The organism is uncultured Phyllobacterium sp. (assembly GCF_902479695.1).
GTDB lineage: Bacteria > Pseudomonadota > Alphaproteobacteria > Rhizobiales > Rhizobiaceae > Phyllobacterium > Phyllobacterium calauticae.
The window spans coordinates 1-113,694 of record NZ_CABSQF010000005.1; the positions used below are offsets into that span (position 1 = coordinate 1).

Annotated in this window: 111 protein-coding genes and 1 tRNA gene (1 of these 112 only partly in view); 42 read left to right on the forward strand and 70 right to left on the reverse strand. The window is 59.9% G+C overall.

Features of this window, described 5'->3' with window-relative positions; translation table 11 throughout:
- The 13 genes from RDL77_RS04480 to urtA form a co-directional block, all read right to left on the reverse strand.
- Positions 1–2,179: S8 family serine peptidase (locus RDL77_RS04480; protein ID WP_288191955.1), on the reverse strand; the 2,179-nt coding region annotated here is incomplete at its 3' end.
- A 196-nt stretch (positions 2,180–2,375) separates the two neighbouring features.
- Positions 2,376–4,031 (reverse strand): OFA family MFS transporter, encoded by a 1,656-nt coding sequence (locus tag RDL77_RS04485; protein WP_288191956.1) that lies wholly within the window; start codon positions 4,029–4,031, stop codon positions 2,376–2,378.
- A 168-nt stretch (positions 4,032–4,199) separates the two neighbouring features.
- Positions 4,200–4,451, reverse strand: coding sequence for a formate dehydrogenase subunit delta (locus RDL77_RS04490; protein ID WP_223611636.1), 252 nt, complete (start codon positions 4,449–4,451; stop codon positions 4,200–4,202).
- A complete protein-coding gene (fdhD, locus tag RDL77_RS04495) occupies positions 4,444–5,379 on the reverse strand; it encodes a formate dehydrogenase accessory sulfurtransferase FdhD (RefSeq protein ID WP_288191957.1) in 936 nt (311 codons plus the stop codon). The genes RDL77_RS04490 and fdhD overlap by 8 nt, the downstream gene beginning before the upstream one ends.
- Before the next feature lie 2 nt (positions 5,380–5,381).
- Positions 5,382–8,261: a formate dehydrogenase subunit alpha gene (fdhF, locus tag RDL77_RS04500; protein WP_288191958.1), complete on the reverse strand. Its 2,880-nt coding sequence runs from the start codon at positions 8,259–8,261 to the stop codon at positions 5,382–5,384.
- A gap of 9 nt (positions 8,262–8,270) precedes the next feature.
- Positions 8,271–9,827: an NADH-quinone oxidoreductase subunit NuoF gene (locus RDL77_RS04505; protein ID WP_288191959.1), complete on the reverse strand. Its 1,557-nt coding sequence runs from the start codon at positions 9,825–9,827 to the stop codon at positions 8,271–8,273.
- The gene (locus RDL77_RS04510; RefSeq protein ID WP_223611640.1) at positions 9,824–10,297 is read right to left on the reverse strand and encodes a formate dehydrogenase subunit gamma; all 474 of its coding nucleotides are present in this window, start codon (positions 10,295–10,297) and stop codon (positions 9,824–9,826) included. Before RDL77_RS04510 ends, RDL77_RS04505 begins: the two co-directional genes overlap by 4 nt.
- A 102-nt stretch (positions 10,298–10,399) precedes the next feature.
- Entirely contained in the window at positions 10,400–11,296 is an 897-nt protein-coding gene (locus tag RDL77_RS04515; RefSeq protein ID WP_223611641.1) for a LysR family transcriptional regulator, read from the reverse strand.
- A gap of 65 nt (positions 11,297–11,361) precedes the next feature.
- A complete protein-coding gene (gene urtE / locus RDL77_RS04520) occupies positions 11,362–12,057 on the reverse strand; it encodes an urea ABC transporter ATP-binding subunit UrtE (protein ID WP_223611642.1) in 696 nt (231 codons plus the stop codon).
- 37 nt (positions 12,058–12,094) lie between these two features.
- Positions 12,095–12,841: an urea ABC transporter ATP-binding protein UrtD gene (urtD, locus tag RDL77_RS04525; protein ID WP_223611643.1), complete on the reverse strand. Its 747-nt coding sequence runs from the start codon at positions 12,839–12,841 to the stop codon at positions 12,095–12,097.
- Between the two features lie 4 nt (positions 12,842–12,845).
- Positions 12,846–14,033 carry an urea ABC transporter permease subunit UrtC gene (gene urtC / locus RDL77_RS04530; protein ID WP_223611644.1) on the reverse strand — a complete coding sequence of 396 codons (1,188 nt, stop codon included), beginning with the start codon at positions 14,031–14,033 and terminating at the stop codon, positions 12,846–12,848.
- A complete protein-coding gene (gene urtB, locus RDL77_RS04535) occupies positions 14,030–15,652 on the reverse strand; it encodes an urea ABC transporter permease subunit UrtB (protein WP_288191960.1) in 1,623 nt (540 codons plus the stop codon). Before urtB ends, urtC begins: the two co-directional genes overlap by 4 nt.
- 116 nt (positions 15,653–15,768) lie before the next feature.
- The gene (gene urtA, locus RDL77_RS04540) at positions 15,769–17,073 is read right to left on the reverse strand and encodes an urea ABC transporter substrate-binding protein (protein ID WP_223611646.1); all 1,305 of its coding nucleotides are present in this window, start codon (positions 17,071–17,073) and stop codon (positions 15,769–15,771) included.
- 347 nt (positions 17,074–17,420) lie between these two features.
- On the opposite strand from urtA, the gene RDL77_RS04545 reads away from it, so the two are divergent.
- Together RDL77_RS04545 and RDL77_RS04550 are read left to right on the forward strand one after the other, a co-directional pair.
- Positions 17,421–17,759: a TIGR01244 family sulfur transferase gene (locus RDL77_RS04545; protein ID WP_223611647.1), complete on the forward strand. Its 339-nt coding sequence runs from the start codon at positions 17,421–17,423 to the stop codon at positions 17,757–17,759.
- Between the two features lie 81 nt (positions 17,760–17,840).
- On the forward strand, positions 17,841–19,127 hold the full coding sequence (locus RDL77_RS04550) for an aminotransferase class I/II-fold pyridoxal phosphate-dependent enzyme (protein ID WP_288191961.1): 1,287 nt from the start codon (positions 17,841–17,843) through the stop codon (positions 19,125–19,127).
- Between the two features lie 3 nt (positions 19,128–19,130).
- Here the strand turns inward: RDL77_RS04550 and RDL77_RS04555 are convergent, their stop codons facing one another.
- A complete protein-coding gene (locus RDL77_RS04555) occupies positions 19,131–19,982 on the reverse strand; it encodes an MBL fold metallo-hydrolase (RefSeq protein WP_288191962.1) in 852 nt (283 codons plus the stop codon).
- A 2-nt stretch (positions 19,983–19,984) separates the two neighbouring features.
- Positions 19,985–21,175 carry an acyl-CoA dehydrogenase gene (locus RDL77_RS04560; RefSeq protein WP_223611650.1) on the reverse strand — a complete coding sequence of 397 codons (1,191 nt, stop codon included), beginning with the start codon at positions 21,173–21,175 and terminating at the stop codon, positions 19,985–19,987.
- 140 nt (positions 21,176–21,315) lie between these two features.
- Here RDL77_RS04560 and mutL point away from each other — a divergent pair, with 140 nt between their 5' ends.
- The 3 genes from mutL to RDL77_RS04575 all read left to right on the forward strand — a co-directional run bounded on the left by mutL (position 21,316) and on the right by RDL77_RS04575 (position 23,937).
- Positions 21,316–23,175 carry a DNA mismatch repair endonuclease MutL gene (mutL, locus tag RDL77_RS04565; protein WP_288191963.1) on the forward strand — a complete coding sequence of 620 codons (1,860 nt, stop codon included), beginning with the start codon at positions 21,316–21,318 and terminating at the stop codon, positions 23,173–23,175.
- 66 nt (positions 23,176–23,241) lie between these two features.
- Positions 23,242–23,478 carry a DUF2093 domain-containing protein gene (locus RDL77_RS04570; RefSeq protein ID WP_223611652.1) on the forward strand — a complete coding sequence of 79 codons (237 nt, stop codon included), beginning with the start codon at positions 23,242–23,244 and terminating at the stop codon, positions 23,476–23,478.
- Between the two features lie 3 nt (positions 23,479–23,481).
- Positions 23,482–23,937, forward strand: coding sequence for a hypothetical protein (locus RDL77_RS04575; RefSeq protein WP_288191964.1), 456 nt, complete (start codon positions 23,482–23,484; stop codon positions 23,935–23,937).
- On the opposite strand, the gene lpxK is transcribed toward RDL77_RS04575, so the two are convergent.
- Genes lpxK through RDL77_RS04605 form a run of 6 tightly spaced genes read right to left on the reverse strand, consistent with a single transcriptional unit; the run spans position 23,932 to position 29,516 of the window.
- The gene (gene lpxK / locus RDL77_RS04580; RefSeq protein ID WP_288191965.1) at positions 23,932–24,963 is read right to left on the reverse strand and encodes a tetraacyldisaccharide 4'-kinase; all 1,032 of its coding nucleotides are present in this window, start codon (positions 24,961–24,963) and stop codon (positions 23,932–23,934) included. The genes RDL77_RS04575 and lpxK overlap by 6 nt on opposite strands.
- Positions 24,960–26,282 (reverse strand): lipid IV(A) 3-deoxy-D-manno-octulosonic acid transferase, encoded by a 1,323-nt coding sequence (waaA, locus tag RDL77_RS04585; RefSeq protein WP_223611655.1) that lies wholly within the window; start codon positions 26,280–26,282, stop codon positions 24,960–24,962. The genes lpxK and waaA overlap by 4 nt, the downstream gene beginning before the upstream one ends.
- Positions 26,279–27,052, reverse strand: coding sequence for a lysophospholipid acyltransferase family protein (locus RDL77_RS04590; protein WP_288191966.1), 774 nt, complete (start codon positions 27,050–27,052; stop codon positions 26,279–26,281). The genes waaA and RDL77_RS04590 overlap by 4 nt, the downstream gene beginning before the upstream one ends.
- 30 nt (positions 27,053–27,082) lie before the next feature.
- Positions 27,083–27,331: a DUF4170 domain-containing protein gene (locus RDL77_RS04595; RefSeq protein WP_105736221.1), complete on the reverse strand. Its 249-nt coding sequence runs from the start codon at positions 27,329–27,331 to the stop codon at positions 27,083–27,085.
- A gap of 45 nt (positions 27,332–27,376) precedes the next feature.
- Complete coding sequence (locus RDL77_RS04600; protein WP_288191968.1) at positions 27,377–28,186, reverse strand: 3'(2'),5'-bisphosphate nucleotidase CysQ; 810 nt, start codon at positions 28,184–28,186, stop codon at positions 27,377–27,379.
- Positions 28,173–29,516, reverse strand: a complete 1,344-nt coding sequence (locus RDL77_RS04605; RefSeq protein ID WP_288191969.1) for a TldD/PmbA family protein — start codon at positions 29,514–29,516, stop codon at positions 28,173–28,175. Before RDL77_RS04605 ends, RDL77_RS04600 begins: the two co-directional genes overlap by 14 nt.
- A 143-nt stretch (positions 29,517–29,659) precedes the next feature.
- On the opposite strand from RDL77_RS04605, the gene RDL77_RS04610 reads away from it, so the two are divergent.
- Together RDL77_RS04610 and RDL77_RS04615 are read left to right on the forward strand one after the other, a co-directional pair.
- Complete coding sequence (locus RDL77_RS04610; RefSeq protein ID WP_288191970.1) at positions 29,660–31,480, forward strand: monovalent cation:proton antiporter-2 (CPA2) family protein; 1,821 nt, start codon at positions 29,660–29,662, stop codon at positions 31,478–31,480.
- A gap of 81 nt (positions 31,481–31,561) precedes the next feature.
- Positions 31,562–31,732, forward strand: a complete 171-nt coding sequence (locus RDL77_RS04615; RefSeq protein ID WP_288191971.1) for a hypothetical protein — start codon at positions 31,562–31,564, stop codon at positions 31,730–31,732.
- Between the two features lie 44 nt (positions 31,733–31,776).
- Here RDL77_RS04615 and RDL77_RS04620 read toward each other — a convergent pair whose 3' ends face one another.
- The 5 genes from RDL77_RS04620 to RDL77_RS04640 are packed head-to-tail and all read right to left on the reverse strand — an operon-like array spanning position 31,777 to position 37,967.
- Positions 31,777–32,679, reverse strand: coding sequence for a patatin-like phospholipase family protein (locus RDL77_RS04620; protein ID WP_223611661.1), 903 nt, complete (start codon positions 32,677–32,679; stop codon positions 31,777–31,779).
- Between the two features lie 17 nt (positions 32,680–32,696).
- Positions 32,697–34,016, reverse strand: a complete 1,320-nt coding sequence (locus RDL77_RS04625; RefSeq protein ID WP_288191972.1) for a pitrilysin family protein — start codon at positions 34,014–34,016, stop codon at positions 32,697–32,699.
- Positions 34,013–35,479, reverse strand: coding sequence for a M16 family metallopeptidase (locus RDL77_RS04630; protein WP_374042662.1), 1,467 nt, complete (start codon positions 35,477–35,479; stop codon positions 34,013–34,015). The genes RDL77_RS04625 and RDL77_RS04630 overlap by 4 nt, the downstream gene beginning before the upstream one ends.
- A gap of 56 nt (positions 35,480–35,535) precedes the next feature.
- Positions 35,536–36,093 carry a 16S rRNA (guanine(966)-N(2))-methyltransferase RsmD gene (rsmD, locus tag RDL77_RS04635; RefSeq protein WP_223611663.1) on the reverse strand — a complete coding sequence of 186 codons (558 nt, stop codon included), beginning with the start codon at positions 36,091–36,093 and terminating at the stop codon, positions 35,536–35,538.
- A gap of 11 nt (positions 36,094–36,104) precedes the next feature.
- Positions 36,105–37,967, reverse strand: coding sequence for a pseudouridine synthase (locus RDL77_RS04640; protein WP_288191973.1), 1,863 nt, complete (start codon positions 37,965–37,967; stop codon positions 36,105–36,107).
- A 108-nt stretch (positions 37,968–38,075) separates the two neighbouring features.
- On the opposite strand from RDL77_RS04640, the gene RDL77_RS04645 reads away from it, so the two are divergent.
- Entirely contained in the window at positions 38,076–38,507 is a 432-nt protein-coding gene (locus RDL77_RS04645; protein WP_288192065.1) for a nucleoside deaminase, read from the forward strand.
- A 268-nt stretch (positions 38,508–38,775) separates the two neighbouring features.
- Here RDL77_RS04645 and RDL77_RS04650 read toward each other — a convergent pair whose 3' ends face one another.
- From RDL77_RS04650 to RDL77_RS04680, 7 genes are all read right to left on the reverse strand, one after another.
- Complete coding sequence (locus tag RDL77_RS04650) at positions 38,776–39,762, reverse strand: DUF4105 domain-containing protein (RefSeq protein ID WP_223611665.1); 987 nt, start codon at positions 39,760–39,762, stop codon at positions 38,776–38,778.
- Positions 39,763–39,906: 144 nt separating this feature from the next.
- On the reverse strand, positions 39,907–40,581 hold the full coding sequence (locus RDL77_RS04655) for a hypothetical protein (protein WP_223611666.1): 675 nt from the start codon (positions 40,579–40,581) through the stop codon (positions 39,907–39,909).
- A gap of 191 nt (positions 40,582–40,772) precedes the next feature.
- On the reverse strand, positions 40,773–43,691 hold the full coding sequence (gene ileS, locus RDL77_RS04660) for an isoleucine--tRNA ligase (RefSeq protein ID WP_288191974.1): 2,919 nt from the start codon (positions 43,689–43,691) through the stop codon (positions 40,773–40,775).
- Between the two features lie 282 nt (positions 43,692–43,973).
- A complete protein-coding gene (locus RDL77_RS04665) occupies positions 43,974–44,822 on the reverse strand; it encodes a MipA/OmpV family protein (protein ID WP_288191975.1) in 849 nt (282 codons plus the stop codon).
- 104 nt (positions 44,823–44,926) lie between these two features.
- Positions 44,927–45,907, reverse strand: a complete 981-nt coding sequence (locus RDL77_RS04670; protein ID WP_223611670.1) for a bifunctional riboflavin kinase/FAD synthetase — start codon at positions 45,905–45,907, stop codon at positions 44,927–44,929.
- Positions 45,908–45,919: 12 nt separating this feature from the next.
- The gene (locus RDL77_RS04675) at positions 45,920–46,768 is read right to left on the reverse strand and encodes a TIGR01459 family HAD-type hydrolase (RefSeq protein ID WP_288192066.1); all 849 of its coding nucleotides are present in this window, start codon (positions 46,766–46,768) and stop codon (positions 45,920–45,922) included.
- 227 nt (positions 46,769–46,995) lie between these two features.
- Entirely contained in the window at positions 46,996–47,331 is a 336-nt protein-coding gene (locus RDL77_RS04680; RefSeq protein WP_288192067.1) for a helix-turn-helix domain-containing protein, read from the reverse strand.
- Between the two features lie 134 nt (positions 47,332–47,465).
- Here RDL77_RS04680 and RDL77_RS04685 point away from each other — a divergent pair, with 134 nt between their 5' ends.
- The 4 genes from RDL77_RS04685 to RDL77_RS04700 all read left to right on the forward strand — a co-directional run bounded on the left by RDL77_RS04685 (position 47,466) and on the right by RDL77_RS04700 (position 50,943).
- Complete coding sequence (locus RDL77_RS04685; RefSeq protein ID WP_288191976.1) at positions 47,466–48,170, forward strand: glutathione S-transferase family protein; 705 nt, start codon at positions 47,466–47,468, stop codon at positions 48,168–48,170.
- A gap of 134 nt (positions 48,171–48,304) precedes the next feature.
- Complete coding sequence (locus tag RDL77_RS04690) at positions 48,305–49,300, forward strand: cation diffusion facilitator family transporter (RefSeq protein ID WP_288191977.1); 996 nt, start codon at positions 48,305–48,307, stop codon at positions 49,298–49,300.
- A 5-nt stretch (positions 49,301–49,305) separates the two neighbouring features.
- Entirely contained in the window at positions 49,306–49,602 is a 297-nt protein-coding gene (locus RDL77_RS04695) for a helix-turn-helix transcriptional regulator (protein ID WP_288191978.1), read from the forward strand.
- A 96-nt stretch (positions 49,603–49,698) separates the two neighbouring features.
- Positions 49,699–50,943 (forward strand): MFS transporter, encoded by a 1,245-nt coding sequence (locus RDL77_RS04700; RefSeq protein ID WP_288191979.1) that lies wholly within the window; start codon positions 49,699–49,701, stop codon positions 50,941–50,943.
- Between the two features lie 44 nt (positions 50,944–50,987).
- Here RDL77_RS04700 and RDL77_RS04705 read toward each other — a convergent pair whose 3' ends face one another.
- Complete coding sequence (locus RDL77_RS04705; RefSeq protein WP_288191980.1) at positions 50,988–52,001, reverse strand: zinc-binding alcohol dehydrogenase family protein; 1,014 nt, start codon at positions 51,999–52,001, stop codon at positions 50,988–50,990.
- A 100-nt stretch (positions 52,002–52,101) separates the two neighbouring features.
- On the opposite strand from RDL77_RS04705, the gene RDL77_RS04710 reads away from it, so the two are divergent.
- From RDL77_RS04710 to groL, 3 genes are all read left to right on the forward strand, one after another.
- Entirely contained in the window at positions 52,102–52,476 is a 375-nt protein-coding gene (locus tag RDL77_RS04710) for a helix-turn-helix domain-containing protein (RefSeq protein WP_288191981.1), read from the forward strand.
- A gap of 239 nt (positions 52,477–52,715) precedes the next feature.
- On the forward strand, positions 52,716–53,012 hold the full coding sequence (gene groES / locus RDL77_RS04715; RefSeq protein WP_105736255.1) for a co-chaperone GroES: 297 nt from the start codon (positions 52,716–52,718) through the stop codon (positions 53,010–53,012).
- Positions 53,013–53,077: 65 nt separating this feature from the next.
- Positions 53,078–54,724, forward strand: a complete 1,647-nt coding sequence (gene groL / locus RDL77_RS04720) for a chaperonin GroEL (RefSeq protein WP_223611680.1) — start codon at positions 53,078–53,080, stop codon at positions 54,722–54,724.
- Positions 54,725–54,834: 110 nt separating this feature from the next.
- Here groL and RDL77_RS04725 read toward each other — a convergent pair whose 3' ends face one another.
- From RDL77_RS04725 to RDL77_RS04735, 3 genes are all read right to left on the reverse strand, one after another.
- The gene (locus RDL77_RS04725; protein ID WP_288191982.1) at positions 54,835–55,236 is read right to left on the reverse strand and encodes a type II toxin-antitoxin system VapC family toxin; all 402 of its coding nucleotides are present in this window, start codon (positions 55,234–55,236) and stop codon (positions 54,835–54,837) included.
- On the reverse strand, positions 55,233–55,487 hold the full coding sequence (locus tag RDL77_RS04730) for an AbrB/MazE/SpoVT family DNA-binding domain-containing protein (protein ID WP_288191983.1): 255 nt from the start codon (positions 55,485–55,487) through the stop codon (positions 55,233–55,235). Before RDL77_RS04730 ends, RDL77_RS04725 begins: the two co-directional genes overlap by 4 nt.
- 73 nt (positions 55,488–55,560) lie before the next feature.
- Entirely contained in the window at positions 55,561–55,968 is a 408-nt protein-coding gene (locus RDL77_RS04735; RefSeq protein ID WP_223611684.1) for a helix-turn-helix domain-containing protein, read from the reverse strand.
- Positions 55,969–56,060: 92 nt separating this feature from the next.
- Here RDL77_RS04735 and RDL77_RS04740 point away from each other — a divergent pair, with 92 nt between their 5' ends.
- Together RDL77_RS04740 and RDL77_RS04745 are read left to right on the forward strand one after the other, a co-directional pair.
- On the forward strand, positions 56,061–56,621 hold the full coding sequence (locus tag RDL77_RS04740) for an NADPH-dependent FMN reductase (RefSeq protein WP_288191984.1): 561 nt from the start codon (positions 56,061–56,063) through the stop codon (positions 56,619–56,621).
- A gap of 71 nt (positions 56,622–56,692) precedes the next feature.
- Complete coding sequence (locus RDL77_RS04745) at positions 56,693–57,373, forward strand: glutathione S-transferase family protein (RefSeq protein ID WP_288191985.1); 681 nt, start codon at positions 56,693–56,695, stop codon at positions 57,371–57,373.
- A gap of 9 nt (positions 57,374–57,382) precedes the next feature.
- Here the strand turns inward: RDL77_RS04745 and RDL77_RS04750 are convergent, their stop codons facing one another.
- The 3 genes from RDL77_RS04750 to RDL77_RS04760 form a co-directional block, all read right to left on the reverse strand.
- On the reverse strand, positions 57,383–57,736 hold the full coding sequence (locus RDL77_RS04750; RefSeq protein WP_288191986.1) for a VOC family protein: 354 nt from the start codon (positions 57,734–57,736) through the stop codon (positions 57,383–57,385).
- Between the two features lie 10 nt (positions 57,737–57,746).
- Complete coding sequence (locus tag RDL77_RS04755) at positions 57,747–58,154, reverse strand: SRPBCC family protein (protein ID WP_288191987.1); 408 nt, start codon at positions 58,152–58,154, stop codon at positions 57,747–57,749.
- 69 nt (positions 58,155–58,223) lie between these two features.
- The gene (locus RDL77_RS04760) at positions 58,224–59,084 is read right to left on the reverse strand and encodes a helix-turn-helix domain-containing protein (protein WP_308526370.1); all 861 of its coding nucleotides are present in this window, start codon (positions 59,082–59,084) and stop codon (positions 58,224–58,226) included.
- Between the two features lie 75 nt (positions 59,085–59,159).
- Here RDL77_RS04760 and fumC point away from each other — a divergent pair, with 75 nt between their 5' ends.
- Positions 59,160–60,551, forward strand: coding sequence for a class II fumarate hydratase (fumC, locus tag RDL77_RS04765; RefSeq protein ID WP_223611690.1), 1,392 nt, complete (start codon positions 59,160–59,162; stop codon positions 60,549–60,551).
- 106 nt (positions 60,552–60,657) lie between these two features.
- On the forward strand, positions 60,658–61,074 hold the full coding sequence (locus tag RDL77_RS04770) for a DoxX family protein (RefSeq protein ID WP_288191989.1): 417 nt from the start codon (positions 60,658–60,660) through the stop codon (positions 61,072–61,074).
- Positions 61,075–61,137: 63 nt separating this feature from the next.
- On the opposite strand, the gene msrA is transcribed toward RDL77_RS04770, so the two are convergent.
- The 6 genes from msrA to RDL77_RS04800 form a co-directional block, all read right to left on the reverse strand.
- Complete coding sequence (gene msrA / locus RDL77_RS04775) at positions 61,138–61,824, reverse strand: peptide-methionine (S)-S-oxide reductase MsrA (RefSeq protein ID WP_288191990.1); 687 nt, start codon at positions 61,822–61,824, stop codon at positions 61,138–61,140.
- Positions 61,825–61,845: 21 nt separating this feature from the next.
- Positions 61,846–62,340: a peptide-methionine (R)-S-oxide reductase MsrB gene (msrB, locus tag RDL77_RS04780; RefSeq protein ID WP_288191991.1), complete on the reverse strand. Its 495-nt coding sequence runs from the start codon at positions 62,338–62,340 to the stop codon at positions 61,846–61,848.
- A gap of 112 nt (positions 62,341–62,452) precedes the next feature.
- Positions 62,453–63,148: an ATP phosphoribosyltransferase gene (gene hisG / locus RDL77_RS04785; RefSeq protein ID WP_288191992.1), complete on the reverse strand. Its 696-nt coding sequence runs from the start codon at positions 63,146–63,148 to the stop codon at positions 62,453–62,455.
- A complete protein-coding gene (locus RDL77_RS04790) occupies positions 63,145–64,275 on the reverse strand; it encodes an ATP phosphoribosyltransferase regulatory subunit (protein WP_288191993.1) in 1,131 nt (376 codons plus the stop codon). The genes hisG and RDL77_RS04790 overlap by 4 nt, the downstream gene beginning before the upstream one ends.
- Before the next feature lie 6 nt (positions 64,276–64,281).
- Entirely contained in the window at positions 64,282–65,796 is a 1,515-nt protein-coding gene (hisS, locus tag RDL77_RS04795; protein WP_288191994.1) for a histidine--tRNA ligase, read from the reverse strand.
- A 134-nt stretch (positions 65,797–65,930) separates the two neighbouring features.
- A complete protein-coding gene (locus tag RDL77_RS04800) occupies positions 65,931–66,578 on the reverse strand; it encodes a DNA-3-methyladenine glycosylase I (protein WP_288191995.1) in 648 nt (215 codons plus the stop codon).
- 195 nt (positions 66,579–66,773) lie between these two features.
- Between RDL77_RS04800 and RDL77_RS04805 the strand changes: the two genes are divergently transcribed.
- On the forward strand, positions 66,774–67,568 hold the full coding sequence (locus RDL77_RS04805) for a L,D-transpeptidase (protein WP_288191996.1): 795 nt from the start codon (positions 66,774–66,776) through the stop codon (positions 67,566–67,568).
- Positions 67,569–67,640: 72 nt separating this feature from the next.
- Here the strand turns inward: RDL77_RS04805 and glcF are convergent, their stop codons facing one another.
- The 3 genes from glcF to RDL77_RS04820 are packed head-to-tail and all read right to left on the reverse strand — an operon-like array spanning position 67,641 to position 71,722.
- On the reverse strand, positions 67,641–68,966 hold the full coding sequence (gene glcF, locus RDL77_RS04810) for a glycolate oxidase subunit GlcF (RefSeq protein ID WP_288191998.1): 1,326 nt from the start codon (positions 68,964–68,966) through the stop codon (positions 67,641–67,643).
- A gap of 1 nt (position 68,967) precedes the next feature.
- A complete protein-coding gene (gene glcE, locus RDL77_RS04815; protein ID WP_288192000.1) occupies positions 68,968–70,179 on the reverse strand; it encodes a glycolate oxidase subunit GlcE in 1,212 nt (403 codons plus the stop codon).
- Between the two features lie 46 nt (positions 70,180–70,225).
- Positions 70,226–71,722: an FAD-linked oxidase C-terminal domain-containing protein gene (locus RDL77_RS04820; protein WP_223611701.1), complete on the reverse strand. Its 1,497-nt coding sequence runs from the start codon at positions 71,720–71,722 to the stop codon at positions 70,226–70,228.
- 207 nt (positions 71,723–71,929) lie between these two features.
- Here RDL77_RS04820 and RDL77_RS04825 point away from each other — a divergent pair, with 207 nt between their 5' ends.
- Together RDL77_RS04825 and RDL77_RS04830 are read left to right on the forward strand one after the other, a co-directional pair.
- Positions 71,930–72,481 (forward strand): hypothetical protein, encoded by a 552-nt coding sequence (locus RDL77_RS04825; RefSeq protein WP_288192002.1) that lies wholly within the window; start codon positions 71,930–71,932, stop codon positions 72,479–72,481.
- A gap of 32 nt (positions 72,482–72,513) precedes the next feature.
- Entirely contained in the window at positions 72,514–73,413 is a 900-nt protein-coding gene (locus tag RDL77_RS04830) for a LysR family transcriptional regulator (protein ID WP_288192004.1), read from the forward strand.
- Here RDL77_RS04830 and RDL77_RS04835 read toward each other — a convergent pair whose 3' ends face one another.
- Positions 73,414–74,721 carry a DUF3422 family protein gene (locus RDL77_RS04835; RefSeq protein WP_223611705.1) on the reverse strand — a complete coding sequence of 436 codons (1,308 nt, stop codon included), beginning with the start codon at positions 74,719–74,721 and terminating at the stop codon, positions 73,414–73,416.
- Positions 74,722–74,902: 181 nt separating this feature from the next.
- Here RDL77_RS04835 and RDL77_RS04840 point away from each other — a divergent pair, with 181 nt between their 5' ends.
- Both RDL77_RS04840 and RDL77_RS04845 read left to right on the forward strand, forming a co-directional pair.
- Positions 74,903–75,685 carry an FCD domain-containing protein gene (locus RDL77_RS04840; RefSeq protein ID WP_288192005.1) on the forward strand — a complete coding sequence of 261 codons (783 nt, stop codon included), beginning with the start codon at positions 74,903–74,905 and terminating at the stop codon, positions 75,683–75,685.
- Positions 75,682–76,419 carry a metallophosphoesterase gene (locus RDL77_RS04845; RefSeq protein WP_223611708.1) on the forward strand — a complete coding sequence of 246 codons (738 nt, stop codon included), beginning with the start codon at positions 75,682–75,684 and terminating at the stop codon, positions 76,417–76,419. Before RDL77_RS04840 ends, RDL77_RS04845 begins: the two co-directional genes overlap by 4 nt.
- Positions 76,420–76,427: 8 nt before the next feature.
- Here RDL77_RS04845 and RDL77_RS04850 read toward each other — a convergent pair whose 3' ends face one another.
- Together RDL77_RS04850 and RDL77_RS04855 are read right to left on the reverse strand one after the other, a co-directional pair.
- The gene (locus RDL77_RS04850; protein ID WP_165401767.1) at positions 76,428–76,568 is read right to left on the reverse strand and encodes a hypothetical protein; all 141 of its coding nucleotides are present in this window, start codon (positions 76,566–76,568) and stop codon (positions 76,428–76,430) included.
- 174 nt (positions 76,569–76,742) lie between these two features.
- Positions 76,743–77,441, reverse strand: coding sequence for a type 1 glutamine amidotransferase (locus tag RDL77_RS04855; RefSeq protein WP_223611710.1), 699 nt, complete (start codon positions 77,439–77,441; stop codon positions 76,743–76,745).
- Between the two features lie 72 nt (positions 77,442–77,513).
- Between RDL77_RS04855 and RDL77_RS04860 the strand changes: the two genes are divergently transcribed.
- Positions 77,514–78,119, forward strand: a complete 606-nt coding sequence (locus RDL77_RS04860; protein WP_288192006.1) for a hypothetical protein — start codon at positions 77,514–77,516, stop codon at positions 78,117–78,119.
- 15 nt (positions 78,120–78,134) lie between these two features.
- Here the strand turns inward: RDL77_RS04860 and RDL77_RS04865 are convergent, their stop codons facing one another.
- A complete protein-coding gene (locus tag RDL77_RS04865) occupies positions 78,135–78,662 on the reverse strand; it encodes a GNAT family N-acetyltransferase (protein ID WP_288192007.1) in 528 nt (175 codons plus the stop codon).
- Between the two features lie 86 nt (positions 78,663–78,748).
- Positions 78,749–79,648 (reverse strand): DMT family transporter, encoded by a 900-nt coding sequence (locus RDL77_RS04870; protein WP_223611714.1) that lies wholly within the window; start codon positions 79,646–79,648, stop codon positions 78,749–78,751.
- Between the two features lie 132 nt (positions 79,649–79,780).
- On the opposite strand from RDL77_RS04870, the gene RDL77_RS04875 reads away from it, so the two are divergent.
- The 6 genes from RDL77_RS04875 to RDL77_RS04900 all read left to right on the forward strand — a co-directional run bounded on the left by RDL77_RS04875 (position 79,781) and on the right by RDL77_RS04900 (position 85,480).
- Entirely contained in the window at positions 79,781–80,218 is a 438-nt protein-coding gene (locus RDL77_RS04875; RefSeq protein WP_223611716.1) for an Lrp/AsnC family transcriptional regulator, read from the forward strand.
- 46 nt (positions 80,219–80,264) lie between these two features.
- On the forward strand, positions 80,265–80,999 hold the full coding sequence (locus RDL77_RS04880; protein WP_308526373.1) for a 16S rRNA (uracil(1498)-N(3))-methyltransferase: 735 nt from the start codon (positions 80,265–80,267) through the stop codon (positions 80,997–80,999).
- A gap of 107 nt (positions 81,000–81,106) precedes the next feature.
- Complete coding sequence (locus RDL77_RS04885) at positions 81,107–82,480, forward strand: glutamate--cysteine ligase (RefSeq protein WP_223611719.1); 1,374 nt, start codon at positions 81,107–81,109, stop codon at positions 82,478–82,480.
- Between the two features lie 23 nt (positions 82,481–82,503).
- Positions 82,504–83,247, forward strand: a complete 744-nt coding sequence (locus tag RDL77_RS04890; RefSeq protein WP_288192009.1) for an SDR family oxidoreductase — start codon at positions 82,504–82,506, stop codon at positions 83,245–83,247.
- 76 nt (positions 83,248–83,323) lie between these two features.
- A complete protein-coding gene (locus RDL77_RS04895) occupies positions 83,324–84,262 on the forward strand; it encodes a phosphoribosylaminoimidazolesuccinocarboxamide synthase (RefSeq protein ID WP_288192010.1) in 939 nt (312 codons plus the stop codon).
- Between the two features lie 258 nt (positions 84,263–84,520).
- Complete coding sequence (locus RDL77_RS04900) at positions 84,521–85,480, forward strand: DUF937 domain-containing protein (RefSeq protein WP_223611723.1); 960 nt, start codon at positions 84,521–84,523, stop codon at positions 85,478–85,480.
- Positions 85,481–85,591: 111 nt separating this feature from the next.
- On the opposite strand, the gene RDL77_RS04905 is transcribed toward RDL77_RS04900, so the two are convergent.
- Entirely contained in the window at positions 85,592–85,879 is a 288-nt protein-coding gene (locus RDL77_RS04905) for a DUF1127 domain-containing protein (protein WP_223611725.1), read from the reverse strand.
- Positions 85,880–86,085: 206 nt separating this feature from the next.
- Here RDL77_RS04905 and RDL77_RS04910 point away from each other — a divergent pair, with 206 nt between their 5' ends.
- The gene (locus RDL77_RS04910) at positions 86,086–87,042 is read left to right on the forward strand and encodes a LysR substrate-binding domain-containing protein (RefSeq protein ID WP_223611727.1); all 957 of its coding nucleotides are present in this window, start codon (positions 86,086–86,088) and stop codon (positions 87,040–87,042) included.
- Positions 87,043–87,055: 13 nt separating this feature from the next.
- Here the strand turns inward: RDL77_RS04910 and RDL77_RS04915 are convergent, their stop codons facing one another.
- On the reverse strand, positions 87,056–87,625 hold the full coding sequence (locus RDL77_RS04915) for a DUF2585 domain-containing protein (protein ID WP_288192011.1): 570 nt from the start codon (positions 87,623–87,625) through the stop codon (positions 87,056–87,058).
- An 83-nt stretch (positions 87,626–87,708) separates the two neighbouring features.
- On the opposite strand from RDL77_RS04915, the gene xseA reads away from it, so the two are divergent.
- Positions 87,709–89,292: an exodeoxyribonuclease VII large subunit gene (gene xseA, locus RDL77_RS04920; protein ID WP_288192012.1), complete on the forward strand. Its 1,584-nt coding sequence runs from the start codon at positions 87,709–87,711 to the stop codon at positions 89,290–89,292.
- Between the two features lies 1 nt (position 89,293).
- Here xseA and RDL77_RS04925 read toward each other — a convergent pair whose 3' ends face one another.
- From RDL77_RS04925 to RDL77_RS04945, 5 genes are all read right to left on the reverse strand, one after another.
- Positions 89,294–90,397 (reverse strand): ABC transporter substrate-binding protein, encoded by a 1,104-nt coding sequence (locus RDL77_RS04925; RefSeq protein WP_288192014.1) that lies wholly within the window; start codon positions 90,395–90,397, stop codon positions 89,294–89,296.
- Positions 90,394–91,779: a sensor histidine kinase gene (locus tag RDL77_RS04930; protein WP_288192015.1), complete on the reverse strand. Its 1,386-nt coding sequence runs from the start codon at positions 91,777–91,779 to the stop codon at positions 90,394–90,396. The genes RDL77_RS04925 and RDL77_RS04930 overlap by 4 nt, the downstream gene beginning before the upstream one ends.
- Entirely contained in the window at positions 91,769–92,446 is a 678-nt protein-coding gene (locus RDL77_RS04935) for a response regulator transcription factor (RefSeq protein ID WP_223612394.1), read from the reverse strand. Before RDL77_RS04935 ends, RDL77_RS04930 begins: the two co-directional genes overlap by 11 nt.
- Positions 92,447–92,652: 206 nt before the next feature.
- Positions 92,653–92,729, reverse strand: a tRNA-His gene (locus tag RDL77_RS04940).
- 224 nt (positions 92,730–92,953) lie between these two features.
- Entirely contained in the window at positions 92,954–93,409 is a 456-nt protein-coding gene (locus RDL77_RS04945; protein ID WP_105736338.1) for a phasin, read from the reverse strand.
- A 290-nt stretch (positions 93,410–93,699) separates the two neighbouring features.
- On the opposite strand from RDL77_RS04945, the gene RDL77_RS04950 reads away from it, so the two are divergent.
- A complete protein-coding gene (locus tag RDL77_RS04950) occupies positions 93,700–96,864 on the forward strand; it encodes a histidine kinase dimerization/phospho-acceptor domain-containing protein (RefSeq protein WP_288192016.1) in 3,165 nt (1,054 codons plus the stop codon).
- Positions 96,865–97,041: 177 nt separating this feature from the next.
- Positions 97,042–98,994: an AsmA-like C-terminal region-containing protein gene (locus RDL77_RS04955; RefSeq protein ID WP_288192017.1), complete on the forward strand. Its 1,953-nt coding sequence runs from the start codon at positions 97,042–97,044 to the stop codon at positions 98,992–98,994.
- Positions 98,995–99,006: 12 nt separating this feature from the next.
- Here RDL77_RS04955 and RDL77_RS04960 read toward each other — a convergent pair whose 3' ends face one another.
- From RDL77_RS04960 to RDL77_RS04985, 6 genes are all read right to left on the reverse strand, one after another.
- Positions 99,007–99,825, reverse strand: coding sequence for an ABC transporter permease (locus RDL77_RS04960; RefSeq protein ID WP_223611740.1), 819 nt, complete (start codon positions 99,823–99,825; stop codon positions 99,007–99,009).
- A 1-nt stretch (position 99,826) separates the two neighbouring features.
- Positions 99,827–100,738, reverse strand: a complete 912-nt coding sequence (locus RDL77_RS04965; protein WP_288192018.1) for an ABC transporter permease subunit — start codon at positions 100,736–100,738, stop codon at positions 99,827–99,829.
- A 9-nt stretch (positions 100,739–100,747) separates the two neighbouring features.
- Positions 100,748–101,893, reverse strand: a complete 1,146-nt coding sequence (locus RDL77_RS04970) for an ABC transporter ATP-binding protein (RefSeq protein WP_223611743.1) — start codon at positions 101,891–101,893, stop codon at positions 100,748–100,750.
- A gap of 67 nt (positions 101,894–101,960) precedes the next feature.
- The gene (locus RDL77_RS04975; RefSeq protein ID WP_223611745.1) at positions 101,961–103,052 is read right to left on the reverse strand and encodes a polyamine ABC transporter substrate-binding protein; all 1,092 of its coding nucleotides are present in this window, start codon (positions 103,050–103,052) and stop codon (positions 101,961–101,963) included.
- A 167-nt stretch (positions 103,053–103,219) separates the two neighbouring features.
- Positions 103,220–104,167 (reverse strand): DMT family transporter, encoded by a 948-nt coding sequence (locus RDL77_RS04980; protein ID WP_288192019.1) that lies wholly within the window; start codon positions 104,165–104,167, stop codon positions 103,220–103,222.
- Between the two features lie 96 nt (positions 104,168–104,263).
- The gene (locus tag RDL77_RS04985; RefSeq protein ID WP_288192020.1) at positions 104,264–105,685 is read right to left on the reverse strand and encodes a short-chain fatty acyl-CoA regulator family protein; all 1,422 of its coding nucleotides are present in this window, start codon (positions 105,683–105,685) and stop codon (positions 104,264–104,266) included.
- 250 nt (positions 105,686–105,935) lie between these two features.
- Here RDL77_RS04985 and aceA point away from each other — a divergent pair, with 250 nt between their 5' ends.
- The 6 genes from aceA to RDL77_RS05015 all read left to right on the forward strand — a co-directional run bounded on the left by aceA (position 105,936) and on the right by RDL77_RS05015 (position 111,358).
- A complete protein-coding gene (gene aceA, locus RDL77_RS04990) occupies positions 105,936–107,225 on the forward strand; it encodes an isocitrate lyase (RefSeq protein ID WP_288192021.1) in 1,290 nt (429 codons plus the stop codon).
- A 105-nt stretch (positions 107,226–107,330) separates the two neighbouring features.
- The gene (locus RDL77_RS04995; protein WP_027230260.1) at positions 107,331–107,564 is read left to right on the forward strand and encodes a hypothetical protein; all 234 of its coding nucleotides are present in this window, start codon (positions 107,331–107,333) and stop codon (positions 107,562–107,564) included.
- 149 nt (positions 107,565–107,713) lie between these two features.
- Entirely contained in the window at positions 107,714–108,016 is a 303-nt protein-coding gene (locus tag RDL77_RS05000; RefSeq protein ID WP_288192022.1) for a type II toxin-antitoxin system RelE/ParE family toxin, read from the forward strand.
- Positions 108,013–108,306: an addiction module antidote protein gene (locus tag RDL77_RS05005; RefSeq protein WP_288192023.1), complete on the forward strand. Its 294-nt coding sequence runs from the start codon at positions 108,013–108,015 to the stop codon at positions 108,304–108,306. Before RDL77_RS05000 ends, RDL77_RS05005 begins: the two co-directional genes overlap by 4 nt.
- A gap of 155 nt (positions 108,307–108,461) precedes the next feature.
- Positions 108,462–109,895 (forward strand): glutamine synthetase family protein, encoded by a 1,434-nt coding sequence (locus tag RDL77_RS05010; protein WP_223611756.1) that lies wholly within the window; start codon positions 108,462–108,464, stop codon positions 109,893–109,895.
- Between the two features lie 176 nt (positions 109,896–110,071).
- Positions 110,072–111,358 (forward strand): FAD-binding oxidoreductase, encoded by a 1,287-nt coding sequence (locus tag RDL77_RS05015; protein WP_288192024.1) that lies wholly within the window; start codon positions 110,072–110,074, stop codon positions 111,356–111,358.
- A gap of 7 nt (positions 111,359–111,365) precedes the next feature.
- Here the strand turns inward: RDL77_RS05015 and RDL77_RS05020 are convergent, their stop codons facing one another.
- Positions 111,366–112,157 (reverse strand): crotonase/enoyl-CoA hydratase family protein, encoded by a 792-nt coding sequence (locus RDL77_RS05020; RefSeq protein WP_223611758.1) that lies wholly within the window; start codon positions 112,155–112,157, stop codon positions 111,366–111,368.
- Positions 112,158–112,248: 91 nt separating this feature from the next.
- Between RDL77_RS05020 and RDL77_RS05025 the strand changes: the two genes are divergently transcribed.
- Positions 112,249–112,872: a TetR/AcrR family transcriptional regulator gene (locus RDL77_RS05025; protein ID WP_288192025.1), complete on the forward strand. Its 624-nt coding sequence runs from the start codon at positions 112,249–112,251 to the stop codon at positions 112,870–112,872.
- Here the strand turns inward: RDL77_RS05025 and RDL77_RS05030 are convergent.
- Positions 112,857–113,609, reverse strand: a complete 753-nt coding sequence (locus RDL77_RS05030; RefSeq protein WP_288192026.1) for a YiiX/YebB-like N1pC/P60 family cysteine hydrolase — start codon at positions 113,607–113,609, stop codon at positions 112,857–112,859. The genes RDL77_RS05025 and RDL77_RS05030 overlap by 16 nt on opposite strands.
- 1 nt (position 113,610) lies before the next feature.
- Positions 113,611–113,694: the 3' portion of a beta-ketoacyl-ACP synthase III gene (locus tag RDL77_RS05035; protein ID WP_288192027.1), read on the reverse strand. The gene runs 1,041 nt beyond the window's last position; only the last 84 of its 1,125 coding nucleotides appear in the window; the start codon falls outside the window, past its right edge — the gene reads right to left on this strand; it ends in the stop codon at positions 113,611–113,613.

The window sequence follows — 113,694 nt, forward strand, 5'->3', positions numbered from 1 at the left end:
AGCCGCCATTCAGCATGAGATCGCCGGTCGCACCCGTGGCATTGACCTTCAACTGCCCGCCCGCATTCGCCGTCACCGCAGCCGCCGTGCCATCGACGGTCAAAAGGCCCGTATCATTGATGACCGATGTTGAAACCACAGAACCGCCAAGCCCGATGCCGAGTTCGCCGCTGTTGATCACCGTATCGCCGCGATAGGTATTCTTGCCCGTCAACCACAGCGAGCCCGGCCCGGATTTCGTCAGCCCCGCATCGTAGGATTTGGGATCGGCAAGCTTGCCGGAGAGATAGGCCGTGCGGGATTCGGTGAACTGATATTCCGTTTCCAGCGACGTTATCTGTTCATCCAGCATTTTCTGTTTCAGCACCGCGAGCGGGTCTTCCTTTCGACCGGCTTTGTAGGCTGCAAAATCTGCGCTGGGATCTGTTCCGTACGTTGTGACTGCTTTCGGATAAGCCTTTTTAAAATCCGCAAGCAGGGCCGATGCAAGCGGATCAGCTATGATTTTGCTGTTTGTGAGTGTTACATTCAAAGTAACTTTGGTGGCAGCTGCCACGGCTGTGAATAGTTCCTTCAATAGAGCCTCAGCAGCCTTTTCCTTGGCCGATATTTCCGGGTTAACCAGCTGTTTATGAGCCTCCAGCCGTGCCGTTGGATCGCTGACCAGACCGGTGGACGTTTTTTTCTTCGCCCAGGCCGCCACCTCCTCGGCTTCCTCTCGCTTGCGCTGATCCAGCGCCACCTGCGAGATGTCGTTGCTCCAGATGTCCTTCACACCGGCACCCAGATTGGCTTCAAACCGGCCGAGGAATTGGGCAGGGCCTGCCATGGCTTTCTTAAGATCGATTAGGCCCCAACCCGTCGTTTCATTCGGCAATTGAGTGTTGCCAGGCTTGAGGGCCGTCAGGTATCCATATGTTTTACCATATCTATCGTACGGTGCTTTCTTCGGCGTCATTGCCGAATCGACGGCAATCATTTCTTGTGATGTCGTGAGCATCACTGACAAGGCCTGTTCACTTGTCAGGTAAGGAAAGCGCTGCATGATCAGCGCGAGCGCCGCTGATGCATATGGTGCGGAAGCCGAAGTTCCATTGAAATGTTCGCTATAACCACCACCTGCTATAGGGGCCTTGGCATCGGTTGGTGCCATGACGCACCAATATTTGGCTACACCGCATTGATTGTAGACCTGCGATCCAAATGGCGATGTACCGTTTGGAGAATAACCGCTTACGGCGAGCCAATTGCTCTCAATCGCCGGTCTTAAATAAGGAAGAACTGCAAAAATATCAGGATTCCTTTGCGGGTCATTAGATGCCGAAATCACTTGAATGAAATGATATTTTTGAACTGCTTCGTCTGTGGCATCCAACCACGTTTTCCTGCCAATCTTGTTTTGCGCGGCAAATCCTTGATAGGCTCTTAGCAATTGAGGCGTGGTGTCAGTCTGGTTTTCAGCGGCGATTGGCGAATTTTGACCCCAGCTCTCATTGACAATCCGAACTTTCTGTTCTCCCAGGGCGTTATAGTTTGCTGTGAAATAATTGTAATCCAGATTGCTGGACCCCTGCTCACGGTTGTCGTCGGTGCCGTTTGTATTGGCAACAAAGACCGCCGCATCAAAAGCGAGGCCCTGCATGCCCACACCATCTTTTGCCGCACCGATGGCGCCGCTGACTTCGGTTCCGTGCGAGTCGTTTATTCCCTCGGTATAAATCCCAGGTTGGTTAAACGGGTCGCCCTTCTTTACTGGCTTCTTGGATCCATCGAAATAAAATTGGGACGTGTCATCATAATACAAACCACTAGTGGTCACAGGATGGATTCTGGGGCCGGAAAGATCTGAATGATGCGTGTCGACGCCGGAGTCCAGAACACCAACTCTAATTTCTTTGCCGGTGAACCCCATCGCATAGGCATATTCTGCTTTCAGGGCATGAGCAGCCCAACTCGCGTTAAATTCAGGTGTGCGCCAGCTCTTTGCAGCGGCTTCCAGATCATCCGTACTGCTTCCATCGGCATTGAAATACTTGCCCGGCACTTCCTGCGCAGAAGCGCCAGTGCCAGCAGCAGCAACGATCAGCGCAGCACAGACGCTGCTCATGAGATGGTTGCGGAATTTGGACAAACGATCAGAACGCGCGGAAAAACCAGCGCCAGAGTCGTGAAAAAACATGAAATATGGTTCCCGATATAATTCTCATTCAACAAAAAACAACAGAATATGCAGTATGAGACTTATAGGGTGATGATCGCATGTTGCAGTCAAGAGCTACTTAAGTTGCAGGCAAATCCGCTTTGAGAATAGCAACGCCCAGCAACAGCAAAACAGGCCCCGCGAACGGAGCCTGCCTTGACCTATATGAACACTGTTATCGGAACAGCACGACCGCCTGCTGGACGGTCACCCAGACACCCCAGAGAATGGGAATACCCACGGCGGCCCAGGCGAGCGCCGCCTTGGCGTCGAGCCCGCCATGGCCGATGCCGAACGAGCCGGTGGCGCCGGCATCGGCTGTCTTGGTCTTGGCCTGCAGGGCAGCAACCTCGGCGTCGGACATGAACCATTTCGATGCAAGCGGGCGGATAAAAAAGTTGGCGATGAAGCCCAGCGCCAGCATGCACGCGAGAATATACATGGTGCGGTCATAGACCTGATCGCGCGGCACGCCCGCATTGATCTGGAACTCACGGATATAATTGACCACGACAGGCCCGACGATACCCGCTGTCGCCCAGGCCGTCAGCAGCCGGCCATGGATGGCGCCGACGAACTGCGTCCCGAAAATATCAGCGAGGTAGGCCGGGACCGTGGCAAAGCCGCCGCCATACATGGACAGGATCACGCAGAAAATCGCGACGAACAGCGCCTGGCTGCCCATATGGGCGGCGGTCGGCGCCAGCGCATAGAGCACGATGCCAAGCGCAAAGAAGGTGAAATAGGTGGCCTTGCGGCCGATCCGGTCGGAGAGCGAGGCCCAGAAGAACCGCCCGCCGATGTTGAACAGTGAAATCAGGCCGGCAAACCCAGCCGCAATGGAGGCGATGGCGGTTTTCTGGCCCGCATCCAGCTGGGTGAAGCTGACATCAGGCAGGCCGATGAGCTTGCCCGCGAAGATTTCCTGCAGCATGGGCGAAGCCATGCCGATCACGCCGATACCGGCGGACACATTGAGGCAGAGCACGGCCCAGATCAGCCAGAACTGCTTCGTCTTGTGGGCATCGCGCAGATGCACGTGCCGCGTGGTGATCATCGCCTTGGCATCCGTTGGCGGTGTCCAGCCTTCCGGACGCCAGCCGGCCGGCGGAATGCGGTAGCCGAAGGCGCCGCACATCATGAACACGAAATAGCCGGCGGCCATGACCAGAAAGGTCTGCCAGACGCCGACAGTATCCGGTGCCTTGAAATGATTCATCAGGAGGTTGGCCAGCGGCGCCCCGATCATGGCGCCACCGCCGAAGCCCATGATGGCCATGCCGGTCGCCATGCCGCGCCGGTCGGGAAACCATTTGATCAGCGTGGACACCGGAGAGATGTAACCGAGCCCGAGGCCGATACCGCCAATCACGCCGGCGCCGACCCACATCAGCCAGAGCTGGTGCGTGATGACGCCAATGGCCGCCAGCACCATGCCCCCGCACCAGCACACGGCCGAGACCACGCCAGCCTTGCGCGGCCCGACGCGTTCAAGCCAGCCGCCCCAGATGGCGGCGGAACAGCCAAGAAGCACGAAAAACAGCGTGTAAATCCAGCCAAGATCGCTGACGCGCCAATCACAACTCGTGGTGAAAAGCGCTGTCAGAAGGTTGATATCCGCGCAGGCGACCGATTGCTCGACACCGATGGCGCGCGACAGCGGCAGCCAGAACACGCTGAACCCGTAGGCCATGCCGATACAAAGGTGAATGGCAAGCGCTGCGGGCGGCACCAGCCAGCGGTTGAAACCCGCTTTGGCAACGATGCGTTCCCGGTCGAGAATACCCGGGTTTTCATAAATCCGCGGCTCTGCCCTGTCGGTTGCTGACATGTGAATTCCTCCTCCAAGCCCTTATGGCGGTGATTCATGTTTTAGTATTTCAGTTTATCGGCCGGTTCCGGTTCGGCCTGATCGTCTTCTTGTTCGGGTGTTCTCCGGCCTTCTGGTCATCAAGAGGCAACGCACGTCGAGCGGCCAAAAATGCCGCCCTTGCAACGTTCAAGCCGAGGCGGGAGCCGGCTTGCGGATATGGGACGCTGCCTCGACCACGAGCGGGTCAAGGCCATTGTCATCCTTTTCCAGGATGGCAAAGAGCTGGGCACGCATGCGCGGCTCCCAGAAATTGTTGATGTGGCCGGCCACACCCTCTACCGCCTCATCCTTGGGCTGGGTGTGAAAGAAGGTGGCGATCTGGTTGGCCATATAGACCAGCTTGTCGGCAGTTGACTGCCGATGATTCTCATTATCCATATTGCACCAATCGAACAGTTGGACTTTGCACAAGGGTGGGCGAGGCCTGATCCAGGTTGGATTTTCCGGACACAGCGGTGCCATCGGTTGCACTCGCCACTGCATTTACAGCGATCGGAATACGCTCGGCACGCGTGAAGACATCAAACTCATCGCCGCGCACCAGCGCAACAAGCGTCATGCCTGCCGCCTGCGCGGTGCGCACAGCCAAGGCCGTTGGCGCGGATACGGCAATCAGTACGGAAGCGCCGATGATTGCCGCCTTCTGCACCATTTCGATGGAGACGCGGCTGGTGATCACGACGGCGCCCGATGCACCGTTGATGCCGGTTCGGCACAGGGCACCGGCAAGCTTGTCGAGGGCGTTGTGGCGGCCGACATCTTCGCGCGCGGCCACGATACCCTGGCCGGGAACATAGAATCCGGCGGCATGCACCGCACCGGTTTCATTGTGCAGCGGCTGCAGCGGCGACAGCAGCCGCACCGCCTGCGCCAGATCGCCCGGCGTCAGTTGCAGGCGCGTCGCGTCGACCGAAGCCACCGGCTTCAACGCCTGCTCGATGGACTCGATGCCGCACAGCCCGCAGCCAACGGGTCCCGCCATGCGGCGGCGGCGGTCGGTGAGTTCCTGTCCGGCCGCATCGGCGAGGCGCAGCTGGATATCGATGCCCTCGCCATGATCTTCAACGGCAATTTCGCTGATTTCGTTGAGCCCGGTAATAATGCCTTCCGACAGGCTGAAGCCGACGGCGAAATCCTCCATGTCGGCCGGGCTTGCCATCATCACCGCATGGGTGGTGCCGTTGTAGCTGAACGCAACGGGCGTTTCCTCGGGCACCATGCGGCTGCCGGTCGCGTAGACATCGCCCTCGCCCTTGCGGCGGCGGGTGATGCGCGGAACCTGCAACCGTGTGGGGCGCCCGGCCATATCTATTCCGCCGCGTCGAGCGTCTGGGCGATGCGCCGGCTCTGGCGGGCCTGCTCGTCATACTTGACCTGCCAGTCACTCGGCCCGTTGGATGCACCCACCTGCACCGCCGTCACCTTATATTCCGGGCAATTGGTTGCCCAGTCGGTGAAATCCGTGGTGATGACATTGGCCTGCGTCGTCGGATGATGGAATGTCGTATAGACCACACCCGGCGAAACCCGGTCGGTAATCAGCGCGCGCAGCGTGGTCTCACCGGAGCGGCTTGATATCTTCACCCAGTCGCCATCGCGGATACCGCGTTGTTCGGCGTCGTGCGAATGAATCTCCAGCCGGTCTTCCTCGTGCCAGACCACGTTGTCCGTGCGGCGGGTCTGCGCACCGACATTATACTGGGAGAGAATACGTCCGGTGGTGAGGAGAAGCGGGAATCGCGGCCCGGTCTTTTCGTCGGTTGCCACGTACTCCGTGCGGACGAACTTGCCCTTGCCACGGGCAAAACTCTCGATGTGCATGATCGGTGTGCCCAGCGGCGCCTTTTCATTGCACGGCCACTGGACGGAGCCCTCTTTTTCCAGGAGGTCATAGGACACACCGGCAAAGCTTGGCGTCGTCAGGGCAACTTCATCCATGATCTGCGACGGGTGCGTATAATTCCAGTTGAGACCCATGGTCTGCGCCAGTTTCTGGGTAACTTCCCAGTCGGCAAAACCGTTCTTGGGGCTCATGACCTTGCGCACACGGTTGATGCGGCGCTCGGCATTGGTGAAGGTGCCGTCCTTTTCGAGGAAGGTCGAGCCCGGCAGGAACACATGGGCGTAGTTGGCGGTCTCGTTGAGGAAGAGATCGTGGACCACGACGCATTCCATGGCGGCAAGACCGGCAGCCACATGCTTTGTATCGGGGTCGGACTGGAGAATGTCCTCACCCTGGATGTAGATGCCCTTGAACGTGCCATCGACGGCCGCATCCAGCATGTTGGGGATACGCAGGCCCGGCTCGTCCTGCAATTTGACGCCCCACAGCTTGTCGAAGATATCGCGGGTCGCCTCGCCGGAAACGTGGCGGTAGCCGGGAAGCTCGTGCGGGAACGAACCCATGTCGCAGGAACCCTGCACATTGTTCTGGCCGCGCAGCGGGTTCACGCCAACGCCCTTGCGGCCGATATTGCCGGTAGCCATGGCGAGGTTGGCGATGGCCATGACCGTTGTCGATCCCTGGCTGTGCTCGGTCACGCCGAGGCCATAGTAGATGGCGCCATTGCCGCCGGTCGCGAACAGCCGGGCGGCTTCACGCAACGCCTGCGGCGGCACACCGGTCAGTTGTTCGATCGCTTCGGGGCTGTGTTCAGGTGCGGATACAAAGGCAGCCCAATCCTGGAACTCATCCCAGTCGCAGCGCTCGCGGATGAATTTTTCGTCGAACAGGCCTTCCGTGACAATGACGTGGGACAGCGAGGTGACCACGGCCACATTGGTGCCGGGGCGCAGCGGCAGGTGGTACGACGCCGCCACATGGGGCGAGCGCACGAGGTCGATGCGGCGCGGGTCGATGACGATGAGCTTGGCGCCCTTGCGCAGACGCTTCTTCAGGCGCGAGGCAAAAACCGGATGACCATCGGTCGGGTTGGCACCGATGACGATAACCACATCCGTGTGCTCGACGCTGTCGAAATCCTGCGTGCCGGCGGATGTGCCAAATGTCTTGTTCAGGCCATAACCGGTCGGCGAATGGCAGACGCGGGCGCAGGTATCGACGTTGTTGTTGCCGAAACCGGCACGAACCAGCTTCTGCACAAGGTAGGTTTCCTCGTTGGTGCAACGCGACGAGGTGATGCCGCCGACGGAGTTGCGGCCATACTGGTACTGGATGCGGCGGAATTCATTGGCAACGTGCTTGAAGGCTTCATCCCAGGAGACTTCGCGCCATGGATCGGAAATCTTCTCGCGGATCATCGGGTTGAGGATGCGATCCTTGTGGGTCGAGTAGCCATAGGCAAACCGGCCCTTGACGCAGGAATGACCGCGATTGGCCTTGCCATCCTTGTAGGGAACCATGCGCACGAGTTCCTCGCCGCGCATTTCGGCCTTGAACGAACAACCGACGCCGCAATAGGCGCAGGTGGTCACTTTGGAATGTTCCGGCTGACCGATCTGGATAACCGACTTTTCCGTCAGTGTTGCGGTTGGGCAGGCCTGCACGCAGGCACCGCAGGAAACGCACTCGCTGTCGATGAAATGTTCGTGCATGCCGGGCGAAACGCGGCTGGAAAAACCCCGGCCTTCAATGGTCAGCGCAAACGTGCCCTGCACTTCCTCGCAGGCCCGCACGCAGCGCGAGCAGACAATGCATTTCGACGGGTCGTAGGTGAAGTAGGGATTGGATTCGTCCTTGGGCAGCCAGCGGTCATTGGCGACATTGTCCGCCTTCGCAAAGACGTGGTTGTCGCCGTGATAGCCGTAACGTACATCGCGCAAGCCGACCGCACCGGCCATGTCCTGCAGTTCGCAATCGCCATTGGCCGCGCAGGTCAGGCAGTCCAGCGGATGATCGGAAATATAAAGTTCCATCACACCCTTGCGGATGTCCTTCAGGCGCTGGGTCTGGGTGTGAACGACAAGACCTTCCATGGCCGGGGTTGTGCAGGAGGCAGGCGTGCCGTTACGCCCCTCGATCTCGATCAGGCAAAGACGGCAGGAACCGAAGGCATCGACCATGTCGGTCGCGCAGAGTTTGGGCACTTTGATGCCCGCTTCCATCGAGGCGCGCATGATCGAGGTGCCCTCGGGTACCGTGATCTCATTGCCGTCGATGGTCAGGGTGATCATCTTTTCAGATTTGGAGGCTGGCGTGCCGAAATCGATTTCGTGGATCAGGGACATTTTGGGCTCCTATTCCGCCGCTTGCGCGACGGGCGCAGGACGAAAATCTTCAGGAAAATGCGTCAGCGCGCTCATCACCGGATAGGGCGTGAAACCGCCTAGCGCGCAGAGCGAACCGAACTTCATCGTGTTGCAGAGGTCGGTGAGAACCGCGATCTGCTTTTCCGGTTCGATATTGGCAGCGATGCGATCGACGACCTCGACACCGCGGGTCGAGCCGATACGGCAGGGCGTGCACTTGCCGCAGGACTCGACAGCGCAGAATTCCATGGCGAAACGTGCCTGTTTCAGCATGTCGACACTGTCATCGAAAACAACGAGCCCGGCATGGCCAATGAGCCCGTCCCTGGCGGCAAAGGCCTCGTAGTCGAAGGGCGTATCGAAGAGTTCACGCGGGAAATAGGCGCCGAGCGGGCCGCCGATCTGCACCGCCTTGACCGGACGTCCTGTCGCTGTCCCGCCGCCGATATCATCGACGATTTCGCCGAGTGTCAGGCCGAAGGCGGTTTCGAAAAGCCCGCCATACCGAACATTGCCGGCGATCTGCAGCGGAATGGTGCCGCGCGAGCGGCCCATGCCGAAATCCTTGTAGAATGCCGCGCCCTTGTCGAGAATGACCGGCACGGAGGCAAGCGATATCACGTTGTTGATGACCGTCGGCTTGCCGAAAAGCCCCTTGTGCGCCGGCAGAGGCGGCTTGGCGCGGACGATGCCGCGGCGGCCCTCGAGGCTTTCCAGCAGCGCGGTTTCCTCGCCGCAGACATAGGCGCCCGCACCGACTCGCACCTCGATGTCGAAAGCATGGGCAGACCCCAGCACCGAAGCGCCCAGCACGCCAGCCTTGCGGGCGATATCAAGGGCCTCATTCATCACGGCAATCGCATGCGGATATTCGGAGCGGGTATAGATGTAACCCTTGGTGGCGCCGACGGCGATACCGGCAATGGTCATGCCTTCGATCAGAACGAAGGGGTCGCCTTCCATGATCATGCGATCGGCAAAGGTGCCACTGTCGCCCTCATCGGCATTGCACACGATGTATTTGCGTTCGCCCGCCGCATCGAGGACGGTCTTCCATTTGATGCCGGTGGGGAAACCGGCACCGCCGCGCCCGCGCAGACCGGATTCCGTCACCTGGGTGACGATTTCGAGCGGCGAAAGGGCAAGGGCTTTCTCCAGTCCCTTCAAGCCGTCATGGGCGCGGTAATCATCGAGCGAGACAGGATCGGTTATGCCGCAACGGGCAAAGGTCAGGCGGGTCTGTTTTGCCAGGAACGGCAAGTGCTCGGTCAGGCCAAGCCAGAGCGGGTGGGTCCGGCCTTCAGCCATGCCGGTATCGAGAAGCGAAGCCAGGTCGGAAGGTTTGACCGGGCCGTAAGCCACGCGGCCGGACGGTGTTTCCACCTCGACCATCGGTTCGAGCCAGTACATGCCGCGCGACCCGTTGCGAACGATGCGCGCATCGAGATTGCGGGCAACAATCTCATCCTGCAGCGTCCGGGCAACCTTTTCGGCGCCGAGGGCAAGCGCGCCGGAATCGCGCGGGACAAAGAATGTGACCGTCATAGCCGCACTCCCGTCGCTATTTCTTCGAGTTTTTCGTCATCCAGGCGGCCAATGACCTCGCCGTCCAGCATGGCGGCGGGCGCACAGGCACAAAGGCCAAGGCAATAAACGGGTTCAAGCGTGACGGCGCCATCGGCGGTGGTTCCATGCCAATCAATGCCGAGCAGCTCGCGGGCTTTCTGCGCCATGGCATCGCCGCCCATCGACTGGCAGGCCTCCGCACGGCACAGTTTCAACACATGCCGGCCTGCCGGATGATCGCGATAATCGTGATAGAATGTGACAACACCATGCACCTCGGCGCGCGATATGTTCAGCGCCTGGGCAATCAGCGGCAAAGTCTCCTGCGGCACATAGCCGAACTCGCCCTGCAACTCGTGCAGAATCGGAAGGAGCGGGCCTTCTTGACCCTTCAACTGATTGATAATGTCTATCGCTCTCCCAGCGATATCGGTACTTGCGGTCTGCATTTCGTGCAGCGCCCTCCCTAAATGCTCCTCGTAGGTTAGAACAGATCAAAAACGACACAACTAATCAATATACCAGTCCCGTTGGTCGATAGAAGATTTCTATCAAACCATATTGAGTTCGATGGCAAGCGCCCGGGCCTCGTGCAGCAGGGCGGACACCAGCGGCGTATGGGGTTCGCGGTCGGCGGCCACCAGCCCGACAAGATGGCGTGCATCGGGCTCGACAATGGGAATAGCGCGGATCGGCTCGGAAAAACCCAGTGTTTCCGCAAGGTTGAGCGGCATGATGCTTGCCCACTTGCCGGTCCGTATGTGCGAGAACAGCACAATCATCGAATTGGATTCCAGCGTCGGATGCACGTCCACCCCCGCTTCGTGCAGGTGTTTGTTGATGATGCGGCGGTTCTGCATGTCCTGGGTGAGCAGGCAGAGCGGCAACTGACCAACCTCCGCCCAGGTCACAAATTCGCGATCCGAATAGGTACTGCCCGTCGAGGTGATCAACTGGTAGCGTTCCGAATAGAGCGGAACCGAAGTCACCCGCCCGAGCGGCTCATTGTCGAGATAGCTGATTCCCGCATCGATCTCGAAATTGCTGAGCAGCGTCAGGACTTCCAGCGAGGTGCGCGAGGTCACCGAAAAGGTCACATCGGGGTGCTTTTCACGAAATGGCGTCGTCAGGCGCGAAACCATGGCAAGCGCCGTGGGGATTGCCGCTATCTTCACATGCCCGGACAGACCATAGCGTGCAGCACGGATTTCCTCGCGCATCGTCCGCGTATCGCCGACGATGCGCCGCGCCCATTCGAGCACGCGCTGGCCCTCCGGCGTCAATCCCTTGTAGCGTGAGCCGCGCTGAACGAGGACGACACCCAGTGTATCTTCAAGCTGGCGGATCGCGGCCGACAGGGTTGGCTGCGTGACGCCGCATTCCTCCGCCGCGCGGCCAAAATGCTGGTTGCGCGCCAGAGCGATAAAAAATTCCAGCTTGTCGATCATCGAAATCCGTCCTCCGAGAAGACTCTATCGATGATTACCCGCCGACAGCAAGAGCGGTGGACCATTCAGACCGTCAGGAACTTGCGCACCTCCGGCCTGTCGAGACTTGCCGCATCGCCGGAATGGACGATCTCGCCGCGATCCATGATGTAGACATGGTCTGCCAGCTCGCGGCAGAAATCGAGATATTGTTCGACGAGAAGGATGGCGAGGCCGGTCTGATCGCGCAGAAACCGGATGGCGCGGCCGATATCCTTGATGATCGACGGCTGGATGCCTTCGGTCGGCTCATCCAGAACAAGCAGCCGTGGACGCGTGACCAGCGCACGGCCGATGGCGAGCTGCTGCTGCTGACCGCCCGACAGATCTCCGCCGCGCCGCCCCAGCATGGTCTTGAGCACCGGGAAAAGCTCGAAGACCTCCGGCGGCACATTGCGGTTGCCGCGTCTGGCGGCGGCAAAGCCCGTCGCCAGATTTTCACGCACGGTGAGCAGCGGAAAGATCTCGCGCCCCTGCGGCACGAAAGCAATGCCGGCCCGCGCCCGGTCGTAGGGCGGCTTCCTGCCGAGCGGCGCACCATCGAAGCTGATCGACCCTGACGATAGCGGGTGCTGGCCGACAATTGCGCGGAGCATGCTCGTCTTGCCGACACCGTTGCGGCCAAGGACGCAGGTGATGGATTGCGGCTTCACCTCAAGCGATATGCCGCGCAACGCTTGCGCGGCGCCGTAGTGAAGAGAAGCATTTTCAACCGTAAGCATCAGAAAATTCCCTCCCATTGATGTGCCACACACCGCCTCATCGCCCGAGATAGACCTCGATAACGCGCGGGTCGTTGCTGACATGATCGAGCGAGCCCTCAGCCAGCACCGAGCCCTCGTGCAGGCAGGTGACCTTCACGCCGAGTTCGCGTACGAAATGCATGTCATGCTCCACCACGATCACCGAGCGGGTGCGGGCGATGTCGCGCAGGAGTTTTGCCGTCTCTGCGGTTTCCGCATCGGTCATCCCGGCGACCGGCTCATCCACCAGCAGCAATTTCGGATCCTGCGCGAGCAGCATGCCGATCTCCAGCCATTGCTTCTGGCCGTGCGAGAGACTGGCCGCCAGCCAGTGGCGCTTTTCAAACAGCCGGATCGTGTAGAGGATTTCGTGAATGCGGTCGGTTTCATCCCTGCTCTGACGATGAAACAGCGCTGACAGGGCCGAGCGCGGCCCGGACAATGCCAGCACCAGATTGTCCTCCACCGTGTGGCTTTCGAAGACCGTCGGCTTCTGGAACTTGCGGCCGATGCCGAGCATGGCAATGTCGGCTTCGTCATGCCCGGTCAGGTCGACCGTGCCGTTGAAATAGACATCGCCGCTGTCCGGCTTGGTCTTGCCGGTGATGATATCCATCATGGTGGTTTTCCCCGCCCCATTCGGACCGATGATGGCCCGCATCTCGCCCGACTGAAGCACGAGCGAAAGATTGTTGATGGCACGAAATCCATCAAAGGAAACCGAAACGCCATCGAGATAGAGCAATGTGTCCTTGGCCTTCATGGGGCTACTCCGCGGCCTGAGGTTCGGGTTCTGCCAATCGCTTGCTGCTTTGCTTCACGACGGGCGGCAGCACTTCGTCGTCTTTTTGTGCCGCATGGCTGGCTCTGCGGGCTTGCCACGAGCCATAGAGCCCGAGAATGCCCTTGGGCAGGAACAGCGTGACGAGGATGAACAGCGCACCGAGGGCAAACAGCCAAATCTCCGGAAACGCCGCGGTAAAGTAGGTCTTGCCGAAATTGACGAGGATCGCGCCGATGATGGGACCGATGATCGTGCCGCGCCCGCCGACCGCCACCCAGATGACCGCTTCGATGGAGTTGGCGGGTTCGAACTCGGACGGGTTGATAATGCCCACCTGCGGCACATAGAGCGCCCCGGCAATGCCCGCCATCATGGCAGAGACCGTCCAGACGAACAGCTTGTACCGGTCAACGCGATAGCCGAGGAAGCGCATGCGGCTTTCCGCGTCGCGCACGCCGACCAGCACCTTGCCGAGCTTCGAGCGAATGATGAAACTGGACACAAGGACGGCCAGCGCCAGAAACAGGGCGGTTGCTGCGAACAGCGCTGAACGGGTTGTTCCCGCCTGCACATTGAAGCCGAGAATATCCTTGAAATCCGTGAGGCCATTATTGCCGCCAAAGCCCATGTCGTTGCGGAAGAAAGCGAGCAGCAGCGCATAGGTCAGGGCCTGGGTGATGATGGAGAGGTAGACACCCGTCACACGCGAGCGGAAGGCCAGCCAGCCGAAGCCGAAGGCCAGCACACCCGGCACCAGCACGACCATCAGGGCCGCGAACCAGAAATTGTCGAAACCGTACCAGAACCACGGCAGTTCCTTCCAGTTGAGGAACACCATGAAATCCGGCAGGACCGGATCGGCATAGACACCGCGCGGGCCGATCTGGCGCATCAGATACATGCCCATGGCATAGCCGCCCAGGGCAAAAAACGCGCCATGGCCAAGCGAAAGAATGCCGCAAAAACCCCAGACCAGATCGAGCGCCACGGCGAGCAGTGCATAGGTCAGGTATTTGCCGAGCAGGGAAACCAGATAGGTCGGTACGTGAAAGGGCGACGTGTCCGGTACCAGCAGATTGAGGACGGGCACGAGACAGGCAACCGCCACCAGAATGATGATCGCAATCAGGCTGCGCCGGTCGCCATGTCTGAAAAACCATTGGGTGATCATGCCTCGATGGCCCTTCCCTTGAGTGCGAAGAGACCGCGCGGACGCTTCTGAATGAACAGGATGATGAGGACCAGCACGAGAATCTTGCCAAGGACGGCCCCGGCAAAGGGCTCGAGGAACTTGTTGGCAATGCCGAGCGACATGGCACCGACCAGCGTTCCCCAGAGATTGCCGACGCCGCCGAAGACCACGACCATGAAACTGTCGATGATATAGCCTTGGCCCAGATTGGGACTGACATTGTCGATCTGGCTGAGCGCAACGCCGGCAATGCCGGCAATACCGGAACCAAGACCGAAGGTGAGCGCGTCGACCCATGGCGTGCGGATGCCCATGGAGGATGCCATACGCCGGTTCTGCGTGACCGCCCGCATGCGCAGGCCGAGCATGGTTTTCTTCAGCACCAGCTGCAGCACGGCAAAGACCGACAGGGCGAACACGATGATCCAGAGGCGTGACCATGTCAGCGTCAGCATGCCGACATCGAAGGAGCCCGACATCCATGACGGGCTGCTGACCTGAACATTCGAGGCACCGAACCACGACCGCGTCGCCTGCTGCAGCACCAGCGATATGCCCCAGGTGGCGAGCAGGGTCTCCAGCGGCCTGCCATAGAGAAAGCGGATGATCCCGCGCTCAATGACGACGCCGATGGCGCCGGAGACGAGAAAGGCCGCAGGCAAGGCAAACAGAAGTGAATATTCGAACAGCCCCGGCATGGATGTACGGATGATCTGCTGCACCACAAAGGTCGTGTAGGCGCCGATCATCACCATTTCGCCGTGGGCCATGTTGATGACACCCATGACACCGAATGTGATCGCAAGGCCGATAGCCGCGAGCAGCAGGACCGAGCCAAGCGACAGGCCGTAAATGACATTCTGGATACCGTTCCAGATTTCGAGTTCTGCGTTGATGCTGGATATGGCGGCACTGGCGGCTTCACCGACCGACCCCGGAACACCGGCGAGCGGCGTCAACAGACCGAGCGCCTCGCGCCCGTTCCCGGATTTGATTGCGGCGATGGCTGCGATCTTCACATCGTCTGCCGCGCTGGAATTGAGAACGGCAGCAGCCTTGGCACGCTGCATCAGCACCTTGATCCCCGCATCCTTCTCCGCCGACAGGGCCTGGTCCAGCAACGGGATGGATTCAGGGTCGCGGTTCTTCAGGATTGCTTCGGCAGCGGACCGGCGCTCCGCCGCGTCGGTGCTCATCAGTGTCAGGCCGCCGATGGCGGCGGCGATATCGCGGCGCAGCCGGTTGTTGACCTTGATCTTATCGGCCGTGTTGCGCGGAACGGGAGGCAGTTTTGCACCGCTCAGCGGATCGGTTGCGGCATAATCCGCGCCATCGCGCGTACCGATAAACACCGCTTTGTCAGCCTTCGAAACATAAAGATCGCCGGCACTCAATGCGTTGAGAATGGCAGCGGCGCGCGGCGTACCGCTTTTGGCAAGTTCTGAAACGGCCTTGCTCGTCTCGTCGAAATTATCACCGGCCAGCGCCTGCACCAGCGATTTGAGTTTGGCGTCGTCCATGGCTTGCGCACCGGCGGCCGCAGGAAACAGGCAAAGCCCGAGTATCGCGATGATGGACAGGAAGCGGCTCAATGACATTCAACAATCCTGCATTTGAAATTCCTGGGAGGAGCTCCATCCCCGCCACGAGACGGGGATGGAGTTGGCTTCGGCGTTGTCGCCCCCGACCCGAAGCCGGAGCCTGATTTTAGCGCTTAGTTCGTCTTGGTCGCGCCGCCGCACTTGCCGGTGACAACGTTGAAATTGCCGCACGACATCGGCTTGCGCCAATCGGAGATCAGGTCCTTCGAGCCTGGCAGATAGTCGGACCATTCATCGCCGACGACGAGGCCCGGCGTCCGGTAGACGATGTCGAACTGGCCATCGGCCTGCACTTCGCCGATGAGGACCGGCTTGGTGATGTGATGGTTGGGCATCATTGCCGCGTAACCGCCGGACAGGTTCGGGACGGAGACGCCGACGATCGAATCGATGACGGCATCCGACTTGGTGGTGCCGGCGGCTTCGACGGCCTTCACCCACATGTTGAAACCGATGAACGTTGCTTCCATCGGATCATTGGTCACGCGCTTGTCGTTCTTGATATAGGCGTGCCATTTCTTGATGAAGTCGGCATTGGCGTCGGAATCGACGGATTCGAAGTAGTTCCAGGCGGCGAGATGGCCGACCAGCGGCTTGGTGTCGAGACCGGCCAGCTCTTCCTCGCCCACCGAGAAGGCGACAACGGGAATGTCTTCGGCCTTGATGCCCTGGTTGGCGAGTTCCTTGTAGAACGGCACATTGGCATCGCCGTTGATGGTGGAAACAACGGCAGTCTTCTTGCCGGCCGAGCCGAATTTCTTGATGTCGGACACGATCGTCTGCCAGTCGGAATGACCGAACGGCGTGTAGTTGATCATGATGTCCTCATCCTTCACGCCCTTGGCATTGAGATAGGCCTTCAGGATCTTGTTGGTGGTCTGCGGATAGACATAGTCCGTACCGGCGAGAACCCAGCGCTCCACACCTTCCTGTTTGGCGAGATAATCCACGGCGGGAATGGCCTGCTGGTTCGGCGCAGCACCCGTGTAGAAGACGTTGCGCGAGCTTTCCTCGCCTTCATACTGAACCGGGTAGAACAGCAGGGAATTCAGTTCCTCGAAAACCGGAAGCACGGATTTGCGCGAGGACGATGTCCAGCAGCCGAAAACCGCCGCAACCTTGTCCTGTTCGATCAACTGACGGGCTTTTTCTGCAAACAGCGGCCAATCCGACGCCGGATCGACAACGACGGCTTCAAGCTTCTTGCCGAGAACCCCGCCCTTCTTGTTCTGCTCGTCGATGAGGAAGAGCATCGTATCCTTGAGCGTGGTTTCGGAAATCGCCATCGTACCGGACAACGAATGCAGAATACCGACCTTGATTGTGTCCTCGGCTGCCTTTGCCGGTGCAAGGGTCAGTGTCGCTCCCACGGCGGCGGCCGCCAAGGTTCCAATAAATCTGGCTGTTAGACTGAACATTCAGGTAAACCCCTCTTTATGGTTGTTTGTACCGAGGGAATACTATGCAACGACCGTGCCAACTGCGGATTGCAGCGTCATGCTCGTGTGAAATCTTTGGATTAGCCCAAGATTACAACGGTCAAGCGCCACAGGCCTTGAATATCATGAAGACCGCAGCGGCGGAAACAACGGTGCGGCCAGCACCGTTTCGGCAATCAAATGCCTATATTATTATCAATTAGTCGCATATGCCTATTTATGGAGCAATGCTCGCAATTTGCGGCTCCGATCAATTGGCTTTGATGTGGCATTGGTCAGCGTTTGATGTATGGTGCTGCCACCAATCACATTCTCAAGGAAAGAAAATGGATATCCGTCAGATTGACGAAGGCTTTGCCGTGACCGGGCAGATTTCACCCGACGATGTACGCGATATTGCAGCGGCAGGCTACCAGACCCTGATCTGCAACCGCCCCGATGGTGAATCGCCGGATCAGCCGGAATTCGCCGAAATCGCCAAGGTCGCCGAAAAGGCAGGCATCCCGATCTACTACGTCCCCGTGGTTTCAGGCCAGCTGACCCAGGACGACGTGGATGCAATGGCCGCCGCACTCGAAGAAGCGGAAGGCCCGGTGCTGGCCTATTGCCGCTCCGGTGCCCGTTCGACCAATATTTACGGCATCGTTCAGCAGCAGAAAGGCTGACCATGCAAGGACGGCTGCGGACCCCGCAGCCGTCTTACCGTTGACCTCCCCAAGCCTATAGACAACAGAGCTGACGTTCCCATGAGCCGTATTGCCGATCTGAACAGTGACGATTTCGCCGCCCTGCGCCAAAATACTTTGAAAGAATACGAGGCCTTCCGTGCCCGTGGACTGAAAATCGACATGACCCGCGGCAAACCGAGCCCCGAGCAATTGGCGCTCGCCAACGGCATGCTGACCCTGCCCGGCAATGGCGATCACTTCAGCGAAGCCGGTGAAGATGCCCGCAATTACGGCAATCTGCAGGGACTGGCGGAAGTGCGCACGCTGTTCGCGCCGACGCTCGGCACCTCGCCGGATCGGATCGTTGTCGGTGACAATTCCAGTCTGGCGCTGATGCACGACTGCCTGCTCTGGGCCTGGGTCAAGGGCGTTCCCGGCGGCACTGAACCCTGGCAGAAGACGGAAGCCCCGGCTTTCATCTGCCCGGTGCCCGGCTATGACCGGCATTTCTCCATTCTGGAGGAATACGGCATCCGCATGCTGCCCGTACCGCTCAAGGGCGATGGGCCTGACATGGACATGGTCGAGAGACTCGCTGCCGATCCGAGCGTCAAGGGCATGTGGTGCGTGCCGAAATACTCGAACCCGTCGGGCGAAACCTATTCCGACGCGGTGATCGAACGTCTTGCCACGATGAAAACCGGTGCTCCTGATTTCCGCCTGTTCTGGGACAATGCCTATGCGGTGCATCATCTCACGGAAACCGAGCATCAGATCCCGGATATTCTCGACCTGTGCGAAAATGCCGGACATCCCGACCGCGCCTTTGTCTTCGCCTCCACGTCCAAGGTAACGCTGGCGGGTGCCGGCCTTGCCTTCTTCGCCTCGTCAGCAGCCAATGTGCGCTGGTACCTTGCCAGCGCCAGCAAGCGGACAATCGGACCGGACAAGCTGAACCAGCTGCGGCATGTGCGATTCCTCAAGAATGAGGACGGCATACGCAAGCATATGGCGGCGCATCGCGCCCTGATCGCGCCGAAATTCGACATGGTCAACGAAGCCCTGGAAAAGCGCCTCGCCGGCACGGGCGTCGCCGAATGGTCGAAGCCGCAGGGCGGCTATTTCATCTGCGTCGATGCAATGGAAGGCACGGCCAAGCATGTGGTCGAACTGGCCAAGCAGGCAGGCGTGACCTTGACACCGGCAGGATCGACCTCACCGCACGGCAAGGACCCGCATGACCGCACATTGCGGCTGGCGCCGACATTCCCTTCCCTGCAGGAAGTGGAACTGGCCTCGCAGGGTATCGCGCTGTGCATTCTGCTGGCGGCACTGGAAAAGCTGCATTCGGCCCGGAATGGCTGATGTCTAAAGCGGGATGACCAGACCGTCGCGGCCGACGGTCAAACGGCCATCCCACTTGCCATCCAGAGCTTTTACCCAGTCGGCTTCGCCGAATTGCGGATCGTCGGCCGGAATGAGGTGATGCAGCACAAGATGTTTCACCTCAGCGGCCACCGCGATCCGCGCGGCATCTTCAACCAGCGTATGGCTGGCGAGAAGATGTTCTTTGAGGCGTGCGCCGTTGCCCGTCCGCGCGACGAGACGGTCCACGCCTTCCGGCAGCATCGCTTCATGCACGAGGATATCGCTCCCCCGGGCAAAACCGGCCAGTGGCGGGAAATAGGCCGTATCCGCCGAAAAGACGATGGATTTGCCTGATGCTTCGATCTTCAGCGCAAAACAATCGATAACCGGCGGGTGATCGACGCGCAAAGCGGTGATCGTCAGGCTCGCGTCCTGATAGACCAAACCATCGGCGAAGACCTGCAGATCGACAAGATCGCGCAGATCGGGCCGCCCCTCGTCCTCGATGCGCAGATCAATGTCGTAGCGCATGGATTGCAGGAAGCCTGACCAGTAGTCTTCAATTCCGGCCGGGCCGTAGACCGTGACTTTGTGCGCCAGCCCCGACGTCCATGCCGTATGCATGAGCGGGCCGAGTTCGAGCACATGGTCGGAATGCAGATGCGTGATCAGGATCATATCCAGATCCTTGAGTGACAGATCCGCATTGACCAAGGCCCGGGTGACGCCAAGACCGCAGTCGATAACAATCCGTCGTCCGGATATTTCCAGCAGCGACGATGTCGGCGACGGGCCGCCCGGACGGATTGCCGGGCCACCCTTGGTTCCAAGCAGGACGAGCCTGTCGGCCATTCCTAGAAGAATGCCTGAATGCCGGTCTGGGCGCGCCCGAGAATGAGCGCGTGCACATCATGCGTGCCTTCATAGGTGTTGACCGTTTCAAGGTTCTGCGCATGGCGCATCACGTGATAGCCGATCTGGATGCCGTTGCCGCCATGCATGTCACGGGCAACGCGGGCAATATCCAGCGCCTTGCCGCAATTGTTGCGCTTGACCAGACTGATCATCTCCGGTGCCATCCGGTCTTCATCCATGAGGCGCCCGACCCGCAGGCTCGCCTGCAGGCCCAGCGCGATTTCCGTCTGCATGTCAGCAAATTTCTTCTGGAACAGCTGGGTGGCCGCCAGCGGCTTGCCGAACTGCTTGCGGTCGAGACCATATTGCACCGTGCGCTGCCAGCAATCTTCCGCGGCCCCCATCACACCCCAGGAAATGCCGTAACGGGCACGGTTGAGGCAGCCGAACGGCCCCTTGAGGCCTGAAACATTGGGAAGAAGGTGTTCTTCGCCGACGACAACGCCGTCCATGACGACTTCGCCGGTGATCGACGCGCGCAATGACAATTTGCCGCCGATCTTCGGAGCGGAAAGCCCCTTCATGCCCTTCTCGAGCACGAAGCCGCGAATCTGGCCGTCATGTGCATCGGACTTGGCCCAGATCACGAAGACATCCGCGATGGGTGAATTGGAAATCCACATTTTCGAGCCGGAAATCCGGTAGCCATCGGCAACCTTTTCGGCGCGTGTCTTCATACCGGCGGGATCGGAACCGGCATCGGGCTCCGTCAGGCCAAAGCAGCCGATCCACTCGCCCGAAGCCAGCTTCGGCAGATATTTCTTGCGCTGTTCTTCCGAGCCATAGGCGTAGATGGGATACATGACCAGCGAGGACTGCACGCTCATCATCGAGCGATAGCCGCTGTCGACACGCTCGACTTCACGTGCAACCAGACCATAGGCGACATAGGACGCACCGGCGGTGCCGTATTCTTCCGGCAACGTGACGCCCAGAAGCCCGGCCTCGCCCATCATGCGGAAAAGCGCCGGATCGGTCTTTTCCTCAAGATAGGCTTCCTCGATACGCGGTGCCAGCTCTCCCTGCGCGAAGGCGCGCGCACTGTCCCGGATCATCCGTTCGTCTTCGGTCAACTGATCTTCCAGCAGAAACGGATCCGTCCAGACAAAGGAAGCTTTGGAATGCGCCATGTAATTTCCTCCATAATGCTTTTCCCAGACCTAGCACCAAAATCGCGTCGATGGCCAGATAGTTTTGGCTTAAAATATATTCCGGTGCGCTTTGGCAGCGAACAATTTCCGTCGCCGGACGAATCCCCTATATGTATGGCATGGCCATCAAACAGCTTACCGAAACCATCATCAACCAGATCGCTGCGGGTGAAGTCATCGAACGCCCCGCAAGCGTGGTGAAGGAGCTTGTCGAAAACGCCATCGATGCCGGGGCAACCCGCATCGAAGTGGTGACGGCGGGCGGCGGCAAGAACCTTATCCGCATCACCGACAATGGTTCGGGCATCCCATCGGATGAACTGACGCTGGCCGTTTCGCGCCATTGCACATCGAAACTGACGGATGACGTGCATGATATCCGGGCGCTGGGTTTTCGCGGCGAGGCCCTGCCCTCCATCGGCTCGGTCTCGCGGCTGTCGGTCAAATCCCGCACGCCACAGGCCGATTCCGGTTTTGAGATCAGCGTGCATGGCGGCCATATGGACGGACCGCGCCCGGCGGCGATGAACAACGGCACGATTGCCGAGGTGCGCGATCTGTTCTTTGCTACACCCGCGCGCCTGAAATTCATGAAGACCGACCGGGCTGAGGCCTCTGCCATCAGCGATATCGTCAAGCGGGTTGCCATTGCCTTCCCGCATATCCGCTTTTCCCTGGCGGGCAGCGACCGCACGCCGCTCGAGCTTGCGGCGACGGGCATTGGCTCCGCCGGCATGCTGGAACGGATTTCGCAGGTGCTGGGCAGGGAATTCCCGGAGAACGCGCTTGCCATCGACGCCGAGCGTGACGGCGTGCGTCTGACCGGGTTTGCCGGGATACCGGCCTTCAACCGCGGCAACAGCCTGCATCAGTTTGCCTATGTCAACGGCCGGCCGGTGCGCGACAAGCAGATATGGGGCGCCATCCGCGGCGCCTATGCGGATGTGATCTCGCGCGACAGGCACCCGGTCGCGGTGCTGTTCCTCAACCTCGATCCGGCGCTGGTCGACGTCAATGTGCATCCGGCCAAGGCCGATGTGCGCTTCCGCGATCCGGGCCTGGTGCGCGGGCTGATCGTCGGTGCGATCCGCCAGGCGCTCGGCCAGTCCGGCATTCGCGCTGCCACCAGCGGGGCGGAAGCCATGCTGCAGTCCTTCCGGCTCGGCGGAGCGGAGCCTTTGCGCCCGGCCCAACCGGCACAGCACTGGCAGGGTTCGCCGTCGGTCAACCAGAACTATACAACCCAGCAGTCTGCCTTTCGTCCCATCACGCCGGACCCGGCACCATCCCATGCGGGCAACGGATTTGCGGAACCGCTACGCGGCTTCCTGGCTGAAGCGGACGTGCTGGCCACCGATACGCGGGCAAGCACTGCAGAGGTGCCGCAAGCCCTGCTGGCCGCGCCGCTCGGCGCTGCACGCGCGCAGATACATGCGAACTACATCGTCTCGCAGACGGAAGACAGTCTCATCATCGTCGATCAGCACGCCGCGCATGAGCGGCTTGTCTACGAGGCATTGAAGACGGCGCTGCATTCAAGCCCCCTGCCCGCGCAGATGCTGCTCATTCCCGAGATCGTCGATCTGCCGGAAGAGGACGTGGAGCGGCTGGTGGCCCATGCGGAAACCCTGTTGCGCTTCGGTCTAGGCGTGGAGGCCTTCGGTCCCGGTGCGGTCGCCGTGCGGGAAACCCCGTCCATGCTGGGCGAGATCGACGTGCAGCAGCTCATCCGCGACCTCGCAGACGAGATTGCCGAACACGATACATCCGACGGTTTGAAGGCCATTCTCGACCATGTTGCCGCCACGATGGCCTGCCATGGCTCCGTGCGTTCCGGCCGGCGGCTGAAGCCGGACGAGATGAACGCACTGTTGCGCCAGATGGAAGACACGCCCGGCTCAGGCACGTGCAATCACGGCCGGCCCACCTACATCGAACTGAAGCTCACGGATATCGAGCGGCTTTTCGGCAGGCGCTGACGTCTTGACCCGCGGGGCATCTGCCGCCTAAATGAACTGACGAAAAGAATTGGAAACCACCGGACAATGAACAGGTTTGAAGGCCCCGGCTCACGCGAAGCCAAGATACGCTACCTCGACGGCGACTTTCAGGTCCTATCGCCGGGCTCCTACGTGCTCTGCGCCGTGACGTCGGAAAAGATCGCGCTGGATGAACTGCGGTACTGGAGCGTTGCCCGCCAGGAGGCCTATGCAGATGCAACGATTTCGCTTGAGCGCGAGCTTGAAATGAACCCATCGCTGCGCCAGCGCAGCAAGGCCTGACCGGTGATCAATCGCCGGTCCACGCTTTTGGCCCTTGCCGCGACCGCGCTTCTGGCCGGCGGCTGCACCACGATGGGTGCCAAACGCGAACCGGTCTATAGCGGACCGACCAAGACGATCAAGGGCTATCTGCGCGGCTCGCCGCTGGCACGGCTTTCACCAAGCTCCGTCGTTTACATCACCGCCTATGATGCGACCAACGGCAACTCCAAACCCATGCCGGTGATCGGCGAGACAAGCTTCACGCTGGGCCGCAGCGGCTATTTCCCCATTGCCTACGAGATTGAAATCCCGGCGGCGAAATCGGCGCCGAAGGTAGCCCTGTCAGTGCAGATCGGCACGCCAGGGCGAATCCTCTTTGCAAATGACCGGCAATACAGCCAGACAACCGGCCGCTCCATGGATATATCCATGGGTGAAACGCCGCCACGCATACGCAACTTCCGCCGCGGCCTATAGGCGCCGGATCGTCCGCAGGCGCGCCCTTTCCCGGGTTTCACTGATGACGCGCGATACCGTCCGCGGGTGCGCAAAAACCAGCTCCACATCCAGAACCTGCGTTCTCGCGGCGAATGCCCTGGCGGTTTCGCTGCCATCGAGCAGGCGGACATGATCCTTCGCCGTGGTGATCAGGGTCAAACCGTCCGCATCGGCACTTTTGAGGAGATCGGCGATTTCCTCATCCGTATAGGGATGGTGATCCGGAAAGGGACGTGCCTCTGTGATCGTTCCACCGGCTTCTTCCAGCGTGCGGAAGAACTTCGCGGGATCGCCGATGCCGGCAAAGGCGAGCAGCGGTTTGCCCGCAACCGCAAGCGCCGCCTTGGGCCGGAGCATGGCTTCATACACCGGCTTGGCAGCACGTGCGGCGTTCCTGACAAGCTGGTCCGCACCATTGGCCGAACCGATCTTGAGCAGGGCATCGGTGCGCACCAGCTGATCCGTCAGTGGTGCGCGCAGCGGGCCGCCGGGAATGACGTGGCCGTTGCCGATACCCCGCCCCGCATCGACGACCATGAGCGCATAGTCGAAATGCAGGCGGGCACTCTGGAACCCGTCATCCATGATGATGAAATCGCATCCCGCCGCCTGCAGCGCAGTGGCCCCGGCAAACCTGTCGGCGCAGACAACCACCGGCGCATGGCGGGCAAGCAGCATGGGTTCATCGCCGACATGCCGGGCGCTGTCGTGATCGGGATCGACCCGGTGCAGTCCGGAGAAAGCGCCGCCATAACCGCGCGAGACAATGCCGGGTTTGAGACCAGCGGCAACAGCGGCCTGCGCAAAGGCAATGGACGTCGGGGTCTTGCCGGCGCCGCCGACGGTGAAATTACCGATGCACAAAACGGGAATGGGAACGGCAGGCGGCTTGGCGCGGCGGATGCGCCGTCCGGCAACCATACCGTAAATCTTTGACAGGGGGCTGAGGGCCCGCGCGCGCCAATCCGGCTTTTCCCACCAGAAAGGAGGCGCTTCGCTGGTCATTTCCAGCCACCTTCACGCGCGCTCAACCGCGCCTTCAGCACCAGGGGCTGGATGAAGGGCTCGAGCGCCGTCATGGTCAGATCAAGCGAACCGCGCATGTCCTCGACCGTCTTCGTTCCCGCATCAATCATCACCTGGCGTTCAGCGGGATTGTTGAAGAGGTAGTTGACGGCCCCAGCCAGCATGTCCTTGTCGCGGATGAGCTTGGCCGCACCATTCTTGATCAGGCGCTGGTAGGAATCGCGGAAATTCTGCACGTTGCGGCCCGAAAGGATTGCCGTCTTCAACATGGCGGGCTCCAGCGGATTCTGGCCGCCCTGCGCCATGAGCGACCGCCCGACAAAGGCGATTTCCGTCAGCCGCAGATACAGGCCCATCTCCCCGATCGTATCGCCGAGATAGATGTCGGTATCCGGCGCGATGACATCGCCGCGGCTGCGCAATGCCACCTTCATGCCGAGCTTTTCGATTTCTTCGGCAATTGCCGGGGCGCGGTCGGGGTGACGCGGCACGATGATCGTCAGGAGATCGCGATGCCTGACCTTCAGCATGTGATGAACCTGCGCGACGACATCTTCCTCACCCTGATGGGTGGAAATCGCTGCCCAGGTCTTGCGCTTGCCGATCTGCCTCTGCAGAGCCTCGAGTTCCGACTCCACGACCGGCGGGATTGCGGTGTCGACTTTGAGATTGCCCGATACCGTGACCGGACGGGCTCCTAGCGCGCGGAACCGTTCGCCGTCAATGTCGGACTGGGCAACCACATGAGCGAGATTTTCAAACAGCGCTTCGGCGATGGACGGCCGTTTCTGCCAGGCAGCAAAGGATTTGTCGGACAGGCGGCCATTGACCAGAACCTGCGGCACCCGCCGCAGCCCCAGTTCAAGAATGGTCATCGGCCAGATCTCGGATTCGCAGATCACGGCGAGATCGGGCTGCCAGTGGCTGAGGAACCGGTCGACCGCCGGCTTCAGGTCGAGCGGCACATATTGATGGATGACCCGGTCACCCAGACGTTCCTGCACCATCTTGGCCGATGTCACGGTCCCGGTGGTGAGAACGACATTGATTCCCATGTCGACGATGGTTTCAACCAGCGGCGTGACGGCAGAGGTTTCGCCGACGCTCGCCGCATGGACCCAAACCAGCGGTCCCGCCGGCCGTGCAACGCTGGCCACGCCATAACGTTCACCCTGACGTCCGCGTTCTTCCTTGCCCTTGCTGGCGCGGAAGGCGACATAGGCGCCAACAGCCGGAAAGACCATGGCACCCACCCAGCGATAGGTGCTCAGGACAATGCGCGCCCACCGTTCGCTCATGCCCGGCCATCCACAAGCGCCTGCACCCGTACCGTATTGGCGTTCAGGCTGGCGGTCAATTCGACACGCTTGGCTTCAAGCATTGCATCATCGGCATCCTCGGGGACAAAGATCGGGTCGCCGACAATCAACCCTGACCTGCCGAATGGCAAGGGAATGGTTGTCTTATCCCAGCTCTTCTCGAGAATTTTCCTGCGCGACGTCGTATAGCAGATGGGAATGATCGGGCGGCCCGACAGTTTGGCAAGGAGAATAACCCCCTGACCGGAATCGCGGGGGGTCCCATGGGGAATATCAGCAATCATTGCCGCCGTCTTACCGTCCTTCAATGCCTTTTTCAGGGCGAGCAAGGCCCTTACCCCGCCCTTTTCGATGCTTTTCGTCGGCTCCCGCCCGCCGGAACCGCGGATGATCTCGACACCGAACCGTTCGGCCACGCGCGCGTTGAGTTCCGCATCCTTGCTCTTGGAGAACATGGCGGCGAAGCGCACGCCGCGCGGCATCAGAAAGGGCGCCATCAGATGCTGGCCATGCCAGGCCACGGCAATGAATGGCTCACCGCCCCGCTTCATATCCTCCAGATCGGACGAGCCGGGCAGACGCGGGTTGGTGGCATTCACCAGCCGGAAGAACTGCGTGATCAGCCAAACCACGAGGAAGCGGACGAAACGCGACTTCGCCAGCGGGCCCCGGATGGAACGCCAAAACCGTTTCAGCACCCCGTTCTTCTTGCGGGGCGCCTTGGCGGTTGCTGTGCTGTTATCAATCATGCCGTTGTCAATGCGTGACCGGAGAACCGGTCAGCTTGCCTTGCCCGTGTCGGGATCGAGCAATTTGTGCATGTGCACGATGAAATAGCGCATATGTGCGTTGTCGACGGTCTGCTGTGCCTTGGACTTCCAGGCGCGCTGTGCCGTTTCGAAATTCGGGTAGATGCCGACGATATCCAGCTTTTCCAGATCGCGGAATTCAACACCGCCGAGCTTCTTCAGCTCGCCGCCAAAAACCAGGTGAAGCAACTGCTTCGGTTCTGCTGTATTTTCGCTCATGGTCGCCCATCCGTTCAGTGATCAATCGTTGAATTTTCAGTCTGTTTAACCGAAGGCGGTTTCGGCGACAACGTCCAACATGTTGTCCATCAATAAACCGCTGGCAGCGACAAGCGCGCCATGGCGATAATCGCCTGTCTCGTTGTTGCGCAAACCATAGGTCAGCGGTTTGCCGTTCGCCGTCAGGACATGGCCGCCCGCCTCTGCAAGGATCAGGTCCGCCGCCGCCAGATCCCAGTCATGGGAATTCGGCCGGACGAAGGTCCCGGCAATGTCACCCCGGGCAACCATGGCAATGCGATAGGCCAGCGAAGCGATGTAGGGCGCGGCAATCATGGATTGCTGGAAATGGTCCGGCAGCTTCTTCAGGAATGGCCCGGGCCCCGCGACCTTGAACGGAACGCCGCTGGTGCTGACATGAATGGCTGTGCCGTTCTGTTGAGCCCCCTGCCCTGGAAGCGCAGTAATCGTCTCGCCGCGTGCCGGACATTCCAGCACACCGGCCACCGGGCGGCCATCCTCGATAACCGCCACGCTGACGCACCAGACATCCGACCCTTCAATGAAGGCGCGCGTACCGTCGATGGGATCGACGACGAAAAAGCGCCGGCGCGCTGTCGCCGCGCGGTCATCGAGGGTTTCCTCGGAAATCCAGCCATAATCAGGCCGGGCCGTCAGAAGCATGTCCTTGAGATACTTGTCCGCCGCAAGATCTGCCTCGCTCACCGGCGAATTGCCGGTCTTCATCCAGACCTGCGGGTCCTGGCGGAAATAGGACAGGGCGATACGCCCGGCGCCTTCCGCCGCTTCCCGGATCAGGGCTAGATCATCGCGATTTTTTTCACTTGCCGGCAAGAGTCATGCCTTCGATCAGGAGTGTCGGACTGGCGACGCCAAAGTTACGGTCAATATCGTTCGCCGCGACCATGTTCAGGAACATATCCTTCAGGTTGGAGGCAAGCGTGACTTCACTGACGGGATAGGCCAGTTCGCCATTTTCAATCCAGTAACCGGACGCGCCACGGCTGTACTGCCCGGTGATCATATCGACGCCCTGGCCAAAAAGCTCCGTGACATAGAAGCCATTGCCGACAGCGCGGATCAGGGCCTCCGGCGTTTCATCCCCCGGCTCGATGGCAAAATTGGTGGACGACGGAACAACGGTCGACCCTGAACGCACACCGCGGCCATTGGTGCTCAGCCCCAATTCCGCAGCCGTTGATGTGGACAGGAACCAGTGCTTCAAAACACCGTTCTCGACCATGGTCAGTGCTTCGCCTTCAATTCCTTCGCCGTCGAAGGGCCGCGAGGACGAGCCGCGGATGCGCAGCGGATCATCCGTGACATTGATGCTGTCCGCGAGAATCTTCTGGCCCATGCGGTCTTTCAGAAAACTGGTCTTGCGCGCAACGGATGCGCCATTGATGGCGCTGGAAAGATGGGACGCGATGCCGCGTGCCACGCGCGGGTCGTAAACCACATTGACCACGCCGGTCTTGGCCTGCCGGGCACCAAGGCGTTTGACCGCGCGCGCGGCGGCCGAACGGCCGATGGCTGCGGGGTCCTCGAGCGCATCGAAATGCTGGCGCGAGGAAAAATCGTAGTCGCGTTCCATCCCGGTACCCGTACCGGCGATGGCGCTGACCGAACGGGAAAAGCGCGACCCCATGTAATGGCCAACGAACCCGCCCGATGTCACCAGAACCATGCCGCCGAGCCCGGCGGAAGCCGACGCACCGCCGGAATTGGTAACGCCGTCAACTTCAAGGGCGGCAGCCTCCGCAGCCAATGCATCTTCGGTCAGCCGCGCTGCCGCAACGACCGTCGGATCATAGAGATCAAGATCACGGATGGTGCGCACCAGATTGGCTGGATCAGCCAGGCCTTCAAACGCATCGTCCGGCGAAACCCTGGCCATGGCGACGGCGCGCTCGGCCAGAATTTTCGGGTCGGAACCGGCGGTTGCCGATATGCTTGCCACTTTCCTGCCAACAAAGACGCGCAGGGAGAAATCGTCACTTTCCGACGATTCGGTCGCCTCGACCTTGCCAAGCCTGACGCTGACACCCGTGGACCGCGAACGCACGACAACCGCATCGGCGGCGTCGGCTCCGGCCCGGCGGGCGGCTTCGACAAGCGCAGCAGCATTGTCAACGAATTCGCGGGAATTGGCCGGCTCGATCATATTCATCCCTAGAGTTGATTGCATGATAGGATGCAAGGACATATCTGACCAATGATCAGACAATGCACTGCCTCCTATATGGTGCAAATTGGGGTCTATCAAGGCAAACACTGGTAACATTCGCAACAGACTGGGTCAGGCTCATGCTTTCACAAAGCGGCAATCTCTACTTTCAGGCTCTGGCTCTGTTGGCTGGGGCGATCATTGCCGCCCCGTTGTTCAAACGGCTCGGGCTTGGGACGGTGCTGGGTTATCTCGCGGCGGGCCTGCTGATCGGGCCGCTGGCGAATCTCATCACCGATGGCGAACAGGTCCTGCATTTTTCCGAACTGGGCGTGGTTTTCCTGCTGTTCGTGATCGGCCTTGAATTGAAACCCACGCGCCTGTGGAACATGCGCCATGCGATTTTCGGCCTCGGTGCGGCGCAGGTCATTGTTTCCGGTGCGGCATTGACCGGGCTCATCCTCGCCTTCCATCTCGTCAACTGGCAGGCGGCTCTGGTCATCGGCTTTGGCCTTGCCCTGTCGTCCACGGCGTTCGCCATGCAGATCCTGGAAGAGCGCGGCGAGACCAATATGCCGCACGGGCAGACATCCTTCGCCATCCTGCTGTTCCAGGATCTGGCGATCGTTCCCTTGCTGGCCATGATTCCCGTGCTTGCACCCGGTTCCGCCCAGCATCAGGCGGATCCGCTTGGTAAATTCCTCATCGCCATCGTCTGCATCGGCGCCATCGTTGCGGTGGGCCGCTATCTCCTCAATCCGCTGTTCCGGTTCATTGCCAATACCGGCGCGCGCGAGGTGATGATTGCCGCCGCCCTGTTCGTCGTGCTCGGCGCCGCACTCCTGATGCAGTTTGCCGGGCTGTCCATGGCCATGGGCGCGTTCATCGCCGGCGTCCTGCTGGCCGAATCGTCCTACCGGCACGAGCTGGAGGCGGACATCGAACCGTTCCGCGGTATTTTCCTCGGCCTGTTCTTCATGGCCGTCGGGCTGTCGATTGACCTCAAGGTCATCCTTGCCGACTGGGAGGCGATTCTTCTTGCGGTGCCCGTGTTCATGGCGGTGAAGGCGCTTGTCGTCTACATCCTCGCGCGGCTCTTCCGATGCAATCACAATGATGCGACCCGCATCGCGTTCTTCCTGCCGCAGGGCGGTGAGTTCGGCTTCGTCCTGTTCACCACGGCGGCGGCGGCCGGATTGCTCAGCACCTCGACGGCATCGGAGATGATCGCGGTGGTCACGCTGTCCATGGCCGTGATGCCGCTGTCGGTCGCCCTTGGCAACCGCTTCCTTGTCGACGCCCATGCGGAAGAACAGATCGACGAGGATTTCGACGGTGCTGCCGGTGCCGACGTGCTGATGATCGGCTTTTCCCGCTACGGGCAGATCGCAGCGCAGATCCTTTTGGCGGGCGGCACCAGCGTCACGCTGATCGATGCCTCGGCCGACCGCATCCGCGCCGCCTCGAAATTCGGCTTCCGCATCTATTTCGGCGATGGCACGCGCAAGGAAGTGCTGGAGGCAGCCGGTATCCGCCAGGCGAAAATCGTTGCCATCTGCACGCACAAGAAGGAGACCACCGACCGGATCGTCGAGCTCATCCAGTCGGAATATCCCGATATCAAGCTGTTCGTGCGGTCCTATGACCGGGGCCACACGCTGAAACTGCGCGCCCGCGGCGTGCAGTACGAATTGCGCGAGACCTTTGAATCAGGCTTGCTGTTCGGCCGCCGCACGCTTGAAGAGCTCGGAACCAGCGAAGATGTGGCCTACGAGATCATGGAAGACATCCGCCGCCGTGACGAGGATCGGCTGCACATCCAGGCGGCCGAAGGCCTGATGGCGGGCAATGACCTGTTGCTGACACGCCCGGTCACGCCGGAGCCGCTGATCAAGCCGACCCGCGAATCCAAGCGCATCGACACGGAAGAGATGCTTCCCGATCCCGAGCCGGCGGAGTGAGGTCGGTAAGACTACGGATTCAGATGAAACCCTGATCCTGATAAAAAGCGACGAACGTACACTCAGTCAGGTTCATTTATCATGGTGACATTCGCAATTGCAGCCGCCGACAAACCAAAACCCGCCCTGCATCGCGGGTTTTGGACAGGAAAGCGCAACCGTTTTGCCATGGCACTCCTGTGGTATGGCATGGCGGCGTTCGGAATAGGTTTCTGGTGGGCCGTCTATCTCGAGGTCCTGTCGTTCCTGTGAATGGACGCGGCCAACGGAACAGGCCACCTCTTGATTATAAGCCGCTATTCCTGTTCGGCATGTTCCGTATAGGCAATGGCGGCATCAACAGCGCGCTTTAATTCATCTTTGATACCGATCGACTCGTTCAGCACCTGTTCGACCCGTAGAAAATCCAGCACGCCAAACCGGGCAACGCTGGGCCGCAGGAAAATTGCCGGCGGATCGGTCCGCAACCGCGTGGCGATGATCGACTGCATCATCAACTGGCTTGCGCCGAACATCGCGTCAATCGACGACGGAAACTTGCGGCCGTCGCCTTCCGGGCCGCCGACCACATCGATACCGATGACGAACTGGGCCTTGTCCTTGAGATGATCGAAGGGCACCGGATTGTAGATGCCACCATCGATCAGCACACGGTCGTCACGGCGCACCGGACGGAACAGCGCCGGGATGGCCGCGGAAGCGGCTATGGCGTTGAAGAGATCGCCCTGATGGATGGGAATTTCCCGTTGACCGTAAAAATCCGTTGCGGTGACGCTGAGCGGAATGGGCAGTTCCTCGAACGTATCGGGTATCTGTTCCGGCAGGAATGTCTTGAGCAGCTTTTCAATATTGAACTGGCTGAAGCGGATGCCGCCGCCGAACATTTCGCCAAAGGTCGCCGGGCGCAGGCGCCAGAGCCGCGCGGCGATTTCGGCGCGCCGCGACAATGTTGCCACCGCATAGTCGCGTATGTCCCGGCCGGACATGCCCGCTGCCATGCCGGCACCCATGATGGCGCCGATGGAAGAACCGGAAATGGCGACCGGCCTGATGCCGAGTTCGTCCAGCGCCTCGATGACATTGATGTGCGCCAGTCCCCTCGCCCCGCCGCCGCCAAAAGCAACCGCAAAGCTTGGCGAACTGCTGACGACGCCGGTTCCCGCAGAACCGGAAACACTTTCGAGATCGCGTGCGCTCATGACATATCCCCGGCTGATCAGGATTGGGGCGGCCCGACGATCAGAATGGCCGGATCGGTTTCAAGCAGTTTCCGCGCCGCTGCCTTCACCTGATCCAATGTCACAGCATTGATCAGATCCGCGCGCTTGTCGATATAATCGCGGCCCAGATGCTCATCCTGCAGGCCGATCAGCGTGCTGGCGACGGCCGATGACGAATCCAGATTGTTGATGGCATAGGAGCCGACGAGATATTTCTTGGCCTCGACCAGTTCCTGCTCGGTCGGACCGTCCTTGGCCATGCGGGCAACCTCATCCTTGAGGATCTGCAGGGTTTCCCCGGATCGGTCGGAGCGGGTTGCCGTGGATATGGTCAGGGCGGCCATGTGATCCCTGCTGATGAGGGCGGAACCGGCGGAATAGGCAAGACCGCGCTTCTCGCGCACTTCGCTGTAAATTCTCGAGGAGAAGGTACCGCCGCCCAGAATGTGATTCATGATGTAGGCCGGGAAGAAATCCGCATCCTGGCGCCGCACGCCCGGATAAACCATGGAAATGGATGTCTGCGGCAGGGGATAATCGACGCGGGTTGTCTTGCCCAAGGCCAGCTTGGCATCGCCAATCGGATCAAGCAGGGCTTTGTCCGGCAGATCGCCAAACACCTTGTCGAGCAGCGGTCCCAGCTGTTCCGGACTGATTGCACCGACAACGCCGACAATAAGATGGTCACGGGCAAAGACCCGCTTGTGATAAGCGGCGAGATCATCGCGGGTGATCGATGCCAGGCTGGCTTCGGTGCCCTGCGACTGGCGGCCATAGGGATGATCGCCATACAGCGCTTCGGCGAACTTGCGGCCGGCGATGGTGTTAGGATCGCGCTCGGCGGCCTTGATGTTGGCAACCACCTGCTGGCGGATCCGGTCAATCGGCGCCTGATCGAAGCGCGGCTTATTGACGGCGAGCGCCAAGAGATCGACCGCTTCATCGCGCTTGTCGGCAAGCATGCGCATGGCGCCGGAAATACGGTCATCCTCGGCACTGAAAGCCATTTCAGCGCCGACATCGTCGAGCTTCTCCTGAAATGCATCGGAATCGAGATCGCCGGCACCCTCATCGAAAAGCCCGGTCATCAGATTGGCGAGGCCCTCCTTGCCCTTGGGGTTCTGCGCCGAACCGCCCTCAAAGGAAAACCGCAGGGCAATCAGCGGAACGAAATCATCCTGCACCAGCCAGGCGCGAATCCCCTTGGGAGAAACGACTTCCTTGATTTCCACCGCATAGACCGGTGCCACGGCGAGGATGACCAGCAGCAAGGCGGCGGCCATCCGCTTGAAAGCGGGTGTCAACATGCGGATCATTGGATGACTCCCTCGGTCTGTGGTTGCATCGGCGCGGTCTCACCCGTCGACGGTATCTTCTCGTCAGGCTTGCCGTTCTCCGGCATCAGGTAACTGGTCACCGAGCGCGAATCGACGAGATAGCGCTTGGCCACGTCCTGAATATCCTGAACCTTCACCGCCTGGATGCGATCCGGCCATTCCTGAATATCCTTGATCGTCTGACCGGTCGACAGCGTCGAGCCATAGATGCGGGCCATGCCCGCCTGGCTGTCACGGGCAAAGATAACGCTCTTCAGAAAGCGGTTGCGGGCTTTCTCCAGTTCATCTGATGTAATGCCGTCCTTGATGATGCGGGCAATCTGCGCATCCACGCCGGCTTCCACCTGCTGCAGGGAGGCCGAACCGCGCGGTGCGCCATAGACGGCAAACGTGCCGTCATCAAGCGCGCCGCCCTGGTAATAGACGCCGGCGCTGGCGGCCAATCCATCCTGCACGACCAGTGCCTGATAGACGCGGCTGCGCGTGGACCCGCCGAGGATTTCGCTCAGGAGATCAAGCGCCTCGGCTTCACCGGGCTTGGCATTGTTATAGGATGGCACCAGCCATATTTTCTGGAAGCTTGGCTGCGACACGCGCGGGTCGGCAAGGGATACGGTGCGCTTGGTGTTCTGTTCCGGTTCCTGTGGCCGCATGCGTTTGCCGGGTTCCGAACGGCGCGGCACCTTGCCATAAGTCTTTTCCGCCAGCGCCTTTACCGCCGCTGCATCGACATCGCCCGAGACAACCAGCGTCGCATTGTTTGGCGTGTAGAATTTTTCGTAGAAGGCGAGCGCATCCTTGAGGTTGAGCTGCTGCATCTCGTGCAACCAGCCGATCACCGGGAAGCGGTAGGGATGGTTCTGATAGAGCGTCGCGTTGACCTCTTCCGACAGCAGGGCGGCGGGATTGGTATCGGTGCGCGACCGGCGCTCTTCGAGCACCACGTCGCGCTCGGTCTTCACCACATCCTCGTTCAGGATGAGGTTTTCCATGCGGTCCGCCTCATAGGTCATGACCATTTCAAGCGCCTGCGGCGACACCTGCTGGAAGAAGGCGGTGTAATCATAGGAGGTGAACGCATTCTCGCGGCCGCCGATTTCAGCCACCTTGCGGGAGAATTCACCGGCCGGATAGGTCTTGGTGGCCTTGAACATCAGATGTTCGAAGAAATGCGCAATGCCCGACTTGCCCGGATCTTCGTCGGCTGATCCGACATGATACCAGAGCATATGGGTGACGACGGGCGCGCGATGGTCGGGTATCACCACCACTTCCAGACCATTGTCCAAACGGAAGGACGAGACACCGGCACTATCGGCCTTTTGGACCTCCGCGGTGAGCTGTGCCATCGTCTGGGCATGTGCGGGAAGAATGAAACCGGCGGTGGATACTGTTCCGGCCAAAACCAATGCCGCAATGGTACGGCTCACTATTTGCGACATCAATCTTCCTTCGCAATTCTGTTCAAAGCCGGAAGTTTTCCGGTCCGGTCGTTTGCTTAGCCGTTCAACGTGACAAATCGTATGATTGTTCCGCCGTAGTGGCGTTCTTCGGCCACCGAGAATCGCGAATCCAGGTTGATCACGGCCTCGGCTTCTTCTTCAAGCACGAGAAGTGTGTCGGGATTGAGCCAGCCGCCTTCAAGAGCGGATTTGAAGGCGAGTTCGCCCAGGCCCTTGCCATAGGGCGGGTCGGCAAAAACGAGATCGAACGGCTCGATCGTGCCGGCATCGCCGAGTTTGGCGGCATCGCGGCGGAAAATCTTGGTGTTTCCCAGCAAACCGAAAGCTTCGACATTGGTGCGGATCAGGCCGCGCCCTTCCGTCGACTCCTCGATGAAAACGCCATAGCGCGCGCCCCGCGATATGGCTTCAAGCCCCAGGGCGCCTGTTCCGGCGAAAAGATCCAGCACGCGGGTCGCTTCAAACTTTTCCGGATAATTGTGCACCAGAATGTTGAACAGGCTTTCCCGCGTCCGGTCCGTGGTCGGCCGGATGGCATTGGTATTCGGCGTCGCCAATGCCCGCCCGCGAAATTTGCCGCCGACAATCCGCATGAAGTCCACGCCTATGGCTTGGGCTTGCGTGGCGGACGGCCTGCGCCGCCGCCGGAACCGCCGCGCGGACCTTTGGGAGCACCTGATGGCGCACCACGCGGTGCCGCGCCTTTCGGCCCGCCATAGGGCCGGTCACCGGAGCGGCCATCCTGCCGGGTTGGGCGGCCGCTGGTGCCGTATGGACGTTCGGCGCGATTGGGGCGCTCGGACTGGAAGGACGGCTTGTCGCCAGCTGCTTCCCGCTCCTTCAGTTCGGCGCGTTCGCGCTTGCCCACCCGTGGCGGGCGCGGTGGACGCGGGCCATCGCGTGAACCTTCCGGCCGATCCGATCCGAAGGAACGCTTCGGGCGCTCGGCTCTGTCATCGTCGCCGCGGGGCGGGCGCGGGGAATAGCTGCGCGGCTTGTCGCCGCCCGCATAGGCACCGGCAGGACGCTCACGCTGCGGCCGGTCCCCCGCAGGGCGCGCGGAACCTTCCTCGAAACGGCGCGGCCGGTCCGTGCGCGGTGCATCGGAATGGCGGCGCTCGCCGCGCGGTTCTCCGGTCTTTGCCTTGGGTTTGCCAACCGGGCGTGCACCCGGCGCCATCCAGACATTGGCCGAACGGGCACGTGGAGGCGCGGCCTCTTCAGCCTTTGCGCCGCGCGCACCCTTGGGGCCTGCGGCATCGCGCGGCTTGCGGTCGTCCGCACGCGGTGCACGGGCCGGACGTTCGTCGCGGCCGCCGCGTGCGTCGCGCGAGGCTCCAGGCCGTTCGCTGCGATCGGTCGTCAGGCGCGACAGGCCTTCTTCGCGCCTTTCGTCCTTGGACTTGCGCGGGCCACGGCTTTTCGCCACCGGTGCACTCGATATCCATTCGGAGGAACGGCGCGCCGGACGATCGGCGGCAGCTGGCTGCTGTACCGCCTCGCCCTTCACCGCATCGTTGGAAAAGACATTGATGATCGGCGCATCGAAATCGGCACCGGATTCTTCGATCAGGCGCTCGCCAAGCTGGTCACGCAGGGTGCGGCCGTTCATTTCCCGCACCGAACCCTCCGGCAGATCGCCAAGCTGGAACGGGCCATAGGAAATGCGGATCAGGCGATTGACGGACAGGCCAAGCGCACCGAGCACATTCTTGACTTCGCGGTTCTTGCCCTCGCGCAAGCCCATCATGATCCAGACATTGGAGCCCTGCTCGCGTTCGAGCGTGGCTTCGATCGCGCCGTAGAACACGCCTTCGACGGCAATGCCGTCCTTCAGCGTATCGAGCTTTTCCTGGGTCACGCTGCCATGGGCACGCACGCGGTAGCGGCGCAGCCAGCCGGTGGACGGCAGTTCAAGCGCACGCGACAGGCCGCCATCATTGGTCAGCAGCAGAAGACCTTCGGTATTGATATCCAGGCGTCCGACGGAAAGGACACGCGGCATATCCTTCGGCAGGGATTCGAAAACCGTCTGGCGTCCTTCCGGATCGCGGTTGGTTGTCACCAGACCGGCCGGCTTGTGGTAGAGCCACAGGCGCGTGCGTTCTTTCTGCGGCAACGGCTTGCCGTCGACTTCGATGCGGTCTTCACGCTTGACATTGATCGCGGGGCTGGCAAGCACCTTGCCATTGACCGAGATACGGCCTGCAGCAATCATTGTCTCGGCTTCGCGGCGCGAGGCTATCCCTGCGCGGGCAAGGCGCTTGGCGATGCGCTCGCTGTCGTCGACCGGCGCTTCCTCATGCGATGATCTGCGCGGACCGCGCGTCGCGGGATCCCGCGCTCCGTCATCGAACTTGCGCGGAGCCGGACGGCCACCGCGGCCGCCATCGGCGCCCTTCTTGTCGAAGCTGCGCTTTTCAAAGGGACGTTTACCGCCCTTTCCGTCATCATTTGAACTGGTCATGGAATGTTTGCCTTTCAGCGGGGCTAACTACCAGCTATGACGGCAGCTTGCGAGTAAATTCTGGACCATGAGTGCAGCGTGAACCAAAAAACTGATCCTATGGGACCCATGGACCTTGCCTTGACCGAGGCGAAGGCAGCGGCAAAACGCGGCGAAGTGCCCGTCGGTGCTGTTCTGGTGAAGGACGGCGTGGTTGTGGCCCAGGCCGGAAACCGTACCCGGGAACGCAATGATCCCACCGCCCATGCGGAGATTCTGGTCATCCGGCAGGGCTGCGAAGCGCTGAACGATGAGCGTCTGACGGGTTGCGATCTCTATGTCACGCTCGAGCCGTGCACGATGTGCGCTGCCGCCATTTCCTTCGCCCGTATCCGGCGATTGTACTACGGGGCGCAGGACATCAAGGGCGGCGGCGTGGAAAACGGCGCGCGATTTTTTGCCCAGCCCACCTGCCACCACGCGCCGGAGGTCTATTCCGGCTTCCGCGAGCAGGAAGCCGAAACCATCCTCAAGGAATTCTTCCGCGCAAAACGGCTTTAGAGCCTTTTCTGCTTAAATAGAACCCGTTCTGTTTCCCGGATGGCGAGACAATCCACTAGGAAGGTAGCAAGACCGATGTTTACCCATCGGACGAAGCTGCCTGACAAAGTGGGTGTCCGCCAGCCGGAAACCCGAAGGGCCGGGTGAATTTGGCCCAATCCCATCGGGCTTCGGCTTCGCCCGATGGAAAGACATCGGTCTCGCCTAACCCCTCGACCTTGAACCAAATTCCCTCCGGCAGAACGATTCTATTTAAGCAGGAAAGGCTCTAATTATCGGCGCGTATCCGGGCGGTAAAGTCTTCCGCCTTGTCGGCATCCATGGCGCGCTGGTTGATCGAAGCCGCCTCGATCTCCGCTTCGAGCGGCCTGCTCCGGTCAATGGCGCCCAGATCATAGAGATAACCGGGCAGGTAACCGGAAAGGACGACGCGGTAGTCCAGCGGCACTCCGGGGGTGATTGCACGGATCATGTCAAAGATCACCGTCGTGCAATTGGCCGTCACCGTATTGTAGAATTGCGCCTGCTTGGACAGCCGGTTGCCGGTGTCGAGGTAGGACAGAAACAGCGCCTGCCGCATTTCCGGCGTCAGGTTGACCCGATACCGATACACATCCTCCTTGCGGATATTGCTGCGCAACCGGATGATGTCGCGCTCGTCGGCGGCGATCATCGCCAGTTCGAACTGTTTGAAAAAGCCGCCGATTTCCGAGAACTGCTCGTGCCGCTTCTTGCGGATCTCGGCCGAGAAAACCACCTGATCACCATTGTTGAAACCGAAACTCACCAGCGTATGCGCAATGGCCGGGCTCGACCAGTACGACAGAAACACATCCACCGAAGCCAGATTTTCCAGATCATAGGATCGGACTTCCCAGCGCGGCGTGTAATCCGTCTGGCTGCGCCATTCGAAATTGCGGACATTGGCCAGCGTCACATGATTGCCGACCAGTGTTCCCGTAACGGTCTGCGCCACATCATCCGCCCAGATGCGATTGAGCGACGGAGTTATGGTGCTCCACCAGAACAGGAGGGCCGCCATGACCGGAATGAGCACAATCAGGGCGCGCCGCACCCGCCCCGTTACCTCGAGCCAAAGAACCACAAGCCCGATCAGGCCCCAGACAATTACACCGCCGGTCACACCGGGCAGGTCCAGAGGAAGTTGATACCAGAGCGCAAATCCGCCCCAGAAAAAACCGAAGGCTGTCAGGAGAATGAGAATAATCAATCCGGGAAGACGCAAAAGACGCAAGATCGGTGGCCCTCAACTGACAAGCTGTGACGCAATAGTCTCGGTACATCAAGGCAAAGGCAAGACGCTTTCTGACGTCCAAAAAAGAAAGGCTCCCTGAGGGAGCCTTTCACGTGTCATGCAGCGGTTCAAATTCCGGTGGCATCAATTCCAGGGAATGAGGTTCTTGAAGCTGAAACCCTTGTCCTTGCGGGCAGCGGCCTTGCGGTCGCGTTCCTTCTTGGCTTCGTCTTCGCCAAGCTCATCGGCAGCGGCTGTCGGCGCCGGGGCACGATAGGCCAGCGGCGGTTCGCTCAGATAACGCCGCGTGGTCGCCGAGCCGGCGGTCGAAGCAAGGCGGCGGGCGCGGAATTCCGCAGACTGCTTGCTTGCCGTGCTCACGCCCGAGGGCGGCGGGTTTCTGTCGTTGTAGACGCCGTGCTCGCCATTATCGACAGCCCTTGTTGCGGGCGGCGTGTCATTTTCAATTTGCGGCACATAGTTGGGATTGTTCTGATTGGCCGTAGCGTCGTCACGCAAACGCTTGCGCCGCTGTTCCGGTGATTCCGGCCACTTCGCACCGTTCGCGGCGACGGCATTTTCCTGCGGCGCCGGCAACTGGCCTGGCTTGCCAGCGACAGGGCGAACGAGATCCGGACGCGGATTATAGGTTATCGGGTCTTTTTTCTTGGGTCCGAACGAAGCGATATTGGAAACATCGTCCAGCAACTGGCTGCCAGATGTCTTGTTGGTGCCATAGGTTGGTGACGACATGCACCCGGCCAGCGTCAAGGACGCCAGCATTGCACCAAGAACCGTAATACGTCCGTTCAAATCCATACTCGCCACTTTCGCCTCAAGCTCATATTGCCGACTCCGCCGAGTCAATATGCTTGATCAATGCCCTGCCTGTTAAATCAGGCAACTCAATGGCAAGCCTTTTACATGAGGCCCGTCCCAATAAGCAAGCCGAAGCAACCTATTGTTAAGCAAAATGCGGATCATCCAGAGAATGATCCGCATTTATACACTTAAATGGCGAGTTTGCCGAGTTTTGCCAGTTCATGCAGTGCCGCCGCATCGCGGGCCGAGACATCCGGGTAGGCCGGATCGGAGCCGACATCATGGGTATAACGCCATGAACGGGCACATTTTGTACCCGATGCGCGCTCGGGAACAACCGCCACGCCCTTCACGTCCTCGGCAATGAACGCCCCGGCCGGAGCGGCTTCGTTCCTGATCGTGATGGCGCTGGTGATGCAGATTTCAGCCATATCGAGATCGGAAACGGCAGCGAACAATTCCGGATCGGCGACAAAGACCACCGGCGCAGCCTCAAGCGACGAACCGATGCGCTTGTCGGCCCGCTCCAGCTCCAGCGCGCCGGTGACGGCACGCCGGACATCGCGCACCTTGCGCCACTTCTCGGCCAGGGCTTCGTTCTTCCATTCGGCCGGCGTCGCGCGGAACTGCTCGAGATGAACCGAGACGGCGGCGGGATACTGGTCGAGCCAGGCTTCCTCCGTGGTGAACGGCAGCATGGGCGCAAGCCAGGTCACCAGACGGTCGAACAGGTGACGCACAACCTGCAGGGACGCACGGCGCTTGATGCTGGACGGCGCATCGCAATACAGCGCATCCTTGCGGATATCGAAGTAGAACGCTGACAATTCAACGTTCATGAAATCGATGAGGGAACGCGTGATGCGCTTGAATTCGAAGGCATCATAGCTCGAGCGGACCACCTCATCGAGCTCGGTGAGACGGTGCAGCATCAGCTTTTCCAGTTCCGGCATATCAGCATAGGCGATTTCATCCCCGGCATCGTGGGCCAGGGTGCCAAGCATCCAGCGGATGGTGTTGCGCAGCTTGCGATAGGAATCGATGTTCGTCTGGATGATGTTCTTGCCCAGACGCTGGTCTTCCCAATAATCCGTGGTCATGACCCACAGGCGCAGGATATCGGCGCCGGAATCCTTGATCACATCCTGCGGCGTGACCGTATTGCCGAGCGACTTCGACATTTTGCGCCCCTCCTCGTCCATGGTGAAACCATGGGTGACGAGAGTGTTGTAGGGCGCACGGCCACGGGTACCGCAGCTTTCCAGCAGCGACGAATGGAACCAGCCGCGATGCTGGTCGGAGCCTTCCAGATAGACATCGGCAGGCCATTTCAGGTCAGGGCGGTCTTCCAGCGTGAAGACATGAGTCGAGCCGGAATCAAACCAGACATCGAGAATGTCGCGCACCTGCACCCACGGCTCGTTTGCCTTTTCGCCAAGGAAACGCGCGCGCGCGCCTTCGGCAAACCAGGCATCGGCGCCTTCCTGCTCGAATGCTTCGAGAATACGGGCATTGACCGCATCGTCCTTGAGCACGTTGCCATTCTCATCGGCAAACACGCAGATCGGCACACCCCAGGCGCGCTGGCGCGACAGGACCCAATCCGGACGGTCTTCGATCATGGCACGCAGCCGGTTCTGGCCGCCGGCGGGTACGAAACGGGTCTCGTCGATCGCCGCCAGGGCGCGCGAACGCAATGTGGTCAGATCGCCCAGATCCTTGTCCATATAGACGAACCATTGCGGCGTGTTGCGGAAGATGACCGGCTTCTTCGAACGCCACGAATGCGGATACGAGTGCTTCAGCCGGCCGCGGGCAAACAGCGCACTGCGCGCGATAAGCTCCTCGATGACGGCCTTGTTGGCATCGCCCTTCTTGCCGTTGTCGTCGATGACACGCGCGGCGCCGCCTTCGCGGTCCGGCCCAAAACCCGGAGCGTCCTTGGTATAGAAACCGGCATCATCAACGGTGAACGGGATAGCCGGAGAAATACCCTTCGCCTCGAGTTCACGCGCAGCAGCGGTCCAGGCGTCAAAGTCCTCGCGGCCGTGGCTTGGGGCGGTATGCACGAAACCCGTACCGGCATCGTCGGTGACGTGATCACCGGCAACCAGCGGAACCACAAATTCATAGCCGCCGCCCAGCCCCTTGAAAGGATGCGCTAAGGTCATGGTTGCAAACTCGTCGGCCGCAACGGTCTTGATCCGCTTGAAGGTCAGCTTGGCCTTGGCCGCGGATTCCTCCGCAAGCGCGTCGGCGAAGATCAGCCTTTCGCCCGGCCGGGGTCCAAAATCATTTTCAGCGGTTTCGACCTCGTAAAGCCCATAGGCAATGCGCGGGGAATAGCTGACCGCACGGTTTCCCGGGATGGTCCATGGTGTCGTGGTCCAGATCACCACATGCGCCGCGGCAAGATCGCCCGCGCCACTTGCGACCGGGAATTTCACCCAGATGGTGTCGCTTTCATAGTCCTGATACTCGACCTCGGCTTCCGCCAGCGCCGTGCGCTCGACCACCGACCACATCACCGGCTTCGAACCGCGATAGAGCTGGCCTGACATGGCGAACTTGAGCAATTCCCCGGCGATGCGGCGTTCCGCATGGAAAGCCATCGTCGTATAGGGATTGTCGAAATCACCCTCGATGCCGAGGCGCTTGAATTCGGCGGACTGGATCTTGATCCAATTGGCGGCGAACTCACGGCACTCCTTGCGGAATTCGTTGATCGGCACGTCGTCCTTGTCCTTGCCCTTGGCGCGGTACTGTTCCTCGATCTTCCATTCGATCGGCAGACCGTGGCAATCCCAGCCGGGAACATAATTGGAATCGAAACCGCGCATCTGGAACGAGCGGGTGATGACGTCCTTGAGGATCTTGTTCAGCGCATGGCCGATATGGATATTGCCATTGGCATAGGGAGGACCGTCATGCAGCACATAGAGCGGGCGCCCCTTCCCGTCTTCGCGCAATTTCCTGTAGAGATTCATCTCGCCCCAGCGCTTGACGAATTCCGGCTCCTTGGCGGGCAGGCCGGCGCGCATCGGAAAATCTGTCTGCGGCAGATAAAGTGTTTTCGAATAGTCGAGTGGGTTGGCGGTGTCGGTCATTTTTCCAGCTTGTGAACAGGCCCGCGCGTGATCGCAGCAGGCAAAGATGTGACGAAAATCAAAAAAGAGCGCAATGGCGCATCCGGAAAACCCGGACCTTCCGCACCCGCAAGCCTAGGCTTCAGGCAAACCGGAAGGCCGGGCCAGTAATTCGTGGTGTCTGAAGCGGTATGGACTGTGCAAGGGTCCAGGAAACAGTTTTCATGAGCGCGCTTTTAGCAATCACTGCTTCCAGAATAAAGGGGCTGACGCAATAAACTTCGCGTCAGCCCGATATATCGGTCAAAGCGCGAAGTCGAAGCGGTAGGTTGCCTGCAGGCCGAAGGTCGCCTGATTGGCCGACCCGCGCTCCTTGACGATGCTGGAATCGGCCGCCGGTCCCATCAGGCGGCTATACTCCGCATAGGCACTGGTTTCGATCTTGTCCGTCGCCTTCCAGGTGATCTGGCCGCCGAGACCAAGCGATTTGAGACCGCCGCCATCGGGACGGTAGGTCGACAGGCCGGATGCAGCCGCTTCCGTCGGGTTCACCCCGTAATACTGCTTGAAATAATCCCGCGACGCCACGGTGGCGCGCGGCCCGGCCGAAACGCGCACGGTCGGCGTCAGGTCCTTGAAGGCATCGACGGCAAAGTCGGCAACGACGCCGTCATGCGAACCGATACCGCGACGCACCTCGACACGGCCGCGAACATTGTCCGTTGGATAGAATTCGGCGAAGCCGCCCACTTCGACACCCCAATCGACATCATGCACGCCCTTGAGATTCGCGTCGCCGCTGTCGCGGCCGGTGATCAGCTTGCCGGTGATACCGGTGCGGAACACGCCCGTATCGATCAGGCCGATCGACGCATTGTCATTGAGGGAGCTGAAACGGGCGGCGGCTCCGGCACGGCCCAGCGAGATAACCGGCGCGGCCCGCAGAAGATAGTCTTTGGCGCCTTCATAGCGCGGAGCGATGAAGCCCTTGGCGCCGAGGGTCAGGTACCAGTCGCCCGACCACCAATGCTGGCGGGGCGCAGCCACCGTCTGGTTCTGCTGGCCTTCGTAATAATAATCATCGGCAGAGCCCGGGACGGCACCGGCAAGTATAAGGGCGCCCGAAAGAGCGGCGACGAGACGAACATGCATGAAATCACTCCAAAATTTCGCCTGGGAGGGCGGCAGATTTGAGAATGACGCTAGCGAAGGATAGATAAAATTGGATTTATTCTTATGGTAAACAATTTACCGTTTCATCGAAAATTAATCGTGTCGTCCAGAGCGGATAACGGTTTCACTCCCTGCAACAGAGCACGCGCTTCTTCCTCGTCGCGCCTGATCTGCTGCATCATCGGCTCAAGCCCGTCGAACTTTTCCTCGCCGCGCAAATAGCCGAAGAACGAAACCGCGCAGATTTCGTCGTAGAGATTGCCGGTGAAATCGAAGACATAGGTTTCGAGCAGCGGCGCGCCGTCGGTATCCACGGTCGGCCTGCGGCCAAAGCTGGCCACACCGTCATGGAGCGTGCCGTCCGCACGGCGAAAACGCACGGCATAAATGCCTTCCTGCAGATGCGTCTCGGGTGGCAGCACCATATTGGCCGTGGGGAAGCCAATCGTGCGGCCAAGCTGCTTGCCATGTACCACTTCCGCGCGAATCCGGTGGCGGTACCCCAAAAGCCCCGAGGCTTCGACAATGTCGCCCGCACCCAGAAGTTCGCGAATGCGGCTGGATGAAATGGCCTGCCCGCCCTCGTCGCGGAACGCATCGACGAGCGTGACCTGAAAGCCGCGCTTTTCCCCGGCATCCATGAGAAAGGCCGGACCGCCCTGGCGGCCCTTGCCGAAGTGGAAGTCAAACCCCGCCACGATGCGGCTCGCTCCAAGACCGGCAACAAGAATCTCGTCCACGAACACATCGGCCGTAAGCTGTGAGAAATCCCGGGTGAAATGGCATTCCACCACCGCATCGAAACCGAGGGCTTCCAGGATGGAAGCTTTTTCCGCCGCGGGTGTCAGCCGGTCGACCGGCTGATCGGGCACGAAGACGCTGCGCGGATGCGGCTCGAAGGTCAGAACCAGCGAAGGCTTTCCGGCGGTGTTAGCGGCATCAAGCGCCCGCCCCAGAACAGCCTGATGGCCGCGATGCACACCGTCAAAATTACCGATCGCCACCACGGCGCCCTTCAGATGCTGCGGCAGATGCGAAGGGTCGGTCAGGCGTAGAATCGGCATGGTGCGTGTACCTCAGGCGAGAGCCGGCATGGTGGCAACGGGGTTGCTGCCGTGCTTCTTGAGAAAGGCGAGCAGCTTTTCCAGATCAAATATGCCGCCTCTCACATAATCGCCGGCGTGAATGCCGCCGGAAATATAGAGCACATCGATTCCGAAGAGATCGGCGCCCTTCACATCCGTCAGCATGCCGTCACCAATGGCGAGCACGCGCGCAAGGTCGACAGGCCCGCCGCGCACGGCCTCCGCCGCGGCAATGGCCGCTTCGTAAATGGGGCGATGCGGCTTTCCGGCAATGAGCGTGCGCCCGCCCAACTGGCCATAATCGCGCGCGAGGGCACCTGCACACCAGATCAGCCGGTCGCCACGCTCGACGACGATGTCGGGATTGGCGCAGATGAACGGCAGGTTGCGCGAGCGAAAGCGCGTGAGCATGTCGGCATAGTCGTCCGGACCTTCGGCATCATCATCGAAAAAGCCGGTGCAGACCACGACATCCGCTTCCCGCTCTTCGGTCAGCTCGACATCAAGCCCTTCATACAACGTTTCATCGCGTTCCGGCCCCAGATGGAACACGCGGCGCGGCGCGTTGCGGATCAGGTCGCGCGTGACATCGCCCGATGTGACGATGCGGTCATAGGCGGCGTCGGGTACACCGAGCATCTTGATCTGCTGGGCCACACCTGCGAAGGGCCGCGGCGCATTGGTGATCAGGATCACCGTCTGCCCGGCTTCCCGCGCCCGCTGCAAGGCGCTTGATGCGGCGGCGAAGGAATCAACACCATTGTGCAGAACACCCCAGACATCACACAGGAGAACATCATATCGGTCTCTGAGCGCATCGAGACGCTGCAAATGTACCATGTCGGTCATGCCGATCCTTTCAGATTGCCGGAGCGAATAAGATGGCATCGCTTAGCCGATAGCGGCAATCGTGTCACCTGTGATTGTCGCTTCTGGCTCTTCAGTTCATCTGGAATGTGGCAGAACAATCGTGCGTGGTTCGACAAGCTCACCATGAGGGAGGTGATTTGATTGCAGCCCACAAACTTCCCTCATGGTGAGCTTGTCGAACCACGAACCCCTGGTAATCACGCTGCAGCCTTGACGTAGCCGCGGCTGGCCAGCCGGTCACCGCATTCACCGAGCACATCGACCAGCGTCTTGAGGCGCCACCCCTCCTCCGTCAGGCTGTATTCGACACGCACCGGAACCTGCGGAATGATCGTGCGGGTCACGTAGCCGGCCTCTTCGAGGGCGCGCAGGTCGAGGGTGAGCATGCGCTGCGAAATCTTCGGCATGTCACGGCGCAGCTCGCTGAAACGCTTCGTTCCCTCCAGCAGATAGTAGATAAGCAGGATGCGCCAGCGCCCGCCCAGCACCAGCATGGCATTTTCGACGGGGCATTTGGAAACCAGGTCTTTGATGACGCCCATTCCATCTGACTGTTGGTATAAAATTTGTACCAACATGACATTTTTGTGCCTTCTTTACAATAGTTACCGATATCGCCATCTTGGATTTCACCGCGGTATGACATTCAAAAAATGAGGAAATGAAAATGGAACCCGTATTGTTTTATGGCGTGCCGCATGGCTGCTCGTTCGGTTCAATCGTCGCGCTGGAATGGCTCGGCCAACCCTATCGTCTTGCCCGTATCGACATGCTGGCCAAGTCGAAGAGCGCAATCTATGGCCGCGTCAACAGCATGCACCAGACACCGACGCTGCTTCTGGAAAACGGCAGGAGCCTGCGCGAAAGCTTTGCCATTCTCCACAACATCGCCGCACGCGATCTCGGGAAGCAGCTGGGGTTTGCCCAGGGCACCGAGGCGCATGACAGGCTCAACCAGATGCTGGCCTATCTGCACACCAGCTTTCACTCGGCCTTTTCGTCGGCCTGGACCGCCTACAAGCTGAAAGAGGGCGATCCGGCGATCAAAATACTGCGCGACCTGGCGCGGGAGAAGGCCGCCTCCGGCTATGCCTATCTGCAATCCCATCTGCTGGGGCGGGATTGGCTTGTCGGCGCCAACAGGACGATTGCCGACGCCTACATGATCGGCATCGCCCGCTGGGGCGAGGATCTCGGTCTCTTCGACCTCAAAATGGAGTATCCCAGCCTTCATGCCTATCTGCAGAAGCTGGAAGCCGACAAGGCCGTGATTTTTGCCCATGCCATCGAGGATGAAACCCCGGCTGTCACCAGCGGCCAGTTTCTCGGCCATATCACATTGGATGAGGCTGGAACGCGGCTGGCCGCCTGATCGCGCCAATGACGATCCGCCGGGAGCCCTTCCGGCGGATCGAACACACTGCCGTTCGGACCCGCTGCGATTGACATACAATATATGAACATGTATTCATATGTTGTATGTCATCAACGGGACGAGCCGGAACAATGTCGCAGTCGCACGCAGGGCACGACCATGGCCCCAAAATAACCAACGACAATCAGCGCAAGGTGCTGATCGCCTTCGTCATCACGTTCTCCTATATGATCATCGAGGTGATCGGCGGCGTAATGTCCGGTTCGCTGGCGCTGATTGCCGATGCGGGACACATGCTGACGGATGCAGGCGCACTCGCCCTGTCCTATGCCGCGTTCCGCTTTGGCCAGCGCGCGGCAGACCAAAGCCGCACCTATGGCTATCTGCGCTTCGAGGTTATTGCCGGCCTCATCAATGCCATCGCGCTCTTTGCCATTGTCGTCTGGATCGCCATCGAAGCGATCAACCGCTTCCGCTCACCCGGTGAAATTCTGGCGGGCCCCATGTTCCTCGTGGCCGTCGTCGGGTTGCTCATCAACATGCTGGTGTTCTGGATCCTGACCCGCGGCGACAAGGAACATGTGAACATCAAGGGCGCCGTCCTGCACGTCATGGGCGACCTTCTCGGCTCCGTCGGCGCCATCAGCGCAGCCATCGTTATCTATTTTACCGGCTGGACGCCCATCGACCCGATTCTCTCCATCCTGGTTTCCGTGCTGATCCTGCGCAGCGCCTGGGCCCTGCTGCGCAACGCGCTGCACATCCTGCTGGAAGGCGCGCCTGAAAATGCCAAACCGCAAGAAATCCAGACATATCTCATGGGAGCGGTTGCAGGGCTTGCCGCCGTCAGGCACGTGCATGTCTGGCTGATCACGTCAGGCAAGGCGCTTGCCACGCTGCATGTCCAGCCGAAGGACGGCACCGACCCGCGCCATCTTGTGAAGACTGTCGAGGCGGAGCTCGCCAAACGCTTCGACATCCAGCATGCCACCATCGCCATCGATTGGCCGGATATGCCGCATGACGAAGGCGAAATCGGGCTACAGCCGGCATCCGCCTCGGGAGATCACGAGACGGACGGCAAGCACACAAGCCACGATCACAGCCACGCGGGACACAAGCATTGACAGCCATGACAATGCCAACGGAATCTGACACCGCAAGCCTGGCTGAAACCTTCAAACTCCTCGGCGATCCGACCCGCCTGCGCATTCTGTTCTATTGCCTCGATGCGCCGCGATCCGTCGGCGATATCGCGGAAAGCCTTCACCTGTCGCAATCGCTGGTCAGCCATCACTTGCGCCTGTTGCGCAGCGCCCGCCTCGTGCGCGGCGACCGGCGTGCCAGGCAAATCTTCTATGCGCTTTCCGATGCGCATGTCAGCGGCATGCTGATGGATATGGCCCACCACGTGCGCGAGGACGGTTGAAGGTTCCTGACATAAACCGTCAGGGTTGTCGTATTCACTGCAAAGATTTTGCACTAGTCTGACCGGATTGTTCCTCCGCAAGCCTGTTTTCGCCCCATGCAATTCATCACACTGCTTCGCCGACGCTCCATCGGTTTGCTCTGGTCCGGCCTTGCTTTATCCGCCATCGGCGACCAGCTCTACACGGTCGCGCTGAGCTGGATTGCCGTTGATATATTCGGCCCGGCCGCCGGTTACATCGCCGCGGTCAAATCGGCGATCATCCTTGCCGTCCTGTTCCTGGGCGGCGCCATGTCGGATCGCTGGGACCGCCGCCGCACGATGATCGGCGCCGACCTTTGCCGCTGCGCGGTCCTGGTGCTCGTGGTTCTCGTCTGGATGATCGAAGGACAACCGGACGCCTGGGTGCTTGCCTTGGCCGTCGCGGTTCTTGCCGCCGGTGAAGCCCTGTTCCTGCCAGCGCTGCAGACCATTCTGCCGCAGCTGATCGCCAATGAACCGGGCCTGCTGGCCGGCACCAATGCGTTGCTCGATGCGACGAACCGGCTGGCGCGATTGCTTGGTCCCGGACTGATTGCATTGGCTGGCGCGATCATTTCCCCCATTCATTTCTTCACCGCCAATGCCCTGAGCTTCCTGCTTTCAGCGGCAGCGATCATGGCATTGCCTTTGTCTTCGACACCGGTCGCGCCGCCCGTGAACCAGCAGAAAAAACACCCGCTCGCCAGCCTGTCCTATGGTTATCGCGCCATGCACAGGCAACCGCTGCTCGGCTTCCTGCTCGACAGCAATGCTTTCATCGGCGGTGCATGGTATGTGGCCTTCTTCCTCGCTGTTCCCCTCATCATTTCCAGCCAGTTCGATGCGTCGCTGACAACCGGTTTCGGGCTCTACGGTCTGGTGATCGCGGCATTCGGGGTGAGCAATCTCATCGCCAATCTCATTGTCGGCAACCGTCCCATGCCGGAACATCCGGCGCGGATGATCCATCTCGGCGTGTGTACAACCGGCACAGGTATCCTGCTGATGGCGCTGGCCGCCCTTGCACCCATGCCTGTGCACTGGCGTCTCATCGGCTTTGTCATCGCTTCGGGAGTGTCGGGTTTCGGCGGCCCCTTCAAGGACGTCGCCTTTGCAACCCTGCGCCAGACCCTGCTGCCGTCAGCCGATATCGCACCGGCCACACGCATCTATATCGTGACCTCCCATGCCGGCATGCTCTTTGGCATGCTCGTTGCCCCGATGATGAGCAGCCGCGTCAGCGCCGGCGATCTCCTCCTCATCTGCGGCGGCACCTATCTCGCGGTGGCCATCATTGGCTGGCTGCGGTTTGCGCGATAACGCGATAGCGGGCAGAGCATGGACGCCCTGCCCGCCGCGGTTGTTTAAAAGCCGGTCAGGACAATCTTGCCGCGGGCTCGCCCGCTTTCAATAAGCGCATGGGCCTTCTTCAGATTGGCCGCGGAAATCGGGCCGAGATCGTCGGCAAGGGTGGTGCGCAGCGTGCCGGCATCCACGAGTTCCGCCACCCTGTTGAGCAGCTTGCGCTGCTCCTCGATATCGGCGGTATCGTAACGCGAGCGGGTGAACATCACCTCCCAATGGATGGAAACGCTTTTCCATTTGAACGGCATGATATCGTAGCTTTTCGGATCATCGATCAGGCCGAACCGGCCCTGCGGCGCAATCAGTGCCGCAATCTCCGTGCGATGCGTATCGGAGTTTGTCGTCGCAAAGACAAAGGCGGGTGCGCCGAGACCGAGCGCTTCCACCTGCGCGGCGAGCGGCTTTGAATGATCGATGACATGGTGTGCGCCCAGTTCCTCCACCCATTGGCGGGTTTCCGGGCGCGAGGCCGTGGCGATCACCGTCAGGTTGGTCAGTTTGCGCGCAAGCTGCACGGCAATCGAACCGACCCCACCGGCACCGCCGACAATCAGAATGGCGTTGGCTGCGCCAACCACCGGAATGTCGATGTGGAGCCGGTGAAACAGCATTTCCCATGCGGTAATCGACGTCAGCGGCAGGGCAGCCGCGGCGCTGAAATCGAGGGACTTCGGCTTCGTGCCAACGATGCGCTCATCGACAAGATGATACTCGGCATTGGTTCCCGGGCGATCCACCGCTCCCGCATAGAACACCTCGTCCCCAACCTTGAAGTGCCGGACATCCGGCCCCACCGCTGTAACGATACCGGCCGCATCCCAGCCGAGAACTCTCGGCTGGCCCGCTTCCGGCTTTGCACCTGCGCGGATTTTCGTATCGACGGGATTGACCGATATGGCTTTCACTTCGACCAGAAGGTCGCGCCCCTGCGCTTCGGGCTTGGGCAGATCGATATCGACGAGTGAGGTTTCCCCAGTGATTGGCTGCGGTTCATAATAGGCGACGGCGCGCATAGGCATTCTCCAGATAAGTTGACGCTGTTCAAATGCGCGCTATGTTCGAACAGTGCAAGAATGCACATAAATTGCATATAGTGTCATAAAGGATACCGTGATGCCGCGCATCCGCCATACGAATTTTGATTGCGCACCGGGTTGTCCGGTGGAAGGAACGCTCAATCTCATCGGCGGCAAATGGAAGGGTATGATCCTTTTTCACCTGATGTCCGGTACGCTGCGCTTCAACGAAATCCGCCGTCACCTGAACAGCGTTACCCAGCGCATGCTGACCAACCAGCTGCGCGAGCTGGAGGCCGACGGCTTCATCACACGCAAGGTCTATGCACAGGTACCACCCAAGGTGGAATACTCCCTGACGGAACATGGCCGCAGCCTGGAGCCGATCATATCGGCCCTCAAGGTCTGGGGAGATACCCATCTGCGTTCCGAAGCGGCAAAGGCTGCAACGGTGCGGTCGCGGGCCGCATAGCCGCAGACGCGTCATCATTGGTTCACAATTGCATGGGATGATTTTGCGTGGCTGAAGACGCGCCGGCGTGCATTGCTTTTCAGTCATTCGCCGAAAATTCGGCAAACCTCTCCCTTGACTCTTCCATGGCTGCCCACTATTTCCGAGCCCAGTTAGCACTCGTCACTTGTGAGTGCTAATAACGCGGACGATCACTCGTTCGCTTCACCGTTTTGACACCAACATCAAGGGTTCTAACCATGGCCAAGACCAAGTTCCGCCCGCTTCACGATCGCGTCGTCGTACGCCGTATCGAATCCGAAGCAAAGACTGCAGGCGGCATCATCATTCCGGATACTGCCAAGGAAAAGCCACAGGAAGGCGAAATCGTCTCCGTCGGTACCGGCGCTCGTGACGAAGCCGGCAAGCTCATCCCGCTCGATGTCAAGGCAGGCGATCATGTCCTGTTCGGCAAGTGGTCGGGCACGGAAGTCAAGATCGGCGGCGAAGATCTGCTGATCATGAAAGAATCCGACATTCTGGGCATCCTCGGCTAATCAGCCGGTTTTCCCTTTAATCAACGAATTTCGATCAAACCGGGTTCAATCCCAGGAGAGATAAAATGGCTGCCAAAGAAGTAAAATTCGGCCGCGACGCGCGTGAGCGCATGCTGCGCGGTGTCAATATCCTTGCGGACGCTGTCAAGGTAACGCTCGGCCCGAAAGGCCGCAACGTCGTTATCGACAAGTCCTTCGGCGCTCCGCGCATCACCAAGGACGGCGTAACCGTTGCCAAGGAAATCGAACTTGAAGACAAGTTCGAAAACATGGGCGCACAGATGGTCCGTGAAGTCGCTTCGAAGACGAACGACATTGCCGGTGACGGCACCACGACTGCGACTGTTCTGGCCCAGGCTATCGTTCAGGAAGGCGGCAAGGCTGTTGCTGCCGGCATGAACCCGATGGACCTGAAGCGCGGCATCGATCTTGCTGTTGCAGAAGTCGTCAAGCAGCTCGGCAAGAGCGCCAAGAAGATCAAGACTTCCGAAGAAGTTGCGCAGGTTGGCACGATCTCTGCCAATGGCGAGACCGAAATCGGTGAAATGATTGCCAAGGCAATGCAGAAGGTCGGCAACGAGGGTGTTATCACCGTCGAAGAAGCCAAGACCGCTGACACCGAACTCGAAGTCGTCGAAGGCATGCAGTTCGACCGCGGCTACCTCAGCCCATACTTCGTCACTAACCCTGAAAAGATGGTTGCTGACCTCGAAGACGCCTACATCCTTCTGCACGAGAAGAAGCTCTCGAACCTCCAGGCTCTCCTGCCGGTTCTCGAAGCTGTCGTCCAGACTTCCAAGCCACTCGTCATCATCTCTGAAGATGTCGAAGGCGAAGCTCTTGCAACGCTCGTTGTCAACAAGCTGCGCGGCGGCCTGAAGATTGCTGCTGTCAAGGCTCCTGGCTTCGGCGATCGCCGCAAGGCCATGCTGGAAGACATCGCGATCCTCACCGGTGGTCAGGTTATTTCCGAAGATCTCGGCATCAAGCTCGAAAGCGTTACGCTCGACATGCTCGGCCGCGCCAAGAAGGTGTCGATCACCAAGGAAAACACCACGATCGTTGACGGTCATGGCAAGAAGGGCGAAATCAACGCCCGCGTCGGCCAGATCAAGCAGCAGATCGACGAAACCACGTCCGACTACGACCGTGAGAAGCTGCAGGAACGTCTTGCCAAGCTCGCTGGCGGTGTTGCCGTTATCCGCGTTGGCGGCGCAACGGAAGTTGAAGTGAAGGAAAAGAAGGACCGCGTCGACGACGCTCTCAACGCAACACGTGCTGCTGTTGAAGAAGGTATCGTTCCCGGCGGTGGCGTTGCCCTGCTCCGCGCTTCGGCAAACCTGACACTCAAGGGTGCAAACTCCGATCAGGACGCTGGCATCAACATCGTTCGTCGTGCGCTGCAGGCTCCGGCTCGCCAGATCGCAACGAACGCAGGTGACGAAGCTTCCATCGTGATCGGCAAGATCCTTGAGAGCAAGAAGGAAACCTACGGCTACAATGCGGCCAATGGTGAGTATGGCGATCTGATCGTCATGGGCATCGTCGACCCGGTCAAGGTTGTTCGTACGGCTCTGCAGGACGCAGCATCGGTTGCCGGTCTTCTTGTTACGACAGAAGCCATGATCGCCGAAGCTCCGAAGAAGGACAATGGCGGCGCTCCCCAGATGCCAGGCGGCGGAATGGGCGGTATGGGCGGTATGGACTTCTAATCAGTCCACGCCAATCGCATACGGAAAAGGCGGGCCTTGGCCCGCCTTTTTTGTTGTCTGTATTTTAAGCAGGGTTCTATCGAAGGGGATTATCGCTCGGCTACAGCCTGTTAAGCGGATAGGAGCTTCACCGACACACCACTTGCTTCAATTGTATTGGCAGCAGTTTTATCGAAAGTGACGAATACTTCACCGCCCAATCGTTGCCCTTCGAAGGCGATCACGCCATCGGCAAAGTCACCACCCGCATCGAGCACCGCAAGACCGGCCTCGACGGCAGCTTTGGCGGAGGCCACATTTTCGCTTTCGGTCAATGCACGCACGGCTCGCGCAATATCGCTTCGATCAAACTTATAGCCTCTGGCGAGCACCCAGCAGAATTCACACAGGGATGTCGTGCTGACAGCCACCAATTCAACATCTCTGAGGAGGTTGGCTGCGGTGGCGGACTGGACCGGATCGTCTTGAACAACGGCCCTGAGGAGAACGTTGGTATCAAGCGTGGCCTTCATTTTTTGAGACCAGCCCATCCGTCAGCAATGATCTCATTGATCTCTTCGACGTTGAGCGGTTTTTGATCCGGGCGGCTTAGAAGTCCGATAAAATTCTCGATAGAACCAGACCGCTTGGCGGCATGAACCTCAACTTTTCCATTAGGCAGAAGCTCCGCCACGATTTTGTCGCCGGGCTGCACACCCAGATGCTGAAGTACATCTTTTCGAAGAGTAACCTGGCCCTTTGCCGTCACTGTCAGTACGCTCATCACATCGCCACCTGTTTAACCCACAACAAAGTAAGGCATTTTTACCTTACCTTCAAGGGTGATGGTGAACGCGTTACTCAGCTGCGTGGGCGAATGATGCGGCAATGTCAGCCACGCCGGTGGCGTTGTCGAACCGTGCCCGCGCATTGGCGATACGTTGCTCGTTTTGAATGGCAAAATCTGCCAGCCCGCGCACCGGCACCAGCAGTTCACGGCCAAGATCAGTCAACTCGTAATCCACGCGCGGCGGAATGGTCGGATAGACGGTCCGGGTGACAAAGCCGTCACGCTCAAGCCCGCGCAACGTGCTGGTCAGCATCTTCTGTGAAATTCCGTTGATGGTTCGTTTCAGCTCGTTAAAGCGCATTGAACCATTGCCCAGATAGTTGATAACCAGCACGGTCCATTTGTCACCGACACGGGCCAGAATGTGATTCACCGCCGTACAGGCAGAGGTTACTTGGAAGTGCTTCGGTTTCAAAAAAGTGCCTCCTTGCGGGTATTTTCAACAGTCACTTATATAGCGCCAGTAACCAATAGTTACCACAGCAAAAAACCTGAGGAATTCTGAATATGACGAAACTGAAGATCGGCATCATCGTTGGCAGCACGCGCATTGGCCGCTTTGCCGAGTTCCCGGCGAAATGGATCGCCGACGTCGCGGGCAAACGCGACGATGTCGAGGTCGAAATCCTTGATCTCATCGACTATCCGATGGCGTTTTTCGGTGAAGAGCGCGCAACCACGGAACAGAGCGAGACGGCGGAACGCTGGAAGAAGAAGCTGCGTGAATTCGATGCCTATGTCATTACGGTCGCCGAATACAACCACGCACCAACGGGAGTTCTGAAGAACGCGATCGATCTTGGCGACTTCATCCACAAGCCGGTCGGTTTCGTCGGTTATGGCGGTGTCGGCGGCGCACGGGCCATCGAGCACCTGCGCGGGATTTTCGTCGAGATGAGTGCAGCCTCGGTCAAGACAGGTATCCACATCTCGTTCCCGGAATATCTGAGCGTGGTCAAGGGCGAAAAGACGCTTGGCGATTATGCCCATCTGAATGAGGCAGCCACCAACCAGCTCGATCAGCTCGTCTGGTGGGGCAAGGCCCTGAAGGCAGCGCGCTCCGCATAAATTCCAAAGGGCGGCCGTTTCGACGGCCGCCCTTTTTGCTTGTTCAGCCATCACGAATAGGGAGACCCGCCATGACCAAGAAACTTACCCTGATCAGCCATCTCCTTTGCCCCTACGTGCAGCGCGCGGCGATTGCACTGGCGGAAAAAGGCGTGCCCTTCGAGAAGATTTACATTGATCTCAATGCCAAGCCGGACTGGTTCCTCAAGATATCGCCGCTGGGCAAGGTCCCGCTGCTGAAGGTGGAACAGGACGATGGCTCCGAGGCTGTCCTGTTCGAAAGCACGGTCATTGCCGAATATATCGAAGAGACCGAAGGTGAACCGCGCCTGCATCCGGACAATGCCCTCGAGCGTGCCCGCCATCGTGGCTGGATGGAATTCGGCTCGACCATCCTTTCGGATATCTGGTCACTGGAAACCACAGGGGATGCGGCGCTGTTCAACGACAAGCTTGCGACACTGAAAGCCAAGTTTGCCCGCCTCGAAGAGGTTCTCGGCGACGGCCCCTTCTTTGCCGGTAAGACATTCAGCCTTGTCGATGCGGTGTTCGCCCCCGTTTTCCGCTATTTCGACACCTTCGACACACTCACAGAACATGGCGTGTTTGCCGCTTGCCCGAAGGTCCGGGCGTGGCGCCAGGCCCTGTCGGAGCGTCCCAGCGTCAAGGCGGCGGTCACGCCGGAATATCCGCAGCTGCTGCGCCAGTTCATGGAGCGCTACGACGCGCACATGCTGAAGCTGGCCGCCTGAACAGCCTGCCTATTTGTCGGACCAGACCGCGAGTTCATAGCCATCCGGGTCGGCGAAGTGAAAGCGCCGCCCGCCCGGGAAATCAAAAACAGGCTTGACGATTTTCCCGCCGGCGCTTTCGACACGTTTCTGGGCATCGGCAAGGTCATCGGCGAACAGAATGACCAGCGGGCCGCCGGTTCGCACGTCACCGCCGGCGGCAAAGCCGCCCGTGAGATTGCCATCGGAAAATTCGCAATACGCCGGACCGTAATCCTTGAATGTCCAGCCGAACGCCTCGCCATAGAATGCGCGCATGCGGCCGATGTCGCTGACGTTGAATTCGATATAGTCGATCCGTTTGTCCCTACCCGATTGAGCCATCATCCGTCCTTCATATCTGCTGCGTTTCCAAAACGGCTTTCAATGCCGTCAAATCTCGCAAAACCCATGCGGCGTCTTCCGCAAACTTGCCCTCGCTCATGTCAGGCATGCGGAACAGCGTGAAACTGACCTCGCAGCCATCATTGTTCGGGATCACGCGCAACGGCACATAGACCTCCTCGCCGGTCTCCGTCACAACCCAATGATCCAGAACCCCATAGGCATTCAACGGGGCGAAGCGGATGCGCAACTTCCCGACCGGCCCATCCGCAAGCCACTCATCCCCGAGCTTCTGCAAACCGGATGCCAGCCCGGATGCCCATTTCGGCACATTCTCCGGATTGGACGCGAAGTCGTAGACCGCATGCCAATCCCGTTCGATGGAAACCTGTAGAGTTCGCGAGTCACGCGTCACCACGGCCTGTCCTCCCCATTTGCATGTTACCTATCGCTTATCGCACCGGCCTGTCTTGAACAAAACGGCCAATCAGGCCGCCATCTGCTGCACGACATCGCCGGGCGATATGCCCGCCAGCGCTTTTACCTCCCGGCTCAAATGCGCCTGATCGGCATAATCCGCCTCAAATGCCAGCATGCCAAGGCTGCTTTCCGGCGTGCACTGTGCCAAACGGAGGAAATGCTGGAAGCGCAGGATGCGTTCGAGCATCTTCGGACCATAGCCGAAATGTGTCCGGCAGTGCCGCCGCAACGTGCGTTCGCTCATATCGAAAAGCCTTGCGAGCCGGGAAACGTGCGACCCCTCACCCACCCGGCCGAGCGCCGAAAAGGTACGGGCCATGACCGCATCGGGCCGGTCCATCGAATCCGCCATTGCGGCAATAGCCGATTCCAGCCGTTGCATTGCCTCTGTCTCCGATTGCACCGGGCTCAGCGTGTCCACAAGCGCCTCGGCTTTTGCACCCCACAATTCGCCGAGATCAACGCGCAATCCCACGAGTTCGGACATGGGCAGGCCGAGCCATTTTGCGGCGGCGCCCGGCGCGAAACGCATGCCGACAACGCTCGTAATACCCGGATCAACCACATGGGGTACGATATCGGGACCGGCCACGCTCAAACGGCCTTGCGACCACAGAATATCGACGCAACCATCGGGGACAACGGTCACCGGCTTTCCCCAAGCATGCGGGCTTACATGGCTCCAGACACAGAGAAAATGTGGCCTCAGCGCTGCCTGGGGCGCCGACTCACGATACTGTCCCGAGCAATTGGCAAGAACAGGCGTCTCCTGGGGTGAATTCATGGGTAACCTTGCCGAAATTTTCATTTGCGCAGACCGCCGTATAATCGATTTTATCCCATTGCCGAACGATTTCCAGAACAACATTCTCCTGGCAAACCTTGCCTCGCGCGGAGGTTAGCAGTAGTTCTTCCGGCAACTTCCAACAGGATAGAAAGCACGATGAGCAATACCCGCACCGAAACAGATACGTTTGGTCCCATCGAAGTCGCCGCGGACAAATACTGGGGCGCGCAAACCGAGCGCTCGCTGCATAATTTCAAGATCGGCGGCGAAAGAATGCCGATCCCGCTCGTCCGCGCCCTTGGCATCGTCAAGCGCGCTGCCGCAGAGACCAACATGGCGCTCGGCAAGCTTGATGAAGTCACCGGCCGCGCCATCACCGTTGCGGCGGAAGAAGTCATCGAAGGCAAGCTGGACGATCATTTTCCGCTCGTCGTCTGGCAGACCGGTTCCGGCACCCAGTCGAACATGAACGCCAATGAAGTCATCTCCAACCGCGCCATCGAGATGCTCGGCGGGGAAAAGGGCTCGAAGAAGCCGGTTCATCCGAACGATCACGTCAACATGAGCCAGTCGTCGAACGATACGTTCCCGACCGCCATCCATATCGCCACTGCCGTCGAGGCGACCAAGCGGCTCTATCCTGCCCTTGACCATCTGACCGCCGCCCTGGCGAAGAAGGAAAAGGCCTTTGCCGACATCATCAAGATCGGCCGCACGCACACGCAGGATGCGACACCAGTCACGCTCGGCCAGGAATTCTCCGGCTATCGCGCCGCTTTGGAATATGCCCGCAAGCGCATCGAACAGAGCCTTGCCGATGTGTTCCTGCTGGCGCAGGGCGGCACAGCCGTCGGCACCGGCCTCAATGCACCGGTTGGTTTCGATACGGGCTTTGCCGAAGCGGTGTCGGATATCACCGGTCTCAGCTTCAGGACGGCACCGAACAAGTTCGAAGCGCTTGCCAGCCACGGCGCGCTCGCCAACTTCCACGGCAGCCTGAACGCGCTTGCCACCGATCTCTTCAAGATCGCCAACGACATCCGCTTTTTGGGTTCAGGCCCGCGCTCCGGCCTCGGTGAACTGAAGCTGCCGGAGAACGAACCGGGCTCGTCGATCATGCCGGGCAAGGTCAACCCGACCCAGGCGGAAGCGCTGACGATGGTCGCGGCACAGGTATTTGGCAACCAGACGACTGTGACGGTTGCAGCCAGCCAGGGCCATTTCGAGCTCAACGTGTTCAAGCCGGTCATTGCCCTCAACGTCCTGCAGTCGATCCGCCTGCTCGCCGATTCGATGGTGTCCTTCGCCGACAATTGCGTCGAGGGCATCGAAGCGGACGAAGTGCGCATCAAGGACCTGCTCGAGCGTTCCCTGATGCTGGTCACGGCGCTTGCGCCCGCCATCGGCTATGACAATGCAGCCAAAATCGCCAAGACCGCCCACAAGAATGGCACGACCTTGCGCGAGGAAGCACTGGCCAGCGGCCACGTTTCGGCCGAGGATTATGACCGTCTCGTTCGCCCTGAACGCATGATTGCACCGGAGTGAAAAGAGAAAATCATTTCATTGTGAACAATGTGTCGAGAAAATAGTAGCTTTGTTTGACAATCGATTTTAGTTATCGATTGTCACGACAAATTTCGGAGAACGACCCATGTCAGACAACGCACTTGCCACCTCGACAACGTCCAGCAATGCCATCGTCACGCTGATCAGCCGCATTCTGCTGACTCTTTTGTTCATCCCTGCAGGCTTCAACAAACTGACCAGCCTTGCTGGAACAGCTGAATATTTTGCAGCCAAGAGCCTGCCATTGCCAACGGTAACAGCTGTTATCGTCGGTCTCGTTGAGCTCGTCGGCGGCCTTGCCGTTCTCTTCGGTTTCAAGACCCGTTATGCTGCAATCCTTCTCGGTGTCTTCACCATCGGTGCAGCGCTTGTTGCTCATCTGGTTCCCTGGGATCAGGCGAACCAGACCAACTTCTTCAAGAACCTTGCAATCGCCGGCGGTTTCTTCGTTCTGGCCCAGCATGGTGCAGGCACGCTTTCGGTCGATGCCAAGCTTCGCTGAAATCGATCCGTGTTACATAGAAAAGGCCGCTTAACGCGGCCTTTTTATTGTCCCGGTTGCCCGTCAGTTTGACGCTTTCGCCTCGCTGACCAGAACAGGTTTGTCCCGGTAGTCCTGCGGGAAGAGTTTGCTGAGGCCCTCGATCTTCGGCAGATCATAATAGGCGATATAGGGCTGCGAAGGATGCAGCGTCGCGTAATCCTGATGATAGCCCTCCGCGGGATAGAATTTGTCCAGCGCGGAAATCTTGGTGACGATCGGTCCCGAATAGGCCTTTGCCTTATCAAGCTGCGCAATATAGGCGTTGACGATCCTCGCCTGATCGTCAGTCGTAGTGAAAATCGCCGAACGGTACTGCGTTCCCGAATCCGGGCCCTGCCGGTTCAACTCTGTCGGATTGTGCACCACGGAGAAATAGACCTGCAGGATCTTGCCGAGGCTGACCACCTTGGGATCGAACGTCACTTCGACGGATTCCGCATGGCCTGTGTTGCCGGAACTGACAATCTCGTAGCTCGCGGTTTCCTTCTTGCCGCCGGAATAGCCGGACACGGCATTGGTGACACCCTTCAGGTGCTGGTAGACACCCTGCACGCCCCAGAAGCAGCCGCCGGCGAGAACGATCGTTTCCGTCTTTGCGGTTGCCGTCTGGTCCATGGCGGGCGGCGGAACCATGGTAATGCTTTCGGCAAAGGCCGCAGCCGGTGTCAGGAACAGGCACGAAGCGAGCAGGATTTGACGCAGTTTCATAATGATAATCCTTTCCTGATATCAGGCAGCAGCTGGTTTGAAGGTCATGGCAACGCCGTTCATGCAATAGCGCAGGCCCGTCGGCTTCGGCCCGTCATCAAAGACATGGCCGAGATGGCCGCCACACCGATGGCAGTTGACGGCCGTGCGGGACATGCCGAAGGAGCGGTCCGTTACCTCAGTCACGGCGCCCTTGATCGGCGACCAGAAGCTCGGCCAGCCTGTGCCGCTGTCAAATTTGGTATCGGAGTCGAAGAGCGACAGGTCACAGCCGGCACAGGCAAACGTTCCCTTGCGCTTTTCGTGGTTGAGCGGGCTGGTGAACGGACGTTCCGTGCCTTCCTGGCGCAGCACATCATATTGGTCTGAGGTGAGCAGCTTCTTCCATTCGTCGTCCGTATGCTCAACTTCAAACGTACCTGCAGCATAGGCTTTGGGCTCGGTGGAAAAGCGCGCTGCAATCAGCGCTCCAAGTCCCAGTACAGCTCCGCCAAAAAGTGATCGGCGTGTCATCATGACATAGTCTCCCTGAACAGGATGACCGAAACATACCAGTCATCTGCAAGGGAATACGTATGGAAGGGAATAAAAGTTACAAAACCCGCCTGATATCACGGATAGTTGATGCTTAGAGCGCCATTGCCGCATGTATGCGCTGCGCGAGGGCCGCAACCGCTGCGGGATCGGCGCTGCGGCGCGAGGAAACCAGGCATGCCTCGGATTTGAGGATGATGCCGTCTTCCAGAACCTTCAGATGATTGGCCTGCAGGGTGGAACCCGTCGACGTGATGTCGACGATGATATCGGCGGAGCCGGACGCCGGAGCACCCTCGGTGGCGCCGAGGCTTTCGACAATGCGATAAACCTGGATGCCGTGCATCTGCGAGAAAAACTGCTGGGTCAGGCGCCAGTATTTGGTGGCAATCCGCAAACGCCTGCCGTGACGTTGACGATATTCGGCAGCCACGTCATCAAGGTCGGCCATGGTCGACACGTCGTACCAGACCTCAGGAACCGCCACGACCACATCCGCATGACCAAAACCCAGCCGCGCTTCGATCTGCACACGCTCATCTGCTACTGACAGGGTTTCGCGGATCAGGTCTTCACCCGTCACGCCAAGATCAACGCTGCCGTAGCCAAGCTCGCGGGCAATCTCGGAGGCCGACAGAAACAGGATATCGATCCTGCTGTCACCCTCGACCTGCGCACGATAATTGCGCTGATCCTTGGGCAGGATGACTTTCAGTCCAGCCTTTTCAAGCACTTCAAGTGCCTGCTCCTTGAGGCGGCCTTTGGAGGGAAGCGCAAGGGTAATGGTCATGGCGCATCTCCGGCAATTTTCTCCAGCCGATCCAGCCAGATCGAAAAACCGACACCGGGAATGGAATCGACGGCACCAAGCATGGTCAGCAGCCGGTCATAGCGCCCACCGCCGACAATGGCGCCGACATCGGGATTGGCGAGCGCGCGAGTCTCGTAGACAAGACCGGTGTAATAATCGAGCGGACGGCCAAAGGCGGCATCGTAGACGATGTTTTCCTGCTCGATTCCCGCCTCGCGCACGGCAACAACACGGGCCTCGAACTGATCGAGCGCCGGCCCGAGATCAAACTCATTGGCCCGCGAGAAATTGCGCAGGTGTGTTGAAGCGGCCTTTAACGGCACCCGGATGGCAAGAAATGTCTCAAGTGCAGCGAAAGCCTGTGCCGGCAACTTGACCGAGGCGAGATTGGCCTTTTCGATCAGGCGGCGTGCAATCTCATGCGGGCTGCGCCCGGCACCGGGTGACAGACCAGCCACCTGCATGTCCTGCTCCAGCGCGGCGGCAAGTCCGGCCTCATCACCGTCCGCTACCAGCGCAGTGAGACGGTCGGGCAGAGAACCGTTCTTCTGGCTGGACGAAAGATCGGCAAGCAGGCTTTTCAGTTGTCCCGGATTGCCAAAGGCGCGCGCCAGCTTTTTCTGCCAGCCGCGCGGCAGACCCAGTGCCGCCAGAACAGCTTCGAAAATCGCCTGATCGCCGAGCAGTGTTTCAAGCTCGGCTTTCGGCGCGACAAGTCGGATTGAGGCAATGGCATCCGCCAGCGAACGGGCATCGGCCCGGGCGCGGTTGGCATCGCCCAGATCCTCTATCCCGGCCTGAAAGAATTCATTGCCGCCCTCGCGCCGCTGGCGGAAGACTTCGCCCAGATAGGCATAACGCTTGGGTGTAGCAGCATTGAGCTCGATATGGTTGCGGCATACCGGAATGGTGAATTCCGGGCGCAGGCACAGGCTCTGGCCGTTCTCGTTCTCGGTGAGGAAAATCCGGCGGCGCAAATCCTCGCCCGCCATATCCAGAAACTGGTCGGCTGGTTGAATGACCGGAATATCCACAAGCTCCGCATCCCGCGCGGAAATCAGCGCGGCAAGGTCACTGGCAAAGGCAGGAGCGCGGGAACCGGTCATATCGGATCAGCCAGCCTTCAAGGCGTTGGCACGATCCTCAGCCTGGGCTTCGAGAATCTTGCGCACTTCCGCGACGAGATCAGTTTCCTTGGCGGTAATCTGTGCCTGACGGCCTTCACGCCACACGGTATTGTCTTCGATCTCGGACGAAAGACGCGCGCCTTCGATAAGGTCCTTTATCTGCACTTCGCCATTGTCGCGTTCCTGCGAGCCCTGAATGATCACGCAGGGCGCACCGCGCCTGTCGGCATATTTCATCTGCGGCTTCATGCCGGAACCACCGAGATACATTTCAGCACGAATGCCCGCCTGCCTAAGGTCCGAAACCATCTTCTGGTAGCGGCCGAGGCTTGCCGTATCCCGGTCCATGACCAGCACGACAACAGGCCCGACATTATCCGAGGTATCGAGCTTGCCCAGATTCTTCAGCGCCGTCATCAAACGCGATACACCGATGGAAAAGCCCGTTGCAGGGGTGGGCTCGCCTCGGAAGCGCGATACCAGACCATCATAACGGCCGCCGCCACCAACGGAACCGAAAACGACCTTTTCACCCTTTTCGTTGGTCACGTCGAAGGTCAGTTCGGCTTCAAAGACAGGGCCGGTGTAGTATTCAAGGCCGCGTACCACGGACGGGTCAATACGGACGCGCGCGCCATAACCGGCAGCCGAAGACAGGGCCTCGATGGTGGCCAGTTCGGCAACACCCTCAACACCCTTGTCATTTCCGGCCACGACGGCTTCCAGATTAGCGATGGTCTCGCTGCCATTGGCGCCACCAGCTGAGGTAAATGCCAGCACCTTGGAGATTGCGGTTTCGTCGAGACCCGCGCCCTTGGTGAAGTCGCCGCTTTCGTCAAGACGGCCTTTGCCGAGCAAAAGACGCACGCCGTCAACGCCGAACTTGTCCAGCTTGTCGATGGCGCGCAGAACGACCAGACGCTGGCCCATCTTGTCATCGCCGCCAAGCCCGATGGATTCAAGCACACCGTCCAGCACCTTGCGGTTGTTGACGCGGATGACGTAATCGCCGCGCTTGATGCCGACAGCTTCCATTACATCGGCCATCATCATGCACATTTCCGCATCCGCCGAGACGGAAGGCGCTCCGACCGTATCGGCATCGAACTGCATGAACTGGCGGAAACGACCGGGACCCGGCTTCTCGTTGCGGAAGACCCAACCCGCACGATAGCTGCGATAGGGCTTTGGCAGGCTCTCAAAGTTTTCGGCCACAAAACGCGCCAAAGGCGCTGTCAGGTCGTAGCGCAGGGACAGCCACTGCTCGTCATCGTCCTGGAATGAAAACACACCTTCGTTCGGCCGATCCTGATCCGGCAGGAACTTGCCGAGCGCGTCGGTATATTCAATGAGCGGCGTTTCGACAGGCTCGAAGCCGTAGAGGTCATAGACCTTGCGGATATCGGCCATCATCTTTTCGGCGGCACGCAGATCATCCGGAATCCGGTCCACAAAACCGCGCGGCAGCCGCGCCTTCAATCTGTCTGCCTTCGTTGTCATGATTTTGATCCGATGCCCTGAAGTGAATTGGAGTTTGCTCTAACCGATCAGGGCATTGAGGGCAAGGAATTACCGGCTCGCAATTGCCGCAGCAAAGCAAGCACGCATGCCGTTTTCAACTTCCAATCGAAGGATCACACAGGCCGTTTGAAGTTCGCGCGGATTTTTTCGATCTCCGCCCGGCACTTGCAGCCCTCCACATGATCGTTCACCAGCCCCATGGCCTGCATATGTGCATACATGGTGGTGGGCCCGACAAAGCTGAATCCGCGCTTCTTGAGATCCTTGGAAAGCCGTACCGATGCCGGTGTCGTCGGATTGGCCACCAGCGTGCCATAGTCGACAAGCCTGGGCCGCTCCTCAACAGGCGGCTCAAAGCTCCAGAAGTATGCGCCAAGCGAGCCTTTCTCTTCGAGGAGTTCAAGAACGCGCTTGGCATTGTTGATGGTCGAGGTGATCTTGCCGCGATGGCGGATAATCCCGGCATTGGCCAGCAGCCGCTCGATATCCTTCTCGCCGTAGCGGGCGATGCGCTCGAAATCGAAACCGTCGAACGCCTCGCGGAAATTCTCGCGCTTGCGCAGGATGGTCAGCCACGACAGGCCGGATTGAAAGCCTTCCAGACATATCTTTTCGAAAAGGCGGTAGTTGTCCGTTACGGGCCGTCCCCACTCATGATCGTGGTAATGGATATATTCAGGCAGAGCGCCGGGCCAGGAACATCTGGTTTCACCATCATCGCCTGTCATCAATCCCGTTTTTACCGGCGCTTCGTCTGTCATCTGCCTGCCCTTTCGGAACATGTTCACCTGGCGTTAACCAGTGACTGAAACCATCCGGTAACCACAACAAATAGTTTCCGGAAAGAATCGGTTTTTATTGATCCTCGTTCACTTTTTTCTACCGGGGCGCAGGCAAACTCAATCCGAAACCTGACAAATCCTGTCAGGAGTGTTGATTGCCAAGAGAATTGCCCGATGAAGACCGCATTGCTGCTTTTGACCTCCTGTCTGACCGTAGTGACATTCCAAGCCAATGCCAGTGAGCGCTACGCCACGCGGCCGCCGGTGGTCATGAGCCCGGATCTTTCCGCGCCGTGGGTAATGCAATTGCGCCAGCGTCCCGTCGGGACATCGGTCAATATACGCGACCGGATCGTGTTGAGCGAACCACCGGCACGCGGAACCATTGTCAATCGCCGCGAGGCGCGGCGCCCTGCCCGGACCGAAGAGGCCAGCAATCCGGCCGCACGCGAGGTTTCATTCCGCCGTCCGGCAGAACCCGCGACGGAAGCACAACCCAAGAAACGCAGCATGGACCCGAAATTCCTGCCGCAGACCGTCGCCTATGAAGGACCGCAAGCACCCGGCACCATCGTTATCGATACGTCCCAGCGTTTCCTCTTTCTCGTCGAAGCGGATGGCCAGGCTCGCCGCTATGGCGTTGGCGTCGGCAAGGAGGGATTTGGCTGGAACGGCACCAACAACATCACCCGCAAGGCGGAATGGCCGGACTGGCGTCCACCCGCATCGATGATCGAGCGCGAAAAAGACAAGGGCCGTATTCTTCCAGCTCATATGGAAGGCGGCCCTGCCAACCCGCTTGGCGCACGCGCACTTTATCTCGGCGATACCCTGTACCGCATTCACGGCACCAACGCGCCCTGGACCATCGGACAGGCCGTATCCAGCGGATGTATCCGCATGCGCAATGAGGATGTCACGGATCTCTACGAACGCGTCAATGTCGGCACAAAAGTCGTTGTGATGTAAGAGTTAGTGGGGACGGCACCGGGGGCGGTGCCGAAACTGGGCGGTGGTTCCATTGGAACCACCGCCTTTTCTTTATTCGGCGGCGTGCAGGACAGGCACCGGCACGCCTTCAGGTCGCGGCCCGCCATAGACCCAGTCCAGCAATTCGACGGTGTGGACAATAGGCAGCTTCGCGGCACTGGCGATCTGGGTGATGCAGCCGATATTGCCTGTCGCAATGACGCTGGCGCCCGTGGCCTCGATGTTCTTCACCTTGCGGTCGCGCAGCGTGCCGGCGATCTCCGCCTGCATGATGTTGTAGGTCCCGGCGGACCCGCAGCAAAGATGCCCCTCGGCGGGTTCCCGGACGGTAAAGCCAGCCGCCTTCAACAGATCTTTTGGCTGCCGTGTCAATTTCTGGCCATGCTGCATTGAACAGGCTGAGTGATAGGCAACAACGATGTCCGCAGGCTGTTGAGGCGCCGGCAGATTAAGGGTTGTCAGATATTCAGTGATATCCCTTGCAAGGCCTGAGATAACGGCGGCCTTGTCACGATAGTCAGGATCAAGCCGCAGCATATAGCCGTAATCCTTGATCGTCGTGCCGCAGCCCGAAGCCGTGACGATGATGGCGTCGAGCCCGCCATTGTTCAACTCCCGCGTCCAGACATCGACATTGCGGCGGGCATCATCCAGCGCAGCCTCATCGCGGCCCATGTGATGCACAATCGAACCGCAGCAACCCTCGCCTTTCGGCACGACCACCTCGATGCCGAAGCGGGTGAGAAGACGGATCGTCGCCTCATTGATACCGGGTTTCAGTACGGGCTGGGCGCAGCCGGTCAAAATCGCGACCCGTCCCTTCTTTTCCAGCGCAGTCGTGTGCAGGCCCGGCGCGGCAAAGCGCGACTTTACCGGAATGGATTTCGGCGCGAGATCGAGCATGGCAGCGACCGGCTTCAGCACCGGAATGGCGCGGAACAGCGGCGCGAAGGGACGGCCCAGTTTAGCTGCCATCAATGACAGCCGGAAGCGCTCGGGATGCGGCAGAACAAAAGCCAGCAGCGCCCGGATGAAACGGTTCATCACAGGGCGTTTGTAGGTTTTTTCGATGTGAGCCCGGGCGTGGTCGACCAGATGCATGTAGTTCACGCCCGACGGACAGGTGGTCATGCAGGCAAGGCAGGACAGGCAGCGGTCGACATGCTTGACGATCTGCTCATCGGCAGGGCGGCCATTTTCCAGCATGTCCTTGATGAGATAGATGCGGCCGCGCGGGCTGTCGAGTTCATTGCCCAGCGTGACATAGGTCGGACACGTCGCGGTACAGAACCCGCAATGAACGCATTTGCGCAGGATCTTTTCGGACTCGGCAACTCCGGGATCGAGCAATTGCTGCGGTGTGAAGTTGGTCTGCATACTACACTCCTGCAACCATGCGGCCGGGATTGAGGATTCCACCCGGGTCAAATTGCTGTTTTAGCCGCTTTGACAGAGCCGCGAGCGCGGCAGGTTGCGGTTCGAAGACGGGAATGGCCGCGCGAACAGCGGCGGGTGCGCGCACCAATGTGGCGTGGCCGCCACCGTATTTGCGGATCAATACCCGTACCGCTTCGGCTTCTGGCTCACCCTCAAGCCGCATCCAGACAAGCCCGCCCTGCCAGTCATAATAAGCATCGACTGCAGCGCCCATGCGCATGGATGCCACCAGCTTGTAGGCTTCCATCGGTGCCATGGACACGCGCCAGACCGGCCGCTCGGTTCCATCGGCAAACGGAATGACATCACGCACTTCCTGCCAGAGTTTGCGCGATATCTCCCCGGAAACTTCCTCAATAGCGCCCGCCGAGGACAGCAGCCCCCGCAGCATGGTCACCCTATCGGCAACGGATGGGGCAAATCCCTCCAGTCGCAATATTGTCGAAGCCTCGCCTTTCAGGATGCCGTCGACAAGGCGTCCGCAAATGTTCACCGGTAGATGGGCGGCAGATGCCACCTCACCGCTCGACCCCATGGCGATTGCCATCGCGCGCGCAGCTTCATCATCCATCAGGCCGCGAACAACAAGTGTCGTCTCCGTTTCCGGCGCAGGCAGGACCTTGAAGGTAATTTCCGTGGCAATGCCAAGGGTACCCCAGGAATTGGCCATGCCCTTGGACAGATCATAGCCGGTCACATTCTTGACCACCCGGCCGCCTGATTTGAACAGTTCGCCGCGCCCCGAGACGACGCGTACGCCCAGCACGTGATCGCGGGCCGATCCCGCCTTCAACCGGCGTGGACCGCACAGGTTGGCGGCAAGGACACCGCCAAGACTGCCCTGCCCCGCCGCCTGTCCCAGCAACGGTCCGTAGTCCATGGGTTCGAATTGAAAGGCCTGGCCCTTGGAGGCAAGCAGGGCTTCCAGCTCCGCGATGGGTGTTCCGGCCCTGGCGCTCAATACCAGTTCATCCGGTTCATAGAGCGTCACGCCGGAATGGTTCGACAGGGCAATCGTGTGCTCGGTCTGCAGCGGACGGCCAAGTCCGCGCTTCGAACCGTGGCCGCAGACTTCCACCGGCGCGCCTTCGGACAATGCCCATTGCACCGCCTCGACAATTTCGGTCTCGGTTGATGGGGTCAATATGGTCATGTCAGCGCGCCATGGTCTCAAACGTGTATATCTTCAACAGCATCGATCAGAATCTCGGAATATCGGGAAAGGGCAGTTGGCCGCGATGCACATGCATCCGCCCCAATTCGGCACAGCGATGCAATTGCGGAAAAACCTTTCCGGGGTTGAGCAGGTGCTTGTCGTCGAAGGCGCATTTCACGCGGATCTGCTGGTTGAGATCGATCTCGTTGAACATTTCCGGCATCAGCTCACGTTTCTCCACGCCCACGCCATGTTCACCGGTGAGAACGCCGCCCACCTTGACGCACAGCCGCAGGATATCGGCGCCAAAATCTTCCGCCTTGCGCAGTTCATCAGGAATATTGGCATCGTACAGGATGAGCGGATGCAGATTGCCGTCCCCCGCATGGAAGACATTGGCGACGCGCAGCCCGTATTTTTCCGAAAGCGCGCGCATGCCCGCCAGAACCTGCGGCAGTTCCTTGCGCGGAATCGTGCCGTCCATGCAGAGGTAATCCGGTGAAATGCGCCCGACGGCCGGAAAGGCCGCCTTGCGCCCCGCCCAGAACGTCATCCTTTCCTCTTCACTCTGCGATATGATGCAGGAGGAGGCGCCGTTCCTGCCGGCGATCTTCTCGACCATGTCGATCAGGTGGTTGACCTCCACCGCCGGGCCGTCGAGTTCGATGATCAGCAGCGCTTCCACATCAAGCGGATAGCCCGCATGGACGAAATCCTCGGCGGCGTGGATCGCCGGACGATCCATCATTTCCATGCCCCCCGGAATGATGCCCGCAGCGATAATATCGGCAACGCATTGCCCGGCGGTTTCGCTTGAGGGAAAACCGACCATCAAGGCCCGCGCCGTTGCGGGCTTTTGCAGGATGCGGACGGTGACTTCCGTCACCACGCCGAGCAGCCCTTCCGAGCCGGTCATCAGGCCGAGCAGGTCATAGCCCTCTGAATCGAGATGCTTGCCGCCAAGCCGTACGACCTCGCCGCTGATCAGAACCATCTCCAGCCCGAGGACATTGTTGGCCGTGAGCCCGTATTTCAGGCAATGCACGCCACCGGAATTTTCCGCGACATTGCCGCCGATCGAACAGGCGATCTGCGATGAGGGGTCCGGCGCGTAATAGAAACCTTCGTGCTCCACCGCCTTGGTGATGCCGAGATTGGTCACGCCCGGCTGCACGACAGCGACGCGATTGGGATAATCGATTTCAAGGATGCGGTTGAACCGCGACATGACCAGCAGCACCGCGTCTTCGAGTGGCAGGGCGCCGCCAGACAGCGATGTTCCCGACCCGCGCGGCACGACCTTCACATTGTTGTCGTGGCAATATTTCAGGATTTGCGAAACCTGCCGCACGGTCTGCGGCAGCACGACGACGAGCGGAAGCTGGCGATAGGCGGTCAGTGCATCGGATTCGAACGCGCGCATTTCGTTGGTAACGTCGACAACGCCTTCACCCGGAACGATGGCCTGCAAGGCAGCAACGATCTCCTTGCGGCGCGACATAGTCGCCGCATCGGCCTTCGGCATCACCAATCCGGACATGAAACCTCCTCCCAGCAAACCCCTTCAACTGGTAAATTATGTTTACCAGTGTCCGTTCGAGTTTGTAAACAGTCTAAACTGTTGAACGGAGGTGGCACACAGCCAAAGTGACGCGTCTCACAGCAGACTTTCAAAGCCCGCAACAAGCGCGACAAGCCCGAATTCAAAACCTTCATCCGGCGAGACATTTTCAAGCTTCCAGAAGGCTTGACCGAGCAGCGCTTCGGCATGATCGGCGCCTGTTTCGGCCTCGGTTTCATCGCCGGTCCCCTGCTCGGCGGCATTGCCGGAGGATTCGGCATCCACTATCCGTTTCTGCTGGCCATGGCGCTCAACGGCGTCAACTTCCTGCTCGCGCTTTTCTTCCTGCCGGAAACCAGCAAAGGTGTAAAAACGCCGCTTGCGGTTCAAAACTTCAGTCCGCTGGGTGGTTTCCGCTGGGCGACTGGCATCAAAAACCTGACGCCGCTCATTGTCGTGTTCACCCTCATGCAGCTTGTTGGCCAGATCCCCGCAGCGCTGTGGATCATCACGCGGCAGGTGGATGAAACCAGGCTCGGCGAAGTTCAGGGCATCCTCGCCAGCGCAACAAGCCTGACCGGCATCATCGGGCCGGTGGCGTATACCGCCATCTACGCCGCCACCCGGACCGACTGGAACGGCCTTGTCTGGATTTCCGGCGCGATGCTGTACATTCCCTGCGTTCCGCTGCTGCGCGCCATCGCCTATCGCCGGGCGGCAGGCCCTTCAGGGGCTTGACCTTGTACTGATCCCGCGGAAAGAGTGCGCCGATGGATCATCTGAATGACATGGAAATTTTTGCGCGCGTGGTTTCATCCGGCAGCATGTCCGCGGCAGGGCGGGAGCTCGGTGTATCGCCCGCCGTCATTTCCAAGCGGCTGCGGCGGCTTGAGGAACGGCTGGGTACGCGCCTTCTGCAGCGCACCACCCGGCAGATTGCCCTGACCGAAACGGGGCAAGGCTATTACGAGCGGGTCCTGGCGATCCTGTCGGGCGTCGAGGAAGCGGAAGCTTTCGTATCGCGCCGTTCCGAACAGGCACATGGCCTGCTGAAAGTCTCGGCGCCCACCACGTTCGGGCGCATGCATATTGCGCCGCATCTCGAACCCTTCATGCGGGCCAATCCCGATCTGTCCATCAATCTCGTGCTGACGGATGAATTCGTCGATATCGTCGGTGAAGGCTATGATCTTGCCATCCGCATTGCCGAACTGTCCGATTCCAGCCTGGTGGCGCGCAAGCTCGCGCCGGTGCAACGATATCTTGTCGCGTCGCCGCGCTATATCGCAGAACACGGAGCCCCGCACTCCATCGCCGATCTTGACAACCACATCTGCCTCGCCGCGCACAATGGCGACCCCTGGCGGTTGAACGGACCGGATGGCAGCGTATCCCTGCGCCCGACCGGGCCGATCCTGACCAATTCCAGCGAGGTGGTGCGCGCCGCGGTGCTTGGCGGGCTTGGCATAGCCTTGCGCTCCACCTGGGATATCGGGCCGGAGCTTGCCGCCGGCCAGCTGGTGCGCGTGCTGACCGACTATGCCGCTTCGCATAATATCGCGATTTATGCGATTTATCCCTCGCGGCAGTTTCTCCCGGCAAAGGTGCGGGTGTTCATCGACTATCTCGCGGGCCTTTACGGCCCCGTGGCGCCGTGGGACCGGGTCTGATCATTCATCCTTGTGCGATCTGCGGATCGATTTCACCACGAACCACATGGCGAGGATCGCTATGGGAACGAACGCCGCGGTGACAACCGACGAGTGCAGTTCCGGCATATAGGCCTCGGCACCCTTGGCAAGATAATAGAACAGGCCAACGACATAGTAGGAAATCGCGGCCACCGACAGGCCTTCCACCGTCCGTTGCAGGCGCAGCTGCAATTGCGCGCGCCGGTCCATCGAGCTCAAGAGATCACGGTTCTGCCGTTCCAGTTCCACGTCCACCGACGTGCGCAGCAGCGTGGCGGCGCGCGACAGCTTTTCCGACAGGTTTTCCTGTCTTCCGCTGACGGAATGGCATGTGCGCATGGCCGGCGCCATGCGCCGCTGGATGAACGCCGCCCAGGTTTCATAACCGGTGACCGGCTCTTCCTGCAGCGCGGCCAGCCGTTCCAGCACGATGCCATTGTAGGCCCGGCTCGCCCCGAACCGGTAGAGGCTCGAGGCCGCATCGGCTTCGAGTTCCGCCGCAAGCGATGTCAACTCGTCCAACAGTTTGTGATTGTCGGCATCCGGCGCGCGCATTTCCGTCGTCAGGCCCGCCAGGCGGTCTTCGATGCGGCGAATGCGCGGCGACAGGGAATGCGCCAGCGGCAGTCCGAGCATGGCGAGCGTACGGTAGGTCTCGATTTCGATCACACGCTGCGACAAGGCGCCGGCACGGGCGGGCGACAGGCCGTCATCGAGGATGAGAATGCGGGTCATTCCGTCACCGTCCTGCCGGAAATCCGTCACGATGGAGGCAAGCCCATTCTCGACATCGCTGTAGCAGAGGCTTGTCGGATCGAATGCCTCAATCAAAGCCGCGGCGCCAGCGTCCTTGCGGATGATCTCCAGCCGCACACCGTCGATCACCGTGCCGGGCGGATTGAAGCCTTCTCCGAAGGGATGCTGTGCTGCCTGGCCGGTGCGCGGCAGCGGACCTTCCCACAGATAGGTCGAGAATTCCGTGTGCCGTTCCCAGCGCAGCGTGCCATTGCCCCAGGGCATGATGTGGTGACGGGCATCGCGCGCCGGAGAGGCTACACCTATGCTGCGGCTGAGTTCCGCCAGAACCGCATGATCGACGGTGGACCCGCCCTCGGTCATGAATGCAAGCTGGATAAGAATGCGCGGCGTATCGATCAATGGATAGGGCCGCGCATGCACTTCTCCCAGCGCCACGGAACGCTCCGCATGCCCCGGAAAGCCCATCACACCCGGACTCGTGGCGGAATTTGAAAACGCCGCTGCGGTTTTCAGTCTTTTCCCCTTCATATCGGCCCCTTGGTATAGACTGTTCACAAGATGGTGAACGCAATGACCGGCCCTTTCAATGCTCCTTTGCGCCGGAAGGCTGCGGCTATGCGACGCTTGCCCACTGGATCAAAGAATTGACCAGTTTCGTGATTTGCCGATACGCTGGCACGACACATCACTCCTGCGGACGACTTTCAACATGAGCAGCCCGGTCTTTGCCCGCATCCATTCTTCCCGAACGGCCGACGACATCGTCAGCCAGATCGAAACATTGATCCTTGAGGGTGTTCTGCGCGTGGGCGACCGTTTGCCCGGCGAACGGGACCTTGCCGTACAATTCGATGTATCCCGCCCGATCCTGCGCAGCGCATTCAAAGTGCTGGAGGCCAAGGGATTGCTTGTCGTCCGCCACGGCGGCGGAACATTTGTTGCCGACGTCATCGGCGAGGTCTTTTCCAAGCCCGTCATGGACCTGATCTCGAGCCATCCGAAGGCCGCGGCGGACTATCTCGAATACCGCCGGGAGATTGAAAGCATCGCAGCGGATTATGCCGCCCGCCGGGCAACGGATGATGACCGCCTGCTTTTGCGCGGGATTGTTGACGCGATGCAGCGCGCCTACGAGACCGATGACTTCAAAAGGGAAGCCGAGCTGGATGTCGAACTGCACAGCACCATCGGGGAATGCGCCCACAACATCATTCTGCTGCACACGCTGCGGTCGTGCTACCGGCTTCTCGCGGACGACGTGTTCTACAATCGTACCATCATCTACGGTTTTCCCGGCGCCCGGGAAAAGCTGCTGCAACAGCACACATCCATCGCCGATGCCATCATGGCGTCAGACCCCGAGGGGGCGCGGGCTGCCGTGCACAGGCACATCGACTTTATCGAGCAGGCACAAAAGGACGCGGCACGCAGCAATGCCTGGCAGGAAACGTCGCGGCTGCGGCGCAGGCAGAGGGAGCTGGACCGCCCATGAAGACAGTCGACTTCAAACATGCGCGCGGTCCCGACCGCCTGCGGGTTTATGCCATCGGCGACGTGCATGGCCGCCTCGATCTGCTGCAGGAGATGCACCGGCGCATTCTGGCTGAAAACGCCAAGTCGCCGCCGTTCGACTGGGTGGCGGTGCATCTTGGCGACTATGTGGATCGGGGCCCGGATTCTAGGGGGGTACTGGACCATCTGGTCAATGCCCAGAGGAAGAATCACCGCATGCTGACGCTGGCGGGCAATCACGATATCGGATTTCTGGATTTTCTGGCCACCGGCGACATCAATGGAATCTTCGCCCGGCACGGCGGCAGGCAGACGGCGCGCTCCTATGGCGTGACGATCGATTTTGACGATCCAGCCTCGGTATCGGCGGGACGCTCCGCCCTGCTGCGCGCCGTGCCGGCAACCCATGTGGAGTTTCTGCGCGGTTTGCGGCGCTCGATGACACTGGGCGATTTTTTCTTCTGTCACGCCGGCATCAGACCCGGCGTTGATCTCGACCGGCAAAATCCCGAAGATCTGATCTGGATTCGCTGGGAATTTCTCGACGATCCCCGGTTGCATTCCAAGGTTGTCGTGCATGGCCATACACCGGCCAGCGATGTGGAAGTGCGGCAGAACCGGGTCAATCTCGATACCGGCGCCTATGCCAGCGGGCGCCTCAGCGCCATCAAGATCGACGCTGAAGGCAAGTCTTTTCTGGAAGCGATTGTCTAGAACAACTCTTAACGCGAAGCGGAGCTGATTCCGTAGCCGTCGCTCGATACGGTGCGGCCTCCGGCATCAACCGATACCAGTTCGGCGCCCATGAACAGGATCGATGCAAGCATCATTGCGGTCAAAAGGGCGGCACTTTTCATAGTCATTCGGGCGTTTCCATCAGTCTCTACGGCCTGGCTTCATGCCAGCTAACCGGCCCGGCAACTACAGCGCACAATTCTTTCCAGCAAGTGAACGAAAGCCACGCTCCCCATGAATACCGACGGGGCAATTTGATTCAAATTTTGCCTGTTGCACAGATGCAACTGAATCGCCCGCCGCTAGATCAGCGCCACCCAGGCGCGGGCCAAAGCAAGACCCGCGGCATCGGCGGCAGCGCCACTTTCCGCGACCCGCGCCGGATAGTTTTCAAGCCAGGCCGGGTTGTCCCTCATGATCTCGTCGTGAAAAACATGCCGCCATTCCTCGACCAGTGCGGTGTCCGCCTCGAAGTGGAACTGGATACCGTACACCGCCCGCCCGATGCGGAAGGCCTGATTGCGGGTCATCGCGCTCGAGGCGAGATGCACGGCGCCTTCCGGCAGGGAAAATGTATCCCTGTGCCAATGGAAGATCGGAAAGGCGTGGGGAACAGCGGACAGCACGGGATCGGCTGCCGCTTCGGCCGTCGCAGTGACCGCATGCCAGCCGAATTCCTGCGGGCGCCCGAGAATGTTTTCGGCATCGTAACCGCGTGCGACAAGCTGGCTGCCCAGGCAGATGCCAAGCACCGCCTTGTCCGCATCGCCAAAACGCCGGATCAGCCTGGCAAGCGCGGGAAGATAGGGAAACTGGTCGTCGGCAAGGGCATTCTGATCGCCGCCGAGCGAGATCAGTGCGTCGTAACCCGCATCATCGGCAGGCAGCGGTTCACCGGTATGGGCCTGCACCAGATCAATCTGTGCACCGGCTTCCGCCAAGGCCTGTCCAACCAGTCCCAATCCGGTATTCTGATAATTCTGTACAACGAGAACGCGCATTCTACCTGCCTGATGATCGCATTGACGATGATCCTGCGATAGCATGGACCCCTCACAGCCGGAAGCCATCAAATGCCCCTGCAAAACCGTGTCACACCCTTCGGCGATATCACCGCCGTTCCCCAGCGCGGGACCTTTATGGGCAATCGCGGCATCATCCACGACCCGTCAACGCGCACCCTGCTGAAACGGCGCTGGTCGACGAGAGCGTGGATCATCTGTGTCTGCGACTTCAGGAACGTCCGGCGCGCCGTCATGGCCCGGCAAAGCTGGACCGAGCTGTTCTTCCTCGATGAAGCGACGGCGCTCAGCGCCGGACACCGCCCATGCTTCTATTGCCAGCGGCAACGGGCGAAGGCTTTTCAGGCCGCATGGGCCGATGGCATGGGCAAACCATCGGCACCGGAAATGGATCGTGTGCTGCACGGGGAGCGCCTCGAGGGGAACGGCGGCAAGAAACACCACCCGCTTGCAACGGCGATCCTGGACCTGCCGGACGGCAGCATGATCGCCTCCGGCGACAATGCCTATCTGGTGCATCGGGGCCAGACCTATCTCTGGTCATGGGATGGCTATGAGGCCTGCCCGCCGCCCACAAAGGATATCAGCCTGCTGACACCGCCCTCGACGGTGCGGACTTTGGCCGCCGGTTATATCCCGGTCGTTCTGGGGATATAACTCATATGCATTATTCTATCTGAAAATGCATTCCAATTGGATGTCGTCCGGCTCCAGGGCCGCCAGATCCGCGTCTGGCGCTTCCGTGACGACACAACCGAGACGCCGGTAAAAATTGACCGTATTTTCGGATGGTATCGCCGAAACGTACAGCCCCCGTGCGCCCATTTCCCTGGCAACATCCTTGCAGTGCTCAAAGAGCCGCATACCCAGGCGCCGGCCGCGATAGTCATTGCCGACATGAAGGAAACTCAACTGCAGGAGATCCTTCCCGGGGCCACGCCAGATGGTATCGACGGCCCCAACGCCCGCCAGTGTATCGCCGTCGAAAAAGCCGAAGAATTTTCCACCCCGATCGAAACTTTCCTGCAGCAGGGGCGTGTATTTCTCCGCCTCGCCTTCTTCCCAGCCGGGAACATCAAAATATTCCGCGTGCAGGACGAGCTTGCCGCCCCGCAGCGCATAAAGGTTTTCAATGATCTCGCGGCGATCGATGGCCCAGACCTGTTCGATCTCGCTGCGTTTCAGTGCACGGAGTTCCATGGTTCTGCTCTATATACGTCAGACATAATATGCTCTTTAGTGGCATATAGAACAAATATAGCATGGCAATCAAGTGGTAACCGCGATCAGATTTTGACACTTGCCGGCACCGACCGGCCCAGCTTCCATCCAAGGCTGGTGCCGGCCGCTGCAACGAGAATGGCTGCAGAACCCAGGAACTGTATCGGTTGCAGCTGATGCCCGAAGGCAAAATAGTCAACCAGAATGGCAGCGATGGGATAAATGAAGGACAACGATCCCGTGAGATGGGTCGGCAGCTTCTGGATGGCGCTATAGAGCAGAATGTACATCAATCCCGTATGAACGACACCGATCGTGACGATGCTGCCCCATTCGGCTGCGCCTTTCGGCATGACACTGAAATCAGCAAGCGGCGCCATCAGCACGATACCGACGCAGACCTGAATCAGCGCAATCAGGTGCGGCGGCGTGCCCTTCAGCCGCTTGGCCACGATGGATGCGATGGCGTAGAGGAAGGCTGCACCCAGCGACAGGCCGATACCGGCCATGTAGTTCGTGCCCGTGTAACCGCCGCCGGGCTTGGCCTGAACGATCAGCAGCATGCCGGCAAATGCGACCGCCAGCCAGAACAGCTTGGTGAATGTCAGCTTCTCCTTGAAGATCAGGGCGCCCAACACGACGAGCATGAACGGCTGCACGTTGTAGACTGTCGTCGCAATGGCAATGGACGCACGGGAATAGGCGGCAAAGAGCAGCACCCAGTTGAGGACAATGGCGATGCCGCCAAGAACAGCAAGGCCGAACAGCTTCAAAGAAATAACATTCGGACGCAGCAGACCGAGTGCGGCGCAAACGCCGAGCAATGTCAGTGCACCAAAGGCGCAGCGCCAGAACACGACTGATAAGACCGGCTGACCGGACATCAGCACAAACCAGCCGATCGTGCCCGAAATCATCATCGCAGCGGTCATTTCCACGCTGCCTCTCGCCATATCCCGTTCCATGCCACCTGTCCTTTCGTCTCACACCACAGACTATTCGGAGCAATGGCAATTTGATATATATGGAAAAAGGCGTAAAGTTCGCTTGACCTGTTTAATGCAGGCAAAACGCCTGATCTGCCTTACGAGGTTGCTATGCTCGATGAAATGGACAAGACCATCCTCGGTATCCTGATCGAAGATGCGCGAATCTCGCTGAAGGAACTGAGCCAGAAAGTCGGACTCTCGTCTCCCAGCGTGTCCGAGAGATTGCGGCGGCTCGAGGAAAAGAAGGTGATCCGCGCCTTCACCGTCGATATCGACCCGGCGGCGCTCGGCTATAATCTGACAGCCATCGTGCGGGTCAGGCCCCTGCCCGGCATGCTGCATATTGTCGAGCGGCTGATCCAGGAGATGCCTGAAATCACCGAATGCGACAAGGTGACGGGCGACGATTGCTTTGTCGGCAAGCTGCATTTCCGCACCATGGAACAGCTGGACACGCTGCTCGACCGGCTGGCGGAAAAGGCCGAAACCAACACCTCCATCGTCAAATCCTCGCCGGTGAAACGACGCCTGCCGCCTCTCGGCTGACATCGCCTGCTTGACCGCCCCATCCCCTCTCTGGCATCCATCTTCCATGCGCGCAAATTACAGAATGCAACGGCTTTATATTACCGCGGATCTGGCGGCCGGCAGGCGGGCGGACGCCCCGGCGGAAGCCGTCAACTATCTCGCCAATGTGCTGCGGATGAAGGACGGCGATGAAATCCTCGTTTTCAACGGTCGGGATGGCGAATGGCGCGCTGCCCTGCGCTTTGAAAGCAGGAAGAAGCTGGCGCTGGAGCCGCTTGAACTGACGCGGGGGCAGCCGGAATCACCCGATCTCATCTACTGTTTTGCCCCGCTCAAGCAGGGACGGCTCGACTACCTCGTGCAAAAGGCCGTCGAAATGGGCGCTGGCATTTTGCAACCGGTGATTACCCAGCACACGCAGGTCGCCAGAATCGGCATGGATCGGATCGAGGCCAATGCCATCGAAGCGGCGGAGCAATGCGGCGTTCTGGCCATCCCGGAAACACGCGAGCCGGTCAGGCTCGAGAAACTGCTGGATGGCTGGGATCCGGACCGACGCCTGATCTTCTGCGACGAAGGTCATGATACCCATAACCCGCTGCCGCTGCTACAAAGTCTGCCGCGCGGGCCGCTTGGCGTTCTCATCGGGCCGGAAGGCGGGTTCTCGGATGCGGAGCGCGAAACCCTGCGCAAGCTGCCGTTCGTCACCGCCATTCCGTTGGGCCAGCGCATCCTGCGCGCCGACACTGCCGCCGTTGCCGCACTCGCGCTTATTCAGGCGACGATCGGCGATTGGTGAGTTACAAATTCTCTTGATGAGTGCATCAGCGAAATTTGCTTGCGCTCGTTTCCGAAAACAGCCAATCACGCCGCAAGTTCAAAAATTCTAGTGGGGAAGCACCATCCATGGCGCGCGATACAACAGACGAGACGCCCCTTTCCGGTACGGAAGAACTGGCGACTTACCTCGCCCAGGGCTCCAAGCCGCAATCCGCATGGCGCATCGGCACAGAGCACGAAAAATTCCCGTTCTATACCGAAGACAACAGCCCGGTTCCCTATGACGGTCCGCGCGGCATCCGCGCCATTCTGGAAGGCATGCAGTCGAAGCTGGGCTGGGAACCGATCATTGACGAAGGCAATATCATCGGCCTCGTCGAACCGACCGGCCAGGGCGCTATTTCGCTGGAGCCGGGCGGCCAGTTCGAACTGTCGGGCGCACCGCTCTCCACCATTCACCAGACCTGCCGTGAAACCAACGCGCATCTGGCGCAGGTGCGCGAGATAGCCGAGCCGCTCGGCATCCGCTTCCTGGGTCTTGGCGGCAGTCCGAAATGGTCCCTGGCGGAAACGCCACGCATGCCGAAGTCCCGCTACAACATCATGTCCAACTATATGCCGAAGGTCGGCAAGGACGGACTGAACATGATGTACCGCACCTGCACCATCCAGGTGAATCTCGACTTCGCCTCGGAAACCGACATGCGCCGCAAGATGCAGGTTTCGGTGAAACTGCAATCCATCGCCACGGCGCTGTTCGCCATGTCGCCGTTTACCGAGGGCAAGCCGAACGGCCTGTTGTCCTGGCGCTCCAATATCTGGCGCGATACGGACAACAACCGTTCCGGTGTGCTGCCGTTCATCTTCAATGAAAATTTCGGCTTTGCCGATTACGTGGAATGGGCGCTCGACGTGCCGATGTATTTTGTCCTGCGCCATGGCCGTTACCATGACTGCACGCATGTGACCTTCCGCCAGTTCATGAACGGCGCGCTGAAAGATTCCATTCCGGACGCCACGCCCAACATGGGCGACTGGACGAACCATCTTTCCACGCTGTTCCCGGAAGTGCGGCTGAAGCGCTTCCTTGAAATGCGCGGCGCCGACGGCGGCCCGTGGCGGCGCATCTGCGCGCTGCCGGCATTCTGGGTCGGCATTCTCTACGACGCCGAGGCACTGGATGCCGCGGAAGCCCTCACCCGCGACTGGACCTACCCGGAAGTGCAGGCCCTGCGCGACGAGGTGCCGGCAAAGGGTCTGCGCGCCACGCTGCGCAACCGCTCGGTGCACGACATTTCCCGCGACGTGCTGGCGATTTCGCGCCTTGGCCTGAAAAACCGCGCGCTGCTGAACAGCGAAGGCTTTGACGAGACGCATTATCTCGCATCGCTGGAGGAAGTTGTCGCACGCGGTACAACCTCAGCCGAGCAGATGCTCAGCCAGTACAACACTGTCTGGGGCGGCTCGGTTGAACCCGCTTTTCTGGAGTATGCCTACTAATTCCACCCTTTGGGAGACATGCGATGACCAAGACCATCCTGATCACCGGTGCGAGCCGTGGCATTGGCCGTGCGGCGGCCATTCTTGCCGGTCAAAAGGGATGGTCGGTCGGCGTCAATTACATCGGCAACAGGGCCGCTGCTGACGACGTCGTTGCGGCAGTCATGGCAGCGGGTGGCAAGGCAAAAGCCATACAGGGGGACGTTGCCAACGAGGCCGATGTCATCGCCATGTTCAGGCAGACCGAAGAACTCGGCCAACTTGACGGCCTTGTCGTCAATGCCGGTATCGTAGCGCCCGCATCCAAGCTGATGGATATCGACACCGAACGTCTCAAGCGCATGTTCGATGTGAACATTCTCGGCGCCTATGTCTGCGCCCGCGAGGGTGTCCGCCGGATGGCGCGGTCTCGCGGCGGCAAGGGTGGATCAATCGTCATCCTGTCATCTGCCGCAGCCCGTCTTGGCGGGCCGTCGGAATATGTCGACTACGCCGGATCAAAGGGGGCGATGGATACGCTGACCATCGGCCTTTCCAAGGAAGTTGGCCCCGAAGGCATCCGCGTCAATGCCATCCGCCCCGGGCTGATCGAGACCGACATTCATGCCAGCGGCGGCCAGCCCGACCGGGCCCAGCGCCTCGGCGTGACGGCACCGCTCGGGCGGCCGGGCACGGCTGACGAAGTCGGCGAATCCATCGTCTGGCTGCTCAGCGATGCGGCATCCTATGTGACCGGGGCGCTTCTCGATGTAACCGGCGGGCGCTAGCGACAGAATTTGACTCCCGTTCCCCGACTTATGTGTTATGCGGAAGCCAGATTGTCTGACGCGGATTCTTCACACCATGCCCACACACAAAGCGCTCACTGAAGCCTTCATTCCCGAACTGCCGAACTATTACCGCGGCAAGGTCCGGGAGAATTATGATCTGGCGGATGGACGGCGCATCATTATCGCCACGGACCGCATCAGCGCGTTTGACCGGATTCTTGCCTGCATTCCGCTGAAAGGCGAAGTGCTGACGCAGACCGCGCGTTACCAGTTCGAGCAGACCAAGGATATCTGTCCCAACCATGTGCTCGATTATCCCGACCCGAATGTCGTGGTTGCCCGCCGCCTCAATATCCTGCCGGTCGAAATCATCGTGCGCGGCTATCTCGCCGGAACCACCGGCACATCGATCCTGACGCTCTACAAGGCAGGCAAGCGGGAGATGTATGGCACGACCTTCCCCGACGGCCTGCAGGACAATGAAAAGCTTCCCGCACCGATCATCACGCCGACATCCAAGGCGTTCGATGGCGGCCACGACGAACCGCTGACCGCCCGGGAAATACTCGACCAGAAGCTGCTGACGCAGGAGCAGTGGGATACGATTTCCGCCTATGCGTTCAAGCTTTTCGCGCGCGGACAGGAAATCGCCGCCAGCCGCGGCCTCATCCTGGCCGATACCAAGTACGAATTCGGCACGGATGCGGATGGCAACATCGTGCTGGCCGATGAAATCCACACTTCGGATTCCAGCCGCTACTGGTTTGCCGACAGCTATGCGCCGGGCAAGCGCCCGGTCAGTTTCGACAAGGATTTCATCCGCACCTGGGTGGTCGAGCGCTGCGATCCGTATAAGGACGATATCCCCGAGATTCCGCAGGATATGATCGACGCGACGACCAAGGTCTATATCCAGGCCTATGAAACGATTACCGGTGCAACATTCACGCCCGGCGATCCCGCCGTCGATCCGCTGGAACGTATCCGCAAGAATCTGGCGCAGTATTTTTAAGGTTTAATGGCCGGATTCATATCCCTGAACCGACCTGACTGCATCTGCGCCGGGCGTGGTTCGACAGGCTCACCATGAGGGAGGGTGAGGATTGCAGGGAGCCTTATTCTGCAACCTTCGCGATTGGCGTTGCATCAAACCACTCCCCTCATGGTGAGCCTGTCGAACCACGCACTCTAAGCCGATAAAAAGATTGAACTTTGCTTATCGGCAGGGCTACTCTTCTCTCGTGCATCAGCCCGAAGGAGGATCGGCGCCATGAATCTCGTAGACATGTTCCTGAAGGGACAGGGTGGGCAGGCCGTGGAGGCACTGTCCCGCCAGTTTCAGCTCTCCCAACAACAGACAATCGCCGCCATCGAGGCATTGATGCCGGCCTTTTCGCAGGGCTTGCAGCGCAATACCGCCGATCCCATGGGTGTCGGTGCCTTCATCCAGTCGCTGTCGTCGGGCCAGCACGTCAATTATTTTGATAATCCGCAGGCGGCCTTCAATCCGGCAGGCATTGCCGACGGTAATGCCATTTTGAACAATCTGTTCGGCTCGAAGGAATTATCACGTGCCGTCGCCGATCATGCCGCGCGGATGACCGGGATCGCCGTCAGCACGCTGCAGCAGATGCTGCCCGTGCTCGCATCGATGACGATGGGCGGGCTCTACAAGCAGTCGACGGGCCAGTTTGCGGCGGCCGGGCTCGGCGGCGGCAATGTCATTGGCGATTTCATCGAGCAGATGATGCGGCAAAGCGGCGGCATCGGCGGCCAGACCGCCCCGAACCAGCCGGGCGCCGCCAACCCCTGGGGCCAGATTCTGGAAAGCATGCTCGGCGGCGGCGCCGCCGGAGCGCCGCAGCAGCCGCAGGGCCAGGCCAATCCGTGGGGCAACAATCCGCTTGGCCAAATCCTCGAACAGATGACGCGCGGCGGGTTTCCCGGCGCAACGCCGCAAGGGCAGCAGCCGACAGGAAACGCGCAGAACCCGTTCGGCGACAATCCCCTCGGCAAAATCTTCGGCGATATGCTCGGCGGCGGCGCGCAACAGCGCACGGCACCGGAGCCTCAGCCCCGGCAGCCGGACCAGCCGCCCGCTGCCAACAATCCGTTCAAGGATGTCCTCGACCAGATGTTCGAAACGGGCCGGAAAACCAACGAGCAGTATCAGAAGGGTGTGGAATCGATTTTCGACCAGTATCTGCGCGGCATGGATCGCAACAAATAGTCGGCCCCACAAAGAAAAAGCCCGGCCAGAAGGCCGGGCAGTGGGCAGGCGGGGCACCGGGAGGGGATTCCGGTGTGAATGGGACGCCTGCTAAACCGTCAAAATCGATGCTCAGCTGATCGAGCGTGCTGCGCGCAAACGGGCCCGTACATCGGCCAATGCGCCCAGTTTTTCGCTCGGATCTTCAAGCAGCGACGTGCCAAGGGCCGAATGCAGATCACCGCGCGTGACACCGATGTCATGCAGCATTTGATCGTTCCACTCACCGAGGCTCAAAATCGTTTTGCGATTGCGGCGGGCGACGATCATTCGGGTGACAAAGCCAAAGGCCTGAGCCAGCGCGAAAGTGATCGCGGGCACCAATCCATTTACTTCAGTCGTTCTCGTTGTCGTCGTCATCGCCCTACTCCTTTTTTGAATGGCGCTGATCAAGAAGGGTTGAATCGCGTGGAAACCATTTTCTACGCATTACGCCCGGTATCGTTTCAACACAGGCGTCTCCTGAACATCCGTAGAATGATCCACAAAAATTGATTATTCAAACGAATGTTTTTCATGTAAACGTTCAATAATAATGATGGATTGAACCGTCCGGGAGCAAAGCCATGAGTGCGCCTCTTGATCTTGACCAATTGCAGACATTTATCGCCATTGCCGACAGCGGCAGCTTCACCAGAGCGGCTGATGCGGTCAACAAGACGCAGTCAGCGGTCTCCATGCAGATGCGCCGGCTGGAAGAGCGGGTTTCCAAGGCACTGTTTGAGCGCGATGGCCGCACCAACAAGCTGACCGAAGACGGCGAACGTCTGCTGGCCTATGCACGCCGCATGATGCAGCTCAACGGTGAAACCATCGCCGCCTTTGACGACACGCAGCTGCAGGGCCATATCCGCATCGGCACGCCCGACGATTATGCCGACCGCTTCCTGCCGGAAATCATGGCGCGCTTTTCCCGGTCCAACCCGCGTGTCGAACTTTCGGTGGTGTGCGAACCCACGGTCAATCTCGACGAGATGATCCGCAAGGGACAGCTCGATCTGGCGCTGGTCACCCAGTGCGACGACATGCGCCGTTCGGAAGTGGTGCGAAGCGAGCAGTTGCTCTGGGTCACCTCGGCGCACCATACGGTGCATGAGGAGAAGGTGCTGCCGCTTGCCGTTGGCCGACCCACCTGCATCTGGCGCGCCGCGGCAATCGACGTGCTCGACACCATGCATCACGACTATCGCATCCTGTTCACCAGCTGGTCGGCGACGGTCCTGGCAGCAGCGGTGCTTGCCGGCCTTGCCGTCTCGATCCTGCCGGAATGCGCCCTGCGCCCCGGCATGCGTGTGCTCACCGAAGCCGACGGCTTTGGCCGCCTGCCTGAGTTCGGCATCGGTATCATGCGCGGCCACACCAAGCCCTCCGCCATCGTGGATGCGCTGGCGCAGCATATCGTCGAAAGCCTCGATAACCTGTCGATGCCAACCCCGGTCAGCATGGCGCCGGCGGCCGCGCCAAACCAGGTCAACCAGCGCCTGCGGCAGGTGCGCTCGACAGAGCTGGTTCCGGGCTGGTAGCAGGCAGGGCTGCTTACAGCCCGCCCTGCCATGCCTTGATGGCATCGAGCGGATAGACCAGCATCACGATATTAAGTGTGAGATTGTCACGAATGACATACCCCGCCAGCAATTCGAAGACGATGGCGATGATGATCGTCAGCCAGAGCGGAGCGCGGGAGGCAAAGAAAAAGCCGATCACCATGAACAGGATATCGCACACCGAGTTCAGCACGCTGTCCCCGGTATAACCAAGCGCAATGGTCGCCTCACGGTAGCGGTTGATGACCATGTCGGTGTTCTCGAAAATCTCCCACGCTGCTTCCACCACAATGGCAAGGAGCAGGCGGAAGCCCACCGGCTTGCTGCGCGCAACCAGCCACAAAAGGCCGTAGAACAGAAAGCCGTGGATGATGTGCGACAGGGAATACCAATCGGAAATGTGCTGGGAATTGTCGGACGAGTTGACTTCGCCCACCCAGAGCTTGACGGTTCCGCAGGTGCAGATGGGATTGCGGCCCATCCACAGCAGGATGACGGCGGTCAGAACGATCATCGCGGCGCCGATCATCAGATAATGGCGCAGACTGAGACGTTGCGTCATGAGCATTCCCCTTTTCATCCCCCGGCCCTGCAACACAGGCCTCCAAGACTTGACGCCATTCATCACCCCGTTAGGAATAGGGAATGACCGAAAAGTCCGAATCGACGTCCAACGTTGCCGAATATTCCGTATCCGAAATCTCGGGAGCGCTAAAGCGCACTGTTGAGGACACGTTCGGCCATGTGCGTGTGCGCGGCGAAATTTCCGGTTATCGCGGCCCCCATTCCTCGGGCCATGCCTATTTTTCCCTGAAGGACGACAAGGCCCGTATCGAGGCCGTCGTCTGGCGCGGCAGCATGAGTCGGCTGAAATTCCAGCCCGAAGAGGGCATGGAAGTCATCGCGACGGGCAAGCTGACCACCTATCCCGGCTCGTCGAAATACCAGATCGTCATCGAGCAGATGGAACCGGCCGGTGCCGGGGCTTTGATGGCGCTTCTGGAGGAACGCAAGCGCAAGCTCGGTGCTGAAGGCCTGTTCGATCCGGCCGCCAAGCAATTGCTGCCCTTCATGCCGCGCGTCATCGGTGTGGTCACCTCGCCCACCGGCGCGGTTATCCGCGATATCATTCACCGCATTACCGACCGCTTTCCGCTGCATGTGCTGGTCTGGCCGGTGCGCGTGCAGGGCGAAACCTCCGGCGCGGAAGTGGCCGCCGCCGTCAATGGCTTCAACACCCTGCAGCCGGGCGGCGCCTTGCCCCGGCCCGATGTACTGATCGTGGCACGTGGCGGCGGCAGCCTGGAAGATCTCTGGGGGTTCAATGACGAAATCGTCGTGCGCGCCGTTGCGGCCTCCGATATTCCTGTCATTTCAGCCGTCGGGCACGAAACGGATTGGACGCTGATCGATCTTGCCGCCGACGTCCGTGCTCCAACACCGACCGGCGCGGCTGAGATGGCCGTACCCGTGCGGGCTGACCTGCAGGCGAGCGTTGCAACCTATGGCGCGCGGCTGGCGGCGGGCATGTCGCGTTACCTCGACAATCGCCGTCAGGCCCAGCGCGCCCTGTCTCGCGCCCTGCCCTCCGCCGACCAGCTGCTTGCCCTGCCCCGGCGGCATTTCGACGAAACCGCCGCCCGGCTCGGCCGCGCCCTGCAGGCGAACACCCAGAAAAAGCGTGCGCATTTCGATGGTCGCGCCCGGCAATTGTCGCCGCGGGTCCTGCAGCAGCGGTTCCGCGAAAAGCAGCGGGAAGTGACTGTTTTCGGCGACCGCCTGCCGCGCAGCCTGAGCGTCTTCCTGCGTGACCGGCGCGCTGTCTTTGCCCGTCATACCCAGCGTCTGTCGCCTGAACCGATTGCCCGCCTTGCCGTGCGGGGCCGCCAATCGCTCACCCAGCTGGAACGGCGGCAGGATCAGGCCATCGGCATCAGGCTGGACCGGGCCAGACGGCGCGGCGGCGAACTCGAACGGTTGATGAAAACGCTTTCGCACGAGAGCGTACTCGAGCGCGGTTTTGCCATCGTGCTCGATCCAGCGGGAGCGCCGGTAAAGCGCGCGGCGGCGGTCGGCAGCGGCGATCACCTGACGCTGCGCTTCCAGGATGGCGAGGTTCAGGCTGTCGCCGGAGAAGGCGACATTAACCCTGTGCGGCCAAAGCCGGAACGCCCGGCTCCGGCAAAGAAGCCTGTCGCGCCCGGCACGGACCAAGGCTCGCTTTTTTAATTTACTCCCGCGTCCATTCCGGGCTGTTGAGCTCGATCAATGAGCGCGACCAATCCTCGATGAAGCGCTGTCTCTGCGCCCAATCCTGCACTGCCAGCAACCCCGGCCCGATGCGGATGGGTTGCGCAATTCCCGATTCCTTCAGGTTCTGCGGCCCGTCGACATCCGGCGGCAGGCCGCCCGTTTCGGAAAAATAGAACGCATTGCTCCGCGCGATCGACTGGCCGCGCTCCGACAGGAGATAATCCAGGAACTGCGCGCCAAGGTCGCTGCGCTCTGCGGATTTGGGAATGAGCGCTCCGCGGCTGAGCACCAGCGTATAGTCCCGCGGCACGACAACCCTGAGGTCCGGATGCCTTCGCGCCGCGTCATAGGCATAGGAACCCAGCATGTTGTAGCCGATATAGAGGCGGCCGCTCGCCACCTCCTCGAGAATTTCGCCGGTGCAGCATCGCGCCACCGCAGAAGCGCGTGCCATGCTTTCCAGCAAGCGGCCAAAGACGGTGTTCGTCTGCCGGGCGTCGTTGAAGGCCAGCAAATAGCCGATGCCCGAGAGGCGGATATCGTAGGTGCCGACACGGCCGCGATAGTAATCGAGACGTTCGCGCAGGAGGTCGGCGAGTTCCACATGGGTGCGCGGCACCTCGGCCGGCGGGACCTTGCGGGTGTTGTAGACGAAGACGGCCGGTTCATAGGTGAAACCAAAAACCTCGTCGCGCCAGTTGGCCCAATCCGCCACACGCAGCGTTTCCGGCGATGTGTGGGACGCGGCACAGCCATCATTGGCCAGTTTCAGCAACTGATCCACCGACGACGACAGGAGCAGGTCTCCGAGCGGCTCGTCCTTGCGGCAGGCCTCACTGGCCAGCGCATGCAGTTCATTGGTGAGATACTCGATGTAATCAATCGATATGCCCGGCGCGGTGCGCTGAAAATCGTCAATCAACGGCTTCATGGCGGCCAGATCGGTGGTCGAATAGATCGTCAGCTTGCCGGTTTCCGTCTGTAGCGCCGGAAATCGCGTATGATTGTCCGTTGCCGCCAGAACCTGCGATGTCAGGGCTAGGATCGTGGCAATCAGGGCGGCCGTGAAACGTTTCATCATTTCGCGGGCCCCTTGTGCAACGGCAATGTCAGGATAACCGTGAAGCTCTTCTCGTCCCGTGCGCGAAAACCCAGCGTGCCGCCATGGGCATTGACGACTTCCTGGGCAATGGCGAAGCCAAGGCCGGAACTGCCTTCGTGCGATTTCGACGTTGCGAAACGCTGGGTGGCTTTTTCCCAGCCTTCCGGCGGAATGCCGGGGCCGTCATCCTCGACCTCGACATAGGCGTCGAGCGCATCGGAGCGCACCCGCACCTCAAGCCGCTGATCCGTTCCGTGCCGCAGGGCATTGTCGATGACATTGACGATAGCCTCGCGCAGGCTGACCGCATCGCCGAGGACAAAGGGGCGGTCATCGGGCGCTTCGAACGAGATGACGATATCGGGGTCCACGGTGATGGGAATGGCGGCGCGGTAGGCACGGCGGGCCACATCGACGAGGCTGATCGGCTCGAGCTGGATGGAGTCGGCGCGGTGGATGACCATGGCGTGGCTGAGCAACTGGTTGGTCAGGCGCGCCAGCTCGCCGGTGCGCTGCTGCACCCGCTCGAAATGCTGCCGTCCGGTCTTGTCCAGCTTGTCATGCCCAAGAAGGTCGATCTGTGCGGACAGGGCCGTCAGCGGTGTCCGGATCTGATGGGCAGCATCGGCGATGAACCGTTGCAGCAGGTCGACGCGTTCATTCAGGCGGCCCATGAAATGATTGATGGAACTGACAAACGGATCGAGTTCGCGCGGAACGCCGACCGAGACGGGCGTCAGGTCATGCGGGTCACGGCGGCGCACAGCCGCCCCCAATCGCTCCACGGGTTGCAAGGCATAGCGGATGGCCAGCATGGCACCGGCAAAGGCGAGAAAGCTCATGACGACGACAAGGATGGTGGCACGCAGCGTCAGTTCCCGCGTCAGGGCGGAGCGCGCCTCGTTGGTCTGCGCCACGACGACATAGGCATGCCCCGTCACCGACGGGTCCGCCAGCACGCGGGTGGCGCGGGCGATGCGCACCGCCTCGCCCTTGTAGATACCTTCGCTGATGCTGACGGCGTCGCGCGCGCCGTCCGATGGCGCCGGGTTTTGCAGATCATCATATCCGGTCACGGTCTTGCCGTTGGTATCGATGACGCGGTAGAAAATCCGGTCGCGTTCGGCCAGTCCCAGCAATTCGAATGCCGATGTGGGCAAACGGGCGCTGAGCGCGCCTCTTTCGACGGAAAGACTCTCGGCCATTTGCAGGGCAGCGCCGACAAGCAGCCGGTCATAGGCCTTGTCGGCCGCTGTTTCCGCGTAATACCAGGCCGCGCTGACAAGAATCGCCGCACCGATACCCAGAACCAGCGAAATACGCCGGGCCAGACGGGCAAAGAGGGACGGCTCATGCTGCATCGCCGGCCACCAGTTGATAGCCGAGCCCGCGCACTGTCACGATGCGCGCCTGCGCGCCTTCCAGTTTCTTGCGCAACCGGCCGACATAGAGCTCGATGGCGTTGGCATTGGCGGCCTCGTCGAACCCGAAGATCTGGTCGAGCAGTTCGTCCTTGCTGAAAACGCGGCCGGGCCGCGCCGCCATGACTTCAAGCAATGTCAGTTCGCGCCGCTTCAACTGGACTTCGCGCTTGCCGACATGGACGGACCGTGCGCCGCGGTCGATGGCGATATCGCCGCATTTGATCAGATTGGTCGCCTCGCCGCCGGTGCGCCGCCGGATCAGCACGCGGGCGCGCGCTTCAAGCTCGCGAAAATCGAAGGGCTTGACGAGATAATCATCCGCCCCCAGATCGAGGGCGCCGACGCGGTCCTCGATCTCGGAACGCGCCGTCAGCACGAGGACGGGAACGGCATTGCCGGATCTGCGCAGGCGCTTGAGAATCTCAAAGCCGTCCATGCCCGGCAGCATGACATCGAGGATGATCAGCGAATATTCAGTGAAATCGATGATTTCCGCCGCGGCACGGCCGTCGGTTTCCCAATCGACAGCATGGCCGATCGCCTCGAAACGCTTGGCGATAGCCTCCCCCACATCATGCGTATCCTCAACCAGCAATATGCGCATGGTTTTCATTGGCATGAACGCCCGCCGGGATCAATTGACGATGAATGCTTTTACCATGCAGGGATTGAATGCACCGGGCGGCGAGACCGGCTTGAGAACAGGCGCAGCTGCCGGTTCACGGCATCAGCCGCAGCGCACAAAGACACCGCACCGCAGTCACGGCTGGTTTCATTCGGCTTTGTATTTTAGGGAGCTTTGGGAAGAAGTGGTACGGACGGGTGGATTCGAACCACCGACCTCAGGAGCCACAATCCTGCGCTCTAACCAACTGAGCTACGACCGCGCACCGTCTTCTTTTCGACAGGGGTCACATACGTAAGATTGATGCTTTTGGCAAGCACCCGATGCAACAGAAAGGTAAAAACCAACAAAAAAGAAAAGGCCGGGGGAGGAACCGGCCTTTTCCATTAATGCAAGACCCATACGGGAGGAACTATCGGGTCTTGCTTGTCCAGCGGCCGGGAGGAGGAGGGCCGCCGGAGTATTTTTTCATCAAAGGCCTTTAAATCAGGCGACCTTGACGTCCTTGATTGCCTTCTCGACAGCCGACTTGACCGGAGCGGAGATTTCTTCAACAGCCTTGGTTGCAACTGTCTGGAATTCCTTGGCCTGGTCGGTCAGGGCTTCAGCCTGCTTGCGAACGAATGCGCTCTGCAGTTCGATGACTTCGCCGAAAGACTTAACACCGATCAGGGCTTCGATATGAGCGAAGCTGGCTTCGGTGTTGGCGCGCAGCGCAGCCAGAGCCTTGAGGGAGAGAGCAGCGGTGTTCGACTGTGCAGTTTCAAACGTGCTTTCGAGTGTCTTCTGGGCAGCTTCGGCCTGATCCTTGATCTTGGCATAGGCTTCCTTGGACTGGGCAACGCCCTTCTCGGTGAATTCGCGAACCTGATCGGTTACAGCGGTCGCATCAAAGGCAGGGATCGAGAACGCATCAGCAGTCTGTTTGGTGGTCTTGCTCATAATATGTTCCTTCCATGTGCAGCCGGTCTATGCGACTGCTTGTGAATTCATGACATGTGTATAACCCAATTTATTGTGCATTGCAACATTTCTTTCGCACCGCACAATCAAACGTCTGATTTTTCATCCAAATATTTTTGTGGAGCGTCTTCCAAGTTAACTAAACCAAGAGAAAGACGTGTGACGTAAGGGACTGTGAGTGGACGATTGATCGCCAGACGATTATTAACAGAGTATTAAGACAATCCGCAGACAGCGGATGCTTTATTGTGGAGTGCACCGGTCAAACGATGACGTCTGGAACTTACCCATTCATCGATATTGCCGTTCTGGATGAAATTCGCGAGCATTTTGCCAATGGCGATGCGCTTGTGGTCATTTCGCCGGATCTGGAGAATGTCATCTGGGCGAATGGCCAGGGTGCAAGCGCGCTTGGCTATGCGACCATCGACGATATTCTCGATGCCGGCTCCGTGCTCAATGTACAGGCAAGACGCCAGCTCATGGCGCTCGACGGTTTCCCTGCCATCGGCCATGGCCGCACGGTGTCATTGCGCGTGGCCTTCGGCTTGGCCAGCCGCATCCTGACATTCCAGGCAAGCGACCTGACCCTGCCGCGCGGCGAAGCCGCCATCCTGCTGTCCGTCGCCAATACGGCTCGACTGACATCCGAAGCGGAGATCGCCGCGCTGGCCATCAAGGGCTTTGGAGACAGCACCACCCATGCGGCCATGATCGATGCCGCCGGCACGGTCTTGGCAGCCTCCGAGCAGTTCCGCAGCATCGGCTTCAACGACAAGATGCTGGGCGATCTGGTGCGCGAAGTGCGCCTCGAACGCAACCGGCTGGTGAAACGCCCGGTGCAGACAGCCAACGGTTTTGTGCCGGCCGGCATAGCGCGGTTGACCGACAGCCCTGCCCTGCATCTTCTCTTCGCCATCCGCGACGTCCATGCAAGCGCAGAGCAACCGGTAAAAGCCGCGGACAAGCAGCCCGAACCGCCCGCGGCACCGCCCATCACCGTTGTCCATGATGTCCGGGACAGCGGCGTCGAAGCCACGGAACCGCCGCGCAGCACCACTGCCGTTGAACCAGCGGGGCAACAGGCGGAAAACGCGGCGTCCGAGGATGAACCTTTTCAGTACAGGCCCTCCGACAACCCCGTCCGTTTTGTCTGGAAGGTGGATGCGGATGCGCATTTCGACGAAATATCTCCCGAATTTGTCGGCGCGGTAGGTCCCAACTCGGCGGCGGTCATCGGAAAATCCTTCCGCGACGTCGCCAACGTCTACGGGCTCGACAGCAGCGGCGAGATTGCTGAACTTCTCGAACGGCGCGACACATGGTCGGGCCGCTCCGTCCTGTGGCCGATCGAAGGCACCGATTTACGTGTGCCCATCGAACTGGCGGCCCTGCCGATCTATTCGCGCGAGCGGGTGTTCATGGGCTTTCGCGGGTTCGGCGTTGCCCGCATGGGTGACGTTACGACCGATCCCGAGGCGATCGGCAAGGCGCTCGCGCCCAAGCCCGTTGCTCCCGTCGATGCATTCAATGGCGAAAAACCCGCCATTGCCATCACACCCGCCGCACCGGTTGAGCCTGCCCGCGACGAAGCCAGGGCTGAAATCATCGAAGGCAATGTCATCCCGTTGAAGACCAACCGTCTTCCGCGCGATGACGGGCGCCTGAACGATGCGGAACGCAATGCCTTCAGGGAAATCGCCGAACGGCTGCGCCGCGAAGTTCTGGCCGACAACCCGAAGGAAGCTGCCCCTGCGGCTGCCGTAACCAATGCCGAAGCGCCATCGGAACAGCCGGCAGTGCCCAATCCGGTCGTGCCGCCGGTTCCCGATGCGGAAGTCGTCGGCCCCGGTTTCACCGTGTCGGCAGACAAAGAGGCAAAGGCAACTGCAGCCGATCCGGCACCGCAGACGGATTTTGCCGAGAATATCCGCACACAAGCCCGGCAAGGCGTCGATACCGCTGTTCTGGCGGCCCTGCCTCTTCCGGTCCTCATCCATCGCCATGGCATTCTTCTCTATGCCAACACGGCCCTGCTCGACGCCACGCTTTATGAAACGCATGCGAGCATCAACGCGGCAGGCGGCCTGAATGCACTTTTCGCCGAGAATCCGGAACAGGCCGACAGCGAGACGGCGGACGGTGTGAACCTGCGTCTGAGCGATGGCACGACCCGGCGCGTTCAGGCGCACCTTCAGGCCGTGCGCTGGGACGAGGACGGCGAACGCGCCTTGTTGCTGGCCCTGTCGCCTGAGGCGCAGCCGCCCGTGGTGCAATCGCCGGAACAGCGGTTCGACGACAGCGAGCGGCAGCTCCTGCAAACCCGCATCGACGAGCTGAATGCGATTCTTGATACCGCGACGGATGGGGTTATCCTGCTTGATTCCGCCGGTGCCATCCGTTCGGTCAATCATTCGGCGGCGGCGCTGTTTGGCTATAATCCGGAAGACGTGGAAGGCAAGGCGTTCTCCCTGCTCTTTGCCATCGAGAGCCAGCGGACGGCCATGGACTATGTCAGCAGCCTGTCGGACAACGGGGTTGCCAGCGTTCTCAATGACGGCCGCGAGGTCATCGGCCGCGAAAGCAAGGGGCGGTTCATCCCGCTGTTCATGACCATCGGCAAGCTCGATGCGTCAAAAGGCTTTTGCGTCGTGTTGCGGGACATCACCCATTGGAAACAGGCCGAGGAAGAGCTGCTCAGCGCCAAGCGCGAGGCAGAGCGCACCTCCAGCCAGAAGAGCGAATTCCTCGCCCGGATCAGCCATGAAATCCGCACGCCACTCAACGCCATCATCGGTTTTTCCGAGTTGATGGCGGACGAAAAATTCGGCCCTGTCGGCAATGAGCGGTATCGCGACTATCTCCACGATATCAGCCGTTCCGGCAATCACGTTCTGTCGCTGGTCAATGACCTCCTCGACATTTCCAAGATCGAGGCGGGTGCGGTGGAGTTCGACTTCCAGGCGGTTTCGCTGAACGACGCTCTCACCGAGGCCGTGGCGATCATGCAGCCGCAGGCAAACCGTGAGCGGGTGATCATCCGCTCCAGTCTTACCTCGCGCCTGCCCGATATTGTCGCCGATCAGCGGTCGATCACCCAGATTGCCCTCAACCTCCTGTCGAACGCCGTGCGTTTTACCGGACCGGGCGGACAGGTGATCGTTTCGACCAGTTACGAACCCAGCGGCGACGTGCTCCTGCGGGTGCGCGATACCGGTATCGGCATGACGCGGCAGGAAGTCGAACAGGCCCTGCGCCCGTACAAGCAGATCACCACACCGAAACATGCGCGCACCGACGGCACGGGTCTCGGCCTGCCATTGACAAAGGCCATGGCCGAGGCAAACCGCGCAAGCTTCGCCATCGATTCCGCGCCGGGGCGCGGCACGATGGTCGAAATCAGTTTTCCGTCGACCCGCGTTCTCGCCGACTGAAAATTGTAAGACAGCTTCCCATCGCCTCATTCAGTCCGCAATGCGATGGCAAACGCTCTGCAACAAATTGGCGCCTGACGATCTCTGGCCCTTGAATTGCAACGCATCATCGCTAAACCGTAGATGGAGAAGCGTAAAACCTTCCGGCGTGCAGCCGGAAGAACAGCAGACATCGGAATGTTCATGTCCTGGTACCGGCCGAGGAACATATTCGCGACAATCATCGCATTGGCTCTCGTCGCCGCGGGACTTCTCGCCGCTATTCCCTATCTCGTCAGCACGGATGTCATCCGTGCCCGGCTCATTCAGGAACTCAGCAACTGGACCGGCTACAGTGTCGAATCGCGGCAGACGCCGCAAATTTCGTTCTTTCCGGTCTTTTCCGCCTCGCTCGCCGACGTGACCATCCGCAATCCCTGGCAGAGTGAAGGCACGCCCTTCATGAAAGCCGAACGCATCGAAGTCGATCTGTCGCTGCTTTCCGCGCTGATGGGCCGGACCGAATTCACCGAGACAACCATCATCCGGCCGCGTTTTGTCATCGACGAGCCGATCAAAAGCCTGTCGCAGATCGGCGAATCCCTGGCAAAAACCGATGGGCGCATCGGCGACGTCATGCGCGAGGCACGGGCTGCCATCGAGGCCAATCCGGCAAAACCGGATATGAGCAATGTGTCGTCGCAGCCGTTCGGACGTATCCGGCTCGAAGATGCGATGGTGACGTTCAAGCGGCCGCTCAACGGGTCGGAAGAGCAGATTTCCAGCATCAGCGGCGTTTTTGAATGGCCGCAGACCTCGGGCGTCGCCAGCTTCCGCGGCAATGCCATCTGGCATGGCGAGGAAACCGAGATCGACAGCTCCGCCAGCAAGGCGCTGCTGCTGCTGGCCGGCGGCACCAGCCCGCTGCAGGTGAACCTGACATCGACGCCGCTCACCCTTGCTTTCAACGGCTCGGCCAATATTGCCAAGAACCAGTTCTTTCAAGGCACCCTGTCGCTAACCTCCCCGTCCCTGCGCCGGACGCTGGAATGGTCGAAGACTCCATCCATTCCCGGCGCGCCGATTGGCAGCTTCGCCCTCGACGCCACGGTTTCCGGCTCGGCCAACCGCATGAAGCTCGACGGTTTGACGGCAACCCTGAACAACAATCCGGCAAAGGGCGGCATTGAAATCGTCCTGAACGATGGAACGCCAAGCATCACCGGCACGCTCGCCTTCGAGACGCTTGACCTCCGCTCCGTGCTGTCAGGCTTCATGCCGCTGCCCGACGGGTCGGCCAATGCCAATGCGGTTATCGATACCCGCTTCCTCAAGCAGGCCAATGTGGACCTGCGCGTCTCCACCCAGAAGGCCACGGCGGGCTCGGTCAATCTGACGAATGTTGCCGCAACCGCGCAGGTTCGCAACGGCCGGGCCATTTTCGACATCGGCGAGGCCGCAGCCTTCAACGGCTCCATTGCCGCAAGTTTCCAGCTGGCCGAAGAAGGCGATGGCGGCGCCACGGGTGAACTGCGTCTCAACGGCACGGATGTGAACAGCGCGGCGATCGCTCCGCTGCTGGGGCTTGGCAACCGGTTCGAGCTCGGCAAAGGCACGATATCCCTTCTTCTCAAGGGACCGATCTCCCGGTGGTCATCGGCCATGGAGAACGCCAAGGGCACCCTCAGCATGCGCTTCGGCACGGGGCAGATCAAAAGCATCGATTTCAACAATCTGCTCAACCGGGCCAAAACGGACCGGTTTTTCAGCCTGAATGAAAAAACCGACGCCTGGCTGGCATTCGACCGGATGGAGATCAAGGCCAATATCATGGACGGTGTGGCAGCCCTCGAGACCGCACAAGTCCAGATGAAATCCGGCGTGCTGAGCTTTGCCGGCATTGTCACCCTTATCGGCAAGAGCCTGGCCTTGACGGGAGACTATGCGGTGCCTGTTCCTGCTGCTGCGGCACCGGTACCCGCACCGGCGCCAGCGGCAACAGCAGCCCCTGCTCCAGCGCCCGCTGACGCGACGGCGCAAGCCGCACCCGCCGAGCAGAAGCCTGCGCCAGTATTCAACCACACGCGCTTCTTTATCGGCGGTTCCTGGGACAATCCGTTTATCTCGCCGATCATTGCACCGGCGAATTAGTGCATCGAGAGGTTAGTGACGGGCAGCGGCCTGCTCGTCACGCGCCTTCTGCACCTCGCGGCGCTTGTTGGCAATCGACGCGATCACCACCCCCACCGCGACGACGGCAATCAGGATGGTACAGGCGGCATTGATCTCCGGCGTCACCCCGAGACGCACCTGCGAGTAAATGCGCATGGGCAGGGTGGTGGCACCGGGACCCGAAGTGAAGCTTGAAATCACGAGATCATCGAGCGACAGCGTGAAGGCGAGCATCCAACCGGATACCACCGCCGGCATGATCACCGGCAGGGTAACCTTGAAGAAGGTGGTGACCGGCGTCGCCCCGAGATCCATGGCCGCCTCTTCGAGCGAACGGTCGAACGTGACCAGGCGCGACTGCACCACGACGGCCACGAAACACATGGTGAATGTGATGTGGGCGAGCGTGACGGTCCAGATACCCCGGTCAAAGCCAATGGCGACGAACAGCAGGAGCAGCGACAGGCCGGTGATGACTTCGGGCATCACCAGCGGCGCATAGATCATCGCTGAAAACAGCATCCGCCCGCGGAAACGGGTATAGCGGGTGAGCGCGAGGGCACCGAGCGTTCCGAGGATCGTCGCGAAGGTCGCCGAGATCAACCCGACGCGGATGGTCACCCACGCCGCATCGATAAAGCTCTTGTTGTTGAACAGCGACACATACCATTTGGTCGAGAAGCCGGCCCATACGGTGACGAGGCGGGATTCATTGAACGAGAAGACAACCAGCAGCACGATCGGCAGGTACAGGAACGCGAAACCGATGACCAGCGAGACGATATTGAAGCGGGACCAGGTGGTGTTCATGTCACTTCTCGCTTTCCTGGGCTTTGGCTTCCGACCGCTGGAACAGCACGATGGGCACGACGAGCAGCGCCAGCAGAACCACGGCGACCGCGGAAGACAGCGGCCAGTCACGGTTGGCGGAGAACTCGTTCCACAGGGTTTTGCCGATCATCAATGTCTCCGACCCGCCGAGAAGATCGGGAATAACGAATTCGCCGACGGCCGGAATGAAGACAAGGAAACATCCGGCGACAACGCCGGGCAGCGACAGCGGGAACGTGATCTTCCAGAAGGCGGTGATGGGCGGGCAGCCAAGATCTTCCGCCGCCTCAACCAGGGAATAATCCATCTTTTCCAGCGTCGAATAGATCGGAAGCACCAGGAACGGCAGATAGGAATAGACAATGCCGATCAGCACCGCGGTATTGGTGTTGAGAATGTTCAGGGGCGTGTGGATGACATTGGCCCACATAAGAAACTGGTTGAGCAGCCCCTCAGGCTTGAGAATACCGATCCACGCATAGACGCGGATAAGGAAGCTTGTCCAGAAGGGCAGGATCACCAGCATCAGCAGGGTTGACCGGACGGTGGCGGGCGCGCGCGCCATGCCGTAGGCGATGGGATAGCCCACCAGCAGCGTCAGGAATGTCGAAATGGCGGCAATGATCACGCTGGACAGATAGGCTTTGACATAGAGCGGGTCGCTGCCGAGGAAGGTATAATTGTCCCAGGAGAACTGCGACACGCTGTTGATCAGCCCCTGCCAGCCCGCCCAGACATCAATCGTCGGCGTATAGGGCGGTATCGCCATCGTCACTTGCGAGAGTGAAATCTTGAAGACGATGATGAACGGGATGAGGAAGAAAATCAGCATCCACAGATAGGGAACGCTGATGACGAGGCGGCTGACGACGGACGCGATCAATTTTTGCATGGCAGCCCCCTAAGCCGTCAACAGGATGCCGGCGTCGGTATCGAAATTGACCCAGACCTTGTCGTCATAGCCAAGCGGGTCTTCGACCGTGCGCACCGCATTCAAACTGGCAGCCTTGATGATCCGGCCACTTTCAAGCCGGACGTGGAAAACCGTCATGTCGCCGAAATAGGCGATATCGTAGAGTTCGCCATGCGCCGCGTTGACAGCAGTGTTTGCCGGTTCCTTGCGGCTGAGGCGGATCTTCTCCGGGCGGATGGCAAACCCGACGGACTGGCCGGTGGAGCAGTCGCGCGTTGCATCCGTGCGAATGGTGATCCTGTCGGCCGGGACATCGATGTCGACCTTGCCGGGCATCACTGTCGAGGCCGTACCTTCGAACATGTTCACATTCCCGATGAAATCCGCCACAAACTTGGAATTCGGGGCTTCGTAGACTTCCGCGGGCGTTGCCACCTGCTTGACTTTGCCCTTGTCCATGACGGCGATGCGATCGGCCATGGTCATGGCCTCCTCCTGGTCGTGCGTCACGACGACGAAGGTCAGGCCAAGCTTCATCTGCAGGTCCATCAGCTCGAACTGCGTTTCTTCACGCAGCTTCTTGTCGAGTGCCCCCAACGGTTCGTCCAAAAGCAGGACCTTTGGCCGTTTGGCAACGCAGCGGGCAAGCGCCACGCGCTGACGCTGGCCGCCGGACAGCTGATGCGGTTTGCGCTTGGCGAACTGCTCGAGCTTGACCAGCTTGAGCATTTCCGCAACACGCGCGTCGATTTCATTCTTCGGCATGCCATCCTGCTTCAGGCCGAAAGCGATGTTGCCCTCGACCGTCATGTGCGGGAACAGGGCATAGGACTGGAACATCATATTGACCGGCCGCTTGTAGGGCGGGATGCCGCGCATATCCTGACCGTCCAGCAGGATACGGCCCGAGGTCGGTTCTTCAAATCCGGCCAGCATGCGCAGGAGCGTGGACTTGCCGCAGCCGGATGCGCCGAGAAGGGCAAAGAATTCACGATTGTAGATCGTCAGGGACAAGTCATCGACCGCGGTAAAGTCACCAAACTTTTTGGTTACATTCTCGAAGGAAATATAGGGTTTTGCTTCAGGATCATTCCAAGGTGCGAATTTACGGCGAAAGCTTCCCAGTGATTTCATGATTGCCCCGGCATTTTGGTCTTGACGTTAAAAACCCCGGCATTTTCTGCCGGGGTTTTCTCGAGATTTACTGGCCTGTTACCACTTTGGTCCAGAGCCGCGTGACGGTTCGCTGCGTTTTCGTGTCGTAAGGCGTCACGGTAAAGAGCTTGGCCAATGTGGCCGCATCCGGATAGACCGACGGATTTTCCAGAATGGCCTTGTCGATGAATTCCTGCGAGGCCTTGTTGCCATTGGCATAGGACACGAAGTTCGAGGCTTTCGCTGCAACTTCCGGACGCATGATGTAATTGATGAACTCGTGCGCTTCGGCCACATGCGGTGCATCGGCAGGGATGGCCATCACGTCAAACCACATCTGCGCACCCTGTGACGGAATGGCGTAGTCCAGCTTCACGCCGGCATTGGCCTTTTCCGCACGCGACTTGGCCTGCAGGATGTCGCCGGAATAGCCGAGTGCCAGACAGATATCGCCGGCAGCGAGTGCATTGATATATTCCGACGAATGGAACTTGCGGATCGACGGGCGAACCGCTGTCAACAGGTCCGCGCCCTTGGCGAGATCGTCGGGATTCTTGCTGTCCGGATCGAGGCCGAGATAGGCCAGCGTGGACGGCAGGACATCCGAGGCAGAATCAAGCACATGGACACCGCAATCCTTGAACTTGGCCGCCATTTCCGGTTTGAACAGGATATCCCAGTTCGGACGCGCATCCGTTCCGAGAATTTCCTTCATCTTGTCGACATTGTAGCCAAGGCCCGTTGTGCCCCACATGTAGTCGACAGCGTACTGATTGCCCGGATCATATTTTTCGATGCGCTGGTTGATCACATCCCACATGTTCTTCAGGTTCGGCAGCTTCGACTTGTCGAGCTTCTGGAACACACCGGCGGCAATCTGGCGCTGCAGGAAGGATGCGGTTGGAACAACGACGTCGTAACCGGTTCCGCCTGCCAGCAGCTTGGTTTCGAGGATTTCATTGGAGTCGAAGGTATCATAGACAACCTTGATGCCCGTTTCCTTGGTGAAGTCAGCCAGGATGCTGTCATCAATATAATCGGACCAGTTGTAGACATTGACAACGCGTTCCTGCGCGCCGGCTGCCGTGGCAAGCCCAAGGGCGAAAGTGGCCGTTAAAAGGATGGATTTGATACCCATAAAATGCCTCCATGCTGCTGGCACCCGATCTTTCAGCCGTGCCAGGGGTTCCCAAATTTCCCCTACCTTTTTAGATTGCGATCACTTCGTCAACAGGGTTGCAGCAACTCCCTCATCTAAAGTTGCTGATCAACGCAATTTTGATCGCCGCATTTTGGTGCACGGCGTCAGGCTGGTGGCTTTCGTGTCGAAGCCGCACGCTGGCGCCGGTATTCCCAGCCCAGATGAAAGAGCAACGCACAAAGGATGATACCGCCGCCGATGATGGTGCGCTGCGTCGGCACTTCATTGTGTAAAAGCCAGACCCAGACGGGCCCGAGCACAGGCTCGAGCGTTCCGATCAATGCGGCGAGCGCCGAGGGGATAAGACGGGCGCCGCTGACGAAAAGGGCAAGGCCAAGACCAAGATTGACGGCCCCAAGAGCAAACAGGAAACCGAAATCCCGCGCGCTCGCCGAGAATGATCCGCTCATCACCGAGGCCGCACAGGCGGCCATCACCACGCCGAGAAAAACCGCGGGTGTCATGCGCAGATGCGCCTTGCGCCGCGTGATCACCGTGGCGGACGCAAAGGCGATGGCAATCAGCAAGGCGAGAAGGTCGCCGATGGGGGAAACCGCGCCATCCAGCGAATCGGAAACCATGATGGCAACGCCGGCAATCACCACGGCAATGGCACCCCAGGTTGCAAGGCTGACCCTTTCGCGAAAGAGCACCCAGGAAATCAGCGCCGCCAGCAGCGGCACCGCCGCCTGGAGCAGCAGGACATTGGCGACCGTCGTGTAGGACAGGGCAACGATGAAGCAGGACGACGCGATGGCAAAACAGATGCCGACGCCCACCCCGGCCAGCCCCATGTTGCGGAACAGCCGCAACGTTCCGTGCGGACCATCGCGGACCAGCATGAAACACAAAAGGAAAAGCCCGGCGAATACGGACCGCCAGAACACCACGGTCCAGTTATCCGTGGTTTCAAGAAAACGGGTCAGAGCACCGCCCGTGCTCCAGGCGATTGCCGAGCCCGCAACCAGCAGGCAGCCGACCGCGGTCTCCGACGCGCTCTTGGCGGGATCGGGCGCAGCAACCGGCGGCAGCGGGACGGACGAAACACTCATGCGGGTACAATGCCAAATTTCAAATCTGCGGTGAGTTTGGGAAACGACTGGCGATTGTCGCTTTCTGCATCGTTTTCGCCCGCAAATCCAGCGGCATCATTGAAAATCGAAAGCACTCAGGCCCGTCACCATCTCATCCAGCCCCAGCGGACGGGTGACCGGCGGCTCGGCACGCGAAAGACAGGCGGATCGCTCGCAGAGACGGCAGGCCGGACCGACCGGCGTCGCACCGATATTCCTGCCGCCGAGCGCAGCGCCATAAACCGTTTCATCGGCGAAACCGATATCGCAGCCGAGCAGGATCGCCGTGCGCCGCGGGCGTTCATTGAAACTGCCTTGCGGCCCCTCAAGCGTGCGGGCAATGGTCATGAATTCAGCGCCACCCGGCATCTCGATGGCTTCCACCAGAATCTGCCCCGGCTGGGCAAAGGCGGCATGCACCGCCAGCTTTGGACACTCGCCGCCGAAGCGCGACTGCGGATAGCCCTGTGCCCCGGCCCGGCGGAAGCGGTTGCCCGCATGATCCACCTCCAGCATGAAGAACGGAATGCCGGCAGCCCCCTGTCTTTGCAGGGTCGTCAACCGATTGGCCGCCTGCTCGAAGGAGACATTGAAACGCGAGCGCAGCACATCGACATCATAGCGGGCGCGCAGGGCAGCGGTCTGGAACGCCTGATACGGCATCATCAGGGCCTGGGCGGCATAGCGGGCAAATTCGAACCGGGCGATGCGGCGCGCTTCGTCGGAGGATAGCTTCAGCTCCTGAATCTCCGCCGCGATGACCACCTGCATGCGGATGAGCACCGCCTCGATGGCCAGTTCACGCAGCTGATCGAATGGCGACAGCCGTTCCGAGATGAACAGGCGCTGCGAATGGCGGTCATAGCGCCGCCGCCAGTTCGGCATGGTCGCGACCGGCAGGACGCGCACCGTGATTCCGTGCTCGCTTTTCAGCCATGCCTTCAAGGCGCCTGAGAGATCATCGCCCGGCTTGATCAGATGGATGAAGCTGTCGACCTCCCCTTCAATGCGGGCAAAATGATTGGGCTTGCGCTCCAGCACTTCCCGCACTTCGCTGAGCGGCAAACGCGTCGCCGACAGCGACGGCACATGCCCTTCCTTTGCCAGCATTCCCGAGAGGTCGGACAGGCGCTCCAGCGATTCCCGGTAGGCGCGATAAAGCTTGATGACACCGGCTGCCGCATTGGGTGCGGCATCGCCGATCTCGATCAGCTCCTGGTCGCCGGGCAATTCACCATTGAGCAAAGGATCGGAAAACACTTCTTTCAGTGCCGCCATGGACGAGCCGGTCTCGGCCTGCAGCGTGTCGAGTTCGATCTTGTAGGTCGATGACAGTTTTAACAGCAGCTGCACCGTCAGCGGACGCTGGTTGCGCTCGATGAGATTGAGGTAGGACGGCGAAATGCCCAGCGCTTCGGCCATGGCCGTCTGCGTCAGCCCCTGCTCATTGCGGATGCGCCGGATGCGGGGACCGGCGAAAATCTTGCCTTCAGCCATTTCCACCCCTTATGTCAGCAATATTGACAAAATTTACACAATTTCAGGCAATCAACCAATATTACAAAATTTACAGATTTACAAATCATATTTGTCAAAGCAGAGACATGCTAACTCGATAAATCCGCCAATTACGGCGATATTTATTGGAATTACTGCACCGCAATGTAAATTCAGTCACATGAACGCAGCCATCGAAACTCCCAAACGACCTGTCTGCGATCGCGTCAACAGAAGCTGGAGAAAGATAATGACTGATTTTTACAATCTCGTACCCAATGCTCCGGGAGGTCGGTTCGATGGTATTGAACGTCCCTATACGCCTGACGATGTCAAAAAACTGCGCGGTTCGGTTCAGATCAAATATACTCTTGCTGAAAACGGCGCCAACCGACTGTGGCAGCTCATCCACGAAGACGGCTTCGTCAATGCCCTTGGCGCTCTGTCGGGCAACCAGGCGATGCAGATGGTGCGTGCGGGCCTTAAGGCGATTTATCTCTCCGGCTGGCAGGTTGCAGCCGACGCCAATACCGCTTCCGCCATGTATCCTGACCAGTCACTGTACCCTGCAAACGCTGCGCCGGAGCTTGCGAAACGCATAAACAAGACGCTGCAGCGCGCCGACCAGATCGAAACCGCGGAAGGCAAGGGCCTGTCAGTCGATACATGGTTCGCACCGATCGTTGCCGACGCGGAAGCCGGCTTCGGCGGCCCGCTCAATGCCTTCGAGATCATGAAGGCTTTCATCGAGGCTGGCGCTGCGGGCGTGCATTATGAGGACCAGCTGGCATCGGAAAAGAAGTGCGGCCATCTCGGCGGCAAGGTTCTGATCCCGACCGCTGCCCATATCCGCAACCTGAATGCCGCGCGGCTTGCTGCCGACGTCATGGGAACGCCGACCCTGGTCATCGCCCGCACGGATGCGGAAGCCGCAAAGCTTCTGACCTCGGATATTGACGAGCGCGACCGCCCCTTCGTCGATTATGATGCGGGACGGACCACGGAAGGCTTTTATCAGGTCAAGAACGGTCTCGACTCCTGCATCGCCCGGGCGATCGCCTATGCGCCGCATGCGGACCTGATCTGGTGCGAGACGTCGAAGCCGGATCTCGAACAGGCCAAGCGCTTTGCCGAAGGCGTGCGCAAGCAACATCCGGACAAGCTGCTCGCCTACAACTGCTCGCCGTCGTTCAACTGGAAGAAGCATCTGGACGAAGCGACGATTGCCAAGTTCCAGCGCGAGCTGGGTGCGATGGGCTACAAGTTCCAGTTCATCACGCTGGCCGGGTTCCATCAGCTCAACTTCGGCATGTTCGAGCTGGCACGCGGCTACAAGGATCGTCAGATGTCCGCCTATTCGGAGCTGCAGGAAGCGGAATTCGCCGCCGAGGTAAACGGCTACACCGCCACCAAGCACCAGCGCGAGGTCGGCACGGGCTATTTCGATGCGGTCTCGCTGGCCATCACGGGCGGTCAGTCGTCGACGACGGCCATGAAGGAATCGACCGAGACGGCACAGTTCCGTCCGGCAGCCGAGTAACAGGCACCCAATCCGGACCGTCGGCGAGGCCCTTACATGCCGCCGGTCCATACGGGACAATCATTTGATTGTTCCACTGCAACGCCAGAAACAAGGAGCATCATCATGGCACCGCAGACACGCGTGAAGGAACGGGCCGAGGAGCAATCATCGGCCATGAATGCAGACCAGCAGGCTGTCATTCGCATGGTCGCGAATGATCTGCATCGCCTCAACCAATCCGTCATGAAGGCAGTGGATGCCGGCGTGTCCGTGGAGCTGGTCCGCTCCGCCCGCCACCACGGCGGCGACGGCAACTGGGGCGACCTGCTGATCCCGGTGGTCGTCACCCGGCAATAGCTCACCGTGGCCTTCTCTGGTTTCGGTCTGGAACCAGCACGGCGCGCTGAACCGTCCGCAAGCGATTGCGGACGGTTTTGGTTTTTGACGGCGAATTACCCGAAAGTCTGGATTGATTGACGTCATCGCATTTGTAATCTAATTATTACATGCTTGAGATACGTCAAACACAGGTCTTCGCGGATTGGCTGGATCGCCTGAAGGACAGGCACGCCAGGCATATGATAGCGCAAAGGATTGTGCGTCTTCGGCATGGGCACAGCGGCGACGTGCAGCCTGTCGGCGAGGGTGTCAGCGAGCTTCGTCTTCACCACGGCCCCGGCTATCGCCTTTATTTTGTCCAGCATGGAACGGTCTTGATCATTCTTCTGTGCGGTGGCGACAAAAGCAGCCAGCAGAAAGACATCCGGAAGGCTAAAGCTCTCGTTGCGGATTTGGAGAAAGAAAAATGACGATCAGGACAACCCCCTTCGACCCGGCGCGCTATTTCGATACGCCGGAGTCACAGGCCGAACTCTTGAGCGATGCATTTGAAACAGGCGATGCAAGCTATATTGCCGACGCCCTTGGAATCGTTGCCCGCGCAAAAGGCATGACACAAATTGCCAGGGAAGCAGGTGTCACGCGGGAAGCCCTGTACAAAACGCTGAGCGCCAAGGGCGATCCCAAACTGACCACCTTGCTTGGCGTCCTGAAGGCGCTGGGTGTGCAGCTTGCTGTTACGCCGAAACACGCCGCATAGAGTTCAGCTTCGTACCTTTGCACCGTCCGCAAGCGATTGCGGACGGTTTTGGTTTTTGACGGCGAAAAACACGACCACAATTTTCTCGTGCCAGCCTTCCCATAGCGATGAGTTTTGATCTATCATCCGAAAACCGTAATAAATTCTGGTGATTGATGCCTTCTGAAACCCCTGAGAAGAAACCCGCACGGACTTCAACGCGGCGGCGCACGCCTGCCTATGTCAAAGCCACACGCGGCGTAAAAAACTGGCGCGAAGCTTCCGAATGGCTGGCCTGGCGGGATATCGAAGACATTGAATGCATCACGCCCGATCAGGCTGGTGTTGCCCGCGGCAAGATGATGCCGTCGAAGAAATTCACGTCCAATACGTCACTGGCACTTCCATCCGCCGTCTTCATGGCGACGATCACTGGCGACTATCCGGAAGACGGTTACGGCTTTTCCTATCCGGAAGACGATGGCGATCTGAAATTGATGCCTGACCTCTCTACTCTTTCGGTCGTGCCGTGGGAGAGTGACCCGACCGCGCAGGTCATTTGCGACCTCGTGAACAAGGATGGCGCTGCGGTGGAATTCACCCCGCGCAACGTGCTCAAGCGCGTTGTGGCCGCCTACAGCAAGAAGGGCCTGAAGCCGGTTGTGGCTCCGGAAATCGAATTCTATCTCGTCAAGAAGAACCCCGATCCCGATTATCCGCTGACCCCGCCTGTCGGCCGGTCCGGCCGTGCCATCGGCGGCGGCCAGGGCTATTCCATCGCCGGCGTCAACGAGTTCGACGAACTGATCGACGATATCTATCATTTCTCCGAGGGCCAGGGCCTGGAGATCGACACGCTGATCCATGAAGAAGGTGCGGCGCAGCTGGAAATCAACCTGCGCCATGGCGATCCCGTCGAGCTTGCGGACCAGGTGTTCCTGTTCAAGCGCACCATCCGCGAAGCGGCGCTGAAGCACGATATGTATGCAACCTTCATGGCCAAGCCCATCCAGGGCCAGCCCGGATCGGCCATGCATATCCACCAGTCGATCGTCGACAAGAAGACCGGGCGCAACGTGTTTTCCAATCCCGACGGCAGTGAAAGCGAGGCATTCCGCCACTTCATCGGCGGCATGCAGAAGCATGTTCCGGCCTCTCTGGTCATGTTCGCGCCCTACGTGAATTCATACCGGCGGCTGACACCGGCGGCTTCTGCGCCGGTCAATGTCAAATGGGGCTATGACAACCGCACGACGGCCTTCCGCGTGCCGCGTTCGGACCCCAATGCCCGGCGTGTGGAAAACCGCATTCCGTCGTCCGACGCCAATCCCTATCTTGCCCTGGCGGCGTCGCTCGCCTGCGGCCTGCTCGGCATGAACAACAGGATCGAGCCGGATGCACCGGCCTCGACCACGGTCAACGACAATCTGATCGAATTGCCGCGCGGGCTGATCGAGGCGACCATATTGTTCGAACAGGACAAGGACCTGACGGCCATGCTGGGACAGTCCTTTGCCATCACCTACGCAGCCATCAAACGGGCGGAGTTCGAGACTTTCATGGAGGTTATCAGTCCATGGGAGCGTGAATATCTGCTGTTGAACGTCTGATTTGAGTGAGGTTTCTTTGGTTGCAGGAGCACTGTGCGTGGTTCGACAAGCTCACCATGTGGGAGATGGAGGATCGCAGAATCGGCATTGCAGCCAATACCTTCCCCTCATGGTGAGCTTGTCGAACCACGCACAATGGTCGTGCAGCAAACCAGCAAACAAGATTGCTTCATAACATGCCCTATCAGTCACCGATTTCCCCCGGCGTCTCCTGGTATGAGTCGACCATTGCGGATCGCACCGAATATCCGGCACTGGACGGTTCGCGCACCGCCGACGTTGTCATCGTGGGCGGCGGCTTTACCGGCCTTTCCGCCGCCGTTCACCTCGCCTCGGCGGGTGTCGACGTCGTCCTGCTGGAAGCCTACCGTTTCGGTGACGGCGCCTCCGGGCGCAATGGCGGTCAGCTCGGCACCGGGCAGCGCGCCTGGGCGGAGGAGCTGGAAGGACAGTATGGCTTTACCCGCGCCAAGGCGCTGTTCGACCTTGCCGAAGAGGCGAAGGCGCACCTTCTGCAGTTCGCCGACACGCACAAGATCGACATCGAATTCGTGCCGGGGCAAATGTCCGTTGTGCACAAGAAGCGCTATCTGAAAGATTACCGCGCCCACGCGGAACTGATGGCAACCCGTTTCGGCTATCCACATATTCATTACATGGATGCGGCGGAGACAGCGGAACGCCTCGGCTCCACGCGCTATCTCGGCGGCGTCTACGATGCGGGCACCGGTCATATCCAGCCGATGAAACTTGTGGTTGGCACAGCACAAGCAGCAGCCCGGGCCGGAGCCCGTCTTCACGAGAATACCCGGGTTACCGGCATCACCTCGCAGAACGGACGGGTGACGGTGGCAACGGCCAAAGGCAACGTGACGGCCGCCAAATGCCTGATCGCGGTCAATGCATACGGCGGCAACCTCGAACCGATCAGCGCTTCGCATGTCATGCCGATCCGCTCGTTCATCGGCGCCACGGTGCCGCTTGGCCAAGACAGTCCGGTCCTGCCCGGCGGCGAAAGTGTCGACGACTCGCGCTTTGTCGTGCGCTATTTCCGCCGCTCCAAGGATGGGCGGCTGCTGTTCGGCGGACGGGAAGCCTATACCGCAGACAATCCGCTCGATATCAGCACCCATATCCGCCGGCAGATCGCCGAGATTTATCCGGCACTCGCCGACGTGGAAATCACGCAGGCCTGGGGCGGCTCCGTCGGCATCACCCTGCCCCGGCAGCCTTTCGTGCGCGAAGTCATGCCCAACGTCATTTCGGCGGGCGGCTATTCCGGTCATGGCGTGATGCTGTCGAACTATGTCGGCAAGCTCTATGCCGAGACCGTCGCCGGCAACCGCGACCGCCTGAAACTGCTGGAAGAGCTGAAAGTACCGGCCTTTCCGGGCGGGCGCACCTTCCGCGCGCCGCTGCTGTTTCTCGCGCTCAGCTGGTATGCCCTGATGGACCGGATCTGAATCCCAGCTAGTTCCCCCGGTACACGGGGGCCCGCCGCCCGATCCAGGCATTCAACCCTTCCCGCGTATCGTGCGAGGCGGCGACACGGGCAAACTGTTCGCTTTCCATCTGCAGCCCCTCGCCGATGGGCATGTTCAACCCGCGTGTGACGGCGGTGATGATGCCCGCAGCCACCACCGGGGAATGACGCAGAATACGGCCGGCAAGCTCAAGCGCTGCGGGAAGCAGGTCTTCATGGGGAACCACCCTGTTGACCAGCCCGAGTTCCAGGGCTCTCGCCGCTGAAAAGGTATCGCCGGTCAACAGCAGTTCCAGCGCGCGCTTGCGGCCGGCAAGGCGCGGCAGGCGCTGGGTGCCGCCAAAGGTCGGCGGGATGCCGATATTGATTTCAGGCTTGGCAAACACGGCCCGCTCGCTCGCAACGGCCAGATGCACCGCCTCGGTGATTTCACAACCGCCGCCGAAGGCAATGCCGTTGACGGCAGCGATGATCGGCTTGCCAAACGCCTCCATCCGCGCGGTCATCGCCTGCCCCCGCCGCACGAACGCCCTGACGGCGATATCGATGCCTTCGCCTATGCTCTGCGAGAATTCATGAATGTCTCCGCCCGCCGAAAATGCCCGGTCGCCTGCGCCTGTCAGAATGACGGCGCGGATGCCGGGATCATCCTCGATGCGATCGAGAAGCTGCAGCAGCAGATCATTGGTTGCGTAGTTCAGGGCATTGAGCTTTTCCGGCCGGTTCAGGGTCAGAAACGCGATATTGCCGTTGATTTCGAAGAGCACGGGATCGGACATCGATTTTGCCTTTCACTGGGAAGGATCAAGGCCGAAGATGTAATGCTCCATGCACATTGTGTATATTCACTAGCTAGTATACTTTATCGCCATGCCAAGGACATCCGACCCGACCCGCGACCGCATTCTCGATGCAGCCAGCCGCCTGTTCTATGCGGAGGGCATTCGTGCTGTCAGCGTGGATGCCGTTGCGGAAGCGGCGGAGCTCACAAAGCGGACGCTGTACTATCACTTCAAGAGCAAGGACGATCTGGTTGCCGCCTATCTCCAGTCGCGCGACCAGCCCAATCTTGCGCTGTTTGCCAAGTGGTTCAACGCGGCGGACGGCACGATTGCGGACAAGGTCGAAGCGATCTTCACCCATCTGGCCAGGGCTGCGCGGCACAAAAAATGGAAGGGCTGCGGTTTCCTGCGGACAGCTGCCGAACTGGCCAACATGCCCGGCCACCCCGCCATCAAGATCGGTTCCGCGCACAAGAAGAAATTCGAGGCGTGGCTGGCGGATGTTCTGGCAACAGCGGGAGTGGAAGAGCCGCCAGCCCTCGCCCGGCAGATCGTGCTGCTGATGGACGGGGCCTTTTCCATCATGCTTGTCCATCGTGATGCCAGCTATGTCGAGGCTGCGGGCAAAGCGGCGGCGGCACTTGTTCACCTGTCGGAAATCAGGGATGCCGAGCGATACTCGCTTTCAAACAAGCCTCAGTTGTCCAAATAACTTCCAGGACTGTAGAGAAGCTGGACTCGCCTGGCGTTCATCAACTGCTTGGGAGAGAACCAGAAAAATCTCTCGCTCTCAGGATCGTCATCGATGGCAAATTGCAAGCTGCGGAAGATCGCCAGCCAGACAAGCTTGGAACAATAGAAGCCGGAATCGTCATTCAAATCCAGATTGAAGAATTCATAGGGGCGGCCAAGATATTTTTTTGCTTCGGCTGGTATTTCCGAGCGCTGGTCCTGCGGCAGGTCCGCAACGCGGCCATGCCAGACCTCTTCCCCAGGACGGGAAGCAAGCCAATTTTCATAGGGTTGCCTGACAACGCCCCTGCCGGAAACGGCTTCGATCACAAACGGCTTGCCATCGCAAATTTCAAGAATAGCCACATGTCCGACGTAGACGATTGATCCCGTCCCCAGCGATTCCTTGCTCAGCTTTTGCGGCCCGTGATATCGTTTTGCGAACTCTTCAAAATCCAGCCTGTTGAGCCGGGCTTCCCGCGCTGCGGTGAAATCCGGATCGGATTTCGCCACCTGCTCCAGGTAAGCACGCTTCTCGGTCTCGAATTTTTGCCTGTCGTAAAAATCGGTTGGAACCTGCCGCATGTCAGGCGCGTAGGCCGCGGAATAGGGAACGATAACCCCCGGCTTCTTCGGCCACACAAAATCACCTGACTGGAACTCCAACGGATCGGGCCGCAACGTTTTCGCCGTGGTGACAGGCTCTGATGCCGCCAAGCTACACCTTCCTCACAATCACGCTGCCGACGGAATAGCCGGCACCGAAGGAACAGATGACGCCGAGACTGCCCGGTGCAAGGTC

Bases quoted from the DNA above. Each gene is read 5' to 3' on its own strand.
- RDL77_RS04710 (WP_288191981.1), top strand. From the start codon at position 52,102: ATGCCGCGCATCCGCCATACGAATTTTGATTGCGCACCGGGTTGTCCG.
- RDL77_RS05015 (WP_288192024.1), top strand. From the start codon at position 110,072: ATGCCCTATCAGTCACCGATTTCCCCCGGCGTCTCCTGGTATGAGTCG.
- fdhF (WP_288191958.1), bottom strand. From the start codon at position 8,261: ATGTCCCTGATCCACGAAATCGATTTCGGCACGCCAGCCTCCAAATCT.
- RDL77_RS04645 (WP_288192065.1), top strand. From the start codon at position 38,076: ATGGACCTTGCCTTGACCGAGGCGAAGGCAGCGGCAAAACGCGGCGAA.
- RDL77_RS04855 (WP_223611710.1), bottom strand. From the start codon at position 77,441: ATGCGCGTTCTCGTTGTACAGAATTATCAGAATACCGGATTGGGACTG.
- RDL77_RS04915 (WP_288192011.1), bottom strand. From the start codon at position 87,625: ATGACGCAACGTCTCAGTCTGCGCCATTATCTGATGATCGGCGCCGCG.
- RDL77_RS04490 (WP_223611636.1), bottom strand. From the start codon at position 4,451: ATGGATAATGAGAATCATCGGCAGTCAACTGCCGACAAGCTGGTCTAT.
- glcF (WP_288191998.1), bottom strand. From the start codon at position 68,966: ATGCAGACCAACTTCACACCGCAGCAATTGCTCGATCCCGGAGTTGCC.
- RDL77_RS04655 (WP_223611666.1), bottom strand. From the start codon at position 40,581: ATGGATTTGAACGGACGTATTACGGTTCTTGGTGCAATGCTGGCGTCC.
- RDL77_RS05000 (WP_288192022.1), top strand. From the start codon at position 107,714: ATGCTTGAGATACGTCAAACACAGGTCTTCGCGGATTGGCTGGATCGC.
- RDL77_RS04700 (WP_288191979.1), top strand. From the start codon at position 49,699: ATGCAATTCATCACACTGCTTCGCCGACGCTCCATCGGTTTGCTCTGG.
- RDL77_RS04630 (WP_374042662.1), bottom strand. From the start codon at position 35,479: ATGTCGCAAATAGTGAGCCGTACCATTGCGGCATTGGTTTTGGCCGGA.
- RDL77_RS04895 (WP_288192010.1), top strand. From the start codon at position 83,324: ATGCCCACACACAAAGCGCTCACTGAAGCCTTCATTCCCGAACTGCCG.
- RDL77_RS04485 (WP_288191956.1), bottom strand. From the start codon at position 4,031: ATGTCAGCAACCGACAGGGCAGAGCCGCGGATTTATGAAAACCCGGGT.
- rsmD (WP_223611663.1), bottom strand. From the start codon at position 36,093: ATGCGGATTGTCGGCGGCAAATTTCGCGGGCGGGCATTGGCGACGCCG.
- RDL77_RS04805 (WP_288191996.1), top strand. From the start codon at position 66,774: ATGAAGACCGCATTGCTGCTTTTGACCTCCTGTCTGACCGTAGTGACA.
- RDL77_RS04800 (WP_288191995.1), bottom strand. From the start codon at position 66,578: ATGACAGACGAAGCGCCGGTAAAAACGGGATTGATGACAGGCGATGAT.
- fumC (WP_223611690.1), top strand. From the start codon at position 59,160: ATGAGCAATACCCGCACCGAAACAGATACGTTTGGTCCCATCGAAGTC.
- RDL77_RS04905 (WP_223611725.1), bottom strand. From the start codon at position 85,879: ATGACGACGACAACGAGAACGACTGAAGTAAATGGATTGGTGCCCGCG.
- aceA (WP_288192021.1), top strand. From the start codon at position 105,936: ATGACTGATTTTTACAATCTCGTACCCAATGCTCCGGGAGGTCGGTTC.
- waaA (WP_223611655.1), bottom strand. From the start codon at position 26,282: ATGAGCGAACGGTGGGCGCGCATTGTCCTGAGCACCTATCGCTGGGTG.
- hisG (WP_288191992.1), bottom strand. From the start codon at position 63,148: ATGACCATTACCCTTGCGCTTCCCTCCAAAGGCCGCCTCAAGGAGCAG.
- RDL77_RS04640 (WP_288191973.1), bottom strand. From the start codon at position 37,967: ATGACCAGTTCAAATGATGACGGAAAGGGCGGTAAACGTCCCTTTGAA.
- RDL77_RS04690 (WP_288191977.1), top strand. From the start codon at position 48,305: ATGTCGCAGTCGCACGCAGGGCACGACCATGGCCCCAAAATAACCAAC.
- RDL77_RS04595 (WP_105736221.1), bottom strand. From the start codon at position 27,331: ATGAGCGAAAATACAGCAGAACCGAAGCAGTTGCTTCACCTGGTTTTT.
- mutL (WP_288191963.1), top strand. From the start codon at position 21,316: ATGGCCATCAAACAGCTTACCGAAACCATCATCAACCAGATCGCTGCG.
- RDL77_RS04740 (WP_288191984.1), top strand. From the start codon at position 56,061: ATGACGAAACTGAAGATCGGCATCATCGTTGGCAGCACGCGCATTGGC.
- RDL77_RS04665 (WP_288191975.1), bottom strand. From the start codon at position 44,822: ATGCATGTTCGTCTCGTCGCCGCTCTTTCGGGCGCCCTTATACTTGCC.
- RDL77_RS04745 (WP_288191985.1), top strand. From the start codon at position 56,693: ATGACCAAGAAACTTACCCTGATCAGCCATCTCCTTTGCCCCTACGTG.
- RDL77_RS04930 (WP_288192015.1), bottom strand. From the start codon at position 91,779: ATGCAGCATGAGCCGTCCCTCTTTGCCCGTCTGGCCCGGCGTATTTCG.
- RDL77_RS04910 (WP_223611727.1), top strand. From the start codon at position 86,086: ATGAGTGCGCCTCTTGATCTTGACCAATTGCAGACATTTATCGCCATT.
- RDL77_RS04875 (WP_223611716.1), top strand. From the start codon at position 79,781: ATGCTCGATGAAATGGACAAGACCATCCTCGGTATCCTGATCGAAGAT.
- RDL77_RS04620 (WP_223611661.1), bottom strand. From the start codon at position 32,679: ATGAGCGCACGCGATCTCGAAAGTGTTTCCGGTTCTGCGGGAACCGGC.
- fdhD (WP_288191957.1), bottom strand. From the start codon at position 5,379: ATGGCCGGGCGCCCCACACGGTTGCAGGTTCCGCGCATCACCCGCCGC.
- RDL77_RS04900 (WP_223611723.1), top strand. From the start codon at position 84,521: ATGAATCTCGTAGACATGTTCCTGAAGGGACAGGGTGGGCAGGCCGTG.
- msrA (WP_288191990.1), bottom strand. From the start codon at position 61,824: ATGAAACTGCGTCAAATCCTGCTCGCTTCGTGCCTGTTCCTGACACCG.
- RDL77_RS04670 (WP_223611670.1), bottom strand. From the start codon at position 45,907: ATGCCGATTCTACGCCTGACCGACCCTTCGCATCTGCCGCAGCATCTG.
- RDL77_RS04760 (WP_308526370.1), bottom strand. From the start codon at position 59,084: ATGTTGTTCTGGAAATCGTTCGGCAATGGGATAAAATCGATTATACGG.
- urtC (WP_223611644.1), bottom strand. From the start codon at position 14,033: ATGATCACCCAATGGTTTTTCAGACATGGCGACCGGCGCAGCCTGATT.
- RDL77_RS04555 (WP_288191962.1), bottom strand. From the start codon at position 19,982: ATGGCCGACAGGCTCGTCCTGCTTGGAACCAAGGGTGGCCCGGCAATC.
- msrB (WP_288191991.1), bottom strand. From the start codon at position 62,340: ATGATGACACGCCGATCACTTTTTGGCGGAGCTGTACTGGGACTTGGA.
- groL (WP_223611680.1), top strand. From the start codon at position 53,078: ATGGCTGCCAAAGAAGTAAAATTCGGCCGCGACGCGCGTGAGCGCATG.
- RDL77_RS04885 (WP_223611719.1), top strand. From the start codon at position 81,107: ATGGCGCGCGATACAACAGACGAGACGCCCCTTTCCGGTACGGAAGAA.
- RDL77_RS04945 (WP_105736338.1), bottom strand. From the start codon at position 93,409: ATGAGCAAGACCACCAAACAGACTGCTGATGCGTTCTCGATCCCTGCC.
- RDL77_RS04570 (WP_223611652.1), top strand. From the start codon at position 23,242: ATGAACAGGTTTGAAGGCCCCGGCTCACGCGAAGCCAAGATACGCTAC.
- RDL77_RS04610 (WP_288191970.1), top strand. From the start codon at position 29,660: ATGCTTTCACAAAGCGGCAATCTCTACTTTCAGGCTCTGGCTCTGTTG.
- RDL77_RS04850 (WP_165401767.1), bottom strand. From the start codon at position 76,568: ATGACTATGAAAAGTGCCGCCCTTTTGACCGCAATGATGCTTGCATCG.
- RDL77_RS04625 (WP_288191972.1), bottom strand. From the start codon at position 34,016: ATGATCCGCATGTTGACACCCGCTTTCAAGCGGATGGCCGCCGCCTTG.
- RDL77_RS04560 (WP_223611650.1), bottom strand. From the start codon at position 21,175: ATGGCGCATTCCAAAGCTTCCTTTGTCTGGACGGATCCGTTTCTGCTG.
- RDL77_RS04730 (WP_288191983.1), bottom strand. From the start codon at position 55,487: ATGAGCGTACTGACAGTGACGGCAAAGGGCCAGGTTACTCTTCGAAAA.
- RDL77_RS04880 (WP_308526373.1), top strand. From the start codon at position 80,265: ATGCGCGCAAATTACAGAATGCAACGGCTTTATATTACCGCGGATCTG.
- RDL77_RS04550 (WP_288191961.1), top strand. From the start codon at position 17,841: ATGAGCCGTATTGCCGATCTGAACAGTGACGATTTCGCCGCCCTGCGC.
- RDL77_RS04675 (WP_288192066.1), bottom strand. From the start codon at position 46,768: ATGGTACATTTGCAGCGTCTCGATGCGCTCAGAGACCGATATGATGTT.
- urtB (WP_288191960.1), bottom strand. From the start codon at position 15,652: ATGTCATTGAGCCGCTTCCTGTCCATCATCGCGATACTCGGGCTTTGC.
- xseA (WP_288192012.1), top strand. From the start codon at position 87,709: ATGACCGAAAAGTCCGAATCGACGTCCAACGTTGCCGAATATTCCGTA.
- RDL77_RS04615 (WP_288191971.1), top strand. From the start codon at position 31,562: ATGGTGACATTCGCAATTGCAGCCGCCGACAAACCAAAACCCGCCCTG.
- RDL77_RS04840 (WP_288192005.1), top strand. From the start codon at position 74,903: ATGAGCAGCCCGGTCTTTGCCCGCATCCATTCTTCCCGAACGGCCGAC.
- RDL77_RS04965 (WP_288192018.1), bottom strand. From the start codon at position 100,738: ATGCAAAAATTGATCGCGTCCGTCGTCAGCCGCCTCGTCATCAGCGTT.
- RDL77_RS04695 (WP_288191978.1), top strand. From the start codon at position 49,306: ATGACAATGCCAACGGAATCTGACACCGCAAGCCTGGCTGAAACCTTC.
- RDL77_RS04750 (WP_288191986.1), bottom strand. From the start codon at position 57,736: ATGGCTCAATCGGGTAGGGACAAACGGATCGACTATATCGAATTCAAC.
- RDL77_RS04505 (WP_288191959.1), bottom strand. From the start codon at position 9,827: ATGACGGTCACATTCTTTGTCCCGCGCGATTCCGGCGCGCTTGCCCTC.
- RDL77_RS05025 (WP_288192025.1), top strand. From the start codon at position 112,249: ATGCCAAGGACATCCGACCCGACCCGCGACCGCATTCTCGATGCAGCC.
- RDL77_RS04725 (WP_288191982.1), bottom strand. From the start codon at position 55,236: ATGAAGGCCACGCTTGATACCAACGTTCTCCTCAGGGCCGTTGTTCAA.
- RDL77_RS04955 (WP_288192017.1), top strand. From the start codon at position 97,042: ATGTTCATGTCCTGGTACCGGCCGAGGAACATATTCGCGACAATCATC.
- groES (WP_105736255.1), top strand. From the start codon at position 52,716: ATGGCCAAGACCAAGTTCCGCCCGCTTCACGATCGCGTCGTCGTACGC.
- RDL77_RS05005 (WP_288192023.1), top strand. From the start codon at position 108,013: ATGACGATCAGGACAACCCCCTTCGACCCGGCGCGCTATTTCGATACG.
- RDL77_RS04515 (WP_223611641.1), bottom strand. From the start codon at position 11,296: ATGATCGACAAGCTGGAATTTTTTATCGCTCTGGCGCGCAACCAGCAT.
- RDL77_RS04830 (WP_288192004.1), top strand. From the start codon at position 72,514: ATGGATCATCTGAATGACATGGAAATTTTTGCGCGCGTGGTTTCATCC.
- RDL77_RS04510 (WP_223611640.1), bottom strand. From the start codon at position 10,297: ATGCAGACCGCAAGTACCGATATCGCTGGGAGAGCGATAGACATTATC.
- RDL77_RS04995 (WP_027230260.1), top strand. From the start codon at position 107,331: ATGGCACCGCAGACACGCGTGAAGGAACGGGCCGAGGAGCAATCATCG.
- RDL77_RS04835 (WP_223611705.1), bottom strand. From the start codon at position 74,721: ATGAAGGGGAAAAGACTGAAAACCGCAGCGGCGTTTTCAAATTCCGCC.
- lpxK (WP_288191965.1), bottom strand. From the start codon at position 24,963: ATGACCAGCGAAGCGCCTCCTTTCTGGTGGGAAAAGCCGGATTGGCGC.
- RDL77_RS04865 (WP_288192007.1), bottom strand. From the start codon at position 78,662: ATGGAACTCCGTGCACTGAAACGCAGCGAGATCGAACAGGTCTGGGCC.
- urtA (WP_223611646.1), bottom strand. From the start codon at position 17,073: ATGTTCAGTCTAACAGCCAGATTTATTGGAACCTTGGCGGCCGCCGCC.
- RDL77_RS05010 (WP_223611756.1), top strand. From the start codon at position 108,462: ATGCCTTCTGAAACCCCTGAGAAGAAACCCGCACGGACTTCAACGCGG.
- ileS (WP_288191974.1), bottom strand. From the start codon at position 43,691: ATGACCGACACCGCCAACCCACTCGACTATTCGAAAACACTTTATCTG.
- RDL77_RS04925 (WP_288192014.1), bottom strand. From the start codon at position 90,397: ATGATGAAACGTTTCACGGCCGCCCTGATTGCCACGATCCTAGCCCTG.
- RDL77_RS04970 (WP_223611743.1), bottom strand. From the start codon at position 101,893: ATGAAATCACTGGGAAGCTTTCGCCGTAAATTCGCACCTTGGAATGAT.
- RDL77_RS04950 (WP_288192016.1), top strand. From the start codon at position 93,700: ATGACGTCTGGAACTTACCCATTCATCGATATTGCCGTTCTGGATGAA.
- RDL77_RS05020 (WP_223611758.1), bottom strand. From the start codon at position 112,157: ATGTCCGATCCCGTGCTCTTCGAAATCAACGGCAATATCGCGTTTCTG.
- RDL77_RS04980 (WP_288192019.1), bottom strand. From the start codon at position 104,167: ATGAGTGTTTCGTCCGTCCCGCTGCCGCCGGTTGCTGCGCCCGATCCC.
- RDL77_RS04860 (WP_288192006.1), top strand. From the start codon at position 77,514: ATGCCCCTGCAAAACCGTGTCACACCCTTCGGCGATATCACCGCCGTT.
- urtE (WP_223611642.1), bottom strand. From the start codon at position 12,057: ATGCTTACGGTTGAAAATGCTTCTCTTCACTACGGCGCCGCGCAAGCG.
- RDL77_RS04935 (WP_223612394.1), bottom strand. From the start codon at position 92,446: ATGCGCATATTGCTGGTTGAGGATACGCATGATGTGGGGGAGGCTATC.
- hisS (WP_288191994.1), bottom strand. From the start codon at position 65,796: ATGACAACGAAGGCAGACAGATTGAAGGCGCGGCTGCCGCGCGGTTTT.
- RDL77_RS04985 (WP_288192020.1), bottom strand. From the start codon at position 105,685: ATGGCTGAAGGCAAGATTTTCGCCGGTCCCCGCATCCGGCGCATCCGC.
- RDL77_RS04685 (WP_288191976.1), top strand. From the start codon at position 47,466: ATGGAACCCGTATTGTTTTATGGCGTGCCGCATGGCTGCTCGTTCGGT.
- RDL77_RS04975 (WP_223611745.1), bottom strand. From the start codon at position 103,052: ATGGGTATCAAATCCATCCTTTTAACGGCCACTTTCGCCCTTGGGCTT.
- RDL77_RS04820 (WP_223611701.1), bottom strand. From the start codon at position 71,722: ATGTCCGGATTGGTGATGCCGAAGGCCGATGCGGCGACTATGTCGCGC.
- RDL77_RS04790 (WP_288191993.1), bottom strand. From the start codon at position 64,275: ATGACCGGTTCCCGCGCTCCTGCCTTTGCCAGTGACCTTGCCGCGCTG.
- glcE (WP_288192000.1), bottom strand. From the start codon at position 70,179: ATGACCATATTGACCCCATCAACCGAGACCGAAATTGTCGAGGCGGTG.
- RDL77_RS04605 (WP_288191969.1), bottom strand. From the start codon at position 29,516: ATGATCGAGCCGGCCAATTCCCGCGAATTCGTTGACAATGCTGCTGCG.
- RDL77_RS04890 (WP_288192009.1), top strand. From the start codon at position 82,504: ATGACCAAGACCATCCTGATCACCGGTGCGAGCCGTGGCATTGGCCGT.
- RDL77_RS04545 (WP_223611647.1), top strand. From the start codon at position 17,421: ATGGATATCCGTCAGATTGACGAAGGCTTTGCCGTGACCGGGCAGATT.
- RDL77_RS04960 (WP_223611740.1), bottom strand. From the start codon at position 99,825: ATGAACACCACCTGGTCCCGCTTCAATATCGTCTCGCTGGTCATCGGT.
- RDL77_RS04590 (WP_288191966.1), bottom strand. From the start codon at position 27,052: ATGATTGATAACAGCACAGCAACCGCCAAGGCGCCCCGCAAGAAGAAC.
- urtD (WP_223611643.1), bottom strand. From the start codon at position 12,841: ATGAAGGCCAAGGACACATTGCTCTATCTCGATGGCGTTTCGGTTTCC.
- RDL77_RS04705 (WP_288191980.1), bottom strand. From the start codon at position 52,001: ATGCGCGCCGTCGCCTATTATGAACCGCAGCCAATCACTGGGGAAACC.
- RDL77_RS04870 (WP_223611714.1), bottom strand. From the start codon at position 79,648: ATGGAACGGGATATGGCGAGAGGCAGCGTGGAAATGACCGCTGCGATG.
- RDL77_RS04845 (WP_223611708.1), top strand. From the start codon at position 75,682: ATGAAGACAGTCGACTTCAAACATGCGCGCGGTCCCGACCGCCTGCGG.
- RDL77_RS04770 (WP_288191989.1), top strand. From the start codon at position 60,658: ATGTCAGACAACGCACTTGCCACCTCGACAACGTCCAGCAATGCCATC.